This window comes from Halogeometricum sp. S3BR5-2 (genome assembly GCF_031624635.1).
Classification (GTDB): domain Archaea; phylum Halobacteriota; class Halobacteria; order Halobacteriales; family Haloferacaceae; genus Halogeometricum; species Halogeometricum luteum.
Genome location: NZ_JAMQOQ010000002.1, coordinates 275,850 through 384,850 on the forward strand (window position 1 = coordinate 275,850; position 109,001 = coordinate 384,850).

Consider the following 109,001-nt stretch of genomic DNA (forward strand, 5'->3'; position numbering starts at 1 on the left):
TGGTCCTCGATGTGAATCGCGGCGACGCCGGCCTTCTCGTACTCGCGGACGGCGCGGCGGACGTTGTGGACGCCGCCGTAGCCGGTGTCGCAGTCCGCGATGACCGGCAGGTCCGTCGCCTCGACGATTCGCTTCGCGTTCTCGACCATCTCGGTCATCGTCACCATCTCCAGGTCCGGGAAGCCGAACTGACCGAGAACGGTCGAGTAGCCGCTCATGTACGCCGCGTCGAGGCCGGCGAGTTCGGCCAGTCGGGCGTCGAGGGCGTGGTAGATGCCCGGCGCGAAGACGAAGTTCTGCTCGTCGAGCATCCGGCGGAACTCCCGGGCGGACTCGTTGTCGACGTCGCGGGTGAACACGTCGGCGCCCGTCGTGCGCTCGTAGGGATCGCTCATCGCCGGTCCTCCCGTTCCATGCGGGTCTCCAGTCGTTCCAGTTGCGTCCGGAGGGCGGCGATGTCTCGGCGCAGACCGCCGATGTCGTCCTCGCCGGTCTTCCCGGGCGCTTCCGTCTCCGTCGACGTCGATTCCGTCCGGTCGGTCGGGTCGGCGATGAAGGGGACCAACGGGGCGTCCATGTTCTCCTCGTTGTTCGGGTAGTTTCGGGTCATCGTTCCAGTCGTGCGTCGGGTCGTGGGTGTCGTCATCTGTCTCGTATCGGTGGGTCGGGGCTGCTCGTCGAGCGGTTCTGCTGACGGAACGCGGGGCGGTGGGCGCGTACTGCGCCGGGTACTGCCATCCTGTGTCACCTCGTCTGCTCCGTCTTCAGTCTCCTAAATAAACATAATGATTGATAGTGTTAATATTCTTTAGCTCGGGTTATCTCCTAATACAGATAAGAGTGAGGCTAGTGCACATTCTAGGACACTGCGGACGACCGTATCCTCGGCCGCCGCCCGTGCCAGCGTCTCTCACCCGGTTCCGCGGTCGGTGCGCTTAATCCGCGCAGTCGCCGACCTTCGGTATCCGATGTCTTCTGCGATAACGATACGCGATTTACGGAAGTCCTACGGCGACGTGCAGGCGCTCGACGGCGTCGACCTCGACGTCCCCGAGGGGTCCTTTTTCGGCCTCCTCGGTCCGAACGGCGCGGGGAAGACGACGTTCATCAACGTCCTCGTCGGCCTCGTCCGCAAGTCCGGCGGCCGCGCGGAGGTGTTCGGCTACGACGTGGAGGACGACTACCGCGAGGCGCGCGACAGCATCGGCCTCGCGCCGCAGGAGTTCAACGTCGACCGCTTCTTCCCCATCCGCGAGGTGCTCGAACACAAGGCGGGCTACCACGGCGTCTCGGAGGAAGAGGCCGCCGAACGCGCCGACGAGGTGCTCAAGCGCGTCGGCATCTACGACAAGCGCGACACGCGGTTCGACTGGCTCTCCGGCGGGATGAAGCGCCGCTTCGTCCTCGCGCGCGCCCTCATCACCGACCCGGACCTCCTCATCCTCGACGAACCGACGGCGGGCGTCGACGTGCAACTCCGCCGCGAACTGTGGGAGACCATCACCGAACTGAACGACTCGGGGACGACCATCCTGCTGACGACCCACTACATCGAGGAGGCCGAACGCCTCTGCGACGAGGTGGCCATCCTCGACTCCGGGCGCGTCGTGGAGGTTGCGAGCCCCGAGGACCTGATGGACCGCGGCACCGACGACGTAATCGTCACCCTGCGGAACGCTCCCACGGCGGTCCCCGACTTCGCCGCCGAGGACGACCGCGTGGAGGCCGTCGAACTCGACGGGGCGCGCCTCGTCGTCACCGCCCGCGAGGGCGGCCTCGTCGCCCCCGAACTCGTCCGCCGCCTCGATAGCGCCGGCCACGAGATAGTCGACCTCGAAATCTCGCGCACCTCGCTCGAAGAGGTGTTCGTCGAGATGACGAGAACCGAAGAGGACCGCGCGACGGCGGAGGCGAGCAGATGAACGCCGAGCGCACGGGCTTCTACGCCCTCCTCAAGCGCGAGGTTCTCCGATTTATCCGCCGCCCGCGCAACACGTTCGTCCCGCCCTTTATCACGAACGTGCTGTACTTCTCGGTGTTCGGCGTCATCCTCGGCGAACGCATCAACGAGATAGCGGGGGTGCCGTACATCCTCTTCATTCTCCCCGGTCTCATCGTCCTCGGCGCGGTGTCGAACGCCTTCGAGAACGCCTCCTTCTCCATCTTCCACGGCCGGTGGAACCGCTACATCGAGGAGGTGCTCACCTCGCCGCTCTCCTACCGGTCGATGGTCGGCGCGTTCGTCCTCTCCTCGGCGGCCCGCGGCGTCGTCGTCGGCGCTCTCGTCGCCGTCATCGGCGCGTTCTTCACCACCGTCGGCGTCGAAAACCCCCTCTACCTCGTCGCGTTCATGCTCGTCATCACCCTGCTGTTCGCCGGGTTCGGCGTCGTCGGCGGCCTGTGGGCCGACGACTTCGACGACCTGACGATGATGAACCAGTTCATCCTGCGACCGCTGGTGTTCTTCGGCGGCGTCTTCTACTCGCTGGGTGAACTGCCGGCGACGGTCCAGCAGGTGTCGCTCCTGAACCCGATGATATACATGGTCAACGGCGTCCGCTACGGCTTCCTCGGCGTCAGCGAGGTGGACCCGAACGCCTCCTTGGCCGTCCTCACCGCTCTCACCCTCGGGGTGACGGCGCTGAACGTCGTCCTGTTCAAGCGCGGCTACGGTCTGACCGACTGAGCCGGATCCGGCACTTCCGCCGCTTCCGCCGCTTCTGCCGCCTCCGGCCCACTACGGCCCGCACGATCACGAATGCGAATTCCAACGCCGCACGCGAACCGAACGCGGACGCGCCTTCCGCGGCGACAATCCTCTTTCCGCTCACGCCCGAAGCGCGCCCGTGGACCTCGCTATCGACGACCGAGTCGCTATCGTCACCGGCGGGAGCAAGGGAATCGGGAAGGCCATCGCGGAGACGTTCGCCGCGGAGGGCGCCGACGTCTGCATCTGCGCCCGCGGCGAAGACGAACTGGAAGGCGCGGCGGCCGAGATGGACGGCGACGTCCTCACCGCGCAGGTGGACGTGACCGACCCCGACGACGTGGAGGAACTGGTCGAGGAGACGGTAGAGGAGTTCGGCGGTATCGACGTGCTCGTGAACAACGCCGGCACGACCGGCAGTTTCGAGAAACTCGACGCGGTCCCCGAGGAGGAGTGGCGCACGGTCATCGACACGAACCTCTTCGGGACGATGCGGGTCACGAAGGCGGCGCTCCCCTACCTGAAAGAAGGCGACGGCGGCAGCGTCGTCAACGTCGCCTCCGACGCCGGCCTGATGCCGCACGACAAGATGCCGCAGTACAACGCCTCGAAGGCGGCGATAATCAACCTGACACAGAACCTCTCGAAGGCCTATCTGGGCGAGGGCGTCCGCGTGAACGCCGTCGCGCCGACGACGACGCGGACCCCCCTCGTGCAGGCGATGTTCGAGGAGATAGCCGACGAACGGGACATCTCCGTCGAAGAGGCCGAACGGGCATTCTTGGAGGAGGAAAAGCCCGCCCTCCAGTTCGACCGGGTGGCCGAACCCGAGGAGGTGGCGCCCGTCGTCGCCTTCCTCGTCTCCGACCTCGCCTCCTACGTCTCCGGGTCGACCTACCGCGTGGACGGCGGCGGCGTCCCGACAATCGACGTCTGAACCCCGCTACGACGCGCGCGGGTCCCGCGTCGCCCCTCGCCGGGCAACCATCCGAGCGGCGGTTACTGTCGACGGAGTTAGATATTTCGCCGGCGGCGACGCTCCGGGAAACAGTCAAGTTCGCTCCGACTACAGTAGCGTGCGATGACGAAGATGGGACGGCGGCGGTTCCTCGCGTCCGTCGGCGCGGGGGCGGTCGGTCTCGCCGCGGCGCCCGCCGTCGCGGCCGCCGACGCCGAGGAGGGGTTCGACCCCTCCGTCCACGGGTTCGGGTTCCGGAACTGGCGCGGGAGCGAACGGGCCTACCCCGGCCACGACCACCGCAAACTGGCCGACGAGGAGGTCAGAGAGTGCGTCCGCCTCGACTGGCGGGGACCGTTCGCCGACCTGTTCGGCACGCCCGTCGCCCGCCTGCCGGACGCCCTCGTCGGCCTCGTCGCCTCGCAGATTCGCGTCGCCGCCGCGCAGTTGTCCTCGACGGACGGCCACTGCTACGGGATGACGTTCGCCGCGCAGGAGTTCTTCGAGGACCCGAACGCGCTCCCCGATTCGGTCGAGCACGCGGCCGAACTTCGGACGCCGGAGGTGCCCGTGGCCCGCGACGAGGGCGGCACCGTCGGCACCCGCATCGACGAGTACCAGTCGACGCAGTTGCTCGACGTGCACTCGTGGCTTGGGCGACGCCGGATGCTTCGTCCGAAAGAGATAGACCACGCCGCCGAACTCGCGGCGCTGACCGCGACGGTGGACGCCTTCGGGACGGCGGGCGTGACGCTCGTCGACACCGCCACGCGCCTCTCCCATCAGGTGCTCGTCTACGACTACGCCGAACGGGGGAACGCGACGCTGCTCGACGTGTACAACCCGAACGTCCCCGCGAGTTCCTACCGCCCGCGGTACCGCCGACGGCTGAAGGTGATTCCGGGCGCCGACAGACCGCTCGCGAACCACGCCGAGTTCGACAGCCTCGTGTTCAACCGCTGGGACCGGGCCATCCGCGCCGACGCCGACGTGACCGCCCCGCGGCGGACCGACGACGGTGACTTCTCGCACCTGCTCGAACGCGCCGTCCGCTTCACCGTCTCCTCGCCGAACGTCGGCCTCTCCGTCGTCGCTCCCGACGGGACGGCCGTGGGGCGCAACCGCGCCGAGATGATGGACCGGAGTCGGAGCGACGTGTACGGCACGCGCTACCGCTACGACGCCCCCGCCGGCGACTACCGCGTCTCCGTCGTCGGCAAGCGGGCGGCGACGTACGAGTTGACCGCCGAGGCCGCCGGACTCGACGGGTCGCTTCTGGACGGCGCCGTGACCGCCGACATCGCCCCCGGCGAGGTGCGCGAGTACGTCGCGTCGGTTCCCGAAAGCGCCGACGAGGAGGGGAGCCTCCGCGAACGCGGGTCGATATCGCCGGCGCGCGTCCGCCGGGCCGTCGACGTGCCCAACCTCCTCGCGGGCGCCGCCGGCGGCGCGGCCCTGTCGGCGTACGCGCTCCGTCGGCGGCGCGAGTGAGCGGCCGGGGGAGACCGCTGCGACGGCGCTCAGCCGAGTTCGACCGTCGTCTCGGCCGTCGGCGACGACAGTCCGGTCACGTTGTCGACGACGCGCGCCGCCAGCGCGTACGCCCCGGCGTCGAGGTCCGAGACGTCGAGTTCGAGCGGACTCTCCGCGAGCGTCTGGTCCCGGTCGAGCGTGATACGGACCCGCGTCTCCGCCTCGCGGACGGCGTCGCCCCCGCGCCGCAGTTCGACCCGCACGGTGGCGTCGGCCCGACCCGTCCCGCCGCCCGCCGGGTGGACGGGGTAGTCGTAGCTCACCGCCGCGATGAGCGTCCCGCCCGCCACGCGGTCGGTCTGTTCGGTCACCACGTCGCCGGCGCGCGACCACGACTCGACGGCGCGGACGAGGTTCACCTCCGGTCCCGCGACCCGGTCCCGGAGCGCGTCGAGTTCCGCGTTCAGCGACGCTATCTCCTCGTCCCGCGCCCGCAGTTTCGCCTCCAACTCGGCGATGCGGACGCGGCGGTCGGTCACGGCATCCGATTCGACGACGGTGTACCCGAGACACCCGCTCGTCGCTCCGAGGCCGCAGAGGCCGGCGAACGCGAGGAGTTCGCGTCGGTCCATGCGGACCGTCGGGGGCGGGACGGCATAACGTCTCGCGCCGGCGACCGGGCGACCGGACGACCGACGGAGGTAAACGGCGCGCACGCCTACGGAGGCCGACAGATGCCGACCGACGGACGCGACGTGAGACCGCGGGACCGCCACGGGTTCGACGAGACGAAGAGCCCCGTCGCCGCCGCCCTCGGAAAGTTCGTCCCGCAAGCCTTGGTTAGAAGAGGACTCTTCGTCGCCGTGCGGACCGACCGCGAGACGTACGCGCCCGGCGATCCGGTGGAACTCACCGTCGTCATCGAGAACCGCCTCCCCCTCCCCGTGAGCGTGACGACGCCGACGCGCCGCCTGTGGGGGTGGACCGTCGACGGCGAGTTGGAGGCCAGCGACGAACGCGTCTACGTCTCGGAGTCGCCCTCGAAGCTCACCTTCCGCGGCGGCGAGCGGAAGGTGCTCACGCGGACGTGGGACGGCCTGTTCAAACGCGTCGGCGCCGACGGTGCGGCGACCCGGTGGGTCGAACCCGACCCCGGCACCCACGAGGTGGGTGCGTACCTCGCCCTCGAGGGGAACCGGCCCGCCGACGCGACGACGATTCGAATCGAGCGCTGAGGCCGCCGGCGGGGCCGAGCAGTCGACGCGGAAAATCAGTGACCGAAGACCGCTCAGTCGGCGTCGACGCTGCCCGCCACGTCGTCGTTGTGGAGGTGGCAGGCGGCGTAGTGGACGCCGTCGCCGTGGACCGGTTCGACCTCGTAGGAGGGCACCTCACGGGCGCAGATGCTCTGCTCGGCGAACGCCTCCGTGAGTCGCTCCTCGGCCGCGTCCCAGTCGCCGTTCAGCACGTCGTCGACGCTCGTCTCCACGAGCGACCCCGCCTCGCCGTCGGGCGTCCCGTCCGGGAAGAACTCGTTGCGGAGCGACGCCTCGCCGTCGGCCTCGAACGTGCGGCGCTCGGTCTCGCGCATGAACGCCCGCACCCGCCGCCACTCGGCCGCCGAGAGGTCGTACTCCTCGGGGGCGATGAGCCGCGGACAGCGCGTCCGGAACCGACATCCCGAGGGCGGGTCGATGGGCGAGGGCACGTCGCCTTCGAGGACGCCCCGCTGGCCGCCCGCCCGCGGGTCGGGCACCGGAATCGACTGGAGGAGCGCCTCGGTGTAGGGGTGTTGGGGGTTCTCGAACAGTTCCTCGGTCTCCGCCAGTTCGACCAACTGCCCGAGGTACATCACGGCCACGCGGTCGGAGATGTGCCGGATGACGCTCAGGTCGTGACTGATGAACAGGTACGTCAGCCCGAACTCCTCTTGGAGGTCCCGCATCGTGTTCAGCACCTGCGCCTGAATCGAGGCGTCGAGCGCCGAAGTGGGTTCGTCGCAGACGATGAAGTCCGGGTTGACCGCCAGCGCGCGTGCGAGGTTGACCCGCTGGCGCTGCCCGCCGGAGAACTGGTGGGGGTAGCGGTTGTAGTGCTGGGGGTCGAGACCGACCTTCTCCAGGAGCATCCGCGCCCGCTTCTCGCGTTCGCCCTTGTAGAGGCCGTGGGCTTTCATCGGTTCCTCGACGATGGGGCCGACTTTCATCCGCGGGTCCAGGGAGGACTGGGGGTCCTGGAAGATCATCTGGATGTTCTCGCGCATCGAGCGGAGCTCCTCGCCGCTCATCTCCGCGAGGTCGTCGCCCTTGAACCACACCGCGCCGTCGGTCGGTTCGAGCAGGCGCAGAATCGTCCGCGCGAGGGTCGACTTCCCGCACCCCGACTCGCCGACGAGACCCAGCGTCTCGCCCTTCGCGATGTCGAAGGAGACGTCGTCGACCGCTTTGACCTCCTCGTCGTTGAACAGGCTGGCGACGAGGCCGCTGCCCTGACTGAAGTACTTGGTGAGTCCCTCGACGCGGAGGAGCGTCTCGCCGAAGTCGATGTCGTCGTCGCTCCCCGTGACCATCCCGCGACTCACTGTCCGTCACCCCGCGCTTCCACGAGACCGCCGCTGAACGCGCCGGTCGCCTCCGTTTCGAGGGGTTCGGCGTCGTCGTAGCCGACGTTCTCGTACTTCACGCAGGAGACCATGTGCGTCGCCTCGTCGGCGTCGCTCACGTCTTGATACTCGGGGTGGACCTCCCTGCAGACGGTCCGGGCGTCGGGACAGCGGGTGTGGAACCGACAGCCCGACGGCGGGTTGATGGCCTCGGGCATGACGCCCGTTATCGGGTTCAGTTCGTCGACCGACTGGTCGGGCCGCGGGATGGAGTCCAACAGCGCCTCCGTGTACGGATGGCGCGTCTTGTGGAACAGGTCGTCCACGTCGGCCTGCTCGATTATCTCGCCGAGGTACATCACGTTCACGCGGTCGCATATCTCCGCGACGACGCCGAGGTCGTGGGTGACCCAGACGAACGAGGTGTTGTACTTCTGCTGGAGTTCCTCGACGAGGTCCAGAATCTGCCCCTCGACGGTCACGTCGAGCGCCGTCGTCGGTTCGTCGGCGATGATGAGGTCGGGTTCGCACGCCAGCGCCATCGCGATGATGACGCGCTGGCGCATCCCGCCGGAGAACTGGTGGGGGTAGCTGTCGTAGCGCTTCTCGGGTTCGGGGATACCCACCTCCCGGAGCATGTCGACGGCGATGCGCTTGGCCTCCTTCCCGCTCACGTCGCGGTTTATCTCGATGAACTCGCGGAGCTGCGAGCCGACCTTGAACACGGGGTTCAGCGCCTCCATCGGGTCCTGGAAGATGATGGCTATCTCCTTGCCGCGGATCTGCTTGCGCATCTCCTCGTTCGACAGCATCTCCGGGGAGCGCCGGAGTTCGCCGTCCGGTCCCTCCTCGAAGTCGACGAGTTTCTTGCCTTTGTACGTCACCGTGCCGCCGACGATTTCGCCGGGGTCTTCGACGAGCCGCATGATCGAACTCGTCGCCACGGACTTGCCCGCGCCGGACTCGCCCACGAGGCCGACGAGTTCCCCTTCGTTCACCTCGAAGGAGATGCCGTCGACCGCGCGGACGGTCCCCTCCTCGGTGAAGAACTGCGTCTTCAGATTTTCGACTTTGAGTATCGGTTCGCTCATTCAGTTGTTTATCCGGGGGTCGAGTGCGTCGCGCAGGCCGTCACCGATGAGGTTGAAGCCGACGACGGTGATCAGGATAGCGATGCCGGGCCAGATGCTGAACCACGCGTTCGGCAGCATGTACTGCCGGGAGTTCGAGAGCATCTGTCCCCACGACGGCGTCGGCGGCTGCGCGCCGTAGCCGAGGAACGACAGACCGGCGATGATGAGGATGTTGACGCCGATCTGGAGCGTCGCCTGCACGAGGACGGGCGCGAAGCTGTTCGGGACGACGTGCCGCAGGATGATGTTCCGGTCGCGCACCCCGGCGGCGCGCGCCGCCTCGATGAAGTCCTCCTCGCGCACCGAGAGCACGCGCGAGCGGATGAGGCGGGCGAACGTCGGGATGGTCGCGATGCCGATGCCGATCATCGCGTACGAGAGTCGCCGTCCGAACGCGGTCATGAACGCGATGACGAGGATGAGGAACGGAATGGCGTACAGCGTCTCGGAGCCGCGCATGAGGGCGTCGTCGATCCAACCGCCGTAGTAGCCGGCGACGGCGCCGACGAGCGTCCCGAGCACCAGCGCGATACCCGTCGAGACGATGCCGACGGTGATGGCGATGCGCGTGCCGTAGAACAGGCGGACGAGGATGTCGCGCCCGCGGTGGTCGGTGCCGAGCGGGTGCGCCCACGTGCCGGGCGTCTCGGGGTATACCTGGTTCGTCAGGTACACCGGGGGACGGAGTATCTGCGCGTTGCTCGGGTCGTTCGCCGGGTTGATCCAGAACGTCTCCGCCAGCACGTACTGGTGGACGCCCATGTTGGCGAACGCCTCGAAGCCGCCGAGGAAGTCGAAGAGAACGCCGTCGACGAACCCGATGAATGCGACGACGCTCATGACGACGATGATTCCGAGTCCGACGAGCGCCGTCGGGTCGCGCCTCACCTGCGAGAGCGTGTACCGCAGACCGACCCGCGCTTCGGGCTGTTCGGGGCCGCTCTCGTCCGCGTCGAGGTTCGTTCCGGTTTGTGTCGCCATGCGTCACTCACCCCCGTCGAAGGAGACGCGCGGGTCGACGTACGCGTACGAGAGGTCCGTGATGATGACGCCGATGACGAACGCCAGTCCGAACACTAGCGTCGTCCCCATCACGAGCTGGAAATCCTGATTCTGGATGGCCGTGATGATGAGACGGCCCATCCCGTTGATGGAGAAGACCGTCTCCGTCAGCACCGCCCCGCCCAGCGCGCTCGTCAACTGGAGGCCGACCAGCGTGATGAGGGGCAGTTGCGCGTTCCGGAAGGCGTGTTTGCGCACGATTTTGCTCTCGCTGACGCCGTAGGCCCGCGCGAGCTTCACGTACTCCTCGCCGAGCACCTCGAGCATCGAGGAGCGCTCGATACGGGTGAACGCCGCCATCTGGAGCGTCCCCAGCGTTATCATCGGCATGACGAGGTGCCGGAGCGATTCGATTATCACCTCTATCTGGTTGCTCGCCCCGTCCACGTTCGCGGGGCCGGTCCACGGGAGGATGATGTTCGTCGCCGGCAGCCAGCCCAGCCAGAACGAGAAGACGATGATCAGCATCAGACCGATCCAGAACGAGGGGGTGCTGACGCCGAACAGCGCCACGACCCGCGAGATGTGGTCCGTCGGCTGGTTGCGGCGCTTCGCCGAGACGATGCCGAGCGGAACGGCGGTCACCAGCGCGAACGTGAAGCTGGCGAGCAGGAGGTACATCGTCACCGGCAGCCGCTCCATGATCTTCTGCGTGACCGGCACCTGGTAGTAGAGGCTCGTCCCGAGGTCCAGCCGAAGTACGTCGAACAGGTAGTTGAAATACCTGACGTAGAGCGGCTGGTCGAGTCCGAACTTCGCTCGGATGGCGGCGGCCTGCTGTGCGCTCGGCGACGGGCCGAGCATGATCGATACGGGGTCGCCCGGAATCGCGTCGGTGAGGAAGAACGTGATGGTGATCACACCGACTATCACGGGGACGGATTGGAGCAGTCGACTGATGGTGTAGCGCAGGCGTCCCATCGTCAGACCACACGCGGAGTTGTGTTCATGTAGGTATCTGAACGTCGGGTAGCGGTTGGTTCGTACATAAATATGGCGTCTCGGCCTCCGTATCGGCGCTTTACTGTTGGTTGACGGAGACGTTGTTGTAGTCGGTCGCGAGTGTGAAGCTGCTCACCGGGTGCGCGTGCCAGTCGCTGACGTAGTCTTTCACACCGAAGCTGTTCTTGAGGTTGTAGGCTGGCAGGTGCGCGCGGTCTTCGAGCACCGTCGTGATGCCCTCCGTGTAGAGCTGCTTCCGCGTCGCCTGGTCGTTCGTTCTCCGCGCTTCGACGAACTTCTCCGTGGCGGTCGCCGCCTGCTCGCTCGAATCGTGGTAGAACGTCCCGTCGGTGACTCCGAGGGTGTCCTCGGTCGCTCCGAACATGTAGTAGGTGAACGCGTCGGGGTCGGGCGTCCCGGACCAGCCGAGCGTGTAGACGTTGTAGTCGTCCTCGTTCCCGGTGAGATACTGTTCGAGGAACGCGCCCCAGTCGAGGCGCTGGACGCTCGCGTCCCAACCGGCCTCCTGCAGGCCGTTCGAGATGGTGATACCGATCTGTTGGCGCTTGTCGTCCGGCGGCACGATGATGCGGAACGAGTAGTCGTCCGGCACGCCGGCCTCGTCGAACAGCGCCTTCGTCTGGTCGACGTCCTTCGAGCGCGGAATCTGGCTCCACTGGTCGACCGGGAAACCCCAGTCCTCCGCGACGGCGCTCGGCAGCGGACTGTACTGGCGGACGCCCGTCGGTTCGACGTAGTTGCTGACCGCCTGGTCCATATCGAAGGCGTAGTCGATACCTTCGCGGACCAGCGGGTCCGTCGTCGGCCCCTCGTTGCAGTTGAACGCCGCGTAGAAGTAGCCGATACCGGGCACTTCGCTGATGCTCGCGTCGGAGATGCTGTTCCGGACCGTCGTGTACTGCTGCGGCGGAATCTCCTCGATGACGTCGTTCTCGCCGTTGCGGAGCGTCGTCACCCGCGTCGTCGCCTCCTCGACCGGAACGAACTCGATTTCCGAGAGGTTCGGCTGCGGGTCGCCCCAGTACTCCCCGTTGGCCGACAGGCGGACGAAGTTGCCCTCCTGCCACTCCTCGAAGACGAACGGACCGGACCCCACGAGCGCGTCGCCCGTGTTGAACGCGTCGGTGTCCTCCTCGCGGACGGACTGCGGGACGACGTACCACGTCAGCGTGTTCATGAACGCCGCGAACGGGTACTGGAGGTCGAACTGCACCGTCTTCTCGTCCACCGCGGTGATGGAGTCGACCATGTTCACCTCGGAGGCGTTCGGGGTCTGCTCGTCGACCGGCGCCTCGAAGGAGTACTTCACGTCGCTCGCCGTGACGGGGTCGCCGTTCGAGAACGTCGCGCCGTCCTGAATCGTCACCGTGTAGCGCTGCCCGCCGTTCTCGACGGTCGGTTCGCCGTCGGCGAGGAGCGGGACGACCCCGGTGCCCTCGTCGTACGTGTAGAGGCCCTCGACGACCCGGTCGACGACCTGCGAGGAGGGAACGTCGTTGAGGACGATGGGGTCGAACTCGATGGGGCTCTTGACGAGCGCCATGCGGAGGCTTCCGCCGGACCCGGAGCTTCCGCCGTCCGTGCTCTCGTCCTCCGTGGCGCTCCCGCCGCCGGTGCCGGTTCCGCTCTGGCCCTCCGTCTCGCTGTCGGAGCCGCCCGCGCAGCCGGCGAGACCCGCGATGCCTACGCCACCGAGTCCCTGGAGAACGCGACGGCGGTTCAGTTTGCTGTGAAAGGTTCTATGTTTGTCTGACATGAGTTAGTACACCTTATGCCGATGGATACCCAGACTCACCAACTGGCCGGGTAAATACCTAACGAATGTTCTCCGGTACAGGCAAATCTTGTTCTAACCCGGGTGAATCGCTCGGAAACGGCTTTTTTCTCAAAATACAGTTACGATTGAAAGTATGTTGGCAAACTGCCACTTGGTTCGGTGTTTTACCACTATTCCGCATTAGTATCCGGAGGAACAGCTCGTGTGTGTTCTTCGCTGACTCCCTTCTCCGCGTTCGTTCGGTTCGGTCTCTCCACATCGTTCGTTATCGTTACCGGTCGGTGGTCGAGGGTCTCTTCCACTCCGAGGCGAGAGGACAGAGCCTTAGGCGCCCGGCGGGACGACCCCGTATGCGACAGTTCGTCATCATCGGTCACGACGCCCCGACGACCGCCGAGTTCTCGCTGAACGACTTGGCGGGGGCGGCGGGACGCCTCGACGTCCTGTGCCGGTGCGTCAACTCCGCGTTCTTCCTCTCGCACGCGATTCGGGAGTCGGTCCGCGTCCACCTGGTCCTCGGCGACGAGTACACCGTCCGCTTCGACGGCGCGGAGGTGCGGCGCCTCAACCCCGACGAGCGGAGCACGGCGGCGCTGATACGCGGCGCGTTGGAGGTCCGAGAGGAGGCCATCGGCCACATGCCCGCGGAGGCCAGTCCCGGCGTGACTCTCCGCCGGATGGGGTTCGAGTCGACGCTCGACGCCGTCGCCGAAGAGGGGACCGTCGTCGAACTCCACGAGTCGGGCGACCCGGTGGTCGACGTGGAACCCCCCGAAAATCCGGTGTTCGTCCTCTCGGACCACCGCGACTTCACCGACGAGGAGGCCGCCCTCCTCGCCGACGCCGCCGACGAGCGAGTCCGCCTCGGTCCGGAGGTGCTGCACGCGGACCACGCCGTCACCGTCGTCCACAACTACCTCGACACGGCGGGTTTCACGACGTACTGACGACACCGCGAATCACAACTGTTAAACGCGCCGCAGGACTCAGTTCGAGGTGCGGGCCGGTGGGGTAGCTTGGTATCCTTCGGCCTTCGGGTGGCCGTAACCGCAGTTCGAATCTGCGCCGGCCCATTTTCACCCCACTCCGCAACACGAGGAGCGGCAGCGACGAGTGTCCGTAGTGGGGTGCGAAAAATACGCCGAGCAGATTCGAGCGGGGAAGACGGTCGCTCACTTCGTTCGCGCTGCGTCTTCCCGAGTTCGCAATCTGCGCCGTCGCCGCGAACGCCGTGAGCGGCGGCCCGTGACGGCAGTCACGGCGGCCCACTTCTCCCGCATTCTCACCGACGAGCGGAGCGAGACGGGAAAACGCGAGCGAAGCGAGCGGCAAGCCGTCTCGGAGCGAACGGGCGAAGCCCGTGAGCGACGCGAAGCGTTCGCGAGTCGACTCTACTCCACTCCGCGCCGCCGCCTCACTCGTCGCTCCGGCGGAGCTCCCGCGCCCACTCGGGCCACGTCTGACGGCTGTTCCACTCGCCGTCCTCGCCCGCGACGGCCCGCGCGTCGTCCGCGGAGTACACCCAGCCGTCCTCGTAAAACAGCCCGTTGAGGCGCCCCTTCGCCCGCTGGACGTAGCCGTACGCCGGCTTGAGCATCAACTGCCAGAAGAAGTCGCCGGCGACGTCGCCGTCGCGCACCGTCGCCGCCAGCGAGGAGTAGTTGGGGACGAGCACGTCCGGAGGTTCCTGACGGGTGCGCTGCCACTCGGTCAGCCACACCGGCGTCTCCGTCTCCCGCGATAGCCGGGACGCCTCCGCCAGCGCCGCCTCCATGTGCGCCGTCGTCGGCGGGAGGTTGTAGTGGAACTGGAAGACGTCGAGCGGCGGGTCGTCGTACTGAAGGTTGTTGGAGAGACCGACGCTGCCCATCGTGAGCGGCGCGTCCGGGTCGGCGCCGCGGGCCGCCTGCAGCATCGCCCGGCAGAACCGGACCCGGTCGTCCCACTCGCCGGGTTCGTTCATCACTTCGACGGCGAGGAGGCCGTCGTGGTCGCCGTACCGCCCGACGAACCACCGGACGAACTGGTGGGGGCCGGTCCACTCGCTCTCGTTCCGGATGACCTCGTGCGAGGGGGACCGAATCGCGCCGTTGCGCAGGACGTCCCGGTCGTGGAGGTTCTCGGAAGTCGGCTCCTCGCCGATGCTCTCGAACAGCACCGGGAGCACCCGGATTCCCCGCTCGGCGGCCGCCGCGAACAGGTGATCGAGTTTCCGCCGGGACTCCTCGGGGCTGTCCCGCCAGTACTCGTAGCTGACGAGCGTCCGGAGGGCGTTCAGGTTGACCGACCGGGCGTACGAGAGGTCCCGAACCGTCTCCTCGGGGTCGTATTGCTCCCACGCCTGATACTGGTTGAACGTCCGAGAGGGGAAGTACACCGCGCCGCGGACGTCGAGAAGGGGGGACGGCTCGGGTTCCGCCGTCGTCGCCGTCGGGGTGGCGGTATCCGGGGCGGGCGTCTCCGTCTCCGTCGCCGGGGGCCGCGGTCCGGCGTCGGGTCGACCGCACCCGCTCAGAGCGACGAGCGTCGAAGCCGTCCCCGCGCCGACCCGCCGGAGGAACCGCCGTCTCGACCGGGACGTGTCAGGCCCCGAACCACCGCGTCCCATAACCGTCCGCCGGTTCGGGACGGACGCCTATGAATCACGCGGGGCGAAGGTCCCCGTCGACGGACGGACGCGCCGGCGCATCACTCCCGTCGCGCTGTCACTCTCGAAGGAGAGAGTTACTCTCCCGAGTTTATTTCGTACAGCATGACTAAGTACGAATTTGGGTGGGAGTTCGGAAAATCCTCATTTAAGCGACAGGCGCAGTTGCAGGTGCGCTTCGGCGCGTGATTACTGATGACGAACGAAGACAACACGGAAGGCGGAACGAACGGGTCGCCGTTCGATTCGGGCGTAGAGTCGGTCCAAGAAGCGGTCACCTCGCGGCGCGGGTTCCTCGCGGGTTCGACCGCGGCGGGAATCGGCGCGCTGGCGTTCGGCACCTCGGGCGTGGCGGCCGACCACGAGGGCAACGGGAACGGAAAGGGCGAGGAGATGAGCGACGAGAAGTCGAGCGAGGACTCCGAGGGAGCGAGCGAGATAGCCGGCTCCGGCATCTGGGACGTCGACGTGCTGAACTACGCGCTCACCCTCGAACACCTCGAAGACGCGTTCTACCAGCAGAACCTGAAGTCGCTCGGCGGCTACTACAGCAAGGATACGATCATCTCCGCGGATATGTTCGAGCCGCTCCCCTACGGCGTCCGCGAACCCATCTACCACCAGCTAACCCAGATCGGCGAGCACGAGGCCGCGCACGTCGAGACGCTCGAGTCGGTCATCGAGGACCTCGGCGGCACGCCCGTCGAGAAGGCCGAGTACGAGTTCGACACGATGGTCACCGACGACCCGACGGCGTTCCTCCAGACGGCGCAGGCGCTGGAGAACACGGGCGTCGCCGCCTACGCGGGCGCGGCACCCTACATCGGCGACGACGACATCCTCTCGGCGGCGCTCGGCGTCCACAGCGTCGAGGCCCGTCACGCGGCGTTCATCAACTACCTGAACGGGATGAGTCCGTTCCCGAACGTGGTCGACGAGGCCCTCGGCCGGGCGGAGGTCCTGGAGGTGGCGACCCAGTTCATCGTCGACTGAGGCCCTCCCTTCCCGCGAACATCTCGATTCCACTTCTTTTCGGTCCCCGTCTTTCGCCGTCGGCCCCCGCCGACGCTCCGCCGACGCCGCCGTTCAGAGGCGTTATCCCCGTCGCTGCCCTCCCCCGACACGAATGACTGAGGGGATAGACTTCGACGTCGCGGACGCCGACGCCGTCGCCGAGCGACGCGACGAGGTGGTCGCCGCCGTCGAGTCCCACGCCGGCCGCATCGCGCGCGAACTCGCCCTCCTCCAGGGCGGCGACTACGGACAGCGCTCGTTCAAGACCGAACGGGGGGCGTGGACGCTCAAGTACGAGGGCGGCGCCCTCCAGTACCTCCGCTTCGAGGGGCGGGGCGGCGTCGATACGTACGTCGTCTCGACGAAACGCCCGCCGGACCCGACGGAACTGGCGACGGCGATGCGGGACTACGAGGCGTTCGTCGAGTCGTACAACGACCACGTCGACTCCCTGTCCGGCGTCCTCGACGACGTGTCCACCGACTTCCCGGACCCCCGCGGGACGGACGCCGTCGTCGCGGAACGCGACCGGGTGGTCGGCCGGATTCGGGAGGTGTGCGACGAGATGGCCGTCCAGTTGCACCGCTACGACGGCACCGACTACGGCACCTTCGCGACCACCGTCTCGGGCACCCGCTGGGAACTGAAGCGCGACGTGGACCGGGCGTCGTACCTCCGGGTCGGCGGCGAGGGGGGTGTCTACCTCCTCTCGCAGTACGAACCGCCCGCCGCGCCGGACGTGCGCCGCCTCGTCGGCGACTTCGCGGCGTTCGTCGAGTCGTACAACGACCACGTCGACGGGTTGGAGTCCGACCTCGACGGCGTCTCGCTCTGATTTTCCGCCGATTCGCCCGAGTCAGCCGGACGACAGAGAGACCATCGCGAACGCGAACGCCACCGTGGCGACGCCGGCGAGGAGATACAGGGACGTCGGTGCGGACTCGGTTCCGCGGGGAAACCGCTCCGGTCTGATGTGGCCGACGACACCGCTTCCGACCGCGAGGATGCCGAGAACGATACCGCCGAACTCGGCGGTCGGCCGACCGACTGCGGGCCCCGACAGCGCGCCGAACGCGACCAGCAGCGTCCCGAGCAACACCGTGACGTAGCCGTGGAGGGTCGCCCGACGGACGGACGGCAGGGGTCCGGGCGTCTCGCTCATCGTCCGCGGTTCGCGTCGCCCCCGCTTTCCTGTTTCGCCGTTTCGTCGTCGCGCCGGCCCTCACGCGAGCAGGTACGCGAGCAGGTACGCCCCCGCGGCCACGGTCAGCGTCGCCAGTCCGGTCGCGAGGCCGCGCACCGCGCGGTCGGCCCGCGACCCGGTCCCCCACTCGGCGGCCGTCGCGCCGACGACGACGGCGAGGGGGACGACGGTGAACCCGAGGACGTGCGCGTCCACCATCGTCGGCCGCGGGAGCAGGAACGCCGCGGGCGCGTAGCCGACGCCGAGGACGGCCCATCCCGCGAACGCGTCGCGCAGGCGGCGGTCGGTCAGGCGGAGGAAGACGAGAAAGCCCGCCCACACCGTCGCCGCCTCGACGAAGAGAACGCCGAGGAGGTTCAGCGTCTGGTCGGACGCGAACGTCACCCGACCGGTCAGCGGCGAGGCGGCGAACGGCGAGAGCAACGGCGGCGGCGCGGCCATGAAGACGTCGCCGAAGGGGTGCGAGAGGAAGCCGACGCCCGCGGCGGCGGCGAGGACGGCCACCGGCGCGACGGTGCGCCGGGCGACGGCGAGACCGGCGAGGCCGGCGGTGGCGAGGTAGACGACGGCGACGACGGCCGAGGCATCGCCGGCGACTCGGGCCACCGCCGGGACGACGAGCGAGGAGACGAGGAGAGCGCCGACGGCGAGAGCGACGGCGGCCGTCGCGGGGACGGCGCCGGCGTCGGCCCGCGCGTCGCGGACGCGGCCGGTCGCGGCGGCGGCCGCGAAGCAACACGCCGCGGCGGCGCCGACGGGCAGGGGGTGCGTGACGACCCGGTGGACGCCGTTGGCGACGACCCAGAACGCCTCCCAGGAGAGGGGCGCCCCGCGCCCGACGGCGAGCAGGTACGTCGCGAACCCGTAGGCGACGTCGAGGTCGGGGAGAAGCGCGCAGAGGGCGGCGACGAACCCCGCGGCGAGGGCGGTGCGCGCGTCGCTCCCGACGAATCGAGCGCCGGCGCCGGCGAGGGCGAACGCGAGGAACTCGTGGCCGACGAACATCTACGCGCTCGCTCGCGGCGTCGGCGCGGACGGTTCGGCGGCGGACGCGCGGGCGAGTCGAGACATATCGGTTGTCGTGAGAGAACCGCCGAACGGGCTATAATCTTTTCTCCTGTGCGGCCGCCGCCCCCGGAACCTACGTCGCTCGGGGCCGTCCGTCCCCGTATGGACGTCACCGAGATAGACCACGCGAACCTCCACATCCCGGCCGACGGCGTCGAGGCCGCGGTCGAGTTCTACCGCGACCGACTGGGACTGGCGATAGAGAACCGCGAGTTGTACGAGTCGGGCGACAAGCCCTTCTTCTCCGTGCGCCTCGCGCCCGGCGCCGTCCTTCACCTCCAACCCGACGAGTCGTTCGAGGCGTCGGCGGGGGACGGGTTCGACCACCTCGCCCTCCGCGTCGACGCCGGCATCGAGGAGCTGAAATCCCAACTGGACGAGGCGGGCGTCGACGTCGACCGCGAACTGGAACCGCTCGGCGCGACGGGTGTCGCCCCCGCTGTCTACGTCACCGACCCGTTCGGCTACACGCTCGAACTGAAAGCGGCGCGCGACTGACCGCCCCTCGGAGGCGGCCGACGGACCGAACGCTTTTCGTCGCCGTGGGTCCAGTCACCGGTAACCGATGACCGGACTACGCCCGGACACGTCGCGGCGGACCGGGACGGCGCTCGTCGTCCTCGGCGTCGCGCTCCTCGTCTCCTCGCTCGTCGTCAGCGCCGCCCTCGCACCGAACGTCGGCGGCGCCGGCGACGGGACAGGCGACGGCACCCGACAGACGCTCGTGGGGTCGCAAGGCGGCGGCCCCGGCCTCCACGAACGGGGGTCGGTGTACCTCCTCGACGGCCGCGAGATGCAGTGGCGGGCCGCGGAGACTGACAGCTACTTCGACGTGACGATGCTCGACAACGGCAGCGTCATGGCGGGGTTCATGGACTCCGGCTACGAGGAGTGCGGCCCGTACGACTCGCCGTGCACGCACACCGGGTTCCGCATCCTCGACCCGACCGATAGCGGGGCCGACATCGTCTACGAGTACTCCTTCCCCGTGCGGACGCGGGGGAACAGCGAGGTGCACGACGTCGAGCGACTCGACTCCGGCGAGTACCTCGTGACCGACATGGAGTACGAGCGCGTGTTCACCGTGCGGAACGGCGAGGTGACCTGGCAGTGGAACGCGAGTTCGATGTACGACGCGCCGGACGACCCGACGCGGACCGACTGGCTCCACATCAACGACGTGGACGTCATCGGCGAGGACCGCTATCTCGTCTCGGTGCGGAACGCCCACCAACTCGTCATCATCGAACGCGGCGAGGGGGTCGTGGAGGTCATCAACGAGGACGAGAACGGGGACGGCATGGGCGACCCGCAACTGCTCCGCCAGCAGCACAACCCGCAGTGGCTGGGTAACGGCTCGGTTCTCGTCGCCGACAGCCACAACGACCGCGTCGTCGAACTCCACCGCAACGAGTCGACGGGCGCGTGGGAGCCGGCGTGGAGCCTCTACGAGGCCGAGGGCGTCGAGTTCAGTTGGCCCCGCGACGCCGACCGCTTGGAGAACGGGAACACGCTCATCACCGACTCGCTGAACCAGCGCATCGTCGAGGTGAACGAGTCCGGCGAGACGGTGTGGAGCTACGGGACGCCGGAGGTGCCCTACGAGGCCGAACGGCTCCCCGAGGGCGAGACGGTCGGCGGCCAGCGGTACGCCTTCGACCGCGCGGCGAGCGACGGCGGGAGCGGGGATATCCCCGTTCTCTCGCTGCTCCTCGTGGTGTTCCAGACCGGACTGCAGACGCCCTTCTGGTTCACCGAACTCCACGTCGCCATCACGCTCGTCTCCGTCGTGCTGGCGTTGGCGGGCGCCGTGCTAATCGTCAGGGACCGATAGTCGGGATTCCCGAGACCGGCGTCCCGCGGCTTTTTGCGGCGCCCGGTCGGAGACGGCGTATGGAACGCGACGCGGACGCCGACGAGGACCTGACGTGGGAGACGACCGACACCGAAATCGACTACTCCTGCCCCGGGTTCGACGTCCGGCGGGACGAGGTGACGCTCCCCGACGGCACCGAGACGGACTTTCACTACGTGGACGAACCCGCGGCGGCCGTGATTCTCCCCTTCACCCCCGACGGCGACGTGGTGCTCGTCGAGGAGTGGCGCCAGGCGGTCGGTCGGGTGAACCGCGGCCTGCCCGCGGGGTCGCTCGAACCCGACGACGACGACGTCGGGGCCGCCGCGCGGCGCGAACTCGAAGAGGAGACGGGTTACGAGGCCGGGTCGATGGAGTATCTCGGCGCCGTCGAACCCTCCAACGGCCTCCTGAACAGCGTCCACCACCACTTCGTCGCGCGCGAGTGCGAACCGACGGGCGAACGGAATCTCGACTTCAACGAGAGCATCCGGGTCGCCGTCGAGGCGTACGACGACCTGCTGGCGGCGGCGCTGGACGGCGACCTGCGCGACGGCCGCACGCTCGCCGGCGTCCTCAGATACGAACTCGCCGAGCGCTGGCGCTGACCGAGTCGTGAGACCGTCACCGGAGCACGAATCGTTTTGCCCGCGGAAACCCAACGTCCGCTGTGTCCACTGACCCACGAACGTCCTCGTCCGGGTCCTCCGTCTCGCCGGACTCGGACGCACGCTCGCTCCGCGCCCGCGTCCGGGCGCTCCTCGTCGCCGTCCTCTTGGCCGGTCTCGGCATCGCCGTCGGTTCGATACTCGTGCTCGCGGCCGGCCTCGCCTTGACCCTCGCCGGCGTCCCGATAACCCCCGTCCTGAGCATCGTCATCTCGTTGGCGCTGGCGACGGGCGTCGGGTTCGGCGGCGTCGCCCTCCTCTATCTGTGGTACCGCGACTTCGACATCTCCTACGTCGGCGTCCGCGTGCCGTCGCTCCGCGAGGTCGCCTACGTGGTCGGCGGCTACTTCCTCGCCTTGGGACTGGCGTTCTCCGCGGCGGTCGTCATCTCCTCGGTCGGCGCCGAGGGCGGGACGAACAACGCCGCGCAGATCGGTATGGAGAACCCCGAGGTGCTGCTGTTGCTCATCCCGGCGTCGTTCCTGCTCATCGGCCCCGGCGAGGAACTGCTCTACCGCGGCGTCGTCCAGAACCGCATCCGCGAGCGGTTCCCGGCGGTCGTGGCGATTCCGGTCGCGAGCCTCATCTTCGCGTCCATCCACTACTTCTCGCTGTCGGGCGCCCCCTCCGCGCGCCTCATCAGCATCGCGGTGCTCGTCCTCCCGACGCTCGTCTTCGGCGCCGTCTACGAACTCTCGGACAACATCGTCGTCCCCGCCCTGACCCACGGCGCGTACAACGCGACGCTGTTCTCGGGGCTCTACCTCTTCGTGCGCTTCGGCGGGGAGATGCAACAGCAGGCGGCGTTGCTGTTCGGCTGAGCGCCGGGTCTTTCGCCGACCTCACTCCACCCGCAGACCCGCCCGCCCGAGCACCCGCCTCGCCTCCCTGAACCGCTCCTCGCCGTCGGTCGCGTACAGCGACGGGAGCGCCAGATACCGCCTTCGCGTCGCGCCGTCGGCGTCGTACACCACGAGCAGGCGGGGTTGTGTGAGCCCTTTCATCCCGCGATTGGTCTCCACGACGCGCACGTCCGCTAACGGAATGCGACTCGCGGCGGTGTATCCCCGAACGACGCGGCGATAGATACCGAAGAGAGCGATGAGCGCGATGGCACCGAACGCGGCGAGCGCCGGCCAGCCGAACGGGTCGCGGAGCAGACGCGCGAGCGACCACAGTCCGTACGGCACGACGAACGTCACCGACAGGAAAGCGACTTTCCCGAACCACCCCGCCGACCAGTAGTCCTCGTAGAGGTTCCGGTAGTAGCCCCAGTACGAGGACTCGACGTGGAGGTAGGTGTCGTCGACGAGACAGCGGCCGTCCTTGATTCGAAACGACTCGACTCGCGGCCACTCGGTCTCGGCCGACTGCGGACGCGCGCCTGCGGCGTCGGAGGGCACGACGCGGAGTTGTTCTTTCTGTGACTTGAACGTTCGTTCGGGAGGACGGCCCGCCGAACGCGACCCTTCGCCCGGCGGTGACGGCCGGCCGAACGCAACCCTTAGCAACGCCGGCGGGAAAGCCCGACCATGCGCGACCACTTCGAGATACGCGACGGGGACGCCGCCGGCCGAATCGGCGAACTCGACGTCCCCCGCGCGGGCGTGACGGTCGAGACGCCGGCCCTGATGCCGGTCGTCAACCCCAACATCGTCACGGTGTCGCCCGCGCGCCTCGAGAGCGAGTTCGGGGCGCAGATTCTCATCACGAACTCCTACATCATCCACAAGAACGACGACCTGCGCGAGGAGGCCCTCGAAACCGGCCTCCACGAGATGCTCGGCTTCGACGGCGCAATCGTCACCGACTCGGGGTCGTTCCAACTCGCCGAGTACGGCGAGATTTCCGTGACGACCCGCGAGATTCTGGAGTTCCAGTACGACATCGGGACCGATATCGGCACGCCCGTCGACATCCCGACGCCGCCGGACGTCTCCCGGGAGCAAGCCGAAGAGGAACTCGCGGTCACCGAGGAGGCCCTGCGCGACGCCGAGGCGGTGGATACGGGCGAGATGCTGGTCAACGCGCCCGTGCAGGGGTCGACGTACCCCGACCTGCGCGAGGAGGCGGGCCGGACGGCGTACGCGACGGAGTTGGACGTGTTCCCCGTCGGCGCCGTCGTCCCCCTGATGAACGCCTACCGCTACGACGACATGGTCGACGCGGTGGCGGGCGCAAAGCGCGGACTCGGCCGCGACGCGCCCGTCCACCTGTTCGGCGCGGGCCACCCGATGATGTTCGCCCTCGCCGTGGCGATGGGCTGCGACCTGTTCGACTCGGCCGCCTACGCCCTCTACGCCCGCGACGGTCGCTACCTCACCGTCCGCGGCACCGAACACCTCGAGGACCTCGACTACCTGCCCTGTTCGTGCCCCATCTGCGCCGAGCACTCGCCGAACGACCTGCGCGCGGCCGAGGGGGAGGAGCAGGAGCGACTCCTCGCCGAACACAACCTCCACGTCTCCTTCGAGGAACTCCGGCGCGTGAAGCAGGCCATCCGGTCGGGGAACCTGCTCGAACTGGTCGAAGAGCGCGCCCGGTCGCACCCGGCGATGCTCGACGGCTACCGCGCCCTCCTCGACCACGCCGACCAACTCGAACGCGAGGACCCCGTCTCGAAGGGGTCGTTCTTCTACCTCTCCGGAGAGAGCGCCCGCCGCCCGGAGGTGCGCCGCCACCGCGACAGACTCGACCGGTTGGACGTCTCGGGAACGGTGCTGCTCACGCAGGGCGGGGCGCCGACGGGCGACCGCTTCGACGCGGCGTGGCGCGTCCTCCCGCCGTTCGGCCCGTTCCCGCGCGCCCTCTCGGAGACGTACCCGCTCACCGCGCAGGTGCCCGAGCGGACCGACCGCGCCGCCCGCGAGGCGGCCGCGGAGGGCGTCGCGCGACTGGCCGAGGCGAACCCCGAAACCGAGTTCGTCCTCGCCCACGACGGGTGGCCCGAGACGGCCCTCGCCCGCGTTCCCGACGGCGTCGAACTGGAACCGCTCGACGGGGTGTCTCCCGACGGCGCATCCCCCGACGACGCCGACGAGACGGTCTGAGGCCCTCTTTGCGCCGGATTCTCACCCTCTCCGACATCTTCGGTGGGCTTAGGTGGTGTGCGCGAGTTATGAGGGACAATGGAGGCCGTCTTGTGGTACGTGCTGACGGGGACGCGCGGCGGAGCGAACCGCGCGCGCATCCTCCGGACGCTCGACGAACGGCCTCGCAACGCGAACCAACTCGCCGAGGAGTTGGACCTCGATTACAAGACGGTCAGACACCACCTCGACGTGCTGATGGACAACGACGTCGTCCAACGGAGCGGAGACGACTACGGGGCCGTCTACCTGCCCTCCCCGCGGGCGCAGTCGAACTGGGAGACGATAGAGGAGATTCTGGAGGGGATGGAGTGAACATGGTCAGATTTGGGAAAGTGTATTTAAACGGCAACCGGCTAGGGAGAACGAATGAGCATCTGGGTTGACGTCGCGCGCGCCGCCTCAGCAGTCAACATCCTGTTACTGCTGGCGCTCGCGTACGTCTGGGGCCGCAACTACCTCCAGTTCCGATCGAAGCACCCGCTGGGTCTGCTCATCTTCGCCTCGTTCCTCATCGCGCAGAACGCCCTGGCGCTGTACATGTACCTCGTCGACCCGACGCTCTCGGGGTGGTTCAGCACCGCCGTCCCCGTCATCGTCTGGCGACTGATGATGCTCCTGCACGTCTTCGAGACGGCCGGCCTCGTCTTCCTCGCGTGGATTACGTTCGACTGACGCGCCGACTCCGCTCCGCCAGCCCCCTCCGTTTTCCCCGTCCGCTCTTCCTTTCCGCCGGATGCCGCGTTTCTCTCGACGACTCTCGGCCGCGGAGACGCTTCGTCGGTCCTTCTGACACCGGAAAACGGTCGGAAGGGGGAGGGATTTGGGTGAGAGTCCGGAAAATCTTCTTTTAAATATCGTCCGCCGGTTGGGGTATGCAACGCGCATTAGCAGTGTTCGCGGCGCTGGTCGTTCTCGTCGGGGGCGTCCCGGCGGGCGCGGCGGCACAGCAGTCGTCCGACGCGACAGTATCGTTCGCCGCCCAACCGTCCGGCGGGTCCACCGTCGTCGTCGAGAGCGTGACGCTCTCGGAGGGCGGGTTCGTGACGATTCACGACGCGAGCGTCACCGAGGGCAACGTCCTCGGGAGCGTCGTCGGCACCTCCGCGTACCTCGACGCGGGGACGCACGAGAACGTCACCGTCCACCTCGACGAACCCCTGACCGAGTCGGGCGCGTTCGTCGCCATGCCGCACCTCGACACCGACGGCGACCGCGTCTACGACTTCGTCGCCGACAACGGCGAGACCGACGGGCCGTACACCGCCGACGGTGAACCCGTCGTCTCGCAGGCGAACGTCACCGTCGCCGCGACGGTGTCGATGAGCGACCAACCCACCGACGGCGCCTCCGTCGTCGTGGACCGCGTGGAACTCTCGGAGGGCGGGTTCGTGACGGTTCACGACGCGAGCGTCACGGAGGGTGCCGTCTTCGAGAGCATCCGCGGCACCTCCGAGTATCTCGCCCCCGGCGTCCACGAGAACGTCCGCGTTTCGCTCGACGCGCCCGTCGAGGAGGACGCCACCCTCGTCCCGATGGCGCACGTGGACTCGGACGGTGACATGGAGTACACCTTCCCCGAGAGCGAGGGGGAGACCGACGGCCCGTACACGGTCGACGGTGAGGCCGTCGTCGACACCGCCGAGGTGACGCCCTCGGAGACGGCGAACGTGACGTTCGCCGCGCAGTCGACCGGCGGGCAGTCCGTCGTCGTCGACAGCGCGTTCCTGCCCGAGGGCGGGTTCGTGACGGTTCACGACGCCTCCGTTACCGAGGGCGCCGTCTTCGAGAGCATCCGCGGCACCTCCGAGTACCTCGCACCCGGTCTGCACCGGGACGTTCGCGTCTCCCTGGACGCGCCGCTGAACGAGTCCGCGACGCTGGTTCCGATGGCGCACGTGGATTCGGACGGCAACGAGGAGTACACCTTCCCCGAGAGCCAAGGCGAGGCGGACGGCCCGTACACGGCCGACGGTGAACCCGTCGTCGCGCAGGCCGACGTGACCGTCTCCGCCGACGTCCACATGATGCCGCAGGCCTCCGACGGGCACAGCGTCGTCGTCGACCGCGTGGAACTCTCGGAGGGCGGATTCGTCACCGTCCACGACGCGTCGCTGTTCGCCGGCGAAGTCGAGGGTAGCATCCTCGGTACCTCGGAGTACCTCGAACCCGGCGTCCACGAGAACGTCACCGTGACGTTCGACGAACCGATTCGCGCCTCGCAGACGCTCGTCCCGATGGCGCACATGGACACCGACGGCGACGAGGAGTACACCTTCCCCGAGGCGGACGGCCCGTACACGGCCGACGGTGAGGCCGTCGTCGACACCGCGCGCGTCTCGGTGAACGCCGTCGTCACCGTCTCGAACCAGACGACCGACGGCGATGCGGTCACGGTAGACTCCGTGACGCTGGCGAACGGCGGATTCGTGACGGTCCACGACGCCTCGGTGACGGAGGGCGCCGTCTTCGACAGCGTCCGCGGCACCTCCGCGTACCTCGCGCCCGGCACGCACGAGAACGTCACCGTCGAACTCTCCGCGCCCTTAGAGGAGACGACGACCATCGTCCCGATGGCGCACGTGGACACGAACGGAAACGAGGCGTACGACTTCGTCACCAGCGAGGGCGAGGCCGACGGGCCGTACGTCGCCCGCGGCGGTCCGGTCGTCGCCACGGCGGAGGCGTCCCTCTCCGGCGAGATGTCGGGCACCGGAACGGAGATGGGTTCGGGTACCGAGATGGAGATGACTCAGACGGAGATGGCCACGGACACCTCCGAGATGACCGATACCGAGATGACCTCGGAGACGGAGACGAACGGCGGCGAGGCGACGGGCACCGACGGAAGCACGCCCGGATTCGGCGTCGCCGTCGCCGTCGTCGCCCTCCTCGCGGCGGCCCTCCTCGCGGTCCGGCGCGACTGAGCGAGACGCGGGACTCCGACTTCCGATTTTTTGACTATCACCCGCCGAGCGGCGACGCCGCTCGCGACCGCGTTCCCCGCGCCGCGGGTTCGGTCCCGGTTTCGCTGTCAGTCCGGCCCGCGCGGTCGACTCGGCGTCGGCGCGTCCGCCTCGGCTGTCACGTCCCGCATCCGGTCGGTGAAGTCCCACGAGTGCAGGCGCTCGGGCGAGATTCGAATCCGAACCTCTTCTCTCCCCTCGTCCAACAGGAACGCGCCGAGTTCGTTGTCGGTACCGCCGAGATATCGCTCCAGCAGACTCCGGAGCAGCGTCTTCCCCTCGTCGGGTTCGACGGTCGCCGTCCCGCGCCCCCGGACGCCGCGGTAGGGCGGGTCGTTCGTCGACACCTCGAAGGCCACCTCGTCGTTCGCCCGGAGGTATCGCACCACGTCGGCGTCCGCGCCCGTCGCACAGCACAGTTCGGGTTCGTCGCCGCCGACCCACTGGTACCACAGCGAGAGCATCCAGAGGCCGCCGTCGGGCGTCCGGCACGCCAGCCGAATCGGAACGGTCGCGGACCCGAGAAACGTCGTCGTCTCGTCGACCGACCAGGGACCGGTACGTCTCATGGGGAGCGGTTGGTCCGGAACTCGCAAAAGAGAGGGGGTCGGCGCGGCGCCTCGACACGCCCGGTCGTGACGCTCGGACGCGTCCCCGAACGTCCGTTCGTGGCGAGCGATGGGGTAATGGGGTAGTCTGTACACGCGCGTGCGGGTAACAAATGCTAGTCCGGCGCACGGTAGCACCCGACGGACATCGGACACCCGAGACCGGAGACGTGCCGCGTCGAGACGAGGGCGGCCGCGGGTCCCGTTCGGAGAAGGGAAGATAGTTCACCCTCCGTTGCCGAACGCGAGGTATGACCGACTACTTCGAGATTCACGGGCGCGACGGGGCCGCCCGACTCGGCGAACTCCGCCTCGCGGAGTCCGTGACGACGCCCGCCCTCGCCGACGAGGTGACCGCGGACGCGGGCAGTCTCTGGACCGCCGAGCGAACGCTCCCCGAGGGCTCCGAGGACGTGCTCACGGTGCTGCCGCATCGCTCGTTCCCCGCCGGCACCGACGAACGAGTGCAGGAGTCGTTCGCCGTCGACCCGCCGGACGTCGAGTACCCGAGCGCGTCGGTCGTCTCCTCGGAGACGGCCGCCGACGCCGGTGCGGACGCCTACATCCTCTCGGACGCGGGCGGGTTCGTCGGCCACGCCGCGGCGTTCCGCGAGGCGATTATCGGGGCCAAGGCGGCGCTCCCGGCCGACACGGCGCTGTACCTCTCGGGCGTCGCCACCCCGCGCAACGTCTCGACGCTCGCCTACGCCGGCGTCGACCTCGTGGACGCCAAACTCGCCCGCGTGAAGGGCCGACAGGGGATGTACCTCACCACCGAGAGCGAGTACTTCCTCGAGGACTTGGAGGAACTGCCCTGCACCTGCGAGGCGTGCCGTGTCCCCCGCGAGGAGTTCACCCGCGAGGACTGCGCCGCGCACAACGTGAACGTCCTGCGCGCCGAACTCGCGACGGTCCGCCGACGGATTCGGGACGGCCGCCTGCGCGACTACATCGAGGGGCAGGCCCGCCACGACCAGTGGCTCACGGCCGCCTTCCGCGAGTTCGACCAGCAGTACGGCTACCTCGAAGAGCGGACGCCCGTGGTCCGCAACTCCGAGATATCGGCCGCCTCCTCCGATACGATTCGCCGCGTCGAGATTCAGCGCTTCGCCGAGCGAGTGACGACGCGGTACCGGAACCGCTTCGACAACCCCCTCGTCCTCGTCCCCTGTTCGGCCACCAAACCGTACAGCGAGTCCCAGAGCCACTCGCAGTTCCACGACGCCGTCCAGTTCCGCGCGCATATGGCCTCCATGACCTCGCCCATCGGCGTCGTTCCCTCCGAGTTGGAACTCACCTACCCCGCCCAGCACTACGACTCGGTGGTGACGGGCCGGTGGTCCGAGGACGAGAAGGGATTCGTCGCCACCGTCCTTCGACGGTATCTCGAACGCAACGACTACCCGCGCGTTATCGCGCACGTCCCCGGCGACGGCTACCGCGACATCTGCGAACGCGTCGACGAACGCGTCGATGTGCCGTTCGAGTACACCGTCGAGGACCACCCGACGACGACGGACTCCTTGGCGAACCTCATGTCCACCTTACAGGGCGAACTGAAGTACTCGAAGCGCGAGCGAGAGCACAACACCGTGAGCGCCATCGCCGACTTCCAGTTCGGCGACGGGGCGGGCGACGACCTGTTCGCCGACGCGGACATCGAGATGAACAGCCGCTACCCCAAACTGCAGGTCTGGAACGAGGCGGGCGAGCAGTTGGCGACGATGGTGCCGCAGTACGGCGTCCTCTCCTTCACCCTCGAAGGCGCCCGCGTCTGGAGCGAGTCGGACGCGCCGACCAAGCGCGTCGAAATCGACAACTTCGCGCCGCACGGCAGCGTCCTCGCGCCGGGCGTCGTGGACGCGGACGACGACATCCGCGTCGGCGACGAAGTGGTCGTCGAGGGACCGAAGGCGTTCGCCGTCGGCCGCGCGGAGATGTTCGGCGCCGAGATGGCCGAGAGTTCTCGGGGAGTGGCCGTCGAGGTGCGGCACGTCGAGGAGAAGTAGCGGTTCGCGGGTGCGCCCGACTCGGATGTGACCACTCTCGCACGAGTGTGTGAGTGTGTGAATAACACGCTTATATGTCTATACGGGTATATCCGGACGTGAAGCTGTCCCTCCCGACCGATTTCGACATCTTAGAGGCCCTCTCGGACGGCCGCCGGAACAGCGCGGCGAACCTCGCGTACATCATCGGCCGGGACCGCTCGTGCATCAACACGCGACTCCCGGTACTGGCGGACTACCGCCTCCTCGCGCGGGTCGGGCCGGCCCCTCGGTCGGGACTCTACGAGATAACCGAGAGGGGACGGGCCGCACTCGACCACCGCGAAGACTACCGACGCTCCGAGGCGGACTTCGAGGACCTCTTGACCGCCGAACTGAGTCCGTCGGACGACGAGGTTCCGAGCGGGTAGCACGGGTCGACTTCCGAATTCGACCGTGTCGGGACGCAGTATCCCTTTTTAACCAGTTCCGCGAACGACTTCTGTTAGCGTTCGTAGTCGGGTCGAACTCACAGCCGTTCTTCCGTCTCGCAACCGCTCCGGCGGGCGATTAATCTCTCCCGCGGTTGGGTTAGTGGTGTCAATCTACTGGTATTGAAATTGCAGCATCAGTTTATCTACTCATTAGGATATACTATTGGTATGTGCGACCGGCGCCGCTGATCTACTGGTCCCGTCGGTCACTGACGACCGTACAAGGGGGGATATGAGGATGGCCGGCGGGAGCGCATGCAGATATATACCATGTTTAAGCAGAGATTAGACCAAAACCAAGTCCGCGCCGTGACGCTCGCGGCACTCGTGATGCTTTCCGTCATCGGGGGGTCGGTGGCATTCGCGGGGAGTGCGGCGGCGGCGTCAGAACTCAACGTTTCTCCAGAACTCGCCCAGCCGGGCGAATCCGTCTCGTTGAGCGTAAGTACTGCAACTAACGACGTTATCTTCGGAGTTGACTCCGACAACAGCGGCACAATCGAAAACGACGAGATCGTCGGAACCTCTGATGGGGAATTCGATCCAACGGGCGCTATCTCGTTTACTCCCGATTCGCTCCCTGAAATCTTCGCTAGCACGGATGCAAGCTTCACCATCGCAGTAATCGAGGAAGACGGAAATACCAACAATGGAAACGCTGACATCTCGTCGTTCCTTGTTTCAGAATCTGACAAAACCGGCACGCTCGATGTCGACGGCGTCGGGCCATCCATTATCGAAACGTCTGTCACCTCGACGGACGCGAACGAGGACGGTATCTACGTCAAGGACGAAACCGTCCAGGTCACGGTGACCTACGACGAGGCAGTTACCGTCGATACCACCGACGGCACGCCGACGCTCGAAATCGCTCCGGGCACCGAAGCGTCCTACGTCAGTACCGACTCGAACAAAGTCGTCTTCGAGTACACCGTTCAGGAGGGAGATGAGACTGAACTGACGCTCGGCGAGATCAAACTCAACGGCGGCGCGATAATAGACGCCGCAAACAACAACGCAGACACGACGACCGACGCGCAGGGCATCGACGTGTCTGTCGACGCCGTCGCCCCATCCATCGACGGTGCTTCCGTCGTCTCGACGGACGAAGACGGCGTCTACGTCGCTGGCGAGACCATCGAGGTCACGGTGACCTACGACGAGGCAGTTACCGTCGATACCACCGACGGTACGCCGACACTCGACCTCGGAGACGTCTCGGGCGACGCGAACTACGCCAGTGGGTCCGGTTCCACCCAACTCGTGTTCAGCTACGATGTGAGCGACGGAGACGAGGGTAAGCTGACGCTCGGCGACATCTCGGGCGGCACACTACAGGACGCCGCGGGTAACGATGCGGACACGACGGCCAGCGCGCAGAGCATCGATGCCTCTGTCGACGCAGTCGACCCGATTAGCCCGAGTTCGATCACGGTCCAGACGAAGACACCAATAAACTCGGCCAACAAATCGGTCGTCGACATCAATGTGAACTTCGACTCCGTGCCCGAGTCGGGTACGGTGACGCTCAGAGTCACCGATGAAGACACCGGTGAAGTGACCGACACCGTCGATACCGATGGTAGCGAGTCGGTTTCGTTCACCGTCGACCTCCACAGCCTCTACGACGGCCAACTCACGGCTGCGGCGAAACTCACCGACGACGCCGGTAACGAGAACTCGTCCGGTTTCACGGCAGAGCAGACTTTCGACAAGGACACCACCGCTCCATCTGTGAGTGTTGAGTCTCCTTCCGAGAACGATGTCGTCCAGTCTCAAGACGCGATTTCGGGGACGGCCTCCGCCAGCGACATTGAGGCGGTTGAACTGAGAATCGCTAATGGAAGCAAAACGTGGAACGGTGGTGAATTCACGAGTACGGGTACGGTCGTCGGTGCGACGACGTACGACGCTCAGAGCGGCGTGTGGACCTACGACAGCAGCAGTATCGGCAGTGAAGGCAGCTACACTATCACTGCGATAGCAATCGACACCTCTGGGAACTCCCAGAGCAGTTCCGATGTGACGTACACCATCGACAACTCCATCGACACGGCGTCCATCGAATCGCTGAACGAGACGGTCGTCGCCGCCGGTGACACGATCGAGGTAACCTACAACGCGAACGACGTGAACTACGATTCCGCTCGTCTCATCGTTGAGAACTCGACCGAACAGTTCGGCTCGTACGACGCGAGCAACGGCACGACGGTGACGCAGGGTGTCTTCGCCCCGAACACGGCCGGTGAGTACACGGTCCGACTCGAAGTCAATGACACCGCCGAGAACAGCAACAACGAGTCCACGAAGAGCTTCACCGTCGACACGGCGGCGCCGAACGTATCGGGCGTGACGCTCGAAGCCGAGGACGGCGACTCGGTGGTCACTGTCGGCGACACCGTCACCGTCACCACGAACGTCTCCGGTCAGACGGACGTCGCGTCCGTCGACGTCGACGTGACGCAGTTCAACAACAGTGCGGTCACCATGACCGAAACCGACGAACCGGGCGTCTACAGCGCGACCTTCACGGTCGACGAATCGGCGATCGAAGGCGAACAGAACGTCTCGGTGACGGTCACCGACAACGTCGGCAACAAGGACGTGTTCGATTCGAACTCGCTCACCGTCGACACGAACGCGCCTTCGTTCGACTTCCTCGAGGCTCACCAGACCGATGGATTCGTCAACGTCACGTTCCACGTGAACGAGACGCTCGACACGAACTCCATCGAAGTCAGCATCCGAGACGGTTTGAACCAGGAACTCGGGACGGTCACCTCGTGGACCGAATCCGACAGCACGGACCACCTCTACGAGGGTTCCTACGAGATCGGTAACGAGGAGACGCCCTACAGCGCGAACCTCACCGCGGCGTCCGACGTCGCCGGTAACGCCGTCTCGGACCCGCTCCTGAACGACACGATTCCCGTCACCAGCGGGGTCGACATCTCCGCGTCCGGTAACGTGACCACGGTCAAAGTCACAGCCGACGAGGAACTGAAGAGCTTCGACATCGGTCTCCAGAGCGAGCAGAACCTCGCCGAGTCCGCGAAGGACGACGAGATCGCGGCCGGCGTCCGGCTCAATCAGTCGCAGTTCGACTCCAGCGCGGAGAAAGTACAGTCCGCCTACACGTACACGTACACGTACACCTACACCGTCCCGCGTGACGGCAAGTTCAACGCGACGCTCTCGAACGTGACGGCCGTCGGTGGGTCCGAACCGCACGGCGGAGTGGTCGCCGACACCGACTCCGTGGTCGTCGACACGAAGGCGCCCAGCGTCGTTGACGCCGAAATCGTCGACGCTAACGGCACGCGAACCAACGTCTCGATTCAGTTCGACGAACCCGTCTCCGTCAGTTCCCCGGGGATCAAACTCGCTGGTGAGAGTATGACGAATCTCGATAACGACGACTCCCGGCAGGACGAAGGCGTCGTGTACGTCTACCTTCCGGGCATCGTTGCGACCGGTGATGCCCCGTCGCTCTCGGTGACCGGCGGCGTCTTCGAACGCTACGACCACACCGAGAACACGAAGAACGTCGTGACCACCGCCCCCGGCGGCGACCTCGTCGACCCCCACTCCTGGACCACGCTCGACACGCACGAGTACGACCTGAAGAAGGGCGTCAACTTCGTCTCCGTCCCGGCCGAGTTCGGCTCGCTCGACATCGCGAGCTCCGAATTCGCCGACATGACGATCATGACGTACGACGACGGCGAGTGGCTCACCTACAACCCCGAGAAGCCCGGCGACGAGCAGGACTTCGCGGAACTCGAGGGCGGCCAGGGCTACATCGTCACGACCGACGCCGACGCGACGGTCGACGTGACGGTCCGGAACGAGAAGCCCGGCACGACCGCCGAAGACGCCACGCCGAGCGCGCAGCACCTCGAAGAGGGCTGGAACCTGATCGGCCACTGGCAGGAGGGCTCGCAGTCGCAGATTCAGGCCCTCGGTACGATCGGTCAGAGCGAATCGACCAACGTCTGGGAGCAGAACGTCGCCGGTTCCTACGGCTACGACGTCGCGAGCGACTTCGCTCCCGGCCACGCGTACTGGGTCTTCGTCGAGGACGACGAGGTCTACACGGCCTCCGAGTACGCCCAGAACTGAACAGCCCGCTTCCCACCCATATTTCACATAATCCATTACAATGACACAAATCACGCGACAGACGAACGGCCTCCGGTACCTCACACTCGCCATCGTAGCGCTCTTGGTGGTCGCTCCGGCGACCGCTGCCGCCGTCCCGAGCCCCCCGCACGAGGTGTTCGGTACGGTCACCGATCAGGACGGCGACCCCGTCGAAGGCGCGAGCGTCACGGTGACCGACGCTGACGGGAACAGCCACGCCGCGACGACCAACGCCGACGGCTACTACGAGATCAAGTTCCCCGCCGACGAGGGCGACGCCGGGGAGACGCTCACCGTCGAGGTGAGCGGCGAGTCAGAGACCACGTCCTTCGCGAGCGGGAGTTCCGAACGGCTGGACGTCGAAGTGACCATCTCGTCCGACGACGGGCGAGACGAGAACGGCGACGACGACGACGACAGATACTCGTCCGGCGGTTCCTCGTCCGGCGACAGTTCGTCGGCCGGCGATTCCTCCGATACGGCCGGAGAATCCGGCGATGGGACGGAGACGCCCGTCGACTCGGTGACGACCACCGAAGAGCCGTCGAGTCCCGAGCCGACGACCTCCGAATCGACGACCGAGCAATCCACCACCGAACGGCAGACGACTGAGCAGCCCGTCACCGAAGAGCGAACGACTTCGACGGGCATCCCCGGATTCGGCCTCGTCGTCGCGGTGCTGGCGCTCGTCGCCGTCGCGTTCGTCGCCGCCCGACGCGAGTAACGCGACGACTCACCTCTCGGTTTCTCGTTTTTCGCACGACGAGCGGAACGCTCGGAGTCCGGCCGTCGAACCGGTCTCTCTCTCTTCGCGCTCTACTTCACGCCGTCCGCCGTTCGAGCACCGTCCCCGCCTCGCCGACGACGACGGCCGTCGACCCGTCGCACGCGACGCCCGACAGCGACTCGACGGCGGGCGGCGACGCTCGTTCCCACCCGGCGCCGAACCGCTCGTACACGGCGTCCTCCCCGGCGGCGACGCCGCTCGTTCCCGAGACGGCCACCGCCAGTATCGGGTCCTCCGAGAGCCGTTCCGGCGTCCACCGCGACCCGTCGTACCGGTGGAGCGCGCCGTCGTCGTCGCTGAGGAGGGGGACGTCGCCGCCGGCGGTCACGTCCGTGAGGGTGCCGTTCGCACCCTCGAAGTCGAGCGACTCGAACGTCCGGCCGGCGTCGTCCGTCCGGAACACGCCGTCGTTGCTGTCGCAGACGTACCCTTCCTCGCCGCGGAGTTCGACGCCGACGATACTGGACCCGCTGCCCGGCTTGGTCGACGACTCCCACGCCACGTCGCCGTCGCGGTAGCGGCCGCGGCGGACCTGCCCGGACCCGTCCGCGAGGAGGACCGTCTCGGTTCCGCCGGCCTCGGCGGCGGCGACGGCCGCGACGTCGTTCGTGTCGTCGTCGGGGGCGGAGAAGTCGACGTGCCGGCCGGATTCGGGGTCGATTCGTCCGACTGCGCCGCTCTCGCCGGCGACCCAGACGCCGCCGCCCGCGACGGCGTCGACGCCGGTGAGGTCGTTCGACGCCGCGCCGGGGCCGTCTTCGAGGACGACTTCCCACTCGGGCCCGTCTCGACTCCCGCCGCCCGCCTCGCGGACGACGACGCCATCCTCGCCGGCGGCGTACGCCCCCGTTCCGGTCACGACGGCGTCGAACAGGTCTCCGTCCGTCGGCGCGTCGGCGACGACCCACTCGGGTTCCGGAGATGCCTCCTCGTCGTCACCCGACTCGGCCTCCCCTGCGGCCTCCGCTTCGGAGTCGGCGGGTTCGGTCGAATCGGTCGAGTTTACGGAGTCGGTCGAATCGGCCGAACGGGGAGATTCGACCGCTTCGGCCCCCGCGCCTCCCCCGGCGGCCCCCGTTTCGTCCGCGGCCTCCGTTCGGCCCGCGGTTCCGGTTCCGTTCGCCTCCCCGCCCGTCGCGTCCGTTCGCTCGCCCTCGCTCTCGTCGCTCTCTTCCGCTTCCCGCCCCAAATCCGGCCGCCTGAAGTACTGGATTATCGGCGGGAGGACGTACGCCGCGATGGCGACGGCGGCGAACGCCCGGTTGACGAACGTCAGCATCCCGAACGCCGTGAGCGCCGCCGTCGAGACGGTGTGCAGCGACGTCTTCGTGTACCGCCGGAAGAACGCGACGAATCCATCGTCTTGACGACGAGTCATTACGAGGGTGTAGCACCCGAGGCCTGTTGAGTCCTTTCGCCGTCTCGGAGGCGTCTCCGGCCCGATGGGTCGGCCTCGCCGACAACCACCTGAATATACGTGCGTTTGGTTTTATGCCGATACGGCGTACAGAACCGGAGAGATGAGCCGTCAGACGGTCGTCCGACGAACGGAGAGACAGTTAGTATTTACCTCCGCAACAGAAAGCGAAACCGAGGCATGAAACTGGCAGTTCCCACGGATTTCGATATCCTCCGCGCCCTCTCCGACGGGAAGCGAAACACGGCAGTGAACCTCTCGCACATTCTCGACCGGGACCGTTCGTACATCAACACCCGACTGCCGGTGTTGGCCGACTACGACCTCGTCGGGCGCATCGGACCCGCGCAGAACTCCGGACTGTACGCCATCACCGAGAAAGGGCGCGTCGTCCTCTCACAGCGCGACCAGTATCGGACCGACGACGTGGACTTCGACGCGCTTGTGGCGACCCAGTTGAAGACGGCTCGCTCCGACTGAATCGGGGAGGACCGCGGTCCGGGGTTCGGAGCGCGCTGGACGGAGCGCGTCCACCTTTTTGTGCGGCGGAGTCAATCGATACGCATGGTGGCAGGGAGCGGTCGCCTCGGGGCCGCGTTCGCGGTGCGAGCGACGCCGAGAGCGCGGCCCGACGGCGCCCGTGAGAGAGACGGGGCGACCGGATTCGAGGACGGGCGCCGCCTCGGCGTCCGTCTCCCCCGCGCCGCGCGAGGTGTGCGGGGCACCCGACGGTGATGATGGAGTCGCTCCCGCTGGACGGCGACGTGCTCATCCTCGCCGGGGGGCGGGCGAACGTCACGCCCGACAGACTCGTCCCCCTCGTGCGCCGCGCACAGGCCGCTCTCGGCCCGCGGTTCGACGATTACGACCGGCGGTTCGAGTGCGTCCACGCCGACGACGCCCGCGCCCTCTTTCTCGTCCCGCGCGGCCACTGGGCCGAACTCGGCGCCGAACTCGAAATCGAGGCCGAAGCGGCGGACGCGCTCCGCCGCGCGCACGAACAACAACTCCTCCGCGTCGGGTCGAACCGCGGCCGCCGGGAGGAGTTCGAGACGGCGATGGAGATACGCGAAGTCGTCGTCGTCGGTCGGTAGGGCGGCTCGAAAACCGTTTGCCGAACGCTGAACCCACACTCGCCCCGCAGGCGAATCGCTCGCTTTCTCTCCTCGCCCGTCTCCTCTCGACCGACGGCCAGCGCGAAGCCGCGCCTCTCCCGCGTCGCGCGGTTTGATATCGCGGGAGCTGGTTTATCCCGCCGACCGCCGATGGCCTCCGAATCCGTCGACGTCGAGGAGGAGAGGTCCGAAAGGGCCGAAAGCCGTCCGAACGACGCGAGTCGTCGGTTCGCCGTCGAGTCCGCCGCGCTTCAGACTGACCCCGCCTGTTCCGCGCCGTCGGGGGTCGGGGACCGACTGTCGACGCTATCGACCGATTCGGCCGGGTACGCGGGTCAGTCCGAAGGACGCTTTCGGTCCGTCACCTCTCTGCCCTCCTTCGTCGCTCTCGCTCGACAACCGTGAACTCCATAGCGCGATATCGAACGGCATCTCGGCCGAGAAGAGCGGGTCGGTCCTGGGGCGCTCCGAAAGGAGGTCAGTCGCTCGATGACGGACTGGGTCCGGAGTCGGGCGAGGCGTTCGCCTGCACGGTCTCTTCGACCTGCGTGTACACGAGGACGAACCCGACGAGAGCGAGTAGCGCGCCGAAGACGAACGGCGTCGCGTACGGCTGACCGACCGGGAGTTCGACGCCCGAGAGGTAGCCCGCCGACAGGGGGCCGATGGCGACGCCGAGACCGAACGACATCGTCAGCACGGACATCGTCGTCCCGGAACTCCGCCCGGCGGCGATATCGCCCGCCAGCGCCATCGCCGGGGCGAGCACCGCCGCGCCGGCGACGCCCTGCACGAAGCGGGCGACGACCATGCCGAGCGGCGTCACGACGAAGCCCTCCACGAACGTCGCCGGAATCAACAGCAGCAGGCCGGCGAGGATGAACGGCCTCCGCCCGTACTCGTCGCTCCACATCCCGATAGGTCGCTGCAGGAGTACCTGCGCCAGCGTGAACGAGGCGAACTCGATACCGAACATGGTCGCGCTCTGTCCGAGCGCGCTGTTGACCTGCGTCTGGAGCGGTTCGAGCAGCGCGATGCCGATGGCGATGAACAGCGAGGCCAACCCGAGCGTGAACACGGGGTCGAGCAGGTTGTCGCCGACGTGGTCGCGGACGGCGATGTTCAGGTCCTCGCCGGCGCTGGCCTCCTCCTCCTCGCTCACCTCGGGGTCCGAGACGAGCAGGGTGACGAGCACCGCGCCGAGGAGGGCGCTCACCGTCGCCACGTAGAAGGCCGCCTCGAACCCGGTCAGCGCCCGACCGAACACCCGGTAGGGACCGCGGTTGATGACGGCGCCCGCGACGACGGGGCCCAGGCCGAACCCGACCATCCGGAACGTGTTGAACGTCCCCATCGACTCCCCGCGGGCGGTGTCGGCCGCCAGTTCGTTCACCAGGGCGACGGTGGCCGGAATCGTGAACGCGACGCCGAGACCCTGTCCGAGGCGAATGAGGAGAATCGCGCCGTAGCTGTCGACCAGCGAGTACGCGAAGTTCGCCACCGTGAGCACGAGCAGTCCGACGACGACGAATATCCGCCGCTTGCCCGTCCGGTCGGAGAGTTTGCCGACGAACGGCTGGAGGGCGCTGTTGAAGAAGCCGTACGCCGAGAGGATGATGCCCGTGACGAGCGCCGGCGCGAGGCCGAACGTCCCGCCGCCGACGACGCCGCTCGTGATGTACAGCGGCAGGACGACGATCAGGAAGGAGTTGCCCAGCGAGTCGGCCATCCGCGCGACTCCGAGCGCGAGGATGCGTCGGTCGACGTCGGTGATGCCCACTACGGGGACCCTCCTCCGCGATGCGTGTACGAGTCGTAGATGCGTGTTTCTGTCATAATCGGGTTGACTGACCACTCAGTCAGTGCTCGTAGTCGCTAACTCCGTCTCGCGTAAAATGCTGTTGCGTCCGGCAACCCGCGCCTCGGCCCGAAAGGACCGCGTTCGCCGACGGTCGTCCGTGCCGGAAGCGGTAGCGGTTTGGTCGGACGGCGACGAGGGGTAGCCGTGCCCGTCTCTCACGTCCCGCCCGCGGTCCGACGCGGCGTCCGCGACGCGACTCCCGTCGCGGTCGGCATCGTACCGTTCGGACTGATCACGGGCGTCGCTTCCGTCAAGGCGGGCCTCTCGCCGGCGCAGGCGGTCGGATTCTCCTTCCTCGCCTTCGCGGGCGCCTCGCAGTTGGCCGTCGTCGACCTCCTGGGCCGGAACGCGACGCTGGCCGTGGCCGTCCTCACGGGCGTCGTCATCAACCTCCGGCTCCTGATGTTCTCGGCGTCCATCGCACCGTACTTCCGGCCGTTCGACTCGCGCCGGAAGACGCTCTCCTCGTACCTCCTCACGGACCAGGCCTACGCGCTCGCCGTCTCGTGGTACCGCGAGGCGGACCCGGATTCGACGGCGCGCTTCCGGTACTTCGTCGCCGCCGGGGGGTGGCTGTGGGTCGTCTGGCAGGCGTCGCTGGTCGCCGGGGTGGTCGCGGGCGCGAACGTGCCCGAGTCGTGGGGGTTGGAGTTCGCCGTCCCCCTCGTGTTCTTGGGTCTTCTCGTCCCCGCCGTCTCGACCCGACCGACCCTCGCGGCGGCCGTCGTCGGCGGCGGCGTGGCCGTCGCGGGCGACGTCGTCACCGTGGGCGGAAGCCCGGGGCTGCCGTACAACCTCTCGCTCGTCGTCGGCGCCGTCGCGGGCGTCCTCGCCGGCGTCGCCGTCTCCGCGGCGGGCGGCGGAGGTGACGGGGACGCAGACGACGGGAGCGACGGCGACCCGGAGACGCCCGAGGAGGCGGGGGACTGATGCCCACCGAGTACGGTCCGGTCGCCGTCTGGGGCGTCGCCGTCGCCGTCGGCCTCGCCACGTTCGCCGTCCGCGGGTCGTTCGTCTACCTGTTCGGCCGCGTCGAGTCGGTGCCGCCGCGGGTGACGCAGGCGCTCCGGTTCGTCCCGCCCGCGGTGTTCGCCGCCCTCGTCGTCCCCTCGCTGGTGGTCGTCGACGGCTCGGCCGACCTCTCGCCCGTCGCCGTCTCCCTCTCACGGGGCTTCTCCGTCGCCGTCGGCAACGAGCGACTTCTCGCGGGCATCGTCGCGGCGGGCGCCGCGTGGGTCACGGAGGACGTCTTCGCCACCATCGCCGCCGGCATGGCGACGCTGTGGCTCCTCCGCTTCGTCGTCTGACTCGAAACGGCCGCCGCGGGCGCTGGCGACCCCGCCTACCGGCGGACGAAGAACACGGCGATTCCGACCACCAACAGCAGGATTCCCCAGAACAGCGAACTCCCCGGGAGCACCGCGAGGAGGAGGGTGACGATACCGGACGTGATGAGAGACCAACCGAGGGTCGTGCGATAGCCCATGGGCGTGTTCGACCGCCGACGCGGTTGTGCGTTCTGCCGGTAGCTACTTACAACCGCGACTGACTCACCGACGCGCCCCCGGTGGCGTCGACGATGACGGTGGCCGGACCGCGCGGCGGGCACGACCACCACGACGAGTAGAAGGGGTCGCCGTCGTCGACGCGCACGCGCAGGCCGTACCGGCCGGAGTCCTCGACGGGGACGACGCTGGCCCGTTCGTCGGGGGCGAGGTCCCAGCGCTCCGCGAACAGCGTCTCGTCTCCCCCGGACTCGACGGCGACGCTCACCGCGTGGGGTTCGTCGTCGGCGTTCAACACGACGAGTTCGGAGTTGGCCGGTCCGCACCCGGTCGTCCGCCCTTCGAGGTCGACGAACAGGCTCGGTTGGTCCGGCACGGACCACGGCCGCGTCAGCGTCTCGCCGTCGCTGTCGCCGTCGCCGTCGATGTCGACGCGGACCCGGTACTCCCCGGTCCGGTAGGTGACGGGTATCTCCACCTGCGTCCGCGCCGGCGCGTCGTAGGTCGCCGCGAGGACCGTCCGACCGTCGAGTTCGACGCCCACGCGCGCCGTCCGCGCCGCCGACGCGGGATTTCGGAGGACGAGGCTGGCGGGCGCGTACCACCGCCCGACGCCGCTCCCGGTCAGCGGCGGGCCTCCCTCGTCCTCTCCGCCCCCCGAGGCGAGGCGACAGGCGCCGCGGCAGACGGCGGTTCGCCAGAACTCGAACCCCTCCGCCGACAGCGTCAGCGAGAGGCCGTCGAGTCGCTCCTCGGCGTCCCACTCGAACGTCCCCCGCCTCCCGTCGACGGCCTCCGCGACGACGCGGTACGGCCCCGGAGCCGGCAGTCGCGCGACGACGGGCCGGCGCTCGCCGGGCGCCAGTTCGAGGCTCTCCACGAACGCCGTCTCCCCGGCGGGGGACTCGACGGCGACGGTGACGTACCCCGCCGTCGCGTGCGGGTTGCCCAGCGAGACGGTCTGCTCGAACGACGCCGTCGCGGCCGTCGTCCCCGCCGACGCCGACGTTCGGTCCGCCGCGCCTCCGGACCCCTCGCTTCCGCTCTCCGTTCCGTCCTCGCGCCGCGTTCCGTCGCTCTCGCCGTCGTCGAACAGCGCGTTGCACCCCGCCAGCCCCGCCGCTCCGAGCGTCGCCAGCGTCCCGAGGAGGGCGCGTCTGGTCGGCGTGCGTCCCATGGGAAGGGGTTCGGCGGTGCGGAGAAAAGTGCGTCGCGAACGCGGAACGCGGGTCGCCGAGCGACGCTACCGCACGAGGAAGGCGTCGATTCCCTCGCGGGCGCGCACGAGGAGCGTGCTTCGGCGGGTGACGACGAGCGTCCGGACGTTCGTCACCGACTCCCCGCTCCCCTCCCCGTCCCCGCCGAGCGACATCTCCGCGCGGTAGAGGCCGGGTCCGGGGACGAAGCCGTCCACCGTCGCCGTCTCCCCGGGCGAGAGGTCCGACGACCAGGCGGCCGCGCGTTCGCCGTCCCGTCGGAGGACGACGCCGGCGACCCGCCGCCCGCCCTCGTTCCGGAACCGAAGGTCCGCGCCCGCGTCGGGCCACGCGTCGATTCGCACGCCGTCGGCGTCGGCGGCGAGAGGGAGGGCGACGTTCCGGTCCTCGTCCACCCGCCCGCTCCACCGGTCGCCGGCCGCCTCGACGGCGACGCGAAGGCGTCTGAGCGGCGGCACCGTTGGAAACGTGAGGACGCTGCCGGGGGGCGGGCGGTAGCGGTAGTCCAGCGCGGTCCGACCGTCTATCTCGAACTCGACTCGGACCTCCCTTTGTTCGGCACCGGCGTTGGCGACGGTGACGCCGTACCCCGCCCACGCGTCCACTTCGGGCCACCGAGGGTTACCGAACGGTCGGGCGTCGCCGCCGACGGAGACCGGCCCGCAGTCGGGCGCGCAGCGGACGGCCTGCCGGACGCGCACCTCGCCGTCGAGTTCCACCGTCGCGTCGGCGTGGACGCCGTCGACGCGGAGCGTCCCGCGCCCCGTCGCGCCGTCGGCCGTCTCGGCGAACACGTCGTAGACGCCGCGCCGGGCGACGACGCTCGGGTAGCGCCGCGTGCGGTCGGTCCCCTCGGGGGCGTACTCGGCGCTGTCGACGAACAGCGTCTTCGCGCCCCGACTCACGACGACGGTGGCGAACCGCGTCTCCGAGCCGACGTTCCGCACGACCAGACCCAGCGGTCGCTCGACGTTCTCGGCGTCGTCGTCGGCGCGGTAGGGGAGCGACGACTCCTCGTCGGGGACCGCACCGACCGACGGCCCGCCGGTCTCCGATCCGGTTTCGACGCCCCCGTCGGTCGGTTCGGCCGTCGTCCGTCGCGTCGTCGCTCGACCGCCGCCGAGGCCGTCGCATCCGGCGACACCGGCGCTTCCGGCGGCGGCGAGCGCTGCGAGGAGTCTGCGACGAGTTGGCATACGCGAGGTTCGGAACGGAGCGACAAGACGCTTTCTCGCGCCGGCAGGCGAAGCGGATTTACGCGCCGGTCGGATACCACCGGTAATGAGTCAGCCGAGCCCCGAGGTGTACGAGCGGGGGAAGGGCATGGACGCCCACAACGAAGTGATGCGCGAGATTCGCTCGCGCAAGGACCGCACGTACGACCCGCACGAACCCACGCGCGTTTGGTTGGACGAGGACAACACGCCGGACGGCGTGAAACAGTCTCTCACCATCATCCTCAACACCGGCGGCTGTCGCTGGGCGCGGGCGGGCGGATGCACGATGTGCGGCTACGTCGCCGAGTCCGTCGAAGGCGGCAGCGTCGCCCACGAGGCGCTGATGGACCAGATACAGGTGTGTCTGGACCACGAGGCGGAGAACTCCGACGAAGAGGCCGACCTCATCAAGATATACACCTCCGGGAGCTTCCTCGACGAGCGAGAGGTCGGCGCGGAGACGCGCCGCGCCATCGCCGAGACGTTCGGCGACCGGGAGCGAATCGTCGTCGAGTCGCTGCCCGACTTCGTCGAACGGGAACGACTGGAGGATTTCACCTCGCAGGGGCTCGAAACCGACGTCGCGGTGGGGTTGGAGACGGCGACCGACCGCGTGCGCCACGACTGCGTGAACAAGTACTTCGACTTCTCGGACTTCGAGGACGCCTGCGCGGAGGCGGGCGCCGTCGGCGCGGGCGTGAAGGCGTACCTCCTGATGAAGCCGCCGTTCCTCTCGGAATCCGAGGCAGTCGAGGACATGGAATCCTCTATTCGCCGGTGCGCCGGGGTCGAGCACTGCCACACCGTCTCGATGAACCCGACGAACGTCCAGCGCTACACCATGGTAGACGAACTCTACTTCCAGGGCGGCTACCGTCCGCCGTGGCTCTGGTCGGTCGCCGAGGTGCTCGAATCGACCGCGGACGTCGACGCAATCGTCGTCTCCGACCCCGTCGGTCACGGCTCCGACCGCGGCGCGCACAACTGCGGCGACTGCGACGACCTGGTGCAGAAGGCCATCAAGGACTTCGACCTGCGGCAGGACCCCGCGGTGTTCTCGCAGGTGTCCTGCGACTGCGAGGGGACGTGGGACGTCGTGATGGCCGAGGAGACGTCCTACGCGATGCCGCTGGCGCGCTGAGCGAGAGGCGTTAGGGGTTCGAAAACCCGCTCTATGCGGACCCATACTCCTCGTAACCGCCGGTTACGCTCCCCGAAGGCTGTGGATAGTAAGGGTGGTGTCCGCCCTCTTCGGAGATAGGCGCGGCGAAGCCATCGGAAGCGTTCCCGCGCGCCCGAGCGGCGTCGCGCCTCACTATGACAACAACGTACAAGACGGTGTACTACGCCGACGGCTGGCTCGAAATCCGCGAGGACGACAACCCCGACGGATGGATAGCCACGAGCGACCCGCACGCGGTCGACCGGTAACCGACCTGATTCACGCCGATAGAACGGTTTGTTTCGCTCATGGGGTCGGAGACGGACACCGCGGACCGCGGTTCGACGTCGACGATACATCGGTGACGCGACGCAACGCCACACAACGCGACGCGGCGTCGCGGCGCCTCGATTTTCGGGACCTCGCGCCTTCGAGCGACCGCTCCCGGCTCAGACGCGGTCGAATCCGCGGAGCACGCCCGCGCCGTCGGTGCTGCCGTTCAGGTCGGAGAGCGACGCGCGCTCGGGGTGCGGCATCAGCACGCCGACGCTCTCGGACTCCCCGCGAATCCCCGCCACGTTGCCGCGCGACCCGTTCGGGTTCGCCTCGGGCGTGACGTTCCCCTCGGCGTCGCAGTAGCGGAACAGGACGCGGTCCTCCTCGACCAGCGTCTCGTATCGCTCTTCGCTCACCTCGAAACGCCCCTCGCCGTGCGCGATGGGGAGTTCGATTACCTCGCCCTCCTCGTAGGCGGCCGTCCACGGCGTCCCGGCGTTCTCCACGCGCAGGTGGACGGATTCACACTGGAAGCGAGCGCTCTCGTTCGTCGTGAAGGCGCCCTCGGTGAGGCCGGACTCACAGCCGACCTGCGCGCCGTTGCAGACGCCGAGCACGGGCGTTCCGGCCGCCGCCGCCTCGCGGACCTCGTGCATGATCGGCGACCGGGCGGCCATCGCGCCCGCGCGGAGGTAGTCGCCGTAGGAGAATCCGCCGGGGAGCATGACGCCGGTCGCGTCTTCGGGGAGACCGTCCTCGTGCCAGACGCGTTCGGCGTCGATTCCGAGGTGTTCGAGGGCGCGGACGGCGTCGCGGTCGCAGTTCGACCCGCCGAACTGGACGACGGCGACTGTCATCGGGACCCGCCTCCGTGCGGGGCTTCGACAGTCGTCGTCGCAAGCGCGACCGTCACCGGGACGCACCTCCGTGTGCGGCCTCGACGGGCGGGGTGAAGGCGGCGACCGTCATCGAGACATACCTCCGTGCGAGGCCTCGACGGGGGTCGTCGCAGGTGCGACGGCCATCTACGCCTCCGTCACGTCGACGTCGTAGTCGTGGATCGTCGGGTTGGCGAGGAGTCGCTGGGCCATCTCGTCGGCCCGGTCCTCGGCGTCGGACGCCGACGCCGCGTCCACGTCCACCTCGAACTGGTCGGCCGAGCGGAGCGCCTCCAACTCGAACCCGAGGCGTTCGAGCGCCCGCTTCGTCGTCTCGGCTTCCGGGTCGAGGACGCCCCGCTTCAGGCGGACCGTCACCGTGGCGGTGTAGGTCGTCATCGGTTCGTGGTGCGCGGTCGTGCGTAAAAGCAGTTTTGGACTGCGTTTGGTGTGCACGAATGTGTGCATCGCCCGACGCGTCGAATCGGACGACCCTGTATCGCTCGTAACTGTCAGCAGATATACAAAGAGCCAATCGTTGCGCGGATGGACATCCTTTTCACCGCCGGTCGTCTCCCTCCGTCGATGACTCCGCAGCACGGCAGTCGGAGGTGGCAGCGATGACAGAACTCACCGAGATCACGGTCATCGGAGGGGACAAGACCGGACTCATCGCCAACTTCACCACCCTGCTGTTCGAGCGCGGAATCAACGTCGAGGACCTCGATCAGGCCGTCCGCGACGGCGTCTTCCGGATGACGTTGAACGCGGACACGTCGGGGATGGTCTGCACGAAAGACACCCTCCGGGAGGCCCTGCACGACCTCGGAGACGACCTCGGCGTCGACGTGCAGGTTCGGTTCCCCTCCGACCGGGGAACCAAACAGATCGCCGTCCTCGCCACCCGGGAGAGCCACTGCCTCGAAGCGCTGTTCGAGGCGTGGGCGAACGACGACCTCGACGCGGAGATATCGGTCGTCATCGCCAACCGCAGCGACCTGCGACCCCTCGCCGAGCACTACGACGTGCCGTTCCACGACGTCGGCGACGAGAAGGGGTCGCCCGACGAGGACGAACTCGTAGAGCGCTTGGACCAGTACGACGCGGACCTCGTCGTCCTCGCGCGCTACATGCGTATCCTCGGGCCGAACGTGGTGTTCCGCTACGAGGACCGCATCATCAACATCCATCCCTCCCTGCTCCCGGCGTTCCCCGGCGCGGCCGCCTACCGGCAGGCGAAAGAGGAGGGGGTCCGCATCGCGGGCGTCACCGCCCACTACGTGACGACGGACCTCGATCAGGGCCCCATCATCACCCAACGGGCGTTCGACGTGCCCGACGACGCCTCCATCGAGGAGATAAAGTCGCTCGGCCAACCGCTCGAAGCCGACGCCCTGCTCGAGGCGGTCAACCTCCACCTCGACAACGCCGTGAGCGTCCACCGCGGCCGCACCAGCCTCCGCGAGGACGCCGACGCCCCGGCGTACCAACTCGGGGCGACCGACGAGGCCGTCGCGGCGAACCCGGACCGACCGGTAGACGGGCTCGCGCGCGCGCTCGACGGAACGGACGGCGGGACCGACGGCGATGCCGGCGACGACGGCGAGGAGGCCGACGAAGCGGAGACGACGCCCGAACCGTCCGACGACTAGCTCGACGGCCTCTCTTCTGACACGACCCGAAAAATCGACCGCCGCGGCGTTACAGGTTCCGCACGCGGTCGACCGCGTCCGCGACCGGCGGCGCGTCGAACCACTCGGACCCGGTGTACGCGTTCGTCCCCGCGGCGTACAGTTCCGAGACGCCGGTGACGACGGCGGCCGGGAGCGGGTCGGGCGACTCCTCGCAGAGCGACCGCCAGTCGGCGACCCCCTCCTCGACCGCTCGCTCCTTCGCGTCGGCGACGGCGGCCACCCAGTCGGGGTCGGTCTTCTTGTAGTACTGGCGGACGACCTCTTTCGAGACCTCCTGTCCGTCGTAGGAGAAGCGGTTCTCGTCGAACGTGCCGACCACGTCGGCGACTTTTATCGCGCCGTCGTGGTACAGACACTCTATCTTCCCGTCCTCGTGGGCGAACCCCGCGCGCTCGGCGCGTTCGTTCAGGACGTGGTTGACGGCGAGGGCGAGTTCCTCTAATCTATCCAGTTCGGCGGCCCCGGCGATCGACTCCGCCTCCTCGCGGTCGAGATAGCGGTCCTGTTCCTCGTACTTCGTGGAGAACTCGACGACCGGTTCCGGGAGGTCGACGACGCCCTCGGGCCACACGTCGGCGTCCAGTCCGTAGTCGCGCGGCGAGCCCCGACTGCGGAGGCTGGACCCGACGGGGACGGTGTTGCGGAAGACGATTTCGAGCGGAATCAGGTAGTTCTCGCCCGCCTCGGCGTGGTAGGCGCCGTAGTCGTAGCTCCCGCCTTCGTACGGTAGGTCGGGCACCTGCGTGAGTTCGATGACCATCTCCGTCGGCGGCGACTCGCAGTCGCCGAGGTCCTTCACCTCGCCGTCCTCGCGCACCCCGAGGTAGTGCGTCGGGATGTGGTTGACGTCCAGAAGCTCGAAGTTGAACGCCCCCATCGTGCAGAGCGACGCCCCCTTCCCCGGGACGTGGTCGGGCATCTCCCCCCAGTCGAACACCGAGTACTGGTCGGTGAACACGAACCGGCCGCGTCCCGGTTCCGTCGCCGTCGGCTCCGCCTCCACGCGGAACTCCTTCACGCTGGTCATGCGAGAGGTGCGGTCGGCCTCTCACAAGAATCCTTCCACTCTCGTGCCTACTCCCATCGATTCGGCGCCCGATGTAAACACGTACGTGTATCATTAAAGTCACATACTACAGAATTAATGTCAGCGTGAAGTTTTTACACTTCGGATACGAGGAACGTCTATGGACGAACAGGTGGCCGAACTGGCGGAGACGCTGGTCGCGGCCGATGGGGTGACCGTGCTGACCGGCGCGGGCGCGAGCGCCGCGTCCGGCGTCCCGACGTTCCGGGGCGACGGGGGAATCTGGGGAACCGAGTTCGACGTCGAGTCGTTCACGATCGAGCGCTTCGAGCGCGACCCGCGGGGGTTCTGGGAGGACCGCCTCGAACTGCACGACCGGATGTTCGGCGACGTCTCCGGTCCGAACGAGGCCCACCGCGCGCTCGCGTGGTTGGAGGAACTCGGCGTCGTCGACGCCGTCGTGACGCAGAACACCGACGGCCTCCACCGCGAGGCGGGGACGGAGCGACTCGTCGAACTGCACGGCGACGCGTCGCGGTCGGTCTGCGCGGCGTGCGGCGAGGCGGTGCCGACCGAAGAGGCCCTCGACGGGGTTCGCGCCGGCGACGCGCCGCCGTCGTGTCCCGAATACGGCTGTGAGGGCCACCTCCGACCGGACGTGGTCCTCTACGGTGAGGACCTCTCGGAGGCGGCCTACGGGTCGGCGCGCCGTCTCGCCTGGGAGAGCGACGTGCTCCTCGTCGTCGGGTCGTCGATGACGGTCGAACCCGCGGCGTCGCTCCCCGTCGAGGCGGCCGAGCGAGGGGAACTCGCCGTCTTCGACGCGGCGGAGACGGTCAACGACGGCCTCGCGGACTACCTCGTCCGCGGCGACGCGGCGGAGACCCTCCCGGCCCTCGTCGACGCGGTGCAGTCGCGGATGCCCGGCATGGAGGAGGCGCGTCCGACGCGAGAGGGGACGCGGGTCAGATAGGGACGCGAAGAACAGCGAACCGAACAACCGAACGGACGGGGCGTCGGCCCCTCAGAAGGTGGTGTCCGCGTCGGCGTTCCCCTCGACGCTCTCGCCGCGGCGGCGGGCGCCGTCTCCGTCTCGAGTCTCCTCGCGCACGTAGACGCCGAGGTAGCCGCCCACGGCGGACAACCCGGCCGAGAGCGCCACGACGATGAGCGTCACGACGAACAGGAGGCCCGCGAAGAACACCGTCGCGCGGAACGCGTCCTCCACGATGGTGAAGAACCCGAGGCCGCCGAAGACGAGAGCGACGAGGAGGACGACGGGAATCGCGGCGATGGCGCCCGAGACGGCGCCGACGCGGAGGCCGTCCTCGCGCGACCCGGCGTGCAGGTAGCCGGCAACCCCCCCGCCGAGGACGGGGGAGAGCGGGACGAAGGAGGTGACGACGCTCACCACCGCGCCGAGGAGGGCGCTGACCCAGAAGTCGGTTCCGCTCCGTTCCGCGTCGACGACCGAGTTGTCGGACATGGCGCTCTAGACGCGCGCCCAGGAGATAAACCGCGAGCGACGGGTGACAGCACTCGTCGGCGGGCCGGGGGGACGGCGCGAGAGCCGTTCCGCCGGGGCGTCTTCGGTCCCCCGGGTGACCGCTACCGCCCCACTTTTGTGCGCCGGCGCGGTGGTCGTGCGTATGACCGACGCGCCGGTACCGAGCGGAGACGAGGTCGAGTTCGACCGCGTTCCCGACACCGACCAGTCGTTCGAGAACGCCCTGGCGAAGGCGCGCGCCGGCGACCGACTCGCCGTCGCCGACGGCGTCGAACTGATGACGACGGGGACGGACCGGACGGGCATCGACCTCCGGCGCAAAGAGCAGGTGCTGGAAGCCGCGGACCGCCGGCGCGCCGAGGTGGTCGGCGACGACGTGACCTTCGTCGCCAACATCAACAACAACGTCACGACGGCCTGCAACACGGGCTGTCTGTTCTGCAACTTCAAGAACACCGCCCACCAGTTCGAGTCCGACCACGAGGGCGAACACACCGGGTTCACGAAGACGCCAGCGGAGTCGCGCGACGTCGTCGAGGACGCCCTCGACACCGGCATCTACGAGGTGACCTCCGTCTCGGGCCTGCACCCCGCGTTCGTCCTGAACGAGGAGCACCGCGAGATACTGGAGGGGTACGAGAACCCGTACGCCGAGGTGGACTACAAGCCGCCGGAGGCGTACGACAAGGACCCCGGCGCGTACGTCGACCAGATGCGCGCGATGTCCGTCGGCGGCGCCCACCTCCACTCGATGACGCCGGAGGAGGCCTACCACGCCCGCCGCGGCACCGACTGGTCCTACGAGGAGGTGTATCGGGAACTGAAGGCCGCGGGCCTCTCCTCGGCGCCCGGCACCGCCGCGGAGATTCTCGTCCCCGAAGTGCGCGACGTCATCTGTCCGGGGAAGATATCCACCGAGGAGTGGGTCGCGGGGATGGAGGGCGCCGTCGCCGCCGGCCTCGACGTCACCGCGACCATCATGTACGGCCACGTCGAGAACGCCGCCCACCGCGTGCAACACCTGAAGGTGATTCGGGACTTACAGGACCGCACGGGCGGCATCACTGAGTTCGTCCCCCTGTCGTTCGTCCACCAGAACACGCCGCTGTACGAGCGCGGACTCGTCACCGAGGGCGCCTCCGACGCCGAGGACGAACTGATGGTCGCCGTCGCGCGCCTCTTCCTCGACAACGTGGACAACGTGCAGTCCTCGTGGGTGAAGTACGGCAACGCGAAGGGGCTGAAACTGCTCAACTGCGGCGCGAACGACTTCATGGGCACCATCCTCTCGGAGGAGATAACGAAGCGCGCGGGCGGCGGCTACGGCGAGTACCGCTCGTTCGACGACTACGTGGACATGGTGTCGGCCATCGGGCGCCCGCCGGTCGAGCGCTCGACCGACTACCGACAGATGCGGCCGCTCGACCCCGACGACGGCCCGCACGGCCCGACGCTCGGCCCCCGTGCGGACGGGACGCCGATGCTCTCCGGTTCGGGTTCGGACTCCGGAGACGGCGGCGACAGCCCCGCCCCCGCGGACGACTGAGTTTCCCCCATCCTCCGACTCTTCGACTCTCCGACCCACCGGCGAGCGGCGCCGACGGGCGCAGCCTGAAGTACGCGCCGCCCCTCCTCTCTCCCCATGATGGTGACGACCCACGCGGCCGCGGCGCTCCTCCTCTTCGGCGCGCCGGCGTCGCTCCTCGCGCCGCAGTTCGCCGCGCCGGCGCTCGCAGGGGCGCTCCTCGGCGGCATCGCGCCCGACGTCGACCTGTTCGTCGGGACGCACCGCAAGACGCTCCACTTCCCCGTCTACGCCTCGCTCGCGGGCGTCGCGGCCGCCGTCGTCGCCGCCCTCGTTCCCTCCGCGCTAACCGTCGCCGCGGCGACGTTCCTCCTCGGCGCGGGTCTGCACGCCGCCTCCGACTGGTTCGGCGCCAGCGACGAACTCCGGCCGTGGGAGCGCACGTCGTCCCGCGCGGTGTACCTGCACCCGGCGAAGCGGTGGCTGGCGCCGCGTCACGTCGTCCGCTACGACGGCGCCCCGGAGGATTTCCTGCTCACGCTCGCCTTCTCGCTGCCGGTCGCGTACCTCTTCGACGGCCCGGTCCGGGTCGTCGTCGGAATCGGCCTCCTCGTCGCGGCGACGTACACGCTCTTTCGCCGGCGCGTCCCCGACGTGTTCGGCATCTAAATCGGGAGCGGTCGGCGCCGACGCGCAAGAGCTATGCCTCCGTGCCGAACAGTTCTGACGAATGAACCGATTCGAGACGCATCGCGCGCACCCGGCGGTGAGCGCGCCGTGATGGCGCCGACGCACGTCGCGGCCGGCGTGGCCCTCGCCGCGCCCGTCGCCCTCCTCGCGCCGGAGTTCGCTCCCGTCGTCGTCGCCGCCGCCGTCGCGGGCAGCGTGTTTCCCGACCTCGACATGGTGGCGGGCGAACACCGGCGCACGCTGCACGCCGTCGAGGCGTACGCCCTGCTCGCCGTCCTGACCGCGTTCGCGGCCGTCGTCGCGCCGTCGGCGCCGACCGTCGCCGTCACGACGTTCTTCGTCTCGGCGGCGCTGCATCCGCTGTTGGACCTCGCGGGCGGGAGTTCGGAGGCCCGACCGTGGGAGGCGGCGACCGACCGGGGGGTCTACCTCCGCTCGCGCGAGCGGTGGGTCGCGCCGAAGCGGTGGGCCAGATACGACGGCGCGCCCGAGGACCTGGCGCTGACCGCCGTCCTCCTCGTTCCGGGCGTCGTCGTCTTCGGCGACGCCGTCCGTGGGTTCGCGGCCGCCACGCTCGCCGTCGGCGTCGTCTACGCGCTCGCCAGAAAGCGGATTCCGCAGCTGTCCGGACGGATAAACCTCCCCGTCCCGCCGGTGCTGACCGCCGTACTGGCCGTTCTCTCGCTCTTCAGACGGTAGCCCGCCTCGCGAGTTCTCTTCTCAGTCCGCCGACCCGACCGCTAGCGGCCCGTCTCGGCGGGCGACGCCGCGGTAGCGCTCCCCGTGCACGTCGTCGGCGCCCATCGCGCGCTCGACCCGGCCGGAGAGCCACGAGCGGTCCGTCTCGACGCCGTCGAAGCCGGTGCGGCGGTGTCGCTCCGGGAGGTAGCGCTCGTAGACCGGCAGGCGCTCGTACAGGGGGACGCCGGCGCCGTCGGCGATATCTCGGAGTTCCTCCAGCGCGGGCCACGCATAGTCGGGGTTGACGTAGTCGTCGGTGACCGGGGAGACGCCGCCCAGGTCGTCGACGCCGCAGTCCAAGAGGTCGCGCGTCGGCGAGAGGTTCGGCGGGACCTGCACGGATATCTCCTCGGGCAGGGCGACGCGCGCCATGGCGACGACGCGGCGCATCGTCTCGACGGAGGGCGTCTCGAAGTCGGAGCGCTCGTTCGGGACGACGTTCTGGACGATGACCTCCTGCACGTGGTCGTAGCGCTCGTGCAGTTCGCGGATGGCCAGGAGGCTCTCCGCGCGGTCGCGCCACGTCTCGCCGATGCCGACCAGGAGGCCGGTGGTGAACGGGACGCCGACTTCGCCCGCCGCGCGGAGGGTGTTGAGCCGCTGACCGGGCGTCTTCCGCCGCCCGCCGGAGTGGGCTCTCACGTCCGCCGTCGTCTCCAGCATGACGCCCATGCTCGCGTTGACGGGGGCGAGGCGCTCGAACTGGGCCTCGGAGAGGTCGCCGGGGTTCGAATGGGCCAAGAGACCCTCCTCCATCGCCATCTCGCAGCAGTCGACGAGGTAGTCGAGCACGTCGTCGTAGCCCCACTCGGCCAACTGGTCGTGAATCGCCGTGTAGCGCTCGTCGGGTTCGTCGCCGAAGGTGAAAAGCGCCTCCGTACAGCCCGCGTCGGCGCCGAGCCGAAGCGTCTCGCGGACGTCTTCGGGCGACATGAGCGTCGCCTCCCCGGGCACGTCGTAGTAGGTGCAGTAGGTGCAGGTGTAGCGACAGGCCGTGGTCAGCGGGAGGAAGACGTTCCGAGAGAACGTGAGTTCGGACGCCGCGGAGACGTCCTCGGGCGTCGCGGCGAGCAGTCGCTCGACGTCGGCGTCGCCGGGTTCGAGTTCGATGCCGTATTTCTCGGCCGCGGGGAACACGATTCCGCGTGCGCGGCCGACGCACAAAAGGGTGTCACTTCCGGGGAGACCCGCCGCCTCGGCGACCGAGCGACGCGCGAACCGACGGAACGCCGCGGGCGAGTCCGCGGCGGACACCTGCGACGACGCCGTCCGCACGCGCGGACGAGGCGCCGCGCGCGACGCGCCGTTCCCCGTTCGTACCGGCGCCCGGCACACCCGACGCGTCGCGCACCGACCACGTTCTGTGCTTGAGTTGATATTTCTGCCGGCCGTCAGTCCGACCGGGCGACGCCGACGCGTCCCTCCCGGAGGACCACCTCGAAGCCGGCGTCCGCGAGCCACTCGCGCGCCCGTCCCTCGCCGTGGAGGAAAACCTCGGCGATGTCGTCGGGTTCGTCGACGTCCGTCGCCAACCGCATCGAGTCGACGACGCCGACCGAGAGGCCGGCGTCGGCCGCGATTCGGCGGTGGTCGCGGTAGGACGCGCCGTGGTAGTCGACGCGGAAGTCCGGGTGGCGGACGACCAAGGCGTTCGTGCCCCCGCCTCGTCCCGGCGCGATGGCGACGTCACCGGCCGTCTCGAACAGCCGAGACAGCGGCGCGGCCGTCGCCAGGGCGAGGTCGGCCATGACGACGGCCACCGCCTCGCCGGGTTCGTCCGGGAGCGCGTCGTTCACGGCGTCCGTGAGCGGTCTGTCGTCGACGACGACGGGGACGCCGTCGGTCCTCTCGGCGCCGCCGCCCGCGTCTCTCGGCGGTGCGGTCGTCAGGAGCGTCGGCTCGCCGCCCGCGTCGCGGACGGCGTCGACGACGTCCGCGCGCATCGCTCGGGCGAACGCCCGGCGCTCGTCGGCGTCGAGGACGCCGGCGAGGCGGCTCTTCGGGTCACGCGTCGCGTACGGGACGACGACCTGCATAACTGCATCCGCGTCGGCCGGAACAAAGAACAGAGCGGTCCGGCCGCGGGTCGGACCGGGCGTCAGCCCAGTTTGTCGTAGCCGGACTGCTGGGAGCGCCAGTAGAAGACGCCGCCCACCACGGCGCCGAGGGCGAGAAGCCCGCCGCCGGCGTAGATGGCCATCTGCATCGTCTGGCTCGACTGCTGGGCCTGCTGTGCCTGCGACTCGGCGTCGGCCGCCAGGTCGGTCGCCAGACCGAAGCTGTTCCCGCTCTCGAAGGCGCTGACGGCCTTCTCGAACGTGCTCCGTGCCTCCTCGGAGCCCGAGTCGGCGACGGCGGCCCGCGCCTCGTCGAGGGCGTCCCGCGCGTCGCCGCTCTCCTCGGTGAAGTGGTGCGCCGACCACGAGTCGATGTCGTTCGTCGACCCGCCCGCGCGGGTCTGTTCGAGGCTCAGCACCGCGAACGACTGGGCGGGGTCGTACGTGTACGACTCCACCTCGGGCGCGGTGCCCGAGACGCTCACTTCCACCTCGCTCGTGCCGTCGGCGGCGGCGACGTTCGCGCCGCTGAAGTTCTGCCCGTCGAAGGACTCCTGTCCGACCTTCGCGCCGGTCTGGTCGTAGTAGGTGACGGTCCACGTCACGTCCTCTAACTCGGTCGAACCGGCGAGCGTCCACGACTCCAACTGCGGGTTCTTGTACAGTTCGTCGAGCGTCACCGACGCGGTGACCTTCGAGCCGACCTGCGCCTCCTCGGGCACGTCGTCCCCGCCGACCGAGACGGCGGCCGCGGGGGCCGCCGCGGTCACGAGGACGACCAGCGCCGCGAGGGCGAGCTTAGAACAGCGACTCCAACTCGTCTTCGTCATCGTTGACTAAGTTCTCCAAGTTCTGGTCGCTCTCCTGTCTGATCTCGTCGATGTTCTCCTGCGCCTCGATGGCGACCTGCTGGAGTTCCTTGATGCGGGGCACGTTCGTGACGCCCGACAGCAGGATGACCGACGCGACTTTGCCGGAGTTGCGGATGGGGTAGTCCCCGCCGCGGACCTCCATGCTGCCGGTCTGCTCTTCGATCCACTTCCGCCCGCGCTCTATGCCTTTCCGGTTGAGGTGCTCCGGCGGACCGGCCATCACCAACAGCGCGCGTTCGGTGCCCTCTATCTCGCAGGGGAGCGTGAGGCGGCCGAGCGCGGCCTTCCGAACCAGCGACGTGATGCGGTTGGTCGTGTGGGCGGTGTCTATCTGCTCGTCCTCGCCCCCGCCCGTGATGCGCGAGAGGAGTCCGCCGCCCGAACTCTTCTCCTCGACGGTCTCGGAGGCGTAGCCGACCGTGGAGACGCCGCCGCCCGCGAGGGTGTTGATGATCTCCGAGGAGTCGACGACGCTCTCTGCGACCTCGCCCCCCTGTTCGACCTCGCCGGCCCCGAAGAGCACGCCGAAGCGCGTCACTATCTCCTCGTTAATCTCGTCGTAACCGCCCTGAACCGACTCTCCGGTCTTGCGCCAGGAGTCGTTGTCGAACACCATGAGGTTGTCCACCTCGCGGACGAACGTCTGGAACGACCGCGCGGCGTTGAGCGTGTAGATACCGCCCTCGTCCCCGCCCGGCAGGACGCCGATTCCGTAGACGGGTTCGGTGTAGATGCGCTTCAGGTGCTTCGCCAGTACCGGCGCGCCGCCGCTCCCGGTGCCGCCGCCGAGACCGGAGACGACGAGGAACGCGTCCACCTCGTGGACGGGGATGCTGTCGACGGCACCCTGTACCTCGTCGATGTCCTCCTCGGCGATTTCCGCGCCCAGTTCGTTGTCGGCGCCGACGCCGTGGCCCTTCACGCGGGACTGCCCGATCAGGACGCGCTGGTCCTGCGGGATGTGTTCGAGACCCATCAGGTCGGCTTTCGCCGAGTTGACGGCGACGGCCGCCCGGACGATACCGGACCCGTGTCGCTTGTCGTACTCGACGAACTTGTCGACGATCTTTCCCCCGGCCTGCCCGAATCCGATCATTGCGAGCTTCATCGTTTCTTCGTTCCCCTCACCATTGACTGTCAGGTATACGAACACGAACATAAACCTTGCGCTGCATTAATGTCTGAAAAATGTTACAATAACTCCAGAGGACGGCGGATTGGGCGGCCTCGACACGGGTTCTCACTCCGACCCCGCGCTAGTTCAGAGAACGGACACGTCCACCGTTAGTCCGACATTTCGGTGTCGTTAACGGCTCGAACGGACCGGTTTTCCGACCGGGCGGACGGCGACCGACGCTACCGTTCGCGCCGGTCGTTGAGATACGCCTTGAGCGTCGTCAGTTCGCCGGTGGAGTAGTCGAAGGCGCCGATGTCGTTGTCGTCGGTGACGTTGTCGAACTTGAGCGAGCGGTACTGGTCGGCGCCCATGGGGAACCCGGGGACCGAACCGGCGACGGTGAGTCCGATCTTCGCGAGTCCCATCGGAACGGGGACTATCGTGGTCGACCGGCCGTCCGACTCGTGGATCAGCCTCGCTATCTCGGCCAGCGTCATCTTGTCCGGGCCGCCGATTTCGTACACCTGTCCGACGTGCTTCTCGTCCTCCACGGCGTCGCTCATCATCGGCACGAGGTCCCCGACCCAGATGGGTTGGAAGCGGGTCTTACCGCCGCCGGGGAGGGCGCTCACGTACGGGGGCGCGAGCGTCTTCGTGAACGAGACGAACTCGCCGCCGTCGCCGAACACCACCGAGGGTCGGAACACGGTCCAGTCGAGGACGGACTCGGTGACTATCTCCTCGGCCCGCCCCTTCGCGCGGATGTACGCGGTCGGACCGTCCGGGTCGGCGCCCAAGGCGCTCATGTGGACGAACCGGTCCACCTCGTGCTTCTCGGCGGCGCGCACGACGTTCTCGGTTCCCTGTCGGTGAATCTTGTCGTGCATCTCGTTGCCCCCGCTGGGTTTGAACAGCGGCGAGAGGGCGACGAGGTTGTAGACGGCGTCCATCCCCTCGAACGCCTCCTTGATGGAGTCGTACGCCGTGACGTTCCCCATCGCCTTGTTCACGCCCGCCGGGAGGTCCTCGCTGCTCGGACTCCGCGAGAGGGCCGTCACCTCGTGTCCCCGCGATTTCAGTTCGCGACACAGGTTCGTCCCGATGAAGCCGCTGCCGCCGACGACGAGAACTTTCATCGCCTATAGTTGTCGCGGATACGACGTAAATGTACCCCCGCTCGGGCCCGTTGTCCCTCGATTTCGCGTCCGGATTCGGAGCTGACCGATGCCCCCGTGCTATCGCTTGGATTCGGTTCGTTTTAATCGCCCCACCGTTCACTCCGAAGCATGCTCATCACGCTGGAGGGGTTGGACGGGAGCGGGAAGACCACCGTCTGGGAGGCGCTACAGGACGTCTACCCCGACGCGGTGTTCACCCGCGAACCCACCGAGTCGTGGTACGGCGACGCCGTCTACCGCTCGATGGCCGACGAGGACGCCGACCCGCTCGCGGAGCTGTTCCTCTTCACGGCGGACCACGCCGACCACCTCTCGCGGAAGGTCCGACCCGCTCTCGCCGAGGGCAACCTCGTCATCTCGGACCGCTACTCGGACTCGCGGTTCGCCTATCAGGCGGCGTCGCTCGAAGACTCCGAACTGCGCCGTCCGCTGGAGTTCGTCCGGGGCATCCACGCCGCCTTCTCCCGGACGCCCGACGCGACCATCTACCTCGACGTCGACCCGGAGACGGCCGCCGCTCGCGCCGGCGCGACGAACAAGTTCGAGCGCGCCTCCTTCCTGGCGCGAGTGCGGGAGAACTACGAGCGACTCGTCGACGCCGAACCGCACCGCTTCGTCCGGGTCGACGCGACCCAACCCCCGGAGGACGTCGTCGAGATGGTCGAACGCAGCGTCGAGCGACTCGTCCGCGAGGGCGAGAGCGCGGGCGCGAGTAACTGAACTCGGGCGTAACGACCTCTCAGTTCCCCGTCTCGGGCAGGTCGTACTCCTCCGGCGGCGGGACGTACAGCGTGTCGACGGTGAACCCGAGCGCCAGCGGCATGCCGACCATCACCGCCAGCGCCGCCACCGGGTCGCCGAGGTTCGGCCCGATGCCGAGGACGCCGGTGAACACCAGCGTCGTGACTAACAGGGCGAGGGGGATGAGCGTCAGCGAGTAGACGACGTACCCCCACTGCGTCTTCAGTCGGATGCGGAAGAACCGCGTCATCACCGCCGCGAGGAGGGTGTGGCCGGCCAGCACCACACCGAACAGCACGAGGTTGAGGACCGAGACCATACCGGACGTAGGGCGCCTGCGAACTTTACACTCCCGGGTCGGGACGACCGGTCGCCCGCGCGAATCGCGGGCGTTTATCACGGACGACAGCGAGATGGCCGACATGCACCGACTCATCGGCGAGGGCTCGCTCGCCGACTCGTGGCTCGACGAGGGGGACGCGCGCGCCGCGTTCCGGGATATGGTCCGGACGCGGCGCTTCGACGAACGCGCGCTCGCGCTTCAGCGGCGCGGGTGGATGAGCGGCTATCCGCCGTTTCGCGGGCAGGAGGCCTCGCAGGTGGGCGCCGCGCACGCGATGCGCGAGGACGACGTGCTCTTTCCGACGTACCGCTCGAACGCCCTCCAGATAGCCCGCGGCGTGCCGATGAGCGACGTGTTCGCCTTCCGCCGCGGCCACCCGGAGTTCACCTCGGGCCACGACGTACCCGTCTTCCCGCAGGCCGTCCCCATCGCCACGCAGATCCCGCTGGCGACGGGCGCGGGGATGGCGGCGACGTACCTCGACGACCCGCACGCGATTCTCGTCTGCTTCGGCGACGGCGCCACCTCGGAGGGCGACTTCCACGAGGGGCTGAACTTCGCGGGCGTGTTCGACGCGCCCGTCGTCTTCTTCTGCGAGAACAACGACTGGGCCATCTCGCTGCCGCGGGAGCGACAGACGGCCAGCGACTCCATCGCCGTGAAGGCCGAGGCGTACGGGTTCGAGGGCGTGCAGGTCGACGGCAACGACCCGTTCGCCGTCCGCGAGACGGTCACGGAGGCGCTGGCGGACGCGCGCGACGGCAGCCCCGTCCTCGTCGAGAGCCTCACGTACCGACGGGGGCCGCACACGACGGCCGACGACCCGAGCGCCTACCGCGACGACGACCCGGACCTGCCGGAGTGGCGCGTCCGCGACCCCCTCGAACGGGTCGAGGAGTTCCTGCGCGAGGAGGGCGTGATAGACGACGCGTTCGTGGAGTCGACGTACGAGGCGGCCGACGAGGAACTCCGCGAGGCCGTCGAGACGGTGGAGGACCTGCCGGAACCCGACCCCGACGACGTGTTCGAGCACGCCTACGAGACCCTACCGCCGGACGTGGTGGCTCAGCGGGAGGGGATGCGCGAGTTCCTGACGCGACACGACCCGAACGAACTGGAGCGCTGACGGGGTTCACGCGGCGGAGACGCCCCCCTCCTCGCCGGCGTACTCGACGCCCGCGACGGCGTACAGGTAGTAGTTTCCGGCGCCGACGCCGAGGAGAAACGAGACGACGCCGAGGCGGACGCCGGGCGCGCCCCCGAGGGCGAGGAACACGAGCGACAGCGAGAAGGAGAGGGTGAACAGGAACCGGACGCCGCGGTTCGTCATCACCTCCACGACCCGGCGGGAACTCTGCCCGAGCGCGAACTGTGCGCCGAGCGGAACCGGGACGAGCGAGGCGGTGAGGAGCGTCGTCGGCGACAGCCCGAACAGCGCGACGTGCAGACCGCCGAAGACGAAGAACACCGCGGCTGCGCCGGCGCTCGTCCACGCTTCGGTCTTCAGCGACGTCCGGGCGGCGCGGGGGAGGTGCGACATAGACGACGGTTCGGCGGGTCCGTACTTCAGCTCTCGGCTCAGTCCTCCATCGAGATGTACGTCTTCGTGTCGGTGACGCCGTCGAGGCCCTGAATCCCGCTGGAGGCCGTCCGAAGGACCTCGTACACTTCGTCGGACTCCACCTCCGCGATGATGTCGTACGCGCCCGCGACGACGTGCGCCTCCGACACCGTCTCCAACTCCCGAATCGGGTCGAGCAGCGTCTCGGAGACCCCCGCTCCCGTCTTCACCATGATGTAGGCGTGTACCATGGCACACTGGTGCACGGCACGCGACATAGCGTTTGCGCCGACCGGTCCGGCGGGGGAAGCTTATTCATCTCAGACGGCGTACCGCTTTCCCATGCGGTTCGTTATCATTGGGTCAGGACGTGTCGGGCTTCGAACGGCCCGTGTTCTCAGAGAGGAGGGACACGACGTGACGCTCGTAGAGATAGACGAGGACCGGGCCGAACGCGCCCGCGAGGCGGACTTCGAGGTCGTGGAGGGCGACGGCTCGCGGGAGGAGGTGCTCGAACGGGCGGGGCTCGTCGACGCCGACGCTCTCGGAGCGCTCACGAGCGACCTGAACGTGAACTTCGCGGCGTGCTCCATCGCCAAGCATCACGGGCTTCGGACGGTGCTCCGCGTGGACGAGGACTACCGCGAGGAGGTGTACCAGCAGTACGCCGACCAGGTCGACGAGGTGGTCTACCCCGAGCGACTCGGCGCCATCGGCGCGAAGAACGCCCTGCTCGGCGGGTCGGTCCGCGCCATCGCGGACATCGCACAAAACCTCCAGGTCGTCCTCATGACGGTCACCGACGACTCCCCCATGCGCGGCTATTCCATCGAGGAGGTGGCGCTGCCGGCGCAGGCGCGCGTGATAGCGTTCGGGAAGGCCGACCGGCCGATGGGCATCCCGATGACCGACGACTCCCTGGAGACGGGCGACCGACTGGCCGTCCTCGCCGACTTCGAGGTGCTCGAGGAGGTCCGTCAACTGATCGTCGGCGAGAGCGGCGTCGCCGCCGCCGCGGGGGGTGCCTGAGATGGTGACCGCCTACGTGATGGTGAAGGCGTCGACGGGCGACGTGGACGGGCTGAAACACTCGATGCTGAACCTCCACGATGGCGTCGAGAGCGTCAGCATCGTCGCCGGCGACGTGGACTTCATCGTCAAGACGAGCGTGGACGACACCGCGCAGGTCAAAGAGATAGCCGCGTCCATCCACGAGATGTCCGGTATCGAGGACACCCAGACGTACATCGCGATGGATTAGAGACCGGCCGAACTCAGAGCGGCGTCCCTTCGCCGTTCGCCGCGTCGGTCGCGCGGTTGATGAGGCCCGCGACGGGTTCGGTGTACTCGTAGCCCGGAATTATCCCCTGCACGTACGTCCCCTCCACGTAGTCGACGACGGCGCCGGCGTCTTCGACGCCCCGCCGCTCGTTGATGTCCGAGAACGACGTTCTGACGACGGCCGACGTCCCCTCGCGGGTCACGTCCACGTCGAGTTCGCGCTCCTTCTTCGTCACGCCGCCCACGTCCTCGACGCGCAACTCGAACGTCTCGTACCAGCCGTCCTCGACGACGGGCGCCACTCCCCCTTCCACGACGTCGCCGAGCATCGGCACGCGGACGGTCACGTCGAACGTTATCTTCCCTTCTCTCTCTCCGACGTCGACTCGGCCGTCGAACGCCGTCGCGGTCCACTCGTAGGCAGACCCGTCTCGCTCCTCGAAGGAGTCGTGGTCGCGGAGGGCGCGCCGCGCCCTGTCGGGTAGTTCGCTCATGAATCTCGGGAGGCGTTCACGGGACAAAAGCCCCTCGCGTCCGCCGTTCGACCCGTTCCCGAGAGCGGGCACGCAACCGGCGAATTTGCGAGCGTGCGGCACGCTTAAGTGGTTGCCTGCCATGGTTGCAAGTGACGCTTCGCTTTGGAGGGCCGAAGCGTCAGCGGGGACCAATTCAGGGCGGCAGCGTCCGTTCGGGCTGTTCCCGAACGGGCGCTACCTTTTCCCACGATACTCACGTCCCGAGCGTACCGTCCATCCTATTCCGACGTCGATACATACCGGCAGAAGGCAGAAAAACGCACGCCGACGGCGCTCGGGGAGTCGATTTTGTAACTGTCGAGAAGCGGAACGGGGCGTTACCGAACTACAGGTACTCTCCGAGCGTCCCGCCAACGAGGACGCCCGCGGCGAGGATGGACCCGGCGCTGGCCGCGAGGTGGACGGGAACCGAAGAGAGGACGCCCAACACGGCGGCGCAGGCGAGACTGACTCCCATCACCGCGAGGAGGTAGTCGAAGCGCGTGGGTTCGTTGGCGGGCATCACCGACATGGTGTAATGAGATGTAATTAGGCCAGCCGGGAATAAGTTGCGGCGCGAGTCACTCCTCGCGGAGACGGTTCAGCGAGCGGGTTTCCAGACCGCTCCGCGCCCGCTCCTCGACTTCGGCGGCGCGGTCGAACTCCCCCAGCGCTTCCAGCGCCCGGCGTCGCTCGTCGGCGACCCACGCCGTCCGCAGGCCGAGCGAGACGGCCGCATCGAGACACCGGAGCGCCTCCTCGTGCTGGCCGCGTTCGTTCAGCAGGTAGCCGCGGTTGTACCACGCCTCGGCCAGTCGCGGGTCGCGTTCGACGGCCGCCTCGGCGTGCTCCAACGGCGCCGTGCTCTCGCCGGACTCCCACAGCGCCGCCGCGAGGTTCGTCTCCGCCGCGGCCGAGAGGCCGTCGTCGGCGTCGATGCGAAGCGCCTCGCGGTGCGAACTCGCCGCCTCGTCCCACTCGCTCAACTCGCCGTGCGCGATGCCTTTGCTCACCCACGCCTCCGCCGCCGCGGCCGACTCCTCGGGCGCGTAGAACGCCGCCCGCGCGAACGAGTCGATGGCCTGTTCGTACTGCTCGATGGCGAGGTACTCGATTCCCACTTCTATCAGCGCCGCGACGTCCACGTCGTCGGGGCGCACCTGGGACTCCTCAACGACGTCCGCGAGGACGTAGTCGTCCACGGGGTCCACGTCGGCCACCGGGCCGTCGGCGCCGAGGCCGAACCCCTCGTACGGGTCGCCGAACCCCTGTCCGTCGGAGTACCGGTGCGGGCGGTCGTTTCTAGTAGTCATTCCTATACGTTGGCCCGAAGAGGAGATAACCACGTCGGCGAGCGTCGGCTAACGGGAGTCAGAGGCTCTAACACGTAGGTCGTGGGGAACAGAGCGTGTCGGGCGATGGATTCGAACCACGGTCGCTTCGCTCACTCCGTTCGCTGCGCTCCCTGCTTCGAATCCCACCGGAGAACCGAACCGCTCGCTGACGCTCGCGGATTCGAGTGCGGGGGATGGGATTCGAACCCATGAACTCCTACGAGAGCGGATCTTAAGTCCGCCGCCTTTGGCCTGGCTCAGCCACCCCCGCTCGTCTGGGACTTTCCTGCCGTCACCAATATGGTTTCGCTTCGCCGCCGCGCGGGGACGGCGTCGGTCGGTTCGACACCGTCGAGCCGTTCGCCTCCCCCCCGCTCCGCCGCGACGTTCGTCTACTTTCGGTCGCGGCGCAGTCCGAGACGGTGGAAATTCCCGCTTCTGGCGCCAAGTTTTTTACGTCCCATCCGCCAATCCGCGAGAGAATGACCGAAAAGAGCGACACTCGTTCGAGGCGGAGGGTGCTACAGGGAATCGGCGCGGCCGGAATCGCGGGGTTCGCCGGCTGTGCGGGCGGCGACGGCGGCGACGGCACCGAAGCGGGCACCGCGACGTCGACGGAGGGGCCCGGAGGCACGGCGACGGAGGAGGCGACGACGTCGGCGGGCGAGTCGAGCGGGCAGACGCTCAACTTCGCGCAGACGAAGTCGCCGCTGGACCTCGACCCGATGAAGGCCAACGACATCCCGTCGTTGCAGGTGGTCGAGCAGCTGTTCGACGGCCTGTACACCTACGAGGAGGGGACGACGCTGACCCCCCAACTCGCCGACGGCGAACCCGAAGTGAGCAAAGGCGGCACGCGGTACGTCGTCTCGCTGAAGGACGGCGTCACGTTCCACAACGGCGACCCCATCACCGCCGAGGACGTGAAGTACTCGTTCCTCGCGCCGGGCCGCGAGGAGACGGAGAACGGCTCGGAGTTCACGATGATAGACTCCATCACCGTCGTCGACGAGGCGACGGTGCAGTTCGACCTGAAGTACCCGTTCGGGCCGTTCCGTCACAAACTCTCGTGGTATCCCGTGCCGAAGTCCGTCCGCGAGGGGAACAAGCAGGCGTTCAACACCTCGGCGCCCGTCGGCAGCGGCCCCTACGAGTTCGTCGAGTGGCAGGAGGGAAGCTACGTCCGCATGCGGCGGTACGACGACTACTGGGGCGACCCCCTCCCGGAGGTAGAGAATCTGGAGTTCACGCCCATCACGGAGCCCACCACCCGAGTCACGACGCTCCGCAACGGCGAGAACCACATCGTCCAGACGGTGCCGCCGAAACTGTACTCGACGGTCGAGGGAATCGGGGAGGCGAGCGTCGCCGAGCGCGGCGGCCTCGGCTACTACTACCTCTCCTTCAACTGCAACGAGGGGCCGACGGCCGACAAGAAGGTGCGCGAGGCCATCGACTACGCCGTCTCGATGGACGAGGCCGTCTCCAACTACGTCGAACCCGCGGGGGTCCGCATGACGAGTCCCCTGCCGCAGAGCCTCATCGAGTCGTGGGGCTTCCCCGGCGAGGAGTGGTCCCAGATTCCCCACGAGAAGGACCAGAACAAGGCCGAACAGCTGATGGAGGAGGCCGGCGTCGACAAGGACTACGACTGGACCATCATCGTCCCGCCGGACGACAAGCGCGAACAGATCGGTATCACCGTCTCGAACGCCCTCGACAGCATGGGCTTCTCGAACGCCTCCGTCCAGCGTCTCGACTGGGGGGCGTTCCTCGACAAGTACGCGACCGGAAACGAGGACGACTACAACATGTACACGCTCGGCTGGGTGGACGAAGTCGACCCGGACGGCTACCTCTACTACATGTTCCACGAGTCCGAAGAGGGCTCGACCAACGGCTGTTACTACGAGAACGACGAGGTGATGAACCAACTCGACCAAGCGCGCGAGTCCCCGGACCGCGAGGAGCGCAAACAGTTGTACACCGACGCCATCACGACGATTCTGGAGGACCGCCCGCACCTGCCGGCGTACAACCTCAAGAACAGCTTCGGCGTCCGGAACGAGGTGCAGGGCTTCCGCCCGCACACCATCTCCGGCATCAACCCGCGCATGGCCGGCCCCCTCGGGACGGTCACGCTGGACGAGTAATCGACGGCGACGCTACCAGTCGACGCTCAGCGACCCGTCGCCGTTCGGGTCCGGGGCAATCTCCTCGTCCTTCCGCCGGTCGATGACGTGGATGACGCCGCGGTCCTTCTTCGCCGGGCACACCTCGGCGGCGCGGACGTTCTCGTCTAACTCCTCTTCGCCGATGAAGTACGACTTCGGCCGGGCGAGCCCCGACGCCATGTCCATCTCCCAGTTGTCGGCGACTTCGGCGCACCGGCCCGCCCCGAAGCACTTGTTCGCCTCGAAGATTATCTTGTAGGGCTTCTCGTCTATCGGCGGCGCGTTCGCCTCGTCGCCCACGTCGCTCGGGCGGAGTGGCCCGTCGGCGTTCTCCGCGTCTTCGGAGTCGCTCATGGGGTCACCTAGCGGAGAGGCGGACTTTGCGCTGTCGGTTAGCGCGTCGAATCGAGAAGGGGGCGAGAGCGGTTATCGGTCGACGTCGACGGACTCGATTTCGACGTCCTTCATCGGCTTGTCGTTGCGGTCCGTCGGGAGCGACCCGATTTCCTCGACCACGTCCATCCCCTCGACGACCTCGCCGAAGACGGCGTGGCGGTCGTCGAGGTGCGGTTGGGCGTCGAGGGTGATGAAGAACTGCGAGCCGTTCGTGTTCGGACCGCTGTTGGCCATCGACAGCTTGCCCGCGCTGTCGTGGCGCAGTTCGTCGTGGAACTCGTCGTCGAACTGGTAGCCGGGGCCGCCGCGGCCGGTCCCCTCGGGGTCCCCGCCCTGAATCATGAAGTCGCTGATGACGCGGTGGAAGACGGTGCCCTCGTACAGCGAGTCCGTCCGCTCCTCGCCGGTCTCGGGGTCTTTCCACTCCTTCTCGCCCGTCGCGAGGCCGATGAAGTTCTCCACCGTCCGCGGCGCGCGCTCTTCGAACAGTTCGACGACGATGTCGCCTCGGGTCGTGTGGAGCGTCGCAGTCGGGTTGCTCATACCTCCTCGGATGCGGTGGGGAGTGAAAACGTTGGTGAGTCGCCCGCCGGCCGGTAACGCCATACCAGTTGCATCCCGGGTACACAGTATGTCCGAAGAGACGACGCGCTGGGAGTACCACACGCTCCGCCCGCCCCGCGGGTCGGCGAGAGCGGAAGCGTCCGACCCCGTCGAGGAGTTGAACGAACTCGGCGACGACGGCTGGGAACTGGTCTGCGGCGTCGACTACGTGGAGGGGGGAACGAAGTACCTCGTCCTCAAACGGCCGAAACCGGCCGACGACGCGGAGCGTCATGACTGACGGCACCGAACGCTCGGAGATTCTCGACCGGACGTACGACCCGAGCGAGGACGACGACGCGACGGTCGGGTCGGCGAACACGATGCGCGAACGGGCGGGCGAGTCCCGACTGAAACTGTGGATACTCCTGGAGGCCAACCGCCTCGTCGCCACGGGGGTGCTCGCCGCCCTCTTCTTCGTCCTCCTCGTCATCGGCGGCATCGCGCTCGACCCGCCGTTCCTGACGACGGTGCGCTCGGGCGACGTGCTGGACTCCATCTTCTCGACGATGGCCAGCGCCACCATCACCGGCGTCACCCTCGTCGTCACCATCACGCAGGTGGTCATCTCCCAGGAACTCGGTCCGTTCGGCGACCAGCGCTCGCGGATGAGCGGCGCGATGGACACCCGCGAGTACATCCGCGAACTCACCGGCCTCAACTCCGCGCCGGCGGACCCCTCGGCGCTCCTCTCGGCGCTCGTCGCGGCGGCGCAGGTTCAGGCCGCGAACGTAAAGGAGGCCACCGAGCGAATCGACGACGAGGACGCCACCGAGGAGTTGACGGAGTTCTGCGACAGCGCGTCCGAGAACGCCGACGTGGTGCTCGACAGACTGCACGGCGCGACGTTCGGGACGTTCGACCTCCTCTCGGCGGCGCTGGATTTCAACTACGGACGGAAGGTGTTCGAGGTGGACCGACTGCTCGCCCGGCACAACGACGCCGTCGACGAGCAGACGCGGACGGCGCTGAACGACCTGCGGGACGCCCTCGTCATGTTCGGCCCCGCCCGCGAGCACGTGAAGACGCTGTACTTCCAGTGGGCGCTGACCAGCCTCTCCCAACTCGTCGCCTACGCCGCCATCCCGGCGCTGCTCGTCTCCGTCGGCATGCTGGCGTTCGTCGACTACACGACGTTCACGGGGTCGTTCCTCGCCGTCGACAACATCGTCTGGGTGACGATGCTCGCGTTCTCCATCTCGGTGCTGCCGTTCCTTCTCCTCCTGTCGTACGTGCTCCGCATCGCCACCGTCGCCAAGCGGACGCTCTCCATCGGCCCGTTCGTCCTCCGCGACAGCCAGCGCTAGCGCGAACACCGCGCCCCGCTTTCCGTAGCTACAAAGCCCCGCCTCACCAACCGTCGGACATGCACACCGCCGAGACGGTCACCCTCGCGCGCCTCCCCTCGGGAATCGACGTGGAGACGACGGTCCACACGTACGACCCGGGCGACGCCGACGGAGACGGCGGCCCCACCGTCTACGTCCAAGCGGCCCAACACGGCCGCGAGATAAACGGCACCGAGACGCTCCGCCGCGTCCACGAGCGACTCGATTCCGAGGAGCTATCGGGCACGCTCGTCGCCGTCCCCGTCGCGGACCCGCTGACGTTCGACCACGTCTCCTACACGACGCCGGAGTCGCTGGACTCGGTCAACTCGAACATGAACCGCGTCTGGCCGGGCGACGCGGAGGGGTCGCTGCACGAGCGGATGGCCGCGGCGCTGTGGGAGTACGCCGGCGGGGCGGACTACATCGTCGACCTGCACACCGGCAGCCCCGAGATGCTGACTCACTCGGTGTACCTGAAGGGCGATTCCGAGAGCCGTCGCCTCGCGGAGGCGTTCGGCACGGACCTGCTGCTCGCGGAGGCGGCGGGCGACGACGCCGACACCGAGTGGACCGAGCGCAACTTCGGCGGGAAGCTCCGCGTCGCCGCCACGCGGGAGGGCATCCCCTCCATCACGCCCGAACTCGCGCACAACAAGCAGTTGGTCGAGACGGCCGTCGAGACGGGCGTCCGGGGCGTGTTCAACGTCCTGCGCGAACTCGGCATGCTCCCCGGCGACCCCGAAGTCCCGGCCGAGCAGACGACGGCCCGGAACCACCTCGGGCGCGTCACCGCCGCCGACTCCGGCCTGTTCCACGCCGCTCCCGAGGCCGAACTGGGTCGGGACGTCGCCGAGGGCGACCACCTCGGCCGCGTCTACGACCCGACGACGTACGAGGTGTTACAGGAGGCGACGGCCGACCGCGCCGGCGTCGTCTACTCCGTCTGTCGCGAGGCGACGGTGACGGCCGGCCAGACGCTCGTCGGCGTTGCGATGCCGCTGGACGGGGCGTAGCGAACGCGTAGCGCACCGAACTAGTAAGCGAATCGCCCAAACCTCCTACGGTCGTCCCTCCCTTATCTCAGTTCGATGAAAGCCGTCCAGATTCCGGAGCCCGGAGCGGAGTTCGAAGTCGTCGAGCGAGATGTCCCCGAACCGGACGCCGAGGAGGTCAGAGTCGCCGTCGAGGCCTGCGGCATCTGCCACAGCGACGCGTTCGTCAAGGAGGGCCAGTGGCCCGGCGTGGAGTACCCGCGCGTCCCCGGCCACGAAGTCGCCGGCCGCGTCGACAGCGAGGCGCTACGCGCCTCGGGCAGCCGGGCGTAGCCCGGCGACGCCGTCGGCGAGGACGTGACCGAGTGGGAAGAGGGGGAGCGAGTCGGCGTCGGCTGGCACGGCGGGCACTGCTTCACCTGCGAGGCGTGCCGCCGCGGCGACTTCATCGCCTGCGAGAACGCGAAAGTGACCGGATTCGACTACGACGGCGGCTACGCCGAGTACCTGACCGCCCCGCACGAGGCGCTGGCGCGGATTCCCGACGAACTGGACGCCGTCGACGCCGCGCCCCTCCTCTGTGCGGGCATCACGACGTTCAATTCGCTCAGAAACTCCGACGCTCGGCCGGGGGACCTCGTCGCGGTGCAGGGCGTCGGCGGCCTCGGCCACCTCGGCATCCAGTACGCCCGCGCCGCCGGGTTCGAGACGGTCGCCGTCTCCACGTCGCCGGAGAAGGAGGACCTCGCCCGCGACCTCGGTGCCGACCACTTCGTCGACGCCAGCGAGGTCGACGCCGGCGAGGAACTCCAGTCGATGGGCGGCGCGAAGGTCGTCCTCGCCACCGCGCCCAGCGCCGACGCGATGTCCTCCATCGCCGACGGCGTCGGCGTCGACGGCAAACTGCTCACCATCGCCGTGCCCGGCGAACCGCTCTCGGTCGACGTGCAACCCCTCGTCACCGGACGGCGGAGCGTCGGCGGGTGGCCCTCGGGGACGCCGCACGCCTCCGAGGACACCCTCGACTTCAGCGCCCTGCGCGACGTGACGCCGACGGTCGAGACGTTCTCGCTGGACGAAGCGGAGGAAGCCTACGGGGCGATGATGGAGAACGAAGTTCGGTTCCGGTCCGTGCTGGTGCCGGACTCGGCGTAAGTCAGCGAAGGTCGCCCGCGACCCGCCGAATCGACTCGGTCACCACGTCGACGGCGATGTCCAGCGACTCCTCCTCGATGTCGAAGTAGGCGGTGTGGTGACCCGCGGGGTTGCTCGCGCCCACGCCGACGTAGGCGGCGACGCCGCCGTTCTCCTGTACCTTCCTGATGAGAAAAGAGGCGTCCTCGCTGCCGCCGAACGGACTCCGCCCGCAGATCTGGTCCACGCCGTCGACCCCCTCGGCGGCCGCCATCACCGCGTCCACCATCGACTGGTCGTTCTCGAACGTCGTCGTCATGCCGTACAGACTCGTCTCGTGTTCCACCTCGTGCATGTCGGCGGCGGCGTCGACGACGCGGTCGGCCTTCGCCATCATGTAGTCGTTCAGGTCGGCGTCGCCGCCGCGCACCTCCACGCGCATCCGCGCCTCCTCGCAGATGACGTTCTGGGCGTTGTCGGCGCTGACCCGGCCCACGTTGATTCGAGTCATCCCGTCGGCGTGCCGCGGGATGGCGTAGAGGTTCTGAATCGCCGTGCTCATCGCCTGCAGGGCGTTCCGTCCCTCGTTCGGCGCGCCGCCGGCGTGGGCGGGTTCGCCCTCGAACGTCACGTCTATCTTCGCGTTCGACAGCGGCCGGTCGTAGCCGCCGACGATGGTGCCCGTCTCCTCGTCGAGGCCGAGGTGGAGGGCGAACAGGGCGTCCACGTCGTCGAGGTGGTCGGTCTCGCTCATCGGCTTGCCGCCGCGGCCGCCCTCCTCGGCGGGTTGGAAGAACAGTTTCAGCGTGCCGTCGAACCCCTCCTCGTCGAAGGCGCGGGCGATGCCGACGCCGATGGCGGTGTGGCCGTCGTGGCCGCAGGCGTGCATCTCGCCGGGGTGGGTGCTGGCGAACCCCTCGCGGGCGGGGCGGTGGTCGTCGTCCATCGCCTCCGACCGTTCGAGGGCGTCGATGTCGACGCGGACGCCTATCGTCGGCCCGTCGCCGTAGCGCTTCTCGGCGACGAGACCGGTCACGTCGTCCATGTACTCCAGGTACTCCTCGGGGGCGCCCTCGCGCTTCGCGCGTTCGCGCGCGGCGGCGACGTCGTCGTCGTCCGGGACGCCGAGTCGCTCCGCGACGTCCACGGCGTCGGCTCCGAGCGAGAGGTCGAAGCCCAGGGCGTCCAGTTCCTCGGCGACGAGCGCGGTGGTTCGGAACTCCTTCCACCCCGCCTCGGGGTGACGGTGGAGGTCCCTGCGAATCTCGGTCAGCGTCAGGTCGGCGAACGAGGTCATACCCGTCGCTCGCCGTCCGGACAAAAAAGCGCGCGGGAAGCGGAGAGCGCGGTGGCGGTGCCTGTGTCGCCGGTTCAGAACGCCCGCAGGTCTTCGAGAACCGCCTCGGCCGCGCCGGAGTCGAGGCTCTCGCGGGCCATCTCCAGGCCCTCGCTCAGCGACTCGGCGTCCTCGCGGGCGTAGATGCGGAACGCCGCGTTGAGTTCGACGGCGTCGGCGAACTGGTCGTCTCGGTCGCCGGCGACGACGTCCTCGGTTATCGCCGCGGAGTCGCCCGCCACGTCCTCGGGGTCCACCTCGAGGTCCTCCGTCTCGAAGTCCATCCCGTACTCGGCCGTCTCTATCTCGAAGTCGGTGAACACGCCGTCGGTGGACTCGCCGACCTTCGTGTACCCCGGCCGGATGTCGTCGTACCCCTCCATCCCCTGGAACATGACGACGCGGCGCGGGCCGAGTGTCTCCGAGCGCTCGAAGGTGTCGACTATCTTCTTCGCGAAGGAGAGGTGGTAGAAGCTCCCGAGGTGGACGTCGGCGTTCGCCGGGTTGGCGATGGTCTCGATGGTGTTGACGAACGTCCGCACGCCCATCTGGTCGCGGCGGTCGAACAGGTCGTGAATCGCGGGGTTGAACGCCGGTTGGTAGTAGAAACCGAACCCCGTCTCGTCCACCTGGTCGGCGCTCTCCTCGGGGGAGAGTTCCGTTCGAATCCCGAGTTCGTCGAGGACGTGCTTGTAGGCGTCCTGCTTCTGCGTCGGCACTCGGTCCCCCGAGTGGACGACGACGGGCGTACCGGCGCCCGCGGCGACGATGCCCGCGGCGGCGCCGAGGATGGCGGTCTCCCCCTTCCCGTCGTAGTTCGCCCCGCAGTCGACCGGGTCGGCGTCAGGTTCGGCGTACTCGACGTACTCGCACATCACGTCGGCGTAGGCGGCGAGTTCCTCGGCGACGTTGTGCTTCCAGCGGTTCGCCAGCCAGAACGCCCCCAGCGTCGTGTGGTCCGGTTCGTCCGCGAGGATGCGCCGCATCGCCTCGGTCGCCTGCTCGCGGTTCATGTCCTCGGCGGACTTCGTTCCCGTCCCGACTACTTCGGTCATGAGTCGCTTCAGCGGCCACTCCCCGAACTCCCGTCGCTCCGGTACCTGTGACATGGTCTGACGTTGGACAGCGCGCGTGAAAAGTCGTACGTTAGCGTGAGCTGAATCGCCGCTCGAACCCGAAATAGGTACGTTCACCGAGTCCTCATAGTCGACGATGAGCGCACTGACCGACGACTGGCGCTCGGACCTCGACGCCGTGGACGCGCGCCTCGTCGACGAGTACCAGAGCGGTTTCCCGGTCGTCGAACGTCCGTTTCGCGCCGTCGGCGAGGAACTCGGCGTCTCCGAGGACGAGGCGCTCGCGCGCGTCCGAACCCTCTCGGAGCGAGGTATCTTCCGGCGGTTCGGCGCGGTGTTGAACCCCCCCGTCATCGGCAGTTCGACGCTGGCGGCCGTCTCGGCGCCAGAGGACCGGTTCGCCGAGGTGGCGGCGATAATCAACGACCACCGGCAGGTGAACCACAACTACCGGCGGGACCACGAGTGGAACATGTGGTTCGTCGTCACCGCCGCCTCCCGCGAGAAGCGCGACGAGATTCTGGCCGACATCGAGGAACGCACCGGCTTGGAGGTGTTGAACCTCCCGATGCTGACGGACTACTACATCGACCTCGAATTCCCGGTCGTCAACGACGACCGCTTCGCCCGCGAGAGCCTCGCGGCGACGGACGTGAACGCCACGCGCATCTCCGAGGAGGCGGCGGGGGACCTCTCGGCCCTCGACGCCGCCCTCCTGGTCGAGATTCAGGACGGCTTCCCGCTCTCGGCGACGCCGTACCGCGACATCGCGGAGACGCTCTCCGCGTCCGGCATCAACGCGAGTACGGAGGGCGTGCTCGCGGCCGTCCGGCGACTCCTCGACGACGGCTGCATCAAGCGCGTCGGCTGCGTCGTCAACCACGTCGTCACCGGCTTCGACGCCAACTGCATGGTCGTCTGGGACGTCCCCGACGACGAACTCGACGAGAGGGGGGAAGCGGTGGGTCGCCTGCCGTACGTCACGCTCTGTTACCACCGGCCGCGCCGCCCGGAGCAGAACTGGCCGTACAGCCTCTTCACGATGATTCACGGCCGGGAGGCCGACGCCGTCGACGAGAAGATAGACGAACTCGCCTCGGAGTACCTGCCGTTCGACCACGAGCGCCTCTACTCGACGGAGACGCTGAAACAGACCGGCGCGCAGTACGAGAAACTGGTCGGGTCGGACGAGTAACTCATTCCGTTGTCCCAGTCGCCGTCCCGAATTTTCTTTGCTGTCTGACACGAACCGGGAGCGCGTGCCCTCCGAATCCGACGACGAGAGACGCGGCGAGTCGGGCGATTCGACCGACGACCGCTCGCCCGAAGAACGCGCCCGCGTGGCCGCCGCCGCGATAGAGACCATCGGCGTCGACCGACTGGCCGACCTCGTGACTCAGGCGTGGGAGGAAGCCGGTCTGCCGCCGTTTGACGAGGACGAAGGCCGCCCGGCCTACGGACGGCGACGAAACGGGCGGCGAAAATCCCCGATGAACCGGGAGGACGTGGACGCCGAGTGGCTTCTCGTCGCCGCGTTCGTCGTTCTCGGGTTCGCCGTCCTCGACGTGCCGACGACGCCCGTCGAGTACGCCACGCACGGTGCGGTCCTCGTCGCCGCCGTTCTCGCCGTCTTCGACCCTATCCGGGAGCGCGAGACGTTCCTCGCGGCCGCGATGGTGGCGCTGCTCGCCGTGGCCGCCGTCTCGATGGTAGACTGGTATGACAGGAGAACCGTCGTCAGCATCGGTCTCGACGGGATGTTCGCGATGGTGCTCCTCGTCAGCCTCCTGCGCGAGTCCCACCGGCGGCACCGACGGGACGTTTCGGGATGAATCCGACGCGACGGTCAGCGCTTCGCTCGGTGGGCGAGGATTCTGTAGACGATATAGCAGTCCAGCGCGACCATCGACCCGAACACGGCGCTCTGCGTCCACACGACGGGTACGCCGAACCGGAGTGTGGCGGCGACGACGCCCGTTCCGAGGGCGAGCATAATCCCGACGCGGGCCGCGCCGCCGATGGCCTCGAACCACGCGCCGACTCGTCGCCCGAAATCGCTCGACGCCACCGGACCGACTCCGACGGCCGTCGCCGCGAATCCGGCGACGACCAGCACGGGGGAGGCGTCGCCCATCTCGTACAGTCCGCCCCCGGCGCTCAGCGTGACGAGTCCCGCCATCAGGAGGTTGAACACCGGGCGGTTCTCGGGACTGAAGTCCCGACTTCCGCTCGTCGCGTTGGAGGGCAACGGATTTCACTAACGATTGACAGGACAAGTAGCTTCGGCCTCGACGGCGGGCGAGGCTACCGGAACGGCGAGACGCGGTAGAGCGTCCGCGCCATCTGCGCGACGCCCGTCTTCGCGAGCGACCCGCTCTTGAGCGCGCCCTGTTTGGCGAAGTAACCGCTCTTGCGGACGCCCGCGCCGGCGTAGTGGCGCGCGCTGGTCGGGATGGGCGTCCGTCGGCCCTCGACGCGGGTGGACCCGCCGCGGATGGCGTCGAGAATGACCTCCTCGGAGAGGCCCGCGCGGGTGGCGTTCGGGATGTCTATCTCGGTGTAGGCGCGGCCGACGTACCCCACTTTGTGCGCGTCGCTGCCGGCGACGCCGGGGTAGCCGCGGCCCTTCGCGAACCGGCGCGCGCGGCGGTTCTTCCACCCCGTGAACAGCCACGAGTTGTACACCTCGATGGCGTCGGGGTCGACGCCGCGCAGGCGCTTCTTCCGGACGCCGTGGCGACTCCGCTGGAACGGGTGCGGGACGATGGCGACGCCGCCCCGGTCGCGCACCCACTCGACCGTCTCCTTCATCGGCGCGCGCCGCGGCGGCATCTCCCGGACGCCGAGACAGAGGAGGTGGCCGTCCGCGGTGGAGACTTCGACGCCGGGGATGCCGACGAGGCCGTACATCGGGGCCAACTCGGCCGCGCGGACCGACTCGTGGACGACGTCGTGGTCGGTGATGACCACGGCGTCGAGGCCGATTTCGGCGGCCTGCTCCAGTATCAGCTCCACGGGGTCTTCGGCGTCGTACGACGCTTCCGAGTGGACGTGGGGGTCGATACGGACGGTGAGGGACACACGAGAACGTTCGCGTTGCCGGACAAAAAACCGTCGGAGCGTATGACAACATGGCGCACAGAAACGCTATACCGGGCTCTCTCGGTCGTCTGCGGGTTCTCTCGGGGTATCGTCTGTTTTATTCAATTATCTGTATTACCAGAATAATTACGGTAACGATCTTCAGCGAACGCTTACCTCGGGGTGCGTGCTATCGACGCCCATGAGTTCGACAGACCGATTCCGCGAAGTCGTCCCCGTGGACGAACTCGAACGCGAGGGGCGGGTACAGACCACCGTCGACGGCCGGTCGCTCGCCCTCTTTCACCACGAGGGAGAGGTGCGCGTCGTCGACAACCGCTGTCCCCACATGGGGTTTCCGCTGTCGGAGGGCAGCGTCGAGGACGGCGTGCTGACGTGCCACTGGCACCACGCCCGCTTCGAACTCTCGTGCGGCGACACGTTCGACCCGTGGGCCGACGACGTGCGGACGTTCCCCGTGGAGGTGCGCGAGGGGAGCGTCTACGTCGACCCGCACCCCGAACCGGACGAACCGCCCGCCGAGCACTGGGCCGCGCGACTGGAGGACGGGATGGAGCAGAACCTCCGTCTCGTCGTCGCCAAGTCCGCCATCGGCCTCGTCGACGCGGGCGTCTCCGCCGACGAGATAACCGAACGGGGGGTGCGCTTCGGCGCGCGTTACCGCGAGAGCGGGTGGGGGTCGGGGCTCACCATCCTCGCGGCGATGCGGAACGTCCTCCCCGACCTGAGAGACGAAGACCGCAAGCGGGCGCTGTATCAGGGCCTCGTCCACGTCGGCGACGACTGCGCGGGCGAACCGCCGCGGTTCGACCAGGAACCGTTCGACACCGACGATGTGTCGTTCGCCCGTCTGAAGGAGTGGTTCCGCGAGAACGTCGAGGTACGCGATTCGGACGGCGCGGAGCGAGTGCTTCGAACGGCCATCGCGAACGGCGCGGACGACGCCCGCCTCGCGGAGATGCTGGCCGCGGCGGCGACGGACCACCGCTACCTCGACACGGGTCACACGCTCGACTTCGTGAACAAAGCGTGCGAGGCGCTGGACCGCATCGGCTGGGAGCACGCGGACGATGTCCTGCCGAGTCTCGTGGACGGATTAGCGACGGCGGCGCGCGCCGAGGAGACGTCCTCGTGGCGTCAGCCCGTGGACCTCGCGGCGACGCTGGAGGAGACGTTCGCTGACCTCGACTCGCTGGTCGCCGAGGGCTCCGAATCGCACTGGTCCGTTCCCGACGATTTCACCGAGACGCTCCTGTCCGACGACCCCGAAACCGTGGTCTCGGCGCTCGAAGACGCGATTCGGGCGGGGGCGTCCGTCGACGAACTGGCGGGCGAAGTCGCCTTCGCCGCCGCCACCCGCGTCGCGCGGTTCGCCACCGTCAACGAGTTCTCGGATTGGAACACGGTCCACCACACGTTCACCTACGCGAACGCCGTCCACCAGTTGGCTCGGAGAACCGAGTCGAGCGACCTCTACCGCGGCGTGTTCGACGCTGCGGTGAACGTCTACCTCGACCGCTTCCTCAACACGCCGCCCGCGCCGCTTCCGGACCCGGCGTCGGACTCGGACGCCGACCCCGAGGCCCACCTCGACGCCCTCCTCGGGACGTTCGACGCGGAGGGGGAGGTGAACGAGGCGGGCGCGCGCGCCGCGCACTTCCTCGACTGCGGCGGCGAGATGTCGGTTCTCCGCGAGCGACTCGGCGAGGCCCTCCTCCGGGAGGACGCCGGCTTCCACACCTACCAGGCGCTCGAAGCCGGGTTCGCGCAGGCGGACCTCCGGGAGGACCCCGAGGAGGTGAGGACCCTACTGGTCGCCGTCGCGCGTTACCTCGGCGCGCACTTCCCGACGCGCCGGGAACGCGAGCAGACGTTCACTATCGCCGCGCGGTTGCAACGCGGCGAGAAACTCCACGTCGACGGCGGGAACCGGGACGGGACCGAGGGCGGAGCGTAGTCAGTTCCCGTCCTCGGCCGCGTCGCCGGCGCCGTCCCCGATTCGCTCGCCGACGTCGTGACCGCTCCAGAGCGCCCGGTGGACGCGGCCCTCGCCGACCGTCCAGTCGCCGGCGAAGAAGAGGCCGGCGTCCTCGGCGCTCCGGACCGTCTCCTCGTCGGCGCCGCCCTCGGGGAGGGCGTAGCGCCAGCCTTGGTCGTCCATCCACTCGGGGTCGGCGTACCGTCCGTCGCCCAGGAGGTCCGCGACCAGTTCCGCGGCGTCGGCGCCCGCCTCCTCTATCGGGTCGTCGTAGCGGTCGGCCGACCAGTCGGGCGCCATCTGCGCGACGAGGAGGCTCTCGCCGTCGGGGACGTGGCCCTCTTTGCACTCCTCGCGGGAGAGCCACCCCACCTCGTGGCCGTCGTCGACGTTGACGGCGCCGTACCACGGGTACGACTCGCGGAAGTCGTAGTCCAGCACGAACGTGCGGATGGTGCGGTAGTCGACGTCGGAGACGGCGTCGGTCAGCGTTTCGAGTCGGTCGTCGTCCCACTCCGTCGCCTCCAGCAGGGCGGCCGTCTGCGGCGCGGGCGGGGTCAGGAGGAGGACGTCGAACGGGCCGTGCGTCTCCCCGTCGGTGTCGGCGAGGGTCCACGTCTCCGCGTCGGTCCCGTCTCCCGACCCCTCGCGGGCGATTCGCTCGACGCGCGTCCCCTTCCGCACCTCGGCGTCCGTCCGGTCGAGGAGGCGTTTGCCCAACTGAGTGATGCCCTCGGTCCACGTCCACTTGTGCGCCTCGTCGTCGTCGCCCTCGCGTATCTCCCCGTCGCCCCCGAATATCCAGACGGGTTCTTCGACGTCGACCAACCCGTCGTCGCCGAGTTCGCGGAGCAGCGAGTCGGTCCGCTCGCCGCCGTCCTTGACGTAGTTGGCGCCGTGGTCGTAGCGGCAGTCGTTCTTCCTCCGAGTCGCCGCGCGCCCGCCGACGCCGCGGCTCTTCTCCAGTATCGTCACTTCGGCGTCCGCCTCGCGCAGGGCGTACGCCGCCCCGGCGCCCGACGCGCCCGCGCCGACGATGCCGACGCGGGTGGTCATCGCTTCGCCTCGCCGTCGTCCGATGTCGTCCTGTCGGTCACGAACGCGGCTTAGGACCCTCCCCGCTTTACCGTTTTCCCGGACGGTCGCGCCCGAATCCGGGCAGCTATTGCCCCGGCGTCCCCGTCACTTCCCATGCAGTACGACGCGGTCATCTTCGACAACGACGGCGTCCTCGTGCGTCTCACGACGCTGGACGTGCTCCGGCGGGCCTCCCGCGCGGCGTTCGAGGACGTGGGCATCTCCGACCCGGCGACCGAACACGTCGAGCGCATGATGCTCGGCGTGACGCCCGCCGACGTGCGCGAGGTGTGCGAGACGTACGAACCCGCCCCCGCGGAGTTCTGGGCCGCGCGCGACGGCGCGGCCTCCGACGCGCAGATTCGGGAGATGCGCGACGGCCGTATGGCGCGCTACGACGACGTGAGCGCGCTGGAACGAATCGACGCCCCGCGCGGCGTCGTGAGCACGAACCAGCAGGCGACGGTCGACGCCGTTCTCGACCATCACAGCCTCTCGCACCTGTTCGAGACGGCGTACGGCCGCGACCCGACCGTCGAGAGTCTCCGTCTGAAGAAGCCCGAACCCCACTACCTCGAACGCGCGATGGCCGACTTGGACGCGGAGACGGCGCTGTTCGTCGGCGATAGCGAGACGGACGTGCTCGCGGCGCACCGCGCGGGCGTCGACTCCGCGTTCATCCGGCGGGGGCACCGCGCGGACGCGGTGCTGGACGAGCGACCGACGTACGAGATAGAGACGCTGTACGACCTGCACGACGTGGACGGCGTTCCGCTCGCCGCCGCCGACGGGGGTGCGCGATGACGGACGACGCGTCGGGTTCCACCGTCGGCGAGGCGGGCGTCCCCGCCGTCGGACTCGGGACGATGGGCCTCGAAACCACCAAAGAAGCCCGCGCGGTCACGACGGCGCTGGAGATGGGCTACCGCCACGTCGACACCGCGCAGATATACGACAACGAAGCGGTCGTCGGCGACGCCGCGGCCGCCGCGGACGTGCCGCGCGAGGACGTTTTCCTCGCGACGAAGGTGTGGGCCGACAAACTCGGGTACGACGACGTGCTGTCGAGCACGCGCGCGAGTCTGGAACGACTGAGGACGGACTACGTCGACCTGCTGTACGTCCACCGGCCCATCGACGCCTACGACCCGGAGACGACGCTCGCGGCGTTCGACCGTCTGCGCGAGGAGGGTCTGATTCGCCGCGTCGGCGTGAGCAACTTCACCGTCGAGGAACTCGCGACGGCGCGCGACCACCTCGACGCGCCGATAGCCGCCCACCAGACGGAGTTCCACCCGCTGTTCAATCGACCCGAACTGCTCGCGGACGCGCGGGAGCACGGCGAGGCAGTCGTCGCCTACTCGCCGATGGCGGGCGGTCTCGTCTCGGAGGTCGAAGAAGTGGTCGCCGTGGCCGAGAAACACGACACCACGCCGCACGCCGTCTCGCTGGCGTGGGCGCGCGCGAAGGGATGCGCCGTCGTCCCGAAGGCGAGTTCGGAGTCGCACCTCCGGGCCAACCTCGCGGCGGCGACGACGCTCGAACTCGACGACGAGGACGTGGCCCGCATCGACGGTATCGACCGGGAGCGGGAACTGTTCCCCGAGTGATAGCGAATTTCCCGGAACGGTTATAAGTCAGACAATAGTGAATAGGGTATGCGGATTCCGAGTGGGGTCAGCGGTTTCGATCACCTCATCCAGGGGGGGTTCCTCCCCGGTCGACTCTACGTACTGTCGGGTCCTCCGGGAAGTGGGAAGACGACGTTCACCGCCCAGTTCGTCGCAGAGGGACTACGTAACGGGGAGAATTGTATGTACATCACGATGCACGAGACGCGCGAGGAACTCGTCAACGACATGTCGAGCTACGACTTCGGCTTCGAGACGCTCACCTCGTCGGACCAGTTCCGGTTCATCAATCTCGCGAGCCAGAAAGGCAAGCACATCCTGAACCAGTTCTCGGGAAGCGGCAACACCTCGGGCGTGCAGAGCCTGACGGACAAAATCGTCGCGTTCGTGAACTCGCGGAAGGTCGACCGCCTCGTCATCGACTCGACGATGCTGCTGCAACTCCTGTTCACCGGGGACGACCAGGAGATGACGCGGTTTCTGACCGCGCTGAAACAGGGGGATGCGACGACGCTCCTCATCTCCGAGATGACCGACCCGAGTTCCTACTCCGACGAGCACTTCCTCGCTCACGGGGTCGTCTTCTTCCACAACTACCTCGAAGCGACGGGGATGACGCGGGGGATTCAGGTGGTGAAGATGCGCGGAACGAACATCGACTGCGACATCCGGTCGCTGACGTTCACGGACGGAGGGTTGAGCGTGGACCCGATGGACCACGTGAACTTCTGAACCATGTACGAACGCGCCTTCGACTTGGAGTGGGACTCCCTCGGCGCCGAGGAGGCCCTCCGTCGGATGTACGCGCTGGGGACCGCCGCCGAGTTGGGCCACGAGTACGAGGTCGAACGCGCGCGCATCCTGCGGAGAGCCACCACGGCGTACCAGCGGAGCGTGCTCGACCTGGCGTACGCGGAGGGACGAAACGCCGTCCGGGACCACCGCGAGGAGTACGATTCCGACGCGGAGACGTGGGAGGCGCTCATCGAGGCGAAGGGCATCGCGGTCGACCCCGAGTCGGACGCCGCCGACGGCGACGACCCTGGTCGACGCCTCCCGAACGCCATCGACCGGGCGTCGATGCTCGAACTCGACGTCGACGACCTCGAACGGCTCAGACTGCCGAAGTTCCTCCGCCGGGAGGAGTGAGCCGACTCGGTACGAATCGACCCGGTTCGATTCGACGCGGACCGTGGATTCTTCGGTGTCGGGCGCCTACCGTCGAGTATGTCTCAACAGGGCTCGGACGCTCCGACGAGCGACGACGAGTGGCGCGAGCGACTCACCGACGAGGAGTACGAGATACTCCGCGAACGCGGGACCGAACCCAAGTTCAGCGGCGAGCACCTCGACCGCGACGAGGACGGCGTCTACCGCTGTGCGGGATGCGGCGCCGAACTGTTCGAGGCCGAGACGAAGTACGACTCCGGGTGCGGGTGGCCCGCCTTCTTCGCGGCGAACGACGACGCCGTCGAGACCGAGACGGACACCCGCCACGGGATGCGCCGCATCGAGGTCACCTGCAAGAACTGCGGCGGCCACCTCGGCCACGTCTTCGACGACGGTCCCGACCCGACCGGCAAGCGCTACTGCATCAACTCCGTCGCCCTCGACTTCGACCCCGAGGAGTGACGCTCCGAACCGGCCGTTAAGCCGCACCCGGGGCGCTCGCTTCCGCTCGGCGACCGAACCGCCGCGCCGACGCCATCCGGAGCCTCTGCGTTACAGCGCCCGTAACGCCGCGTAACGACTCGATTCGACCGAGCTACCGGGTTCGTACTGAATACTCCTCCGGCGAGTGAGTCCCCAATGACTCACGGCACTCCCGGGCGGGCGCTCTCGCTCTCGGCGTACGGACTCGTGTTCTTCGGGTTCATCGTCGTCGCCGCCGGCGTGCTCTACCCCGCGCAGGCGCTCCTCTCGGAGACGACGGCGTGGACGCTCGTCTCCTCGGGGGCGACGTTCGACGGCCGGCCCGTCGTCGCCGGCGCCGGCCTCGTCCTCGTCGGCCTGACGTGGGTGTTCCTCGGCGAGATGCTCGTCCTCGCGCGCGGTCGCTCCTGACGGGCGACTCACTCCTTACGGACGACTCACTTTTGTCCTCGCCGCGAGCAGTCGCGGTATGCACGTGCTCATCGTCGGCGGCACCGGTCTCATCAGCACGGGAATCACTCGACAACTCGTCGCCTCGGGTCACGACGTGACGACGGTCACGCGCGGCGAGACGGACGCCGAGGTTCCCGATGAGGTTCGCGAAATCCACGCGGACCGCACCGACTACGACGCGTTCGAGCGGACGATGCGCGGACTTGACCCCGCGCCCGACGCGGTCATCGACATGGTCTGCTTCTCGGAGGCCGACGCCGAGAGCGCCGTCCGCGCGTTCGAGGGACGAACCGACCGCTTCGTCTTCTGCTCGACCATCGACGTCTACCACCGGCCGCCGCCGTCGAATCCCGTCGACGAGACGGCGCCGCGGAACCCGCCCGTCAGCGACTACGCCGCGGGGAAGATAGCCGCCGAGGACGTGTTCTTCGCGGCCGACGGCGACGCCTTCGACGCCGTCGTCGTCCGCCCGTGGAGCACCTACGGCGAGGGGGGCACGCTCCTGCACACGTTCGGGACCGACACCTCCTATGTCTCCAGAATCCGCGAGGGGCGACCGGTCGTCGTCCACGGCGACGGCACGTCGCTGTGGGGGCCGTGTCACCGCGACGACGTGGCCCGCGCGTTCGTCGGGGCCGTCGAGGCCGACGCCGAGGCGGTGGCCGGCGAGCCGTACAACGTCACCAGCGAGGAGACGATGACGTGGAACCAGTACCACCGGCGCGTGGCCGAGGCCCTCGACGCGCCCGACCCGGACCTCGTCCACGTCCCGACGGACGTGCTCCGCGCCGTCGCGCCCGACCGGACGGAGATGCTCCGCGACCACTTCCAGTACAGCACCGTCTTCGACAACGCGAAGGCGAAACGGGACCTCGGATTCGAGTACACCGTCGACTTCGTCGCGGGGGCGCGGCGGACCGTCGAGTGGTTGGACGAACGCGACGCCGTCGACTCACCGGACGAACGGGCGTTCGAGGACCGACTCGCGGCGGCGTGGCGCGAGTCGACCGACGAGTTCGTCGCGTCGTTCGGCGCCGAAGGGGTCTGAGTCGGACTCAGGCGTCGCCGGCCTCGTCGTCCGCCGCCGCCTCCACCGTCGCCTCCGCGTCGCTCCGTCTCTCCGTCGAGGCACCTTCATCCCGTTCGTTCGCGGCGTCTATCCAGCGTTCCGCCCTGCTCTCGGAGACGCCCGCCGCGGCCGCCACGCGCGCGGCGTCGGCGCGGCGCATCGCCGACAGCGAGTCGACGCCCTCCTCGTGGAGTCGCTCCGCGTACGTCTCGCCGAGGCCGCCGAGCACGGTCAGTTCGCTGCGGAAGCCGCCTCCGTCGCTCGACTTCGGAGACGAGGACGCCGACTTCCCCTGCGCTCCCGGGTCGTCCGCCGCGCCGGCGTCCCAGACGTTCTCGCCCGCCCGCGTCGTCGCGTCGGCGGGAAGAACGTACTTCAGTTCCGCCGACGGGACGAACCCCGAGACGCGGTTTCGCTTCACGTCCTCGAAGAGGAGGACGCCCCCGTCTATCGCTTTGAAGTTCCCGCATCCGACCGTCAGCCCGGATTTCGTGACGGCGTACATCCCGGATTCGGCCTCGTCGTCGTCTCCCATGTCTGATTGTGAATAGGACGCCGACCGATAAACCCCCTGCGGCGGGACTACTTTCTCGCTCGCGCCCGTCCGGAGGGTATGACCGACGGCGTACCCGACGAGGTGGAGTCGCTGCTGACGAGCGAACCGCTGATGGCGCACCTGGCGACGTGCCGCGACGGCCGACCCCACGTCGCGCCCGTCTGGTACCGCTACGAGGACGGCGTCGTCGAACTCGTCACCACGGGGACGAAACTGCGGAACCTGCGCGAGAACCCCTACGTCTCGCTGTCGGTGCAGAAGGACGAGGGCGGGAACGCGCGGTGGGCGGTGACGCTCCTCGGGACGGCCGAGATAGTCGAGGACGAGAGCGAGACGCGCGAGGCGACCCGGAAGATAAACCGGAAGTACGGCGCCGCTGAGGACGCCTACTCGGAGAACGTCCTCGTCCGCGTCGACGTCGGCACGGCGACGCACAGTACGTACGACTGAGCGGAAGGCGGCCGACCGAACCCCGACGAACGTTTTTATCAGATGCGGTGAATAGACGTCCCGTGACGGTGGACTCGGACAGACGCGCGGACGTCGATAGGCTGTACGCCCTCCTCGCCCGACTCGACGCGCGGGTCGGCGGCGCGCGCCGCCTCGGCGACTGCACGGGCCGCATGGACTGGCCCGACCGCGGGGTGTACCTCTTCCTCGCGCCGGGCGAGACGCGCGCGGAAAGCGGGGCGCTCCGGGTGACGCGCGTCGGCACGCACGCCGTCTCCGCGGGGAGTTCGACGACGATGTGGGACCGGGTGAAACAGCACTACGGCACCGGCGCGCGCAGTTCGGCGCACCCGCACGGCGGCAACCACCGCGGCTCCGTCTACCGCCGCCGCGTCGGCGAGGCGTTCGTCGAGCAGTACGCCCTCCACGACCGGTATCCGGATTGGGGGACGCCGCGGGTTCCCGAGGGACGCGAGCGCAGCGAGGTGCGCGACGAGGAGTACCCGCTGGAGCGACGCGTCAGCGCGTTCCTCCGCGACCAGCCGTTCCTCTGGGTCGACGCGGACGACGAACCGGGACCCGACAGCGAGCGGGCGTTCCTCGAACGGAATCTCGTCGCCCTGCTCAGTAACTACGACCGGCGACCGGTCGACCCGCGGCGGAGCGATTGGCTCGGCGGGTACGCCCGGAGCGCGAAGATACGGGCCTCGGGGCTGTGGAACGTCGAACACGTCGAAGAGTCGCACGACTCGGCCTTTCTCGACGCGTTCGAGGCGGCCGTCGAGCGGACCGGGCCGGTCTGAACGACCGCACTACTCCGCCGACTCGCCGTCGGACAGCACCGCGACGCCGGTCAGGACGAACCAGGTCATCCACAGCGAGAACGCGAGCAGGGCCAGCGCGTACCGGGCCGTCGACTCGGCGGCCCCGTCGAGCAGGGCGGGGACGACGAGTTCGGTGGCCGCGAGGAGCGCCGTCGCGCAGGCCGCTCCGACCGCGGCGTTGCGTCTGACGGCGGGCGCGCCGGCGAGCGACATCGTTCCCTCCTCGCACAGCGCGGAGAAACCGTTTGCGCCGGGGGCGGCCCGCGAGCGGTGGCTCCGGCGGACGACAGCGGGGGACCGACGAGCGCGCTATATAGCTCGGGCGACACGGTTCGAACGTGAGACTGACGCGCGGCGCCGGCGGTGAGGACTGACGTGACGAGCGAGACGGAGGCGTCGGCCCCTCCCGCCAACGGGGGGTCGATGTGGCGGCTGTACGCCGAGTACGGCCGCGACAACGGCGGCGACGCGGTCCTCGGGACGGTGATGACGCTCGTCTCCCGGGCGACGGGGCTCGTCCCGCCGCTGGTGTTGGGGCTCGCTATCGACGCCATCCTGCTGGGGACTCGCCCCTTCGGGTTCCCGTTCGTCCCCGACTCGTGGCTCCCGACGGCGCCCGACGCGCAGGTGTGGTTCACCGTCGGCGTGCTCCTCGCGGCGACGCTCCTCGGCGGCGCGGCGTCGTGGCTCCAGAGCTACGGCTGGAACCGGTTCGCACAGGACATCCAGCACGCGCTCCGCGTCGACGCCTACGAACGGCTCCAGCTACAGGACCGCGCGTTCTTCGACCAATCGAGGACGGGCGAACTGCTGTCGGTGCTGAACAACGACGTGAACCAACTGGAGTCGTTCCTGACCGACGGCGTGAGTTCGGCGCTCCGACTCGTCGCCCTCGTCGTCGGCGTCGGCGTCGTGTTGGCCGCGCTGAACCCGTGGCTGGCGCTGGTGTCGATGGCGGCGGTGCCGCTCCTGGCCGTCTTCACGCTCCTGTTCGTCCGGCGCGTCCAGCCGAAGTACGCGCGGATGCGGCGGAGCGTGGGCGAGTTGAACGCCCGACTGGAGAACAACGTCGGCGGCATCGAGGTCATCAAGACCGAACACACCGAGCGGTACGAACTCGACCGCGTCCGCGAGGCGTCCCGGTCGTACTACGACGCCAACTGGGACGCCATCCGGACGCGCATCACGTTCTTCCCCGGCCTCGCGGTCATCTCGGGGCTGAGTTTCGCGCTGACGTTCGCCGTCGGCGCACTCTGGGTGCTGAACGGGCCGCCGGCGTTCCTCTCGGGCACCGTCTCGCCCGGCGAGTTCGTCACGTTCATGCTGTACACTCAGCAGTTCATCTGGCCGCTGGCGCAGTTCGGACAGATCGTCAACAGCTACCAGCGCGCGAAGGCGTCGAGCGACCGCGTGTACGGCCTACTCCGCGCCGAGCGAGCGGTGGCGGAGCGGCCGGACGCCGTCGCCCTCGATTCGGTCGCGGGCCGAATCGACTACGAGGGCGTGACGTTCGGGTACGAGACGGGGTACGACGAGGCGGAGGCGAATGCCGCGGAGGACGCGGAGAACGCGGGTACGGACCCGAACTCGGATTCCGACTCCCCCGCGCCGGTCCTCCGGGACGTCTCCTTCTCGGTCGAACCGGGCCACACCGTCGGCGTCGTCGGCCCCACGGGCAGCGGGAAGTCGACGCTCGTGAAACTGCTCGTCCGCCTGTACGACCCCGACGAGGGCGTCGTCCGCGTCGACGGCCGAGACGTGCGCGACGCGACGCTGTCGAGTCTGCGCCGGGCGGTCGGCTACGTCTCCCAGGAGCCGTTCCTGTTCTACGGCACCGTCCGCGAGAACATCGCCTACGGGACGTTCGGCGCCACCGACGAGGACGTGCGGGCGGCGGCCGAACGGGCGGCGGCCCGCGAGTTCATCGAGAACCTGCCCGACGGCTACGACACGCTGGTCGGAGAACGCGGGGTGAAACTCTCGGGCGGCCAGCGCCAGCGCATCGCCCTCGCGCGGACGCTCCTGAAGGAGCCCGCAATCTTGGTGTTGGACGAGGCGACGAGCCACGTCGACACCGAGACGGAGGCGCTCATCCGCCGCAGCCTCGACCGGTTCGCGGCCGACCGGACCACCGTCGCCATCGCGCACCGCCTCTCGACGGTGAAGGACGCCGACGAGATTCTCGTCCTCGAAGCCGGACGAGTCGTCGAGCGCGGGACGCACGGGGAACTGCTCGCCGAGGACGGTCTGTACGCCAACCTCTGGCGGGTGCAGGCCGGCGACATCGACTCGCTGCCCGAGTCGTTCTTCGAGGCGGCCGTCGCGCGGCGGGCGGCGCTGGAGAGCGACGGGGGCGAGTGAGCGCGGGCGCGAACGGGTCGCGGGACGCCGCCCCGTCCCGTCCCCGGCCGCGCTCAGAGGACGAACGCGCCCTCTGGGAGCAGTTCCCGCTCGGTCCGCGCGGCCTCCGGCCCCGCCTCGACGAGGCCGGGTCGGGTCGGCGCCGCCGCGAACCGGTCCGGGTCGGGTTCGACCCGTTCGAGCATCGAGGAGAACACCGTCTCCTTCCGCCCGCCGGCAGTGACGATGCCGCCGTACTTCCGCTCCTCGAACGGCGCCTCGTCGGGGTCGGGAAACTCCTCGCGGATGATTCCCGCCGTGTCGCCGATGAGCTTCGCCGCCTCGCGCTGGGTGTACAGGCTCTCCTCGACGTACGTCGCGGCGTGTTTCGCCTCCAACCCCTCGGTGAGGTGCTCGGGCGACTCGTACAGCACGGAACGCGTCGTTCGGTGGCCGCTGGCGAACCGGACGTTGACCGTGAAGCAGTCCGGGTAGCGGAGGATGATCGGAAAGAACAGGACGTCCGAGACGGTGATCCGCTGTTGCATCCGCCAGATGGCCTCGGTGTAGTAGGCCGCGATGGCCCCGGCGTCGTCGTCGCGTTCGCCGCGCGCGTAAGCGAGGGCGACCGACTCGTAGTCGTCGCCGACGACGCTCCGCAGTCGGGTCCGGTAGGCGTCGGCGATGCCCTCCATCTCGCGCTCGTACGCCGACAGCAGCGGTACGTCCGGGTCGGCGAGCATCGCCGCCTTCCGCTCCTGCGCGTCCGCGACCCGCATCATGTTCCGGTGAAACTCCCGCTCCGCGTCCCCGTCCGGCAAGGGCGTCACCACCGCCCGTCCGTGTAGCACGTCCAGACTCCCGTTGTACCGCTCCCGCTGTTTCCCCATTCGAACGGTGAGATGTCGGCTATCTGTATTAAACTCTCGTACCTGCGCGCGAGTGCGTGTTTCTGCGTGTCACGCGTACGTCCGGTCACGCGTCTCCGCGTTCCCCTTCACCGCATCGCCGCCCTGACGTTCGCCTCGGCCTCTCGGAGCGCCTCGACCGCTCGGTCCTCGGGCAGTTCGTACTCGATGACGAGCGGCGCGGTCAGGTGGGCGTGGTCGTCCAGCAACGCGACGAGGGTGGACAGGTCCAACCGCCCGGCACCCGGCAGGTCCTCTATCTCCGCCTCGCTCGTGTCCTTCAGGTGGACCGCGACGATGCGGTCGCCGAGTTCCCGAATCACGTCCGCGGGGTCGACGTCCTCGACGAGGAAGTGGCCGGTGTCGACGCAGACGCCGAGTCGCGGGTCGTCGTACCGGTCCAGCACGGCCCGCACGTCGTCGATGGAGGAGAAGACCGTCGAGAGGTCGTCGTGGTGGACCGACGAGTAGTTGTGTATCGCCACGTCGACGCCGAACTCCTCGGCGGCCGCGACGAGGGCCTCCGTCACGTCGTCGCGGTCCGGCGGGTAGTTGACCGCGAGGTACGACGCGCCGAGTCGGTCGGCGAACGCGACGTGCTCGCGGACCTCCTCGGGACCCTCGATGTCGACGACGCCGCACCCGCAGACGGAGACGCCGGCCGCTTCGAGGGCCTCCTCGGCGGCCGCGACCGTCTCTTCGTCGTCGTCCGCCGAGAGGTGTCCGTCCCAGAGGTCGATGGTGTCGATGCCCGTCTCCGCGAGGTCCGACAGGAGTTCCTCGAGCGTCCGGTGCTGAAAGACGACGGTCTGCACGCCGACGGCGTACTCGGTGCTCATGGCTCCCCCTGTGCGCGGCGGGGGAAAACTGTTCGCGCGCGGCGGCGTCCAACAGTTAACCCCCTGCGGCCCTTCGAACCCCCAATGAGTGCGATCCGCTCCCTCGACGCCCTCCGACTGACGAAGCCGGAACTCGCGGTGTTCGTCTCCGGCGTCGCCAGCATGGGACTGGAGATTCTCGCCGGTCGGATGATAGCGCCGCAGTTCGGCAGCAGCATCTACACCTGGGGCAGCATCATCGGCGTCTTCCTCGCGGCGCTGAGTTACGGCTACCACCGCGGCGGCAAACTCGCGGCCGAACGGGCGACGAACGCGCGGATGGCCCGCGTGTTCCTCCTGACGGGGGCGTACGTCGCCGGTCTCATCTTCCTCGGCGACCTCCTCCTCCGGTCGGCGGCCGGCTTCCCGCTCCCGAGCCGATTCGCCTCGCTGCCGGCCATCACGCTGCTGTTCGGCCCGCCAACCTTCCTGCTCGGCTACGTCAGCCCCTACGCCGCGCAGTTGTCCGCGAAGGAGGGCCTCGGGGAGGCGTCGGGGCACGTGTACGCCCTCGGCACCGTCGGGAGCATCGTCGGCGCGTTCGCCACGACGTACTTTCTCGTTCCCGCGCTGGGGATAAACCAAATCGCGCTCGTCTTCGGCCTACTGTCGGTGGGGACGGCGCTCGTCCTCGTCCGCCCGCGCGCCGACGGCGACCACGCCGTCGCCAGCGCGCTCGTGGCAATCATGCTCCTCGCGGCCGCCGGCAGCGGCGCGGCCGGCCTCACCGTCGAAGGACAGGTCGTCTACGAGACGCAGACGCCGTATCAGGAGCTCCGGGTGGTCGACAGCGGCGAGGTGCGGACGCTCTACCTCGACGGCCAGCGGCACAGCGCGATGGACCTCGAAGAGCCCTACCGCCACGTGTTCGACTACACGCGCTACTTCCACCTGCCGCTCCTGATGACCGACGAGGCCGACGACGTGGACCGCGTGCTGTTCGTCGGCGGGGGCGGATTCACCGGCCCGAAGCGGTTCGTCCACGACTACCCGAACGTCACCGTCGACGTCGTGGAGATAGACCCGGCGGTCGTCTCGACGGCCAAGCGGTACTTCTCGGTCGAGGAGTCCGAGCGGCTGAACATCTACACGCAGGGCGGCCGACAGTACCTGCGGGAGACGAACCGGACGTACGACCTCATCGTCCTCGACGCCTACCGGAAGGACAAGGTGCCGTTCGAGTTGACGACGGTCGAGTTCATGGAACTGACGAACGACAGACTCGACGAGGACGGCGTCCTCTTCGCGAACCTCATCTCCGCGCCGTCCGGACCGGCCTCGGAGTTCTACCGCGCGGAGTACGCGACGATATCTCGGGCGTACCCCGAAGTGTACGCGTTCCCCACCGTCGGCGGCACCGTCGTCCAGAACATCGAAGTCGTGGCGACGAAAGACGGAACCCGACTCACTGAGGAGGAACTGCTCGACCGGAACGCCGAGCGCGAGATAGGAATCGACCTGTCGAGCGAGATACGGAACTACCGCGAGGCGCCGCCGACGGACGACGTGCCCGTCCTGCGCGACGACCGCGCGCCCGTCGACAGCCTGCTCGACCCGATGGTCGGTCAGCGCTACGTCCTACAGGAGTCGAACGAATCGAACGAGTCGGACGGCGGGAACGCGACGGCCGAGGCGGCGACGGACCGCCCGTCCCTCGCCGCGCCGTCGCTCGGTCCGGCGGCGTCCGCGGAGACGCCGTGGACGCCGGCCGCGCGCGACGCGGCGACGGTCGCCGGCGGGTCCACATAACTTCCTAGCCTCCGTCGCCCCGCCACCGCCTACCGCAGGTTCATCTTCTTCGCCGTCTCGGCGGCGTGCTGCGCCACCTGGTCGATGCTCGCGCCCGACTGCTCGGAGAGCACGCGCGCCAGCATGCCGAGTTGGCGGGTGGCCATCTCCTGTAACTCGTCTTCGTCCACGTCGTTGGCGAAGTAGTACTCGTCGTCGACGCTGTCGCCGACGAGGCCGACGTACACCGACTCGGCGTCGCTGTCGCGGACCGCGGCGGCCGCCTGCTCTCGGACCTCGTCGAACTCCATGGGTTCCTCGCGTTCACTCATGCGGGGACGGACGGCCGCCGGCGGGTAAAGTGGACGGGCCGCGGCGAGTCGGGTCCGGGGGTCCGGTCGAGTCGGACCGGGTCCCCACCGCTCCCCCGTCGTCCGCCGCCAACCATTAGCCGCCGCCCCGCGCACGCCCCGACGTGCCGGACGCGTTCGCGTGGACCGAGAGCTACTGGCTGGTGCGCCTCGTCTTCCAGCGAGCGCTGGCCGTCGTCTACCTCCTCGCCTTCCTCGTCGCGGCGCGGCAGTTCCGGGCGCTGGCGGGCGAGGACGGCCTGCTCCCCCTCGACGAGTACGTCGAACGTGCCGAGTTTCGGGAGCGTCCGAGCCTCTTTCACCTGTTCCCGAGCGACCGGGTCGTCGGCGCGGCGGCGTGGACGGGCGTCGCCCTCTCCCTCCTCGCCCTCCTCGGCGTTCCCTACTTGCTCCCCGACCCGTACGCCGTCCCCGCCTCGATGCTGCTGTGGGGACTCATGTGGGCGCTGTACCTCTCTTTCGTCAACGCCGGCCGGGTGTTCTACGGCTACGGCTGGGAGTCGATGCTGTTGGAGACGGGCTTTCTCGCCGTCTTCCTCGGCGCGGGGGCGAGCGGTCCGCCCGTCGTCGTGATGTGGCTCCTGAAGTGGGTGCTGTTCCGCAACATGTTCGGCGCGGGTCTCATCAAGATACGCGGCGACGACTGCTGGCGCGAGTTGACCTGCCTCGACTACCACTACGAGACCCAACCGATGCCGAACCCCGGAAGCTGGTTCGTCCACCACCTCCCCGAGCGGTTCCACCGTCTCGAAGCGCTCGGCAACCACGTCGTCGAACTCGCCGTCCCGTTCCTCTTCTTCGCGCCGCAACCCTACGCGGCGATAGGCGGCGCCGCCACCGTCTGCTTCCAACTGTGGCTGATGGTCTCGGGCAACTTCTCGTGGCTGAACGCCCTGTCGGCGGTGCAGGCGATAGCGACGTTCGGAGACGGCGTGCTGACGGGCGCCGTCTCGCTGCTGCCCGGCGTCTCCGCCGCGGCGCCCGCGGCCGCGCCCGCGCCGCTCCCCCTCCGAATCGCGGCGTGGCTCGTCGCCCTCGTCGTCCTCGCGCTGAGCGTCAAACCGGTGAAGAACCTCCTCTCGGAGTCGCAGGCGATGAACACGTCGTTCGACCCGCTCAGCCTCGTCAACACCTACGGCGCGTTCGGCTCGGTCACGAGAGAACGCTACCAACTCGTCGTCGAGGGGACGAACGCCGAGGACCCGGACGAGGGCGACTGGACCGCCTACGAGTTCGCGGGCCAACCCGTCCGGACGGACGAGCGACCGCCGCAGTGGGCGCCGTACCACCTCCGATTGGACTGGCAGCTCTGGTTCGCCGCGATGCGGCCCCGCCCCGGCCCCCGGCAGCGCTGGGTCGCGCCGTTCCTCGCCGGCCTCCTCGACGGCGACGAGGCGACGCTGTCGCTCGTGGGGGAGAATCCGTTCGACGGCGACCCGCCCGAACGAGTGCGGGTACTCCGCTATCGCTACCGGTTCACGACGCCCGAGGAGCGCGCCGAGACGGGCGAGTGGTGGCGCCGCGAGCGACTCGGAACCTACGTCGCCCCCGTCTCCGGTCGGGAGTTCGAGCGCCGGGGACAGCGGGCGATTCGGTGAATCGCGTCGGCTCCGGCGTCTCCCGCGCTACGCCCGCGTCGGCTTCGAGAGGAACTTGCCGAGAATGTCGCGGTTGTCCGCGCCGCGGCGGTACGCCCACTCGCGGGCGTTTCGGTAGGCGCCGTACTCCCGGAGCTTCGAGACGAGGGGGCGCGCGAACCGCCCGTACTCGGTCCGGAGCAGCGACTCCTCTATCGAGGCGCCGCAGGAGTACCGCTCCTCGCCGACGAGGAGGTGCGCGCAGTTCTCGTACGACGGCGGCAGTCGCTCGCGGAGCGAGTCGTCGAGTTCGGAGAAGCCGACGATGCGCACGTCCGCGTTGTCGTCGAGCCACTCCGCACACCACGTGCAGAAACCGCAGTCGTCGTCGTAGACGAGGGTCGGTCGTGTCACGCGCGGGAGTTGGGGCCGCAGAGGGAAACCTCTGTGTCTCCCGGCGCCTGACGGACCCCCTCCCGCGGAGCGGTGGACCTTCCCGTCGCCGGCGCGACGGGCGCCCATGGAACGGTTCGTCCGGTACGTCGTCGGCGGCGGCGCGGCGCTGGTCGCGGGACTCTGGACGGTCACGCTCTCGGAGGGCCAGTCGCTCGCGTGGGCGGCGGGCGCCGGACTCGTCCTCTTCGGCGTCGCCGCCCTCGCGGGCGGTATCCGGCGCGAACTCGACGTCGGCCGCTGACGCGCGCGGCTCTCCGACGGCGGGCTACCCCTCCCGTCCGTCGAACTCCTGATAGATGACGTGACCGCAGGCCTTGCAGTGGGAGGCGTTCGGGTCGTGGCCGGTGAGCCCGCAGTCCGGACAGGTGACGTCGACCGTCTCCTTGCGCGTCCACTCGCGGACGATTTTGCTCGCCTGCCACGGGACGAGGATGATGGCGGTGAGGACGGCCGCGACGGTGACCCACCGTCCCGCCCGCGTGACCGGGGTGATGTCGCCGAAGCCGACGGTCGTGAGGGCGACGACGACGTAGTAGAACGCGTCGCCGAAGTTCCCGATATCCGGGTTCGTCCGGACCTCGACGCCGTAGAACAGTCCCGCCGAGACGAAGAACAGGACCAGGACGGTCAGGAGCAGTTTCGTCACTCGGAGCGACTGGACGGAGACGGTGCCGAAGAAGAACTCCTCGTCCTGCGTGAACCGGTAGAACCGCAGCACGCGGACGATGCGAACGGCCCGGAGAAAGCCGGTGACCGTGACGATGGCCGGGATGGGGAGGAGGAGAACCGCCAGCGTGGGGAGTATCGACAGCAGGTCGACCGCCGCGTACGGATCGGTGAACTCTCCGAAGCGGTCGCGGGCGCCGTACAGTCTGAGCACGTACTCGACGAGGAACACGGCCGCGATGACGACCTCCGCGTCCCAGAGCAGCGACCGGGCCGCCGCCGAGAGGGCGTACGTCTGCGCGACGAAGACGCCGACGAACACCGTGTTCAGCGCCAACAGCGCGACGTCGATGGCCTTGCCCGTCGGCGTCCGGTGGTCGAGGAGGTAGAAGCGCACCCGCTCTCGGTGACCCTCCGGCGCCCGCGCCGCGTGGTCGGTCATCGTGGGGCGTTGGAACCCACGGTAGATGGGTTTTTCAGGTGACGGTCGCTCCGGGGGGCGGAACCGCGGCGGAGTGTAAAAGTGACGGACGAAACGGGTATTCGAGCGCGCGAACGGGGCGCTCGTCGGTCCGGTTTCGATTACCGAGACCGAATCACGCCGCGGGCGCGGCGACGGTGTCGACCGTCCGCTCGGTCGACCGGCGCGCGTAGCCGTAGACGGCCCACGCGACGGGGAGCGCGAGGAACGCGGTCAACGCGACCGATTCGGGGGCGACGCCGCGGGTCAGGAAGAACCCGACGAACGTTGCCGCGGCGAGGGCGAGGAACGCGCCCGCGTACCGGGTCGTCGCGTCGGCCGACTCGCGGGCGACGGCGGCGCCCAACAGGAGCGACCCGGGGCCGACGCCGAGCATCATGCTCATACCGGCGACCATGTTCGCGAGGTCGGAGGCGGGCATTCCGCCGAGGAGCGACGCGAAGACGACGCCGACGAACCCGGCGGTGACGGCGCCGAAGCCGACGGCCGTCCACGCGGCGCCGACGCGCCAGAGGAGTCCGTGCGCGCGCCACTCGCGGAGCGCGAGGGCCGTCGCGACGAACAGCAGGCCCCACCCGACGAGCAACGGCGCGTTGCTCAGGTAGTAGGCGAACGCCGTCGGGTCGTCCCATCCGGCGTCGAGGCCGAACGAGGGCATGGCGAAGTTGAGCGCTAACGCGGCCGAGAGGGTGAGGCCGCCGGCGAGCGTCACCGTCCCGACGGACGGGGCGCGCGAGGTGGCGGGCGTGGTGTAAGTCTGAACAGCGGTCATCGTGTATCGACTCTACGGACGTAGAATCGACAGCTAATGGCGTCATGACGGGATAAATACCGTCTTGCGCCGCGCGTGAACATTCCGCGTCGAGGAGTGTCGGCCGACGACCGCGAGTCCGCGGCCGCGGCCGTCGCTCGCCCCGGTCACGCCGCGAACTCGTCGGTCACGTCCGTCAGTTCGACCTCCCCCTCGGGGACGCGGTAGGCGGCGACGACGTGCCGGTCGGCGTCCGGGGAGTTCTCCGTCTTGTCGACGGCGTAGCCGACGTACGTGCAGTCCTCCGGCGTGAACTCGACGACGGAGTAGCCCCAGTGGTGGCTGTCGAAGAACTCGATGTGGGGGTTCATCGCCGTGATGAGCGTCGTGAGCAGCGGTTCGGTGAGGCGGCCGCGCAGGCCGCGGGTGAGGTGAAGCGCTTCGGCGACGTTCACCGACGTTATCGCGGGCGTCATGAACTCCACGCCGATGCGCTCGCCCTGCGCGACGCCCTCGCCGCCGGAGACGCGTCCGGGGTAGGAGGTCTGCTGGTAGGCGGCGACGTAGCAGTGCATGTCGCCGGTGAGCGTCACGAAGTTGTCGACGTCGGCCGCGCCGATGGCCTCCGTGATTCGCTGTCGCTCGCGCGTGTAGCCGTCCCACCCGCCCTGTACCGGGAACACGGAGAGCGGTCCCGAACCCAGACGGAACGGTACCGTGAGCACCTCGTCGGCCCAGACGGTCCACGTCGACGCCGACCCGGTGACGGCGTCTATCAGCCACTCCCGCTGTTCTTCGCCCAGCATCGTCCGCCCCGGCGGTTCGTACTGCGGGCCGACGTTGTCGGGCGTGGGGATGGCCTCCCGCGGCGGGTCGCGGTAGAGTCGCTCGTCGGTCATCGCCAGCGTGACCAAGTCGCCGAACTCGAAGGAACGCCACAGCCGAAAGCGCTCCTGCAGCGACTCGCCCTCGGGGTCGTAGGACACCCGCGCGGGCAGGTACTCCCACCACGCGTGCATCGCGTCGGCCACCAACTCGGTCATGAACTCGGGGTCGTCGGCGCGCGGGTGGTCGCCCGACGGCGCGCCCGTCCGCCGGTCCCAGTAGACGTCGTTGACGAGTTCGTGGTCGTCCCAGCCGACGACGAGCGTGTGCGACTCCAGCGCCTCCTGCATGAACCGGTCCTTTCGATACGTCCGATAGAGGTAGCGGTAGTCGTCCAGCGACTGCACGCGGTCGTGTCCGCTCGGGAACGCGAGGTCCCTGTCCTCGTACTCGTACGACCCGAGCCCTTTGAAGTCGCCGGCGCTGGACTCGTAGACGAAGTCGCCGACGTGGACGAGGAAGTCCACGTCCGCCTCCGCGACGCGGTGGTAGGCGGGGTAGTAGCCGTTCTGGTAGTCCTGACACGCCAGCACCGCGAACCGGACGGAGTCGGGCGAGGCGTCGGCGGCGGGCAGGGTCCGGCACCGACCGACGCGCGAGGAGACTCCTCGGTGGACGAAGCGGTAGTAGTACGTCGAATCCGGTTCGAGTTCGCCGTCGAGGTCGATTCGCACCGTGTGGTCGTGCGCGCGAATCGACGTCTCGTCGCTCACGACGCCCTCGAAGGCCACCTCGTCGAACGCCTCGTCGGCCGCGACGCGGACCGCGAGTGGCGCCTCGGGGTCGTAGGCGTCGGGGTCGACGCGCGTCCAGAGGACGACGCCCGCCGGCGTCGGGCCGCCGCTAGCGACGGACTGCGGGAACGTCCCGTCCGGGTCGCCGTCGGCGTCGAACGCGAAGGGGTCGCCGTCGGCCGCCTCGCCGACGCGCGCGTCGAACGCCAGGTCGTGGGAGTCGAGTTCCGAGAGGAGGGTTCCGTGGTCGTCGGTGCGGCCCGCCGTCGGCGGGAAGTCGCCGGCCATGGGGTCCGTCACTCGGCAGGGGGCGATGGGAGTTTCGGTCGAGGACCCCGAATGCGGCGGGACCGTCCGGTAAACGTGTGATTTCGACGGAGAAAGGCTCCCCTTGTGACGGCGACCGTCCCGCCGGGAACGACCGTCTGCGACCGGTCGGCCCGGGGAGCGTCGAAAGTGGAGGCATAACGAATACCGCTCCGCCACTCGACCGGACCATGCCTCCGGGGGAGTCTTCCGACGCGGACGGACACGAGACGGCCGTCTTGGAGAGCATCCGCGAGTGCGACGAGAACCAGTGGAACAACCTCGTGACCCACGCCGACCGGGGAACGCTGTTCCACCGGTACGAGTGGCTCGCGGCCGTTGAGGACGGCTTCGACCGCGAGGCCCGGCACGTCGTCGTGCGCAAGGACTCCAACCCGGTCGCCTGCATGCCCAACTTCGTCTCGGCGCTCTCGGTCCCGAACGGGGCCGCGGCCGCCCTCGTCTCCGCGCTCAGCGTCTCGGTGCTCGAATCCGGCGGCGCCGGACACGGCGGCCCCGTCGTCGCCGGCGACGAGCGGGCGAACCTCGAGCGCATCTTCGACGCGTTGGAGGCGGCGGGCGGGCGCCGACCGCTCTACCACCTCGTCTCGACGGCCGACCTCGGGCAGATCCGCTACGGGCAGTTCCTCCGGGCCCGCGGGTACGAGGCGAACTCGAACGTCGCGACGTTCCGCCTCGACCTCTGCGGGGAGTGGGGGGAGATTCTCGCCGGGATGGACAAATCCCGGCGGAAGGGCGTCCGACGGGCGCACGAGCAGGACCACGACGTGGACGTCGCTCCGTTCGGCGAGGACCTCGTCCGGACGTACGACATGTACGAGAAGAACACCGAGCGCGTCGGGGGGAACGTGCTCCCGTTCTCCTTCTTCCGAGCGCTCCGGGAGCATCTCGCCGACCGCGTCCGCGTGGTCACGGCCCGCGTCGACGGGGAGACGGTCGGCAGGTACGTCTACCTGCTCGACGCCGAGCGCTCGGTGCTCTACCACTGGCTGTCGGCGGTTCCCGACCGGGACTGCTACGACTCCCACCCGTCCGAACTCATGCACGCGCGGGCCATCAAGTGGGGCATCGAGGAGGGCTACGACGAGTACAGTTTCGGCGAGACCGGGTCCGCGTTCGACAACTCCGTGTTCCGGTTCAAGAGCCAGTACGGCGCGCGGGCGGTGCCGGTGCTCCGCTGGGAACGGGGGGAGAACCGCCTCGCGTGGCCGCTGTTCAAACTCGCCCGGCGGACGTACGTCGAGCGGAATCTGTGACCGGGAGTCGCCCCGCGCGACGGCCCGAAAATCGACCGTCGGCGGGCCGAAAACGGTGATTAGGCCGGCGTTACGAAAAGTGTGTCAGCGATTACTAATTTCCGAACGCCGACAATCGAAGGAGTGATGCGAGACACGTCTCATCGGAATCGCGCGCTCGTTCCGACCGGCCACGAGGCGTCCAGTTACACCTGCCTCAGGTCGCTCCACCGTCGGGGTGTGGGAACCGTCATCGCCTCCGAGAAGGCGGGCGTGCCCGCCGCGGCCTCTCGATTCTGCGACGAATCGGTGTCGCTGCCGTCTCCCCGCGAGGGGTTGCTCGACTACCGGGACGCGCTGCTCGAACTCGCCGCCCGCGACGACGTGGTGACCGCGATTCCGGTCCGGCCGGAGGACTGCTACGTCTTCTCGCGCTTCGCGGACGCGTTCTCGGAGCGCCTCTCCCTGGTCGTGCCGACGATGGAGCAGTTGCGGACCGTCCACGACCGCCTCCTGTTGGCCGAGGCTGCCGAGGCGGCCGGCGTCCCGGTGCCCGAGACCCGGCCGCTGGCCGACGTGGACGACTGGGACGAGGACCTGCTGATAAAGTCGCGGTACAACGTCCTCGCGGACGCGTATCTCGACGACCTCGGGCCCGACGACATGGACGTGGTCAAGAGCGTCCAACACGTGGTTCACGGGCGTCCGCCGGACCCCGAGGCCGTCCGCGAGACGATGCACCACGACCCCATCGTGCAGGAGTACGTCCGCTCCGACGACGAGTTCATGTTCACCGCGCTGTACGACCGGGGGGAACCCTTGGCGACGTTCCAGCACCGACAGATACGCGGGGACTCCTACACCGGCGGCGGCGGCGTCTATCGGCGCTCCGTCTACGACGAGGAACTCGAACGCGTCGGGCGGACGCTCCTCGACCACCTCGAGTGGCACGGTCTCGCGTGCATTGAGTACATGCGCGACGCCGACACCGGCGAGTACGTCCTCACCGAAATCAACCCGCGGATGTGGCAGTCGCTCCCCTCGACGGTCCAGGCGGGCGCGGACTTCCCGTACTACTACTGGCTGGCGGCGACGGGTCGACCCGACCTCATCGAGAACAGTTACCGCCTCGGCGTCGGCACGCACATGCTCCGCGGCGAGGTTGGCTACCTCGCGAGCGTGCTGACCGAGTCGTCGCCGTACGTCGAGCGTCCGTCGGCGCTCGGCACGGCCGCGGACATCGTCCGGTCCGTCCTCCGCGAACCCCGGTTCGACTACTTCGCGCTGGACGACCCAGGCCCGTTCCTCGCCGGGATGCGAAACGTGTTCGCGGGCGAGACGAAGTCGCTGCGACAAAAGTACGGCCGGGGTTTCGACGCCAGAAGTGCGGTCCCGTACCGCTAGCTGCCGTCGGTCTCGTCCCCGTTTGGCTGGTGCGCTACAGGTTGCCGCGCAGGTGGAGTTTCTCCGAGCCCTTCGTCTCGACGGCGGTGTTGTCGACCGTGTAGTCGTCGGTGTCGGCGTCGCCCCATCCCATGTCGGCCTTGACGGTGTCCGCGAGGCTCGGGTCGGGGTCGACGTGCGCGGTGTCGCCGTCTATCTCCGTGACGAGTCCGAGCGTGTTTCCGCTGGCGTCGACGACTTCCTTGCCCTCGTCGTCGCCGGTGAAGGTTACTGTCACGGTCGGGTGGTCGACCGCCCGGCACTAAGGCCTGCCGGCACCCGTGCGCTGTCGTCTCTCGCGCCCGTCCGCGTGCGGACCGCACCGCTCGACTGCGCCGCGTCGGCCGTCGAATCTGCCCCAGTACGTAAAGGGCCGACCGGCGAAGAGGTGGCACATGAGTCAACTGCTCCAGTCGCTCCCGGACGCGCGCGGGGGAACGGTCGGCGACTCCGGACGCGTCGGCGTCATCGGCGGCAGCGTCGGATTCCCCGGACAGCCGTCGCTCACGGCCCTGGCCGCCCTTCGCGCGGGGAGCGACGTCTCGAAGGCGCTCGTCTCCGAGGAGATATATCCGGTCGTCGCGAGTCACTCGCCGGACCTCGTCGCGGACCGCTACCCCGGCGAGCGATACGACGACGAGGCGGTCGACTCCGCCCTCGAGATGGCCGGCTGGGTCGAGTCGCTCGTCGTCGGGCCGGGTCTCGTCGACGCCGACGCCGACGCGGTCAGGCGGACGGTCGACGAGGCGGACGTCCCCGTCGTCGTCGACGCCGACGCCATCGACCCCCTGTTGCACGCGGACCTCTCGTCGGCCGTCGTCACCCCCGACGACAACGAGGTCAGCCGCATCGAGGAGGAACACGAGTCCCTGGAGGAGTTCACCTCCGCGACGGGCGCCGTGGCCGTCGCCAAGAGCGACGTGGACGTCATCGTCTCCGACGGCGAGCGAACGACGAACGACGCCGGGTCGCCCGTGATGACCGTCGTCGGCACCGGCGACACGATGGCGGGCGTCATCGCCGCGCTGTTGGTACAAGGGCTCGACCGGCGCGACGCCGCCGAACTCGGCGCCTGGATCGTCGGCAAGGCGGGCGAACTCGCGACGGTCGAACGCGGGAACGGCATCGTCACGACGGACATCATCGAGAAGATTCCCGACACGGTGCAGTGAGCGCCGGCGGCCGCGAACGGCCTCCGCCGCGGCGTCTCGGCGTGGGCCGACTCTCCTACGCGGCCCCGCGCCCGACCCGGTGCGGTGACTGCGGGACGGTAACCCGTGACGAGCCTCCGCGGCCCGAAATCGGTCAACAGGTACTTTGCGACAGGATTCGATGATGTCGTAGAGGCCGACACCGAGGCGTGCCGTAATTCGAGTATCGGCCGATATCGACGCACATCGATGGCACCGAACCTCACAGTCGTTACGGCTATCGTCACGCTTCCCTTCGTCGCCGCGGTCCTCTCACCGCTCCTCCACCGCGTTCTCGGTGAACGGACCGGCTACGCGGGAGCCCTCGTCGCGGCGGCGAGCTTCGGGCTTCTGCTGACGCAGGCCGACAGCTACGGCACCGTCGGAGTACCGTGGATTCCCGCCCTCGACGTGGGCATCCAGTTCACCGTCGACGGCTGGGGGCTGCTGTTCGCGCTCCTGGCCAGCGGTATCGGCGTCCTCGTGTTCGTCTACTCGGCGCGATACATGCACGGCGAGGAGGGTCTAGCGCGCTACTACGCGGCCCTGCTGGCGTTCATGGGTTCGATACTCGGCGTCGCGCTCGCCTCCGACCTCGTGTTGATATTCCTGTTCTGGGAGCTGACCAGCGTCTGTTCGTTCCTGCTCATCGGCCACCACTCCGCCGACGCCGAGTCGCGCTACTCGGCGCGGATGGCCATGCTCGTGACCGTCGGCGGCGGCCTGTGTCTGCTCGCCGGCCTGCTCATGCTCTCGGTGGCGGCGCGGGGCGCCCTCGGCGGCGTGACCTTCGACCTGACCGCGATGCTCGCGAACGGGGAGGCGATGCGCGCCGCCCTGCGCGAGTCAGGGCTGTTCGCGCCGGCGCTCGCGCTCGTCGTCGTCGCCGCGGCCGCCAAGTCCGCGCAGGTGCCGCTGCACTTCTGGCTCCCGAACGCCATGGTCGCCCCGACGCCCGTCTCCGCCTTCCTGCACTCCGCGACGATGGTGAAGGTGGGCGTCTACTTCGTCGGCCGCCTGCGCCCCCTGCTGATGAGCCCCGAGTGGGTGCTGCTCGTCGCGACGCTGGGGCTCCTGACGATGCTGGTCGGGGCGCTGCTGGCGGTGACGTCGACCGACATCAAGGAGCTTCTCGCCTACTCGACGGCGAGTCACCTCGGGCTGATGGTCGCGGGCTTCGGCTTCGACGTCGTCTACGGCGCCGAGGCCGGCGCCTTCCACCTGCTCAACCACGCGCTGTTCAAGGCGCCGCTGTTCCTCGTCGCGGGCATCGTCGCCCACGAGGCCGGCAGCCGCGACCTCGACGACCTCGGGGGGCTCCGGCGGGACCTCCCGGTGACGGCCGTCGTCGCCGGCATCGCCGCGCTGAGCATGGCGGGTATCCCCCCGTTCAACGGGTTCTACTCGAAGGAGCTGCTGTTCGAGGCGGCGTACGAAGTGGCTCACGAGGCCGGGGGTCTCGCCTGGCTGTACCCGGCGGTGGCGACGCTCGCGAGCGTGTTCACCGTCGTCTACTCGCTGAAGTTCCTCGCGATGTTCGTCGGCGAGCGCCGGGCGCCGAAGGCCGAGGTCCACCGTCCCCCGGTCGCGCTGGTGGCGCCGCCCGCCGTGCTGGCCGCCGCGGCGGCCGTCGTCAGCGTCTCGCCGCAACTGGCGGTCGACGTCATCGTCCAGGCGGCCATCGACGCCACCGCGGTCGGCGAGGCGGACCTGCAGATCGGACTGCCGACCCACCTCACGCCCCCGGTCGCGATGTCCGGCGTCGCCATCCTCGGCGGGGCCGCCGCGTACCCCTTCGCGGGGCGTCTCGGGTCGGTCATCGAACGGGCCGTCGACGCGCCGGTCCCAGTGCGTCCGCGCGGCTGGTACGACTGGGCCGTCTCGACGGCGGAGGCGACGAGCGCCCGGTTCGGTCCGCTCGTCCACAACGGCGTCCTCCGGACGTACCTGACGTGGGCGGCGGCGACCGGGAGTCTGCTCGCGCTGGCCGGCTTCGCCACGACCGGGGCGCCGCTCGGAATCGACGGGCTCGGCGTGCCGACGGCGGTCGCCGTCGTGTTGGCGACGGCCCTCCTCGCCGCCCTGGCGGTTCCCGCCGCCCCCTCCCACCTCGCCGGCGTTCTCACCCTGTCCATCCTCGGATTCATGATATCGATCTTCTTCATCCTCGCGAGCGCGCCGGACCTCGCGCTCACGCAACTGGTGGTCGAGACGCTCGTACTCCTGATCTTCCTGCTCGTCCTCCAGCGGTTGCCGTCCTTCTACTCGGACGTCCGCCGGTTCGTGCTCGCCCGCGACGCGGGCGTGTCGATTCTGGTGGGCGCGATGGCGTTCGCGTCCGTCCTGCTGACCGCGCCCGATCCCGGCGCCGACCCGACGGACCTCGCCACGTACTACGCGGAGCAGGCGGTGCCGGGCGGCGGCGGCGCGAACATCGTCAACGTCATTCTCGTGGACTTTCGGGCGTTCGACACGCTGGGCGAACTGCTGGTGGTCGCGACCGCAGCCATCGCCATCCTCGTGCTCGTGATGATGCGAGCGCGCGGGGAGTCCGTGGCCGACCGCGACGCCGACCCGGTCTTCGAGGGGGACGATTCGTCGTGACGACGAGGATCATGCAGACGACGGCCCGCGTGACCGTCCCCATCGTGCTCGTCCTCTCGATTTGGCTGTTCCTCCAGGGCCACAACCTCCCCGGCGGGGGGTTCATCGGCGGCGTCCTCACCACGACGGCGTTCGTGCTCATCTACGTCGCCTACGACCTCGACTATCTGGAGTCGGAGGTGCTCGACAGAGAGGTCGACCCCGGAGCCAGCGTGTACGACCACCGCATGGTCACCGCCTACCGCCGCGCGCTGATCCTGGGTCTGGTGGTCGTCCTCGGGAGCGGCGTCGCCGGCATCGTCGTCGGCGACCCGTTCCTGACGCAGACGTACGTCCACCTCGGCGGCGTTCCCATCTATCACGACATCGAACTCGCCAGCGCACTCGTGTTCGACCTGGGTGTGTACCTCGTCGTCGTCGGCAGCATCCTGACTGTCGTCTCGGTGGTGAGCGCCGAATGATTCGAACGAACGAGGCGCCCGTCCGCGTCCGACGCGGAGGTGACGACCGATGAGCGTCGCCCTGGCCGTCGTGGTCGGCGGACTGTTCGCCGTCGGGACGTTCCTGCTGTTGCGGCGGGACCTGATACGGGTCGTCCTGGGAATCGCCGCCCTCTCTCAGGGCACGTTCGTCTACCTGATCTCGATGGGAGGCGTTGAGGAGGGGACCGGCGACCTCGTGCCCGTTCTCGGACACCACGGCGGCGGGGTCCCCGAGGTCGCGGACCCGGTGGTGCAGGCGCTCGTCCTGACAGCCATCGTCATCAGCTTCGGGACGACCGCGCTGGCGCTCGTCCTGTCGTACCGCGCCTACGAGGAGAACGAGACCATGGACGTCACGGAGTGGACAGGATGAGTTGGCACGTTATCGCACCGCTGTTGGTGGCGCTCGTGACCGCCGTGCTCACGCTCGTGCTCCGCGCGTGGCCCCGGATTCAGGTCGCGGCGAGCGTCGCCGGCGTCGTCGGGTACGTCGCGGCGGTCGCCGGTTCCGTCTGGACGGTCGTCCTCGGGCCGACGGCCCCCGGAGTCGCGGTCTATCAGGTGGGCAACTGGCCCGCGCCGTTCGGAATCACGCTCGTCCTCGACGGGCTCTCGGCGTTCATGCTGACCATCGCCGCGAGCCTCGGACTCGCGTCGATGCTGTTCTCGGTTCGGTACATGATAGCCGAGAACCAGCGCGTCTACTACCACCCTCTCTTCCACCTGCTCCTGGTGGGAGTGTCCGGCGCGTTCCTCACGGGCGACCTGTTCAACCTGTTCGTCTGGTTCGAGGTGATGCTCATCGTCAGCTACGTGTTCGTCGCCTTCTACGGAACCGAACTCGCCACCGCGGCGTCGTTCCGCTACCTGACGATGAACGTCTTCGGGAGCGCGCTCATGCTCGTGGCCGTCGGCGGCCTGTACGCCGCGACGGGGACGCTCAACATGGCCGACATGGCCCGGCGGCTGGCCGACCCCGCCGCGTACGGCGTCGACCCCGCGCCGGTCGTCGGCCTGTCGGCGCTGCTGCTCGCGGTGTTCGCGCTGAAGGCGGGGCTCGTTCCCTTCCAGTTCTGGGTGCCCGCCGCGTACACCACCGCCCCGCCGCCCGTCACGGCGATGTTCGCCGGGGTCACGAAGAAGGTGGGTATGTACGCGGTCGTCCGGCTCTACTTCACGGTCTTCGCCGCCGGTTCCGTCTCCGCCGACGTGCCCGGCATCGCCGGCACGTCGCCGCTGGCCTTCCTCGCACCGGTGCTGGGGGCGATGGCGATAGCGAGCATCGCCGTCGGCGCGTTCGGCGCCGTCGGTCAGGACCGACTGGAGGGCGTGTTCGCGTACTCGAGCATCGGTCAGGTCGGCTTCATCGCCCTCCCCATCGCCGTCGCCGCGGCCGCCGGGCCGGCGGGAACGCTCCGCCGGGTCGCCATCGCGGCCGCGCTGGTGTACGCGTTCCACCACGCGCTCACGAAGGGGCTCCTCTTCCTCTCGGCGGCCGTCGTCAAGGACGCCGTCGGGACGGACGACCTGCGGAACCTCGGCGGCCTCGCGGGGCGCTCGCCGGTGCTCGCGGGGGCCGTCCTCATCGGTCTGCTCTCGCTGGTCGGCATCCCGCCGCTGATCGGGTTCTTCGGGAAGTTCCTCACGTTCGACGCGGCGGTTCGGGGACTCGGCTTCGGTCCCGGGGCGCTGTCGGCGCTCGCGCTGGCCGCGTCGCTCATCGGCGCCGTGCTCACCATCCTGTACGCGACGCGGGTGTGGGTCGGCGGCTTCTGGGGCCCCAAGACGCCGGCCGTCGAGGTCGCGGCCGCCGATTCGGGGCAGATCGCGGTCGTCGCCGCCCTCGCGGCGGTCGTCGTCCTCGTCGGCGTGGGATTCGACCCGGTGTACCGGTTCGCCGAGACGGCGGCGAACGCCGCCGTCGACAGCGAGGCCTACGTCGACGCCGTGGGTCTCGGCGGGGGTGGCGGCCGGTGACCCGCAGTTGGCCGGTCATCGGCGTCTTCTTCGCCGTCCTGTGGGTGTTCGTTCAGGGGCCGCCCATCGCTCCCGACCCGCTCCTCGGGGCGTTTTTAGTCGGTCTCGCGGTCGGACTCCCCACGGCCTACGTCTTCCGACGCCTGTACGCCGACACCGTCGACCTCCGCCGGTCGGCTCGCGGGGTGCCGTACGTGGCGCTGTACGTGCTGACGTTCGTCAGAGAGGCGGTCGTCGCCAGCCTCGACGTCACGTACCGCGTGCTCGCCCCCTCGAACCCCATCGAACCGGAAGTGATTCTCATCCCGCTGCGAGTCCAGACCGAACTCGGCGTGACCACCATCGCGAACAGCATCACCATGACCCCCGGCTCGCTCACGCTCGACTACGACTCGACGGAGAACGCGCTGTACATTCACGTCATCGACGGACGGTCCCCCGAGGAAATCGTCGACCCGATCCGCGACTGGGAGGACTACGCGCTTTCCATCTTCGACGAGGAGTTATCGGCGGGCGACCCCGCACCGGACTTCGCCGTCTACCCACCCGACCAGACCCATCCCGTGCTCGAACAGGCCGTCTCCGAGGCCCACGAGGGGGTCGAGGCGGAGCCGGACCCGTCGGCCGAGGCGGACGCGGGAGGTGAGGACGATGGCCGCTGAGGGGGCGATAGCGCCGGTCGTCGACGCCGCCATCGTCCTCGTAGCGCTCTTGAACCTGTTCTGCGGCTACCGCGCGGTTCGGGGGCCGACGGTTCCCGACCGCGTGGTCGCCCTGGACGCCATCGCGACGAACATCGTCGCCATCGCCGTCCTGTTCGCAATCAAGACCGGCCGCGGTCTCTTCGTGACCGTCAGCCTCGTCCTCGCCATCATCGCGTTCCTCTCGACGGTCGCGGTCGCGAAGTTCGTCACCGAGGGCGACATCATCGTCACACAGGAGTGACCAGTACATGACTCACCGACACCCACCCGACCGAATCGCCCCGCCGAACCAGCAGGTCGCCGGAGGTGACCGCTGATGGTCGCCCCGGAGACGGTACAGATGTGGGCGGTCGTCGCGCTGGTCGTCGTCGGGTCGTTCTTCCTCACGGTCGGAACCATCGGCCTGCTTCGGCTTCCAAACGTCTACAACCGGATGCACGCGACGAGCAAACCGGCGACCATCGGAACGGTCGCCATCTTCCTGGCCGGGTTCGCGTACTTCGGTCCCGGGGGCGCCGGTCTCTCGTCGCTGGTCGGTATCGTCTTCCTGTTCCTGACGGTGCCGACCGGCGCGCACATGATCTCTCGGGCGGCCGAACGGACCGGCGTCTCGTTCCTGGGGTCGGTGACGTGGCCCGGTAAGACCGACGACGAGTAGGCCGTTCCGACGCGATGTCCGCACGCGGCTTCGACTGTCACGCTCGCGACGCGCGTTCGGAGAGCCGTCGCCGAATCGTTTTCCTGAGTAGTGTTACCACGGGAGGTGGTAGCAACCCTAATACCTTACGAGAATAAAATAGCTCCGTTTAATACTCTACAGTTATTATCGTGGGACACACGTGCCATCCCTGAACCTCGAACCGCTGACGTACGAGGACGTTCCGGCGGACCGGCGTCCGAGCCTCGCGCAGGCGCTGGTTCCCGTACTCGGAGTCGTTCTGTTCCTCGGCGTCGGGTCCGGGTATCTGAAGCTGGCCCCCCACGGGCCGCTGCTCTGGAGCATCGTCCTGACCGGCGCGGTGGGTAAATACTGGCTCGGCTACTCGTGGGACGACCTCTACGAGGGCATCGCGGACAGCCTGTTGATGGGTCTGCAGGCCATCCTCATCCTGTTCGTCATCTACGCGCTCATCGCCACTTGGATCAGCGCCGGGACGATTCCCGGGCTCATGTACTACGGGCTCGCGGTGTTGACGCCGGACGTCTTCCTGCCGGCGACGGCGCTGCTCGCGATGGCCGTCGCCTTCTCCATCGGTTCCTCGTGGACGACGGCCGGTACCCTCGGCGTGGCCTTCGTCGGCATCGGCTCGGGCCTCGGCGTGCCCGCCCCGATGACGGCGGGCGCCATCCTCTCGGGCGCCTACGCGGGCGACAAGCAGTCGCCGCTGTCGG

Annotated in this window: 116 protein-coding genes, 2 tRNA genes and 1 pseudogene (2 of these 119 cut by a window edge); 68 read left to right on the forward strand and 51 right to left on the reverse strand. The window is 68.6% G+C overall.

The features are described 5' to 3' along the window. Both aceA and NDI79_RS07820 read right to left on the reverse strand, forming a co-directional pair. Positions 1–395, reverse strand: the 5' portion of a protein-coding gene (gene aceA / locus NDI79_RS07815; RefSeq protein WP_310927915.1) for an isocitrate lyase. Its footprint begins 646 nt before the window's first position; only the first 395 of its 1,041 coding nucleotides appear in the window; its start codon is at positions 393–395; its stop codon lies off the left edge, out of view. Beyond that, positions 392–610, reverse strand: a complete 219-nt coding sequence (locus NDI79_RS07820) for a hypothetical protein (RefSeq protein ID WP_310927916.1) — start codon at positions 608–610, stop codon at positions 392–394. Before NDI79_RS07820 ends, aceA begins: the two co-directional genes overlap by 4 nt. A gap of 358 nt (positions 611–968) precedes the next feature. Here NDI79_RS07820 and NDI79_RS07825 point away from each other — a divergent pair, with 358 nt between their 5' ends. The 4 genes from NDI79_RS07825 (at position 969) to NDI79_RS07840 (ending at position 5,156) form a co-directional block, all read left to right on the forward strand. Next, complete coding sequence (locus NDI79_RS07825) at positions 969–1,922, forward strand: ABC transporter ATP-binding protein (protein ID WP_310927917.1); 954 nt, start codon at positions 969–971, stop codon at positions 1,920–1,922. Next, the gene (locus tag NDI79_RS07830) at positions 1,919–2,686 is read left to right on the forward strand and encodes an ABC transporter permease (protein ID WP_310927918.1); all 768 of its coding nucleotides are present in this window, start codon (positions 1,919–1,921) and stop codon (positions 2,684–2,686) included. Before NDI79_RS07825 ends, NDI79_RS07830 begins: the two co-directional genes overlap by 4 nt. Positions 2,687–2,846: 160 nt before the next feature. Further along, positions 2,847–3,644 (forward strand): SDR family NAD(P)-dependent oxidoreductase, encoded by a 798-nt coding sequence (locus tag NDI79_RS07835; protein WP_310927919.1) that lies wholly within the window; start codon positions 2,847–2,849, stop codon positions 3,642–3,644. A gap of 144 nt (positions 3,645–3,788) precedes the next feature. Further along, positions 3,789–5,156 carry a hypothetical protein gene (locus NDI79_RS07840; protein WP_310927920.1) on the forward strand — a complete coding sequence of 456 codons (1,368 nt, stop codon included), beginning with the start codon at positions 3,789–3,791 and terminating at the stop codon, positions 5,154–5,156. A gap of 29 nt (positions 5,157–5,185) precedes the next feature. Here NDI79_RS07840 and NDI79_RS07845 read toward each other — a convergent pair whose 3' ends face one another. Beyond that, positions 5,186–5,770 carry a hypothetical protein gene (locus NDI79_RS07845; protein ID WP_310927921.1) on the reverse strand — a complete coding sequence of 195 codons (585 nt, stop codon included), beginning with the start codon at positions 5,768–5,770 and terminating at the stop codon, positions 5,186–5,188. A 102-nt stretch (positions 5,771–5,872) separates the two neighbouring features. Between NDI79_RS07845 and NDI79_RS07850 the strand changes: the two genes are divergently transcribed. Then, positions 5,873–6,373, forward strand: a complete 501-nt coding sequence (locus NDI79_RS07850) for a DUF7974 family protein (RefSeq protein ID WP_310927922.1) — start codon at positions 5,873–5,875, stop codon at positions 6,371–6,373. Positions 6,374–6,426: 53 nt separating this feature from the next. Here the strand turns inward: NDI79_RS07850 and NDI79_RS07855 are convergent, their stop codons facing one another. The 5 genes from NDI79_RS07855 to NDI79_RS07875 form a co-directional block, all read right to left on the reverse strand. After that, positions 6,427–7,707: an ABC transporter ATP-binding protein gene (locus NDI79_RS07855; RefSeq protein ID WP_310928705.1), complete on the reverse strand. Its 1,281-nt coding sequence runs from the start codon at positions 7,705–7,707 to the stop codon at positions 6,427–6,429. 8 nt (positions 7,708–7,715) lie between these two features. Then, positions 7,716–8,831: an ABC transporter ATP-binding protein gene (locus NDI79_RS07860; RefSeq protein ID WP_310927923.1), complete on the reverse strand. Its 1,116-nt coding sequence runs from the start codon at positions 8,829–8,831 to the stop codon at positions 7,716–7,718. Next, complete coding sequence (locus NDI79_RS07865; RefSeq protein ID WP_310927924.1) at positions 8,832–9,854, reverse strand: ABC transporter permease; 1,023 nt, start codon at positions 9,852–9,854, stop codon at positions 8,832–8,834. It lies immediately after the preceding gene. A 3-nt stretch (positions 9,855–9,857) separates the two neighbouring features. After that, positions 9,858–10,856: an ABC transporter permease gene (locus tag NDI79_RS07870; protein ID WP_310927925.1), complete on the reverse strand. Its 999-nt coding sequence runs from the start codon at positions 10,854–10,856 to the stop codon at positions 9,858–9,860. A gap of 100 nt (positions 10,857–10,956) precedes the next feature. Beyond that, the gene (locus NDI79_RS07875) at positions 10,957–12,654 is read right to left on the reverse strand and encodes an ABC transporter substrate-binding protein (protein WP_310927926.1); all 1,698 of its coding nucleotides are present in this window, start codon (positions 12,652–12,654) and stop codon (positions 10,957–10,959) included. A gap of 371 nt (positions 12,655–13,025) precedes the next feature. On the opposite strand from NDI79_RS07875, the gene trmY reads away from it, so the two are divergent. Further along, complete coding sequence (gene trmY / locus NDI79_RS07880) at positions 13,026–13,622, forward strand: tRNA (pseudouridine(54)-N(1))-methyltransferase TrmY (protein ID WP_310927927.1); 597 nt, start codon at positions 13,026–13,028, stop codon at positions 13,620–13,622. A 53-nt stretch (positions 13,623–13,675) separates the two neighbouring features. After that, a tRNA-Pro gene (locus NDI79_RS07885) sits at positions 13,676–13,748 on the forward strand. Between the two features lie 341 nt (positions 13,749–14,089). Here the strand turns inward: NDI79_RS07885 and NDI79_RS07890 are convergent. Further along, complete coding sequence (locus NDI79_RS07890) at positions 14,090–15,283, reverse strand: glycoside hydrolase family 5 protein (RefSeq protein WP_310927928.1); 1,194 nt, start codon at positions 15,281–15,283, stop codon at positions 14,090–14,092. A gap of 234 nt (positions 15,284–15,517) precedes the next feature. On the opposite strand from NDI79_RS07890, the gene NDI79_RS07895 reads away from it, so the two are divergent. Together NDI79_RS07895 and NDI79_RS07900 are read left to right on the forward strand one after the other, a co-directional pair. Continuing rightward, positions 15,518–16,315 carry a ferritin-like domain-containing protein gene (locus NDI79_RS07895; protein ID WP_310927929.1) on the forward strand — a complete coding sequence of 266 codons (798 nt, stop codon included), beginning with the start codon at positions 15,518–15,520 and terminating at the stop codon, positions 16,313–16,315. Positions 16,316–16,448: 133 nt separating this feature from the next. Next, positions 16,449–17,171 carry a profilin-fold protein gene (locus NDI79_RS07900; protein WP_310927930.1) on the forward strand — a complete coding sequence of 241 codons (723 nt, stop codon included), beginning with the start codon at positions 16,449–16,451 and terminating at the stop codon, positions 17,169–17,171. 21 nt (positions 17,172–17,192) lie between these two features. Here the strand turns inward: NDI79_RS07900 and NDI79_RS07905 are convergent, their stop codons facing one another. Then, positions 17,193–17,498, reverse strand: coding sequence for a hypothetical protein (locus tag NDI79_RS07905; RefSeq protein ID WP_310927931.1), 306 nt, complete (start codon positions 17,496–17,498; stop codon positions 17,193–17,195). 60 nt (positions 17,499–17,558) lie between these two features. Continuing rightward, a complete protein-coding gene (locus NDI79_RS07910; RefSeq protein ID WP_310927932.1) occupies positions 17,559–18,545 on the reverse strand; it encodes a metal-dependent hydrolase in 987 nt (328 codons plus the stop codon). Positions 18,546–18,710: 165 nt separating this feature from the next. Here NDI79_RS07910 and NDI79_RS07915 point away from each other — a divergent pair, with 165 nt between their 5' ends. The 4 genes from NDI79_RS07915 to NDI79_RS07930 all read left to right on the forward strand — a co-directional run bounded on the left by NDI79_RS07915 (position 18,711) and on the right by NDI79_RS07930 (position 21,952). Next, the gene (locus NDI79_RS07915; RefSeq protein ID WP_310927933.1) at positions 18,711–19,106 is read left to right on the forward strand and encodes a VOC family protein; all 396 of its coding nucleotides are present in this window, start codon (positions 18,711–18,713) and stop codon (positions 19,104–19,106) included. 67 nt (positions 19,107–19,173) lie between these two features. Then, positions 19,174–20,442 carry an aryl-sulfate sulfotransferase gene (locus NDI79_RS07920; protein ID WP_310927935.1) on the forward strand — a complete coding sequence of 423 codons (1,269 nt, stop codon included), beginning with the start codon at positions 19,174–19,176 and terminating at the stop codon, positions 20,440–20,442. A 59-nt stretch (positions 20,443–20,501) separates the two neighbouring features. Further along, complete coding sequence (locus tag NDI79_RS07925) at positions 20,502–21,071, forward strand: NUDIX hydrolase (RefSeq protein ID WP_310927936.1); 570 nt, start codon at positions 20,502–20,504, stop codon at positions 21,069–21,071. 62 nt (positions 21,072–21,133) lie between these two features. Beyond that, positions 21,134–21,952, forward strand: a complete 819-nt coding sequence (locus tag NDI79_RS07930; protein ID WP_310927937.1) for a CPBP family intramembrane glutamic endopeptidase — start codon at positions 21,134–21,136, stop codon at positions 21,950–21,952. Positions 21,953–21,973: 21 nt separating this feature from the next. Here the strand turns inward: NDI79_RS07930 and NDI79_RS07935 are convergent, their stop codons facing one another. Continuing rightward, a complete protein-coding gene (locus NDI79_RS07935) occupies positions 21,974–22,534 on the reverse strand; it encodes a hypothetical protein (protein WP_310927938.1) in 561 nt (186 codons plus the stop codon). Between the two features lie 129 nt (positions 22,535–22,663). Between NDI79_RS07935 and tgtA the strand changes: the two genes are divergently transcribed. From tgtA to NDI79_RS07955, 4 genes are all read left to right on the forward strand, one after another. After that, positions 22,664–24,181, forward strand: coding sequence for a tRNA guanosine(15) transglycosylase TgtA (gene tgtA / locus NDI79_RS07940; protein ID WP_310927939.1), 1,518 nt, complete (start codon positions 22,664–22,666; stop codon positions 24,179–24,181). A gap of 78 nt (positions 24,182–24,259) precedes the next feature. Further along, entirely contained in the window at positions 24,260–24,535 is a 276-nt protein-coding gene (locus NDI79_RS07945) for an ArsR/SmtB family transcription factor (RefSeq protein ID WP_310927940.1), read from the forward strand. Positions 24,536–24,589: 54 nt separating this feature from the next. Further along, positions 24,590–24,895, forward strand: coding sequence for a DUF8036 family membrane protein (locus NDI79_RS07950; protein ID WP_310927941.1), 306 nt, complete (start codon positions 24,590–24,592; stop codon positions 24,893–24,895). Between the two features lie 200 nt (positions 24,896–25,095). After that, positions 25,096–27,147 carry a DUF7282 domain-containing protein gene (locus tag NDI79_RS07955; RefSeq protein WP_310927942.1) on the forward strand — a complete coding sequence of 684 codons (2,052 nt, stop codon included), beginning with the start codon at positions 25,096–25,098 and terminating at the stop codon, positions 27,145–27,147. 107 nt (positions 27,148–27,254) lie between these two features. Here NDI79_RS07955 and NDI79_RS07960 read toward each other — a convergent pair whose 3' ends face one another. Next, positions 27,255–27,755: a pyridoxamine 5'-phosphate oxidase family protein gene (locus NDI79_RS07960; protein WP_310927943.1), complete on the reverse strand. Its 501-nt coding sequence runs from the start codon at positions 27,753–27,755 to the stop codon at positions 27,255–27,257. A 290-nt stretch (positions 27,756–28,045) separates the two neighbouring features. On the opposite strand from NDI79_RS07960, the gene arcS reads away from it, so the two are divergent. The 4 genes from arcS (at position 28,046) to NDI79_RS07980 (ending at position 35,143) form a co-directional block, all read left to right on the forward strand. Continuing rightward, entirely contained in the window at positions 28,046–29,803 is a 1,758-nt protein-coding gene (gene arcS, locus NDI79_RS07965) for an archaeosine synthase subunit alpha (protein ID WP_310927944.1), read from the forward strand. A 98-nt stretch (positions 29,804–29,901) separates the two neighbouring features. Next, a complete protein-coding gene (locus NDI79_RS07970) occupies positions 29,902–30,213 on the forward strand; it encodes an ArsR family transcriptional regulator (RefSeq protein WP_310927945.1) in 312 nt (103 codons plus the stop codon). An 873-nt stretch (positions 30,214–31,086) separates the two neighbouring features. Then, a complete protein-coding gene (locus NDI79_RS07975) occupies positions 31,087–34,398 on the forward strand; it encodes a beta strand repeat-containing protein (protein ID WP_310927946.1) in 3,312 nt (1,103 codons plus the stop codon). Between the two features lie 40 nt (positions 34,399–34,438). Then, complete coding sequence (locus tag NDI79_RS07980; protein WP_310927947.1) at positions 34,439–35,143, forward strand: carboxypeptidase regulatory-like domain-containing protein; 705 nt, start codon at positions 34,439–34,441, stop codon at positions 35,141–35,143. 97 nt (positions 35,144–35,240) lie between these two features. Here the strand turns inward: NDI79_RS07980 and NDI79_RS07985 are convergent, their stop codons facing one another. Next, on the reverse strand, positions 35,241–36,584 hold the full coding sequence (locus NDI79_RS07985) for a WD40/YVTN/BNR-like repeat-containing protein (RefSeq protein ID WP_310927948.1): 1,344 nt from the start codon (positions 36,582–36,584) through the stop codon (positions 35,241–35,243). A gap of 219 nt (positions 36,585–36,803) precedes the next feature. Here NDI79_RS07985 and NDI79_RS07990 point away from each other — a divergent pair, with 219 nt between their 5' ends. From NDI79_RS07990 to NDI79_RS08000, 3 genes are all read left to right on the forward strand, one after another. Further along, positions 36,804–37,103: an ArsR family transcriptional regulator gene (locus tag NDI79_RS07990; RefSeq protein WP_310927949.1), complete on the forward strand. Its 300-nt coding sequence runs from the start codon at positions 36,804–36,806 to the stop codon at positions 37,101–37,103. Between the two features lie 84 nt (positions 37,104–37,187). After that, positions 37,188–37,358: a hypothetical protein gene (locus tag NDI79_RS07995; protein WP_310927950.1), complete on the forward strand. Its 171-nt coding sequence runs from the start codon at positions 37,188–37,190 to the stop codon at positions 37,356–37,358. 2 nt (positions 37,359–37,360) lie between these two features. Next, positions 37,361–37,717 (forward strand): DUF8048 family protein, encoded by a 357-nt coding sequence (locus tag NDI79_RS08000; protein WP_310927951.1) that lies wholly within the window; start codon positions 37,361–37,363, stop codon positions 37,715–37,717. Positions 37,718–38,216: 499 nt separating this feature from the next. On the opposite strand, the gene NDI79_RS08005 is transcribed toward NDI79_RS08000, so the two are convergent. Beyond that, complete coding sequence (locus tag NDI79_RS08005) at positions 38,217–39,518, reverse strand: MFS transporter (RefSeq protein ID WP_425499588.1); 1,302 nt, start codon at positions 39,516–39,518, stop codon at positions 38,217–38,219. A gap of 225 nt (positions 39,519–39,743) precedes the next feature. On the opposite strand from NDI79_RS08005, the gene NDI79_RS08010 reads away from it, so the two are divergent. Next, entirely contained in the window at positions 39,744–40,529 is a 786-nt protein-coding gene (locus NDI79_RS08010) for an AzlC family ABC transporter permease (RefSeq protein ID WP_310927952.1), read from the forward strand. Next, the gene (locus NDI79_RS08015) at positions 40,529–40,906 is read left to right on the forward strand and encodes an AzlD domain-containing protein (protein WP_310927953.1); all 378 of its coding nucleotides are present in this window, start codon (positions 40,529–40,531) and stop codon (positions 40,904–40,906) included. Before NDI79_RS08010 ends, NDI79_RS08015 begins: the two co-directional genes overlap by 1 nt. Positions 40,907–40,941: 35 nt before the next feature. On the opposite strand, the gene NDI79_RS08020 is transcribed toward NDI79_RS08015, so the two are convergent. The 3 genes from NDI79_RS08020 to NDI79_RS08030 form a co-directional block, all read right to left on the reverse strand. Beyond that, a complete protein-coding gene (locus NDI79_RS08020; protein ID WP_310927954.1) occupies positions 40,942–41,085 on the reverse strand; it encodes a hypothetical protein in 144 nt (47 codons plus the stop codon). A gap of 47 nt (positions 41,086–41,132) precedes the next feature. Then, on the reverse strand, positions 41,133–42,281 hold the full coding sequence (locus tag NDI79_RS08025; protein WP_310927955.1) for an Ig-like domain-containing protein: 1,149 nt from the start codon (positions 42,279–42,281) through the stop codon (positions 41,133–41,135). Between the two features lie 66 nt (positions 42,282–42,347). Next, positions 42,348–43,517, reverse strand: coding sequence for a hypothetical protein (locus tag NDI79_RS08030; protein WP_310927956.1), 1,170 nt, complete (start codon positions 43,515–43,517; stop codon positions 42,348–42,350). A gap of 85 nt (positions 43,518–43,602) precedes the next feature. On the opposite strand from NDI79_RS08030, the gene NDI79_RS08035 reads away from it, so the two are divergent. Continuing rightward, positions 43,603–44,679, forward strand: coding sequence for an archaeosine biosynthesis radical SAM protein RaSEA (locus tag NDI79_RS08035; RefSeq protein WP_310927957.1), 1,077 nt, complete (start codon positions 43,603–43,605; stop codon positions 44,677–44,679). A gap of 470 nt (positions 44,680–45,149) precedes the next feature. Here the strand turns inward: NDI79_RS08035 and purQ are convergent, their stop codons facing one another. Both purQ and purS read right to left on the reverse strand, forming a co-directional pair. Next, complete coding sequence (gene purQ, locus NDI79_RS08040; protein ID WP_310927958.1) at positions 45,150–45,833, reverse strand: phosphoribosylformylglycinamidine synthase I; 684 nt, start codon at positions 45,831–45,833, stop codon at positions 45,150–45,152. A 168-nt stretch (positions 45,834–46,001) separates the two neighbouring features. Further along, complete coding sequence (purS, locus tag NDI79_RS08045; RefSeq protein WP_310924667.1) at positions 46,002–46,253, reverse strand: phosphoribosylformylglycinamidine synthase subunit PurS; 252 nt, start codon at positions 46,251–46,253, stop codon at positions 46,002–46,004. A gap of 221 nt (positions 46,254–46,474) precedes the next feature. On the opposite strand from purS, the gene NDI79_RS08050 reads away from it, so the two are divergent. Next, positions 46,475–47,506 carry a formyltetrahydrofolate deformylase gene (locus NDI79_RS08050; protein ID WP_310927959.1) on the forward strand — a complete coding sequence of 344 codons (1,032 nt, stop codon included), beginning with the start codon at positions 46,475–46,477 and terminating at the stop codon, positions 47,504–47,506. Positions 47,507–47,555: 49 nt separating this feature from the next. Here the strand turns inward: NDI79_RS08050 and NDI79_RS08055 are convergent, their stop codons facing one another. Then, positions 47,556–48,575: a phosphoribosylaminoimidazolesuccinocarboxamide synthase gene (locus tag NDI79_RS08055; protein ID WP_310927960.1), complete on the reverse strand. Its 1,020-nt coding sequence runs from the start codon at positions 48,573–48,575 to the stop codon at positions 47,556–47,558. Positions 48,576–48,735: 160 nt separating this feature from the next. Between NDI79_RS08055 and NDI79_RS08060 the strand changes: the two genes are divergently transcribed. After that, positions 48,736–49,548, forward strand: coding sequence for a Sir2 family NAD-dependent protein deacetylase (locus tag NDI79_RS08060; RefSeq protein ID WP_310927961.1), 813 nt, complete (start codon positions 48,736–48,738; stop codon positions 49,546–49,548). A gap of 51 nt (positions 49,549–49,599) precedes the next feature. Here NDI79_RS08060 and NDI79_RS08065 read toward each other — a convergent pair whose 3' ends face one another. Further along, positions 49,600–50,061 (reverse strand): DUF5518 domain-containing protein, encoded by a 462-nt coding sequence (locus NDI79_RS08065; RefSeq protein WP_310927962.1) that lies wholly within the window; start codon positions 50,059–50,061, stop codon positions 49,600–49,602. 163 nt (positions 50,062–50,224) lie between these two features. On the opposite strand from NDI79_RS08065, the gene cofH reads away from it, so the two are divergent. The 3 genes from cofH to NDI79_RS08080 all read left to right on the forward strand — a co-directional run bounded on the left by cofH (position 50,225) and on the right by NDI79_RS08080 (position 52,996). Further along, complete coding sequence (gene cofH, locus NDI79_RS08070) at positions 50,225–51,628, forward strand: 7,8-didemethyl-8-hydroxy-5-deazariboflavin synthase subunit CofH (RefSeq protein WP_310927963.1); 1,404 nt, start codon at positions 50,225–50,227, stop codon at positions 51,626–51,628. A gap of 96 nt (positions 51,629–51,724) precedes the next feature. Next, positions 51,725–52,276 carry a metal-dependent hydrolase gene (locus NDI79_RS08075; protein WP_310927964.1) on the forward strand — a complete coding sequence of 184 codons (552 nt, stop codon included), beginning with the start codon at positions 51,725–51,727 and terminating at the stop codon, positions 52,274–52,276. 111 nt (positions 52,277–52,387) lie between these two features. Then, the gene (locus NDI79_RS08080; protein ID WP_310927965.1) at positions 52,388–52,996 is read left to right on the forward strand and encodes a hypothetical protein; all 609 of its coding nucleotides are present in this window, start codon (positions 52,388–52,390) and stop codon (positions 52,994–52,996) included. A gap of 21 nt (positions 52,997–53,017) precedes the next feature. Here the strand turns inward: NDI79_RS08080 and cofG are convergent, their stop codons facing one another. The 5 genes from cofG to NDI79_RS08105 form a co-directional block, all read right to left on the reverse strand. Beyond that, positions 53,018–54,175, reverse strand: coding sequence for a 7,8-didemethyl-8-hydroxy-5-deazariboflavin synthase subunit CofG (gene cofG / locus NDI79_RS08085; RefSeq protein ID WP_310927966.1), 1,158 nt, complete (start codon positions 54,173–54,175; stop codon positions 53,018–53,020). A 254-nt stretch (positions 54,176–54,429) separates the two neighbouring features. Continuing rightward, entirely contained in the window at positions 54,430–55,074 is a 645-nt protein-coding gene (gene cofC, locus NDI79_RS08090; protein WP_310927967.1) for a 2-phospho-L-lactate guanylyltransferase, read from the reverse strand. 62 nt (positions 55,075–55,136) lie between these two features. Further along, positions 55,137–55,925, reverse strand: coding sequence for a hypothetical protein (locus tag NDI79_RS08095; protein WP_310927968.1), 789 nt, complete (start codon positions 55,923–55,925; stop codon positions 55,137–55,139). Beyond that, on the reverse strand, positions 55,894–57,075 hold the full coding sequence (locus NDI79_RS08100) for a tubulin/FtsZ family protein (protein ID WP_310928707.1): 1,182 nt from the start codon (positions 57,073–57,075) through the stop codon (positions 55,894–55,896). The genes NDI79_RS08095 and NDI79_RS08100 overlap by 32 nt, the downstream gene beginning before the upstream one ends. Before the next feature lie 248 nt (positions 57,076–57,323). Continuing rightward, positions 57,324–58,220 (reverse strand): complex I NDUFA9 subunit family protein, encoded by an 897-nt coding sequence (locus tag NDI79_RS08105; RefSeq protein WP_310927969.1) that lies wholly within the window; start codon positions 58,218–58,220, stop codon positions 57,324–57,326. Positions 58,221–58,370: 150 nt separating this feature from the next. On the opposite strand from NDI79_RS08105, the gene tmk reads away from it, so the two are divergent. Beyond that, complete coding sequence (gene tmk / locus NDI79_RS08110) at positions 58,371–58,982, forward strand: dTMP kinase (protein WP_310927970.1); 612 nt, start codon at positions 58,371–58,373, stop codon at positions 58,980–58,982. A gap of 19 nt (positions 58,983–59,001) precedes the next feature. On the opposite strand, the gene NDI79_RS08115 is transcribed toward tmk, so the two are convergent. Further along, positions 59,002–59,322, reverse strand: coding sequence for a DUF7991 family protein (locus NDI79_RS08115; RefSeq protein ID WP_310927971.1), 321 nt, complete (start codon positions 59,320–59,322; stop codon positions 59,002–59,004). A 103-nt stretch (positions 59,323–59,425) separates the two neighbouring features. Between NDI79_RS08115 and NDI79_RS08120 the strand changes: the two genes are divergently transcribed. Further along, on the forward strand, positions 59,426–60,472 hold the full coding sequence (locus tag NDI79_RS08120; RefSeq protein WP_310927972.1) for a thiamine pyrophosphate-dependent dehydrogenase E1 component subunit alpha: 1,047 nt from the start codon (positions 59,426–59,428) through the stop codon (positions 60,470–60,472). Positions 60,473–60,478: 6 nt separating this feature from the next. Here NDI79_RS08120 and NDI79_RS08125 read toward each other — a convergent pair whose 3' ends face one another. Next, positions 60,479–60,886 carry a hypothetical protein gene (locus NDI79_RS08125; protein WP_310927973.1) on the reverse strand — a complete coding sequence of 136 codons (408 nt, stop codon included), beginning with the start codon at positions 60,884–60,886 and terminating at the stop codon, positions 60,479–60,481. 38 nt (positions 60,887–60,924) lie between these two features. Further along, positions 60,925–61,158 carry an Lrp/AsnC ligand binding domain-containing protein gene (locus NDI79_RS08130; protein ID WP_310927974.1) on the reverse strand — a complete coding sequence of 78 codons (234 nt, stop codon included), beginning with the start codon at positions 61,156–61,158 and terminating at the stop codon, positions 60,925–60,927. 91 nt (positions 61,159–61,249) lie between these two features. Between NDI79_RS08130 and NDI79_RS08135 the strand changes: the two genes are divergently transcribed. Beyond that, positions 61,250–61,936 (forward strand): potassium channel family protein, encoded by a 687-nt coding sequence (locus NDI79_RS08135; RefSeq protein WP_310927975.1) that lies wholly within the window; start codon positions 61,250–61,252, stop codon positions 61,934–61,936. A gap of 1 nt (position 61,937) precedes the next feature. Beyond that, the gene (locus NDI79_RS08140; RefSeq protein WP_008384369.1) at positions 61,938–62,168 is read left to right on the forward strand and encodes an Lrp/AsnC ligand binding domain-containing protein; all 231 of its coding nucleotides are present in this window, start codon (positions 61,938–61,940) and stop codon (positions 62,166–62,168) included. A 13-nt stretch (positions 62,169–62,181) separates the two neighbouring features. On the opposite strand, the gene NDI79_RS08145 is transcribed toward NDI79_RS08140, so the two are convergent. From NDI79_RS08145 to NDI79_RS08160, 4 genes are all read right to left on the reverse strand, one after another. Then, positions 62,182–62,682 (reverse strand): DUF5813 family protein, encoded by a 501-nt coding sequence (locus NDI79_RS08145; protein ID WP_310927977.1) that lies wholly within the window; start codon positions 62,680–62,682, stop codon positions 62,182–62,184. A 367-nt stretch (positions 62,683–63,049) separates the two neighbouring features. After that, positions 63,050–63,226 carry a DUF8015 family protein gene (locus tag NDI79_RS08150; RefSeq protein ID WP_008384374.1) on the reverse strand — a complete coding sequence of 59 codons (177 nt, stop codon included), beginning with the start codon at positions 63,224–63,226 and terminating at the stop codon, positions 63,050–63,052. A 58-nt stretch (positions 63,227–63,284) separates the two neighbouring features. Then, complete coding sequence (locus NDI79_RS08155) at positions 63,285–64,016, reverse strand: tetratricopeptide repeat protein (RefSeq protein WP_310927978.1); 732 nt, start codon at positions 64,014–64,016, stop codon at positions 63,285–63,287. Positions 64,017–64,223: 207 nt separating this feature from the next. Next, a tRNA-Leu gene (locus NDI79_RS08160) sits at positions 64,224–64,308 on the reverse strand. Between the two features lie 211 nt (positions 64,309–64,519). On the opposite strand from NDI79_RS08160, the gene NDI79_RS08165 reads away from it, so the two are divergent. Beyond that, positions 64,520–66,190, forward strand: coding sequence for an ABC transporter substrate-binding protein (locus tag NDI79_RS08165; RefSeq protein WP_310927979.1), 1,671 nt, complete (start codon positions 64,520–64,522; stop codon positions 66,188–66,190). A 12-nt stretch (positions 66,191–66,202) separates the two neighbouring features. Here NDI79_RS08165 and NDI79_RS08170 read toward each other — a convergent pair whose 3' ends face one another. Next, positions 66,203–66,565, reverse strand: coding sequence for a ferredoxin (locus tag NDI79_RS08170; protein WP_310927981.1), 363 nt, complete (start codon positions 66,563–66,565; stop codon positions 66,203–66,205). Between the two features lie 72 nt (positions 66,566–66,637). Next, positions 66,638–67,150: a peptidylprolyl isomerase gene (locus tag NDI79_RS08175; RefSeq protein ID WP_310927982.1), complete on the reverse strand. Its 513-nt coding sequence runs from the start codon at positions 67,148–67,150 to the stop codon at positions 66,638–66,640. A gap of 88 nt (positions 67,151–67,238) precedes the next feature. On the opposite strand from NDI79_RS08175, the gene sp36 reads away from it, so the two are divergent. The 4 genes and pseudogenes from sp36 to NDI79_RS08195 all read left to right on the forward strand — a co-directional run bounded on the left by sp36 (position 67,239) and on the right by NDI79_RS08195 (position 70,688). Next, a complete protein-coding gene (sp36, locus tag NDI79_RS08180) occupies positions 67,239–67,451 on the forward strand; it encodes a Sp36 family protein (RefSeq protein WP_310927984.1) in 213 nt (70 codons plus the stop codon). Beyond that, positions 67,444–68,517 carry a DUF7972 family membrane protein gene (locus NDI79_RS08185; RefSeq protein ID WP_310927985.1) on the forward strand — a complete coding sequence of 358 codons (1,074 nt, stop codon included), beginning with the start codon at positions 67,444–67,446 and terminating at the stop codon, positions 68,515–68,517. Before sp36 ends, NDI79_RS08185 begins: the two co-directional genes overlap by 8 nt. A gap of 59 nt (positions 68,518–68,576) precedes the next feature. Beyond that, the gene (locus NDI79_RS08190; protein ID WP_310927986.1) at positions 68,577–69,554 is read left to right on the forward strand and encodes a succinylglutamate desuccinylase/aspartoacylase family protein; all 978 of its coding nucleotides are present in this window, start codon (positions 68,577–68,579) and stop codon (positions 69,552–69,554) included. A gap of 75 nt (positions 69,555–69,629) precedes the next feature. Then, positions 69,630–70,688: pseudogene (locus NDI79_RS08195) on the forward strand (alcohol dehydrogenase). A 1-nt stretch (position 70,689) separates the two neighbouring features. Here the strand turns inward: NDI79_RS08195 and NDI79_RS08200 are convergent. Further along, entirely contained in the window at positions 70,690–71,964 is a 1,275-nt protein-coding gene (locus tag NDI79_RS08200; protein WP_310927987.1) for an amidohydrolase, read from the reverse strand. 74 nt (positions 71,965–72,038) lie between these two features. Continuing rightward, positions 72,039–73,112: an anthranilate phosphoribosyltransferase gene (locus NDI79_RS08205; protein WP_310927988.1), complete on the reverse strand. Its 1,074-nt coding sequence runs from the start codon at positions 73,110–73,112 to the stop codon at positions 72,039–72,041. Between the two features lie 103 nt (positions 73,113–73,215). On the opposite strand from NDI79_RS08205, the gene ahbB reads away from it, so the two are divergent. Further along, entirely contained in the window at positions 73,216–74,274 is a 1,059-nt protein-coding gene (gene ahbB, locus NDI79_RS08210) for a siroheme decarboxylase subunit beta (RefSeq protein ID WP_310927989.1), read from the forward strand. A 64-nt stretch (positions 74,275–74,338) separates the two neighbouring features. After that, positions 74,339–74,911, forward strand: coding sequence for a hypothetical protein (locus NDI79_RS08215; protein WP_310927990.1), 573 nt, complete (start codon positions 74,339–74,341; stop codon positions 74,909–74,911). A gap of 14 nt (positions 74,912–74,925) precedes the next feature. On the opposite strand, the gene NDI79_RS08220 is transcribed toward NDI79_RS08215, so the two are convergent. Together NDI79_RS08220 and NDI79_RS08225 are read right to left on the reverse strand one after the other, a co-directional pair. Continuing rightward, entirely contained in the window at positions 74,926–75,327 is a 402-nt protein-coding gene (locus NDI79_RS08220) for a hypothetical protein (protein ID WP_310927991.1), read from the reverse strand. 56 nt (positions 75,328–75,383) lie between these two features. Then, positions 75,384–76,160 (reverse strand): CehA/McbA family metallohydrolase, encoded by a 777-nt coding sequence (locus NDI79_RS08225; protein ID WP_310927992.1) that lies wholly within the window; start codon positions 76,158–76,160, stop codon positions 75,384–75,386. Between the two features lie 202 nt (positions 76,161–76,362). On the opposite strand from NDI79_RS08225, the gene NDI79_RS08230 reads away from it, so the two are divergent. Next, positions 76,363–78,138 carry a Rieske (2Fe-2S) protein gene (locus NDI79_RS08230; protein WP_310927993.1) on the forward strand — a complete coding sequence of 592 codons (1,776 nt, stop codon included), beginning with the start codon at positions 76,363–76,365 and terminating at the stop codon, positions 78,136–78,138. Here NDI79_RS08230 and NDI79_RS08235 read toward each other — a convergent pair whose 3' ends face one another. Then, positions 78,139–79,215, reverse strand: a complete 1,077-nt coding sequence (locus tag NDI79_RS08235; RefSeq protein ID WP_310927994.1) for an NAD(P)/FAD-dependent oxidoreductase — start codon at positions 79,213–79,215, stop codon at positions 78,139–78,141. Positions 79,216–79,350: 135 nt separating this feature from the next. On the opposite strand from NDI79_RS08235, the gene NDI79_RS08240 reads away from it, so the two are divergent. The 7 genes from NDI79_RS08240 to NDI79_RS08270 all read left to right on the forward strand — a co-directional run bounded on the left by NDI79_RS08240 (position 79,351) and on the right by NDI79_RS08270 (position 84,021). After that, on the forward strand, positions 79,351–80,040 hold the full coding sequence (locus NDI79_RS08240; protein ID WP_310927995.1) for an HAD family hydrolase: 690 nt from the start codon (positions 79,351–79,353) through the stop codon (positions 80,038–80,040). Beyond that, complete coding sequence (locus NDI79_RS08245) at positions 80,037–80,846, forward strand: aldo/keto reductase (RefSeq protein WP_310927996.1); 810 nt, start codon at positions 80,037–80,039, stop codon at positions 80,844–80,846. The genes NDI79_RS08240 and NDI79_RS08245 overlap by 4 nt, the downstream gene beginning before the upstream one ends. A 48-nt stretch (positions 80,847–80,894) precedes the next feature. Then, positions 80,895–81,599 (forward strand): RAD55 family ATPase, encoded by a 705-nt coding sequence (locus tag NDI79_RS08250; protein ID WP_310927997.1) that lies wholly within the window; start codon positions 80,895–80,897, stop codon positions 81,597–81,599. A gap of 3 nt (positions 81,600–81,602) precedes the next feature. Next, the gene (locus NDI79_RS08255) at positions 81,603–82,016 is read left to right on the forward strand and encodes a DUF8057 family protein (RefSeq protein WP_310927998.1); all 414 of its coding nucleotides are present in this window, start codon (positions 81,603–81,605) and stop codon (positions 82,014–82,016) included. A gap of 78 nt (positions 82,017–82,094) precedes the next feature. Beyond that, positions 82,095–82,499, forward strand: coding sequence for a peptide-methionine (R)-S-oxide reductase MsrB (gene msrB / locus NDI79_RS08260; RefSeq protein ID WP_310927999.1), 405 nt, complete (start codon positions 82,095–82,097; stop codon positions 82,497–82,499). Between the two features lie 177 nt (positions 82,500–82,676). After that, complete coding sequence (locus tag NDI79_RS08265) at positions 82,677–82,931, forward strand: hypothetical protein (RefSeq protein ID WP_310928000.1); 255 nt, start codon at positions 82,677–82,679, stop codon at positions 82,929–82,931. Between the two features lie 58 nt (positions 82,932–82,989). After that, complete coding sequence (locus NDI79_RS08270; RefSeq protein WP_310928001.1) at positions 82,990–84,021, forward strand: NAD-dependent epimerase/dehydratase family protein; 1,032 nt, start codon at positions 82,990–82,992, stop codon at positions 84,019–84,021. A 7-nt stretch (positions 84,022–84,028) separates the two neighbouring features. On the opposite strand, the gene NDI79_RS08275 is transcribed toward NDI79_RS08270, so the two are convergent. Further along, entirely contained in the window at positions 84,029–84,577 is a 549-nt protein-coding gene (locus NDI79_RS08275) for a helix-hairpin-helix domain-containing protein (RefSeq protein ID WP_310928002.1), read from the reverse strand. 78 nt (positions 84,578–84,655) lie between these two features. Between NDI79_RS08275 and NDI79_RS08280 the strand changes: the two genes are divergently transcribed. Together NDI79_RS08280 and NDI79_RS08285 are read left to right on the forward strand one after the other, a co-directional pair. Then, positions 84,656–85,048, forward strand: a complete 393-nt coding sequence (locus tag NDI79_RS08280) for a pyridoxamine 5'-phosphate oxidase family protein (RefSeq protein ID WP_310928003.1) — start codon at positions 84,656–84,658, stop codon at positions 85,046–85,048. Positions 85,049–85,110: 62 nt separating this feature from the next. Beyond that, positions 85,111–85,851: a GIY-YIG domain-containing protein gene (locus tag NDI79_RS08285; protein WP_310928004.1), complete on the forward strand. Its 741-nt coding sequence runs from the start codon at positions 85,111–85,113 to the stop codon at positions 85,849–85,851. A 9-nt stretch (positions 85,852–85,860) separates the two neighbouring features. Here NDI79_RS08285 and NDI79_RS08290 read toward each other — a convergent pair whose 3' ends face one another. After that, a complete protein-coding gene (locus NDI79_RS08290) occupies positions 85,861–86,085 on the reverse strand; it encodes a hypothetical protein (RefSeq protein WP_310928005.1) in 225 nt (74 codons plus the stop codon). 210 nt (positions 86,086–86,295) lie between these two features. On the opposite strand from NDI79_RS08290, the gene NDI79_RS08295 reads away from it, so the two are divergent. Next, on the forward strand, positions 86,296–88,233 hold the full coding sequence (locus NDI79_RS08295; protein ID WP_310928708.1) for an ABC transporter ATP-binding protein: 1,938 nt from the start codon (positions 86,296–86,298) through the stop codon (positions 88,231–88,233). 53 nt (positions 88,234–88,286) lie between these two features. On the opposite strand, the gene NDI79_RS08300 is transcribed toward NDI79_RS08295, so the two are convergent. Further along, positions 88,287–89,102 carry a hypothetical protein gene (locus NDI79_RS08300; protein WP_310928006.1) on the reverse strand — a complete coding sequence of 272 codons (816 nt, stop codon included), beginning with the start codon at positions 89,100–89,102 and terminating at the stop codon, positions 88,287–88,289. 107 nt (positions 89,103–89,209) lie between these two features. Further along, entirely contained in the window at positions 89,210–89,959 is a 750-nt protein-coding gene (locus tag NDI79_RS08305) for a sugar phosphate isomerase/epimerase family protein (RefSeq protein ID WP_310928007.1), read from the reverse strand. Between the two features lie 84 nt (positions 89,960–90,043). Here NDI79_RS08305 and NDI79_RS08310 point away from each other — a divergent pair, with 84 nt between their 5' ends. Beyond that, positions 90,044–91,747 carry a spermidine synthase gene (locus NDI79_RS08310; RefSeq protein ID WP_310928008.1) on the forward strand — a complete coding sequence of 568 codons (1,704 nt, stop codon included), beginning with the start codon at positions 90,044–90,046 and terminating at the stop codon, positions 91,745–91,747. Between the two features lie 29 nt (positions 91,748–91,776). On the opposite strand, the gene NDI79_RS08315 is transcribed toward NDI79_RS08310, so the two are convergent. After that, positions 91,777–92,058: a DUF8113 family protein gene (locus tag NDI79_RS08315; RefSeq protein ID WP_310928010.1), complete on the reverse strand. Its 282-nt coding sequence runs from the start codon at positions 92,056–92,058 to the stop codon at positions 91,777–91,779. Between the two features lie 143 nt (positions 92,059–92,201). On the opposite strand from NDI79_RS08315, the gene NDI79_RS08320 reads away from it, so the two are divergent. Beyond that, positions 92,202–93,695 carry a lipase maturation factor family protein gene (locus tag NDI79_RS08320; RefSeq protein ID WP_310928011.1) on the forward strand — a complete coding sequence of 498 codons (1,494 nt, stop codon included), beginning with the start codon at positions 92,202–92,204 and terminating at the stop codon, positions 93,693–93,695. 27 nt (positions 93,696–93,722) lie between these two features. Here the strand turns inward: NDI79_RS08320 and NDI79_RS08325 are convergent, their stop codons facing one another. Further along, on the reverse strand, positions 93,723–94,088 hold the full coding sequence (locus tag NDI79_RS08325; protein WP_310928012.1) for a DCC1-like thiol-disulfide oxidoreductase family protein: 366 nt from the start codon (positions 94,086–94,088) through the stop codon (positions 93,723–93,725). Between the two features lie 106 nt (positions 94,089–94,194). Between NDI79_RS08325 and NDI79_RS08330 the strand changes: the two genes are divergently transcribed. Next, positions 94,195–94,371 carry a hypothetical protein gene (locus NDI79_RS08330; protein ID WP_310928013.1) on the forward strand — a complete coding sequence of 59 codons (177 nt, stop codon included), beginning with the start codon at positions 94,195–94,197 and terminating at the stop codon, positions 94,369–94,371. Between the two features lie 24 nt (positions 94,372–94,395). Here NDI79_RS08330 and NDI79_RS08335 read toward each other — a convergent pair whose 3' ends face one another. The 3 genes from NDI79_RS08335 to NDI79_RS08345 all read right to left on the reverse strand — a co-directional run bounded on the left by NDI79_RS08335 (position 94,396) and on the right by NDI79_RS08345 (position 97,935). Beyond that, the gene (locus tag NDI79_RS08335) at positions 94,396–95,238 is read right to left on the reverse strand and encodes an ion transporter (RefSeq protein ID WP_310928014.1); all 843 of its coding nucleotides are present in this window, start codon (positions 95,236–95,238) and stop codon (positions 94,396–94,398) included. 154 nt (positions 95,239–95,392) lie between these two features. After that, the gene (locus NDI79_RS08340; RefSeq protein ID WP_310928015.1) at positions 95,393–96,049 is read right to left on the reverse strand and encodes a hypothetical protein; all 657 of its coding nucleotides are present in this window, start codon (positions 96,047–96,049) and stop codon (positions 95,393–95,395) included. A gap of 146 nt (positions 96,050–96,195) precedes the next feature. Continuing rightward, on the reverse strand, positions 96,196–97,935 hold the full coding sequence (locus NDI79_RS08345) for an alkaline phosphatase D family protein (RefSeq protein ID WP_310928016.1): 1,740 nt from the start codon (positions 97,933–97,935) through the stop codon (positions 96,196–96,198). A gap of 209 nt (positions 97,936–98,144) precedes the next feature. On the opposite strand from NDI79_RS08345, the gene NDI79_RS08350 reads away from it, so the two are divergent. Together NDI79_RS08350 and NDI79_RS08355 are read left to right on the forward strand one after the other, a co-directional pair. Beyond that, positions 98,145–99,230 (forward strand): GNAT family N-acetyltransferase, encoded by a 1,086-nt coding sequence (locus NDI79_RS08350; protein WP_310928017.1) that lies wholly within the window; start codon positions 98,145–98,147, stop codon positions 99,228–99,230. 126 nt (positions 99,231–99,356) lie between these two features. Beyond that, entirely contained in the window at positions 99,357–100,613 is a 1,257-nt protein-coding gene (locus NDI79_RS08355) for a carboxylate--amine ligase (protein ID WP_310928018.1), read from the forward strand. A 34-nt stretch (positions 100,614–100,647) separates the two neighbouring features. Here NDI79_RS08355 and NDI79_RS08360 read toward each other — a convergent pair whose 3' ends face one another. Further along, the gene (locus tag NDI79_RS08360; protein ID WP_310928019.1) at positions 100,648–100,890 is read right to left on the reverse strand and encodes a hypothetical protein; all 243 of its coding nucleotides are present in this window, start codon (positions 100,888–100,890) and stop codon (positions 100,648–100,650) included. A gap of 157 nt (positions 100,891–101,047) precedes the next feature. Between NDI79_RS08360 and NDI79_RS08365 the strand changes: the two genes are divergently transcribed. From NDI79_RS08365 to arcD, 9 genes are all read left to right on the forward strand, one after another. Further along, entirely contained in the window at positions 101,048–101,824 is a 777-nt protein-coding gene (locus tag NDI79_RS08365) for an NAD(P)H-hydrate dehydratase (protein ID WP_310928020.1), read from the forward strand. A gap of 228 nt (positions 101,825–102,052) precedes the next feature. Continuing rightward, the gene (mbhE, locus tag NDI79_RS08370; RefSeq protein WP_310928021.1) at positions 102,053–104,446 is read left to right on the forward strand and encodes a hydrogen gas-evolving membrane-bound hydrogenase subunit E; all 2,394 of its coding nucleotides are present in this window, start codon (positions 102,053–102,055) and stop codon (positions 104,444–104,446) included. Then, positions 104,443–104,907, forward strand: a complete 465-nt coding sequence (locus NDI79_RS08375; protein ID WP_310928022.1) for an MnhB domain-containing protein — start codon at positions 104,443–104,445, stop codon at positions 104,905–104,907. The genes mbhE and NDI79_RS08375 overlap by 4 nt, the downstream gene beginning before the upstream one ends. A 49-nt stretch (positions 104,908–104,956) precedes the next feature. After that, positions 104,957–105,301 carry a sodium:proton antiporter gene (locus tag NDI79_RS08380; protein WP_310928023.1) on the forward strand — a complete coding sequence of 115 codons (345 nt, stop codon included), beginning with the start codon at positions 104,957–104,959 and terminating at the stop codon, positions 105,299–105,301. Further along, positions 105,298–106,905, forward strand: a complete 1,608-nt coding sequence (locus NDI79_RS08385) for a complex I subunit 5 family protein (RefSeq protein WP_310928024.1) — start codon at positions 105,298–105,300, stop codon at positions 106,903–106,905. Before NDI79_RS08380 ends, NDI79_RS08385 begins: the two co-directional genes overlap by 4 nt. Continuing rightward, positions 106,902–107,567: a Na+/H+ antiporter subunit E gene (locus tag NDI79_RS08390; protein WP_310928025.1), complete on the forward strand. Its 666-nt coding sequence runs from the start codon at positions 106,902–106,904 to the stop codon at positions 107,565–107,567. The genes NDI79_RS08385 and NDI79_RS08390 overlap by 4 nt, the downstream gene beginning before the upstream one ends. After that, positions 107,557–107,850: an MrpF/PhaF family protein gene (locus NDI79_RS08395; RefSeq protein WP_310928026.1), complete on the forward strand. Its 294-nt coding sequence runs from the start codon at positions 107,557–107,559 to the stop codon at positions 107,848–107,850. Before NDI79_RS08390 ends, NDI79_RS08395 begins: the two co-directional genes overlap by 11 nt. A 75-nt stretch (positions 107,851–107,925) precedes the next feature. Further along, positions 107,926–108,267 carry a monovalent cation/H(+) antiporter subunit G gene (gene mnhG, locus NDI79_RS08400; RefSeq protein ID WP_310928027.1) on the forward strand — a complete coding sequence of 114 codons (342 nt, stop codon included), beginning with the start codon at positions 107,926–107,928 and terminating at the stop codon, positions 108,265–108,267. 181 nt (positions 108,268–108,448) lie between these two features. Next, positions 108,449–109,001, forward strand: the start of a protein-coding gene (arcD, locus tag NDI79_RS08405; RefSeq protein ID WP_310928028.1) for an arginine/ornithine antiporter ArcD. 896 nt of this gene lie beyond the right edge of the window; only the first 553 of its 1,449 coding nucleotides appear in the window; the start codon lies at positions 108,449–108,451; the stop codon falls past the right edge of the window.

Excerpts from the sequence above, each read along its gene's own strand:
- NDI79_RS07820 (WP_310927916.1), bottom strand. The coding sequence starts at position 610 with ATGACCCGAAACTACCCGAACAACGAGGAGAACATGGACGCCCCGTTG.
- NDI79_RS07825 (WP_310927917.1), top strand. The coding sequence starts at position 969 with ATGTCTTCTGCGATAACGATACGCGATTTACGGAAGTCCTACGGCGAC.
- NDI79_RS07830 (WP_310927918.1), top strand. The coding sequence starts at position 1,919 with ATGAACGCCGAGCGCACGGGCTTCTACGCCCTCCTCAAGCGCGAGGTT.
- NDI79_RS07840 (WP_310927920.1), top strand. The coding sequence starts at position 3,789 with ATGACGAAGATGGGACGGCGGCGGTTCCTCGCGTCCGTCGGCGCGGGG.
- NDI79_RS07845 (WP_310927921.1), bottom strand. The coding sequence starts at position 5,770 with ATGGACCGACGCGAACTCCTCGCGTTCGCCGGCCTCTGCGGCCTCGGA.
- NDI79_RS07850 (WP_310927922.1), top strand. The coding sequence starts at position 5,873 with ATGCCGACCGACGGACGCGACGTGAGACCGCGGGACCGCCACGGGTTC.
- NDI79_RS07855 (WP_310928705.1), bottom strand. The coding sequence starts at position 7,707 with ATGGTCACGGGGAGCGACGACGACATCGACTTCGGCGAGACGCTCCTC.
- NDI79_RS07860 (WP_310927923.1), bottom strand. The coding sequence starts at position 8,831 with ATGAGCGAACCGATACTCAAAGTCGAAAATCTGAAGACGCAGTTCTTC.
- NDI79_RS07865 (WP_310927924.1), bottom strand. The coding sequence starts at position 9,854 with ATGGCGACACAAACCGGAACGAACCTCGACGCGGACGAGAGCGGCCCC.
- NDI79_RS07870 (WP_310927925.1), bottom strand. The coding sequence starts at position 10,856 with ATGGGACGCCTGCGCTACACCATCAGTCGACTGCTCCAATCCGTCCCC.
- NDI79_RS07875 (WP_310927926.1), bottom strand. The coding sequence starts at position 12,654 with ATGTCAGACAAACATAGAACCTTTCACAGCAAACTGAACCGCCGTCGC.
- trmY (WP_310927927.1), top strand. The coding sequence starts at position 13,026 with ATGCGACAGTTCGTCATCATCGGTCACGACGCCCCGACGACCGCCGAG.
- NDI79_RS07890 (WP_310927928.1), bottom strand. The coding sequence starts at position 15,283 with ATGGGACGCGGTGGTTCGGGGCCTGACACGTCCCGGTCGAGACGGCGG.
- NDI79_RS07895 (WP_310927929.1), top strand. The coding sequence starts at position 15,518 with ATGACGAACGAAGACAACACGGAAGGCGGAACGAACGGGTCGCCGTTC.
- NDI79_RS07900 (WP_310927930.1), top strand. The coding sequence starts at position 16,449 with ATGACTGAGGGGATAGACTTCGACGTCGCGGACGCCGACGCCGTCGCC.
- NDI79_RS07905 (WP_310927931.1), bottom strand. The coding sequence starts at position 17,498 with ATGAGCGAGACGCCCGGACCCCTGCCGTCCGTCCGTCGGGCGACCCTC.
- NDI79_RS07910 (WP_310927932.1), bottom strand. The coding sequence starts at position 18,545 with ATGTTCGTCGGCCACGAGTTCCTCGCGTTCGCCCTCGCCGGCGCCGGC.
- NDI79_RS07915 (WP_310927933.1), top strand. The coding sequence starts at position 18,711 with ATGGACGTCACCGAGATAGACCACGCGAACCTCCACATCCCGGCCGAC.
- NDI79_RS07920 (WP_310927935.1), top strand. The coding sequence starts at position 19,174 with ATGACCGGACTACGCCCGGACACGTCGCGGCGGACCGGGACGGCGCTC.
- NDI79_RS07925 (WP_310927936.1), top strand. The coding sequence starts at position 20,502 with ATGGAACGCGACGCGGACGCCGACGAGGACCTGACGTGGGAGACGACC.
- tgtA (WP_310927939.1), top strand. The coding sequence starts at position 22,664 with ATGCGCGACCACTTCGAGATACGCGACGGGGACGCCGCCGGCCGAATC.
- NDI79_RS07945 (WP_310927940.1), top strand. The coding sequence starts at position 24,260 with ATGGAGGCCGTCTTGTGGTACGTGCTGACGGGGACGCGCGGCGGAGCG.
- NDI79_RS07950 (WP_310927941.1), top strand. The coding sequence starts at position 24,590 with ATGAGCATCTGGGTTGACGTCGCGCGCGCCGCCTCAGCAGTCAACATC.
- NDI79_RS07955 (WP_310927942.1), top strand. The coding sequence starts at position 25,096 with ATGCAACGCGCATTAGCAGTGTTCGCGGCGCTGGTCGTTCTCGTCGGG.
- NDI79_RS07960 (WP_310927943.1), bottom strand. The coding sequence starts at position 27,755 with ATGAGACGTACCGGTCCCTGGTCGGTCGACGAGACGACGACGTTTCTC.
- arcS (WP_310927944.1), top strand. The coding sequence starts at position 28,046 with ATGACCGACTACTTCGAGATTCACGGGCGCGACGGGGCCGCCCGACTC.
- NDI79_RS07980 (WP_310927947.1), top strand. The coding sequence starts at position 34,439 with ATGACACAAATCACGCGACAGACGAACGGCCTCCGGTACCTCACACTC.
- NDI79_RS07985 (WP_310927948.1), bottom strand. The coding sequence starts at position 36,584 with ATGACTCGTCGTCAAGACGATGGATTCGTCGCGTTCTTCCGGCGGTAC.
- NDI79_RS07990 (WP_310927949.1), top strand. The coding sequence starts at position 36,804 with ATGAAACTGGCAGTTCCCACGGATTTCGATATCCTCCGCGCCCTCTCC.
- NDI79_RS07995 (WP_310927950.1), top strand. The coding sequence starts at position 37,188 with ATGGTGGCAGGGAGCGGTCGCCTCGGGGCCGCGTTCGCGGTGCGAGCG.
- NDI79_RS08000 (WP_310927951.1), top strand. The coding sequence starts at position 37,361 with ATGGAGTCGCTCCCGCTGGACGGCGACGTGCTCATCCTCGCCGGGGGG.
- NDI79_RS08015 (WP_310927953.1), top strand. The coding sequence starts at position 40,529 with ATGCCCACCGAGTACGGTCCGGTCGCCGTCTGGGGCGTCGCCGTCGCC.
- NDI79_RS08020 (WP_310927954.1), bottom strand. The coding sequence starts at position 41,085 with ATGGGCTATCGCACGACCCTCGGTTGGTCTCTCATCACGTCCGGTATC.
- NDI79_RS08025 (WP_310927955.1), bottom strand. The coding sequence starts at position 42,281 with ATGGGACGCACGCCGACCAGACGCGCCCTCCTCGGGACGCTGGCGACG.
- NDI79_RS08030 (WP_310927956.1), bottom strand. The coding sequence starts at position 43,517 with ATGCCAACTCGTCGCAGACTCCTCGCAGCGCTCGCCGCCGCCGGAAGC.
- NDI79_RS08035 (WP_310927957.1), top strand. The coding sequence starts at position 43,603 with ATGAGTCAGCCGAGCCCCGAGGTGTACGAGCGGGGGAAGGGCATGGAC.
- purQ (WP_310927958.1), bottom strand. The coding sequence starts at position 45,833 with ATGACAGTCGCCGTCGTCCAGTTCGGCGGGTCGAACTGCGACCGCGAC.
- purS (WP_310924667.1), bottom strand. The coding sequence starts at position 46,253 with ATGACGACCTACACCGCCACGGTGACGGTCCGCCTGAAGCGGGGCGTC.
- NDI79_RS08050 (WP_310927959.1), top strand. The coding sequence starts at position 46,475 with ATGACAGAACTCACCGAGATCACGGTCATCGGAGGGGACAAGACCGGA.
- NDI79_RS08055 (WP_310927960.1), bottom strand. The coding sequence starts at position 48,575 with ATGACCAGCGTGAAGGAGTTCCGCGTGGAGGCGGAGCCGACGGCGACG.
- NDI79_RS08060 (WP_310927961.1), top strand. The coding sequence starts at position 48,736 with ATGGACGAACAGGTGGCCGAACTGGCGGAGACGCTGGTCGCGGCCGAT.
- NDI79_RS08065 (WP_310927962.1), bottom strand. The coding sequence starts at position 50,061 with ATGTCCGACAACTCGGTCGTCGACGCGGAACGGAGCGGAACCGACTTC.
- cofH (WP_310927963.1), top strand. The coding sequence starts at position 50,225 with ATGACCGACGCGCCGGTACCGAGCGGAGACGAGGTCGAGTTCGACCGC.
- NDI79_RS08075 (WP_310927964.1), top strand. The coding sequence starts at position 51,725 with ATGATGGTGACGACCCACGCGGCCGCGGCGCTCCTCCTCTTCGGCGCG.
- NDI79_RS08080 (WP_310927965.1), top strand. The coding sequence starts at position 52,388 with ATGGCGCCGACGCACGTCGCGGCCGGCGTGGCCCTCGCCGCGCCCGTC.
- cofC (WP_310927967.1), bottom strand. The coding sequence starts at position 55,074 with ATGCAGGTCGTCGTCCCGTACGCGACGCGTGACCCGAAGAGCCGCCTC.
- NDI79_RS08095 (WP_310927968.1), bottom strand. The coding sequence starts at position 55,925 with ATGACGAAGACGAGTTGGAGTCGCTGTTCTAAGCTCGCCCTCGCGGCG.
- NDI79_RS08100 (WP_310928707.1), bottom strand. The coding sequence starts at position 57,075 with ATGAAGCTCGCAATGATCGGATTCGGGCAGGCCGGGGGAAAGATCGTC.
- NDI79_RS08105 (WP_310927969.1), bottom strand. The coding sequence starts at position 58,220 with ATGAAAGTTCTCGTCGTCGGCGGCAGCGGCTTCATCGGGACGAACCTG.
- tmk (WP_310927970.1), top strand. The coding sequence starts at position 58,371 with ATGCTCATCACGCTGGAGGGGTTGGACGGGAGCGGGAAGACCACCGTC.
- NDI79_RS08115 (WP_310927971.1), bottom strand. The coding sequence starts at position 59,322 with ATGGTCTCGGTCCTCAACCTCGTGCTGTTCGGTGTGGTGCTGGCCGGC.
- NDI79_RS08120 (WP_310927972.1), top strand. The coding sequence starts at position 59,426 with ATGCACCGACTCATCGGCGAGGGCTCGCTCGCCGACTCGTGGCTCGAC.
- NDI79_RS08125 (WP_310927973.1), bottom strand. The coding sequence starts at position 60,886 with ATGTCGCACCTCCCCCGCGCCGCCCGGACGTCGCTGAAGACCGAAGCG.
- NDI79_RS08130 (WP_310927974.1), bottom strand. The coding sequence starts at position 61,158 with ATGGTACACGCCTACATCATGGTGAAGACGGGAGCGGGGGTCTCCGAG.
- NDI79_RS08135 (WP_310927975.1), top strand. The coding sequence starts at position 61,250 with ATGCGGTTCGTTATCATTGGGTCAGGACGTGTCGGGCTTCGAACGGCC.
- NDI79_RS08140 (WP_008384369.1), top strand. The coding sequence starts at position 61,938 with ATGGTGACCGCCTACGTGATGGTGAAGGCGTCGACGGGCGACGTGGAC.
- NDI79_RS08145 (WP_310927977.1), bottom strand. The coding sequence starts at position 62,682 with ATGAGCGAACTACCCGACAGGGCGCGGCGCGCCCTCCGCGACCACGAC.
- NDI79_RS08150 (WP_008384374.1), bottom strand. The coding sequence starts at position 63,226 with ATGCCCGCCAACGAACCCACGCGCTTCGACTACCTCCTCGCGGTGATG.
- NDI79_RS08155 (WP_310927978.1), bottom strand. The coding sequence starts at position 64,016 with ATGACTACTAGAAACGACCGCCCGCACCGGTACTCCGACGGACAGGGG.
- NDI79_RS08165 (WP_310927979.1), top strand. The coding sequence starts at position 64,520 with ATGACCGAAAAGAGCGACACTCGTTCGAGGCGGAGGGTGCTACAGGGA.
- NDI79_RS08170 (WP_310927981.1), bottom strand. The coding sequence starts at position 66,565 with ATGAGCGACTCCGAAGACGCGGAGAACGCCGACGGGCCACTCCGCCCG.
- NDI79_RS08175 (WP_310927982.1), bottom strand. The coding sequence starts at position 67,150 with ATGAGCAACCCGACTGCGACGCTCCACACGACCCGAGGCGACATCGTC.
- sp36 (WP_310927984.1), top strand. The coding sequence starts at position 67,239 with ATGTCCGAAGAGACGACGCGCTGGGAGTACCACACGCTCCGCCCGCCC.
- NDI79_RS08185 (WP_310927985.1), top strand. The coding sequence starts at position 67,444 with ATGACTGACGGCACCGAACGCTCGGAGATTCTCGACCGGACGTACGAC.
- NDI79_RS08190 (WP_310927986.1), top strand. The coding sequence starts at position 68,577 with ATGCACACCGCCGAGACGGTCACCCTCGCGCGCCTCCCCTCGGGAATC.
- NDI79_RS08200 (WP_310927987.1), bottom strand. The coding sequence starts at position 71,964 with ATGACCTCGTTCGCCGACCTGACGCTGACCGAGATTCGCAGGGACCTC.
- NDI79_RS08205 (WP_310927988.1), bottom strand. The coding sequence starts at position 73,112 with ATGTCACAGGTACCGGAGCGACGGGAGTTCGGGGAGTGGCCGCTGAAG.
- ahbB (WP_310927989.1), top strand. The coding sequence starts at position 73,216 with ATGAGCGCACTGACCGACGACTGGCGCTCGGACCTCGACGCCGTGGAC.
- NDI79_RS08230 (WP_310927993.1), top strand. The coding sequence starts at position 76,363 with ATGAGTTCGACAGACCGATTCCGCGAAGTCGTCCCCGTGGACGAACTC.
- NDI79_RS08235 (WP_310927994.1), bottom strand. The coding sequence starts at position 79,215 with ATGACCACCCGCGTCGGCATCGTCGGCGCGGGCGCGTCGGGCGCCGGG.
- NDI79_RS08240 (WP_310927995.1), top strand. The coding sequence starts at position 79,351 with ATGCAGTACGACGCGGTCATCTTCGACAACGACGGCGTCCTCGTGCGT.
- NDI79_RS08245 (WP_310927996.1), top strand. The coding sequence starts at position 80,037 with ATGACGGACGACGCGTCGGGTTCCACCGTCGGCGAGGCGGGCGTCCCC.
- NDI79_RS08250 (WP_310927997.1), top strand. The coding sequence starts at position 80,895 with ATGCGGATTCCGAGTGGGGTCAGCGGTTTCGATCACCTCATCCAGGGG.
- NDI79_RS08255 (WP_310927998.1), top strand. The coding sequence starts at position 81,603 with ATGTACGAACGCGCCTTCGACTTGGAGTGGGACTCCCTCGGCGCCGAG.
- msrB (WP_310927999.1), top strand. The coding sequence starts at position 82,095 with ATGTCTCAACAGGGCTCGGACGCTCCGACGAGCGACGACGAGTGGCGC.
- NDI79_RS08265 (WP_310928000.1), top strand. The coding sequence starts at position 82,677 with ATGACTCACGGCACTCCCGGGCGGGCGCTCTCGCTCTCGGCGTACGGA.
- NDI79_RS08270 (WP_310928001.1), top strand. The coding sequence starts at position 82,990 with ATGCACGTGCTCATCGTCGGCGGCACCGGTCTCATCAGCACGGGAATC.
- NDI79_RS08275 (WP_310928002.1), bottom strand. The coding sequence starts at position 84,577 with ATGGGAGACGACGACGAGGCCGAATCCGGGATGTACGCCGTCACGAAA.
- NDI79_RS08280 (WP_310928003.1), top strand. The coding sequence starts at position 84,656 with ATGACCGACGGCGTACCCGACGAGGTGGAGTCGCTGCTGACGAGCGAA.
- NDI79_RS08290 (WP_310928005.1), bottom strand. The coding sequence starts at position 86,085 with ATGTCGCTCGCCGGCGCGCCCGCCGTCAGACGCAACGCCGCGGTCGGA.
- NDI79_RS08295 (WP_310928708.1), top strand. The coding sequence starts at position 86,296 with ATGTGGCGGCTGTACGCCGAGTACGGCCGCGACAACGGCGGCGACGCG.
- NDI79_RS08300 (WP_310928006.1), bottom strand. The coding sequence starts at position 89,102 with ATGGGGAAACAGCGGGAGCGGTACAACGGGAGTCTGGACGTGCTACAC.
- NDI79_RS08305 (WP_310928007.1), bottom strand. The coding sequence starts at position 89,959 with ATGAGCACCGAGTACGCCGTCGGCGTGCAGACCGTCGTCTTTCAGCAC.
- NDI79_RS08310 (WP_310928008.1), top strand. The coding sequence starts at position 90,044 with ATGAGTGCGATCCGCTCCCTCGACGCCCTCCGACTGACGAAGCCGGAA.
- NDI79_RS08315 (WP_310928010.1), bottom strand. The coding sequence starts at position 92,058 with ATGAGTGAACGCGAGGAACCCATGGAGTTCGACGAGGTCCGAGAGCAG.
- NDI79_RS08330 (WP_310928013.1), top strand. The coding sequence starts at position 94,195 with ATGGAACGGTTCGTCCGGTACGTCGTCGGCGGCGGCGCGGCGCTGGTC.
- NDI79_RS08335 (WP_310928014.1), bottom strand. The coding sequence starts at position 95,238 with ATGACCGACCACGCGGCGCGGGCGCCGGAGGGTCACCGAGAGCGGGTG.
- NDI79_RS08340 (WP_310928015.1), bottom strand. The coding sequence starts at position 96,049 with ATGACCGCTGTTCAGACTTACACCACGCCCGCCACCTCGCGCGCCCCG.
- NDI79_RS08345 (WP_310928016.1), bottom strand. The coding sequence starts at position 97,935 with ATGGCCGGCGACTTCCCGCCGACGGCGGGCCGCACCGACGACCACGGA.
- NDI79_RS08350 (WP_310928017.1), top strand. The coding sequence starts at position 98,145 with ATGCCTCCGGGGGAGTCTTCCGACGCGGACGGACACGAGACGGCCGTC.
- NDI79_RS08355 (WP_310928018.1), top strand. The coding sequence starts at position 99,357 with ATGCGAGACACGTCTCATCGGAATCGCGCGCTCGTTCCGACCGGCCAC.
- NDI79_RS08365 (WP_310928020.1), top strand. The coding sequence starts at position 101,048 with ATGAGTCAACTGCTCCAGTCGCTCCCGGACGCGCGCGGGGGAACGGTC.
- mbhE (WP_310928021.1), top strand. The coding sequence starts at position 102,053 with ATGGCACCGAACCTCACAGTCGTTACGGCTATCGTCACGCTTCCCTTC.
- NDI79_RS08380 (WP_310928023.1), top strand. The coding sequence starts at position 104,957 with ATGAGCGTCGCCCTGGCCGTCGTGGTCGGCGGACTGTTCGCCGTCGGG.
- NDI79_RS08385 (WP_310928024.1), top strand. The coding sequence starts at position 105,298 with ATGAGTTGGCACGTTATCGCACCGCTGTTGGTGGCGCTCGTGACCGCC.
- NDI79_RS08395 (WP_310928026.1), top strand. The coding sequence starts at position 107,557 with ATGGCCGCTGAGGGGGCGATAGCGCCGGTCGTCGACGCCGCCATCGTC.
- mnhG (WP_310928027.1), top strand. The coding sequence starts at position 107,926 with ATGGTCGCCCCGGAGACGGTACAGATGTGGGCGGTCGTCGCGCTGGTC.